Source organism: Streptomyces sp. NPDC015125 (genome assembly GCF_043080045.1).
Lineage (GTDB): Bacteria > Actinomycetota > Actinomycetes > Streptomycetales > Streptomycetaceae > Streptomyces.
The window spans coordinates 1-109,141 of the sequence record NZ_JBIBVF010000031.1; the positions used below are offsets into that span (position 1 = coordinate 1).

Annotated in this window: 91 protein-coding genes, 5 pseudogenes and 1 riboswitch; of the genes and pseudogenes, 48 read left to right on the forward strand and 48 right to left on the reverse strand. The window is 71.2% G+C overall.

Annotated elements, in window-relative coordinates:
- The 4 genes and pseudogenes from ACF088_RS38275 to ACF088_RS38290 form a co-directional block, all read right to left on the reverse strand.
- Window positions 1-734: pseudogene (locus ACF088_RS38275) on the reverse strand (hypothetical protein); the annotation flags it as partial.
- Between the two features lie 670 nt (window positions 735-1,404).
- Window positions 1,405-2,694 (reverse strand): ATP-binding protein, encoded by a 1,290-nt coding sequence (locus tag ACF088_RS38280; RefSeq protein WP_392380589.1) that lies wholly within the window; start codon window positions 2,692-2,694, stop codon window positions 1,405-1,407.
- The gene (locus tag ACF088_RS38285; protein ID WP_392380590.1) at window positions 2,691-3,374 is read right to left on the reverse strand and encodes a hypothetical protein; all 684 of its coding nucleotides are present in this window, start codon (window positions 3,372-3,374) and stop codon (window positions 2,691-2,693) included. Before ACF088_RS38285 ends, ACF088_RS38280 begins: the two co-directional genes overlap by 4 nt.
- 1,022 nt (window positions 3,375-4,396) lie before the next feature.
- Window positions 4,397-4,795, reverse strand: a complete 399-nt coding sequence (locus ACF088_RS38290; RefSeq protein ID WP_392380591.1) for a VOC family protein — start codon at window positions 4,793-4,795, stop codon at window positions 4,397-4,399.
- A 104-nt stretch (window positions 4,796-4,899) separates the two neighbouring features.
- On the opposite strand from ACF088_RS38290, the gene ACF088_RS38295 reads away from it, so the two are divergent.
- From ACF088_RS38295 to ACF088_RS38310, 4 genes are all read left to right on the forward strand, one after another.
- A complete protein-coding gene (locus ACF088_RS38295) occupies window positions 4,900-6,048 on the forward strand; it encodes a helix-turn-helix transcriptional regulator (protein ID WP_392380592.1) in 1,149 nt (382 codons plus the stop codon).
- Between the two features lie 283 nt (window positions 6,049-6,331).
- On the forward strand, window positions 6,332-6,727 hold the full coding sequence (locus tag ACF088_RS38300; protein WP_392380593.1) for an SH3 domain-containing protein: 396 nt from the start codon (window positions 6,332-6,334) through the stop codon (window positions 6,725-6,727).
- Between the two features lie 93 nt (window positions 6,728-6,820).
- Entirely contained in the window at window positions 6,821-7,840 is a 1,020-nt protein-coding gene (locus tag ACF088_RS38305) for a teichoic acid biosynthesis protein C (protein WP_392380594.1), read from the forward strand.
- A gap of 204 nt (window positions 7,841-8,044) precedes the next feature.
- Window positions 8,045-8,872 carry a helix-turn-helix domain-containing protein gene (locus ACF088_RS38310; protein WP_392380595.1) on the forward strand — a complete coding sequence of 276 codons (828 nt, stop codon included), beginning with the start codon at window positions 8,045-8,047 and terminating at the stop codon, window positions 8,870-8,872.
- Between the two features lie 126 nt (window positions 8,873-8,998).
- Here ACF088_RS38310 and ACF088_RS38315 read toward each other — a convergent pair whose 3' ends face one another.
- Window positions 8,999-9,646, reverse strand: a complete 648-nt coding sequence (locus tag ACF088_RS38315; protein ID WP_392380596.1) for an SUKH-4 family immunity protein — start codon at window positions 9,644-9,646, stop codon at window positions 8,999-9,001.
- A 506-nt stretch (window positions 9,647-10,152) separates the two neighbouring features.
- On the opposite strand from ACF088_RS38315, the gene ACF088_RS38320 reads away from it, so the two are divergent.
- The gene (locus ACF088_RS38320; protein ID WP_392380597.1) at window positions 10,153-11,238 is read left to right on the forward strand and encodes a DUF2637 domain-containing protein; all 1,086 of its coding nucleotides are present in this window, start codon (window positions 10,153-10,155) and stop codon (window positions 11,236-11,238) included.
- Between the two features lie 41 nt (window positions 11,239-11,279).
- Here ACF088_RS38320 and ACF088_RS38325 read toward each other — a convergent pair whose 3' ends face one another.
- The gene (locus tag ACF088_RS38325; protein ID WP_392380673.1) at window positions 11,280-11,657 is read right to left on the reverse strand and encodes an ATP-binding protein; all 378 of its coding nucleotides are present in this window, start codon (window positions 11,655-11,657) and stop codon (window positions 11,280-11,282) included.
- Between the two features lie 383 nt (window positions 11,658-12,040).
- Here ACF088_RS38325 and ACF088_RS38330 point away from each other — a divergent pair.
- Both ACF088_RS38330 and ACF088_RS38335 read left to right on the forward strand, forming a co-directional pair.
- Window positions 12,041-12,730 (forward strand): annotated as a pseudogene (locus ACF088_RS38330) (alpha-mannosidase); the annotation flags it as partial.
- Between the two features lie 230 nt (window positions 12,731-12,960).
- Window positions 12,961-13,185, forward strand: a complete 225-nt coding sequence (locus ACF088_RS38335) for a hypothetical protein (RefSeq protein WP_392380598.1) — start codon at window positions 12,961-12,963, stop codon at window positions 13,183-13,185.
- Window positions 13,186-13,236: 51 nt separating this feature from the next.
- On the opposite strand, the gene ACF088_RS38340 is transcribed toward ACF088_RS38335, so the two are convergent.
- Together ACF088_RS38340 and ACF088_RS38345 are read right to left on the reverse strand one after the other, a co-directional pair.
- Window positions 13,237-14,979, reverse strand: a complete 1,743-nt coding sequence (locus ACF088_RS38340; RefSeq protein WP_392380599.1) for a pyruvate dehydrogenase — start codon at window positions 14,977-14,979, stop codon at window positions 13,237-13,239.
- A gap of 145 nt (window positions 14,980-15,124) precedes the next feature.
- Window positions 15,125-16,480, reverse strand: coding sequence for a protein phosphatase 2C domain-containing protein (locus tag ACF088_RS38345; RefSeq protein WP_392380600.1), 1,356 nt, complete (start codon window positions 16,478-16,480; stop codon window positions 15,125-15,127).
- A 458-nt stretch (window positions 16,481-16,938) separates the two neighbouring features.
- Between ACF088_RS38345 and ACF088_RS38350 the strand changes: the two genes are divergently transcribed.
- Complete coding sequence (locus tag ACF088_RS38350; protein ID WP_392380601.1) at window positions 16,939-17,421, forward strand: DUF456 domain-containing protein; 483 nt, start codon at window positions 16,939-16,941, stop codon at window positions 17,419-17,421.
- 23 nt (window positions 17,422-17,444) lie between these two features.
- Here the strand turns inward: ACF088_RS38350 and ACF088_RS38355 are convergent, their stop codons facing one another.
- From ACF088_RS38355 to ACF088_RS38370, 4 genes are all read right to left on the reverse strand, one after another.
- The gene (locus tag ACF088_RS38355) at window positions 17,445-19,298 is read right to left on the reverse strand and encodes an AlkA N-terminal domain-containing protein (RefSeq protein ID WP_392380602.1); all 1,854 of its coding nucleotides are present in this window, start codon (window positions 19,296-19,298) and stop codon (window positions 17,445-17,447) included.
- Between the two features lie 130 nt (window positions 19,299-19,428).
- Complete coding sequence (gene rsgA / locus ACF088_RS38360; protein ID WP_392380603.1) at window positions 19,429-20,556, reverse strand: ribosome small subunit-dependent GTPase A; 1,128 nt, start codon at window positions 20,554-20,556, stop codon at window positions 19,429-19,431.
- Window positions 20,557-20,983: 427 nt separating this feature from the next.
- Window positions 20,984-21,118, reverse strand: a complete 135-nt coding sequence (locus ACF088_RS38365) for a hypothetical protein (protein WP_392380604.1) — start codon at window positions 21,116-21,118, stop codon at window positions 20,984-20,986.
- Window positions 21,119-21,223: 105 nt separating this feature from the next.
- Window positions 21,224-21,751: a DinB family protein gene (locus ACF088_RS38370; RefSeq protein ID WP_392380605.1), complete on the reverse strand. Its 528-nt coding sequence runs from the start codon at window positions 21,749-21,751 to the stop codon at window positions 21,224-21,226.
- Window positions 21,752-22,034: 283 nt separating this feature from the next.
- Between ACF088_RS38370 and ACF088_RS38375 the strand changes: the two genes are divergently transcribed.
- Both ACF088_RS38375 and ACF088_RS38380 read left to right on the forward strand, forming a co-directional pair.
- Window positions 22,035-24,833 carry a SpoIIE family protein phosphatase gene (locus ACF088_RS38375; protein WP_392380606.1) on the forward strand — a complete coding sequence of 933 codons (2,799 nt, stop codon included), beginning with the start codon at window positions 22,035-22,037 and terminating at the stop codon, window positions 24,831-24,833.
- Between the two features lie 72 nt (window positions 24,834-24,905).
- Window positions 24,906-25,394 carry a hypothetical protein gene (locus ACF088_RS38380; RefSeq protein ID WP_392380607.1) on the forward strand — a complete coding sequence of 163 codons (489 nt, stop codon included), beginning with the start codon at window positions 24,906-24,908 and terminating at the stop codon, window positions 25,392-25,394.
- A gap of 109 nt (window positions 25,395-25,503) precedes the next feature.
- Here the strand turns inward: ACF088_RS38380 and ACF088_RS38385 are convergent, their stop codons facing one another.
- Complete coding sequence (locus ACF088_RS38385; RefSeq protein WP_392380608.1) at window positions 25,504-25,977, reverse strand: DUF4118 domain-containing protein; 474 nt, start codon at window positions 25,975-25,977, stop codon at window positions 25,504-25,506.
- 309 nt (window positions 25,978-26,286) lie between these two features.
- On the opposite strand from ACF088_RS38385, the gene ACF088_RS38390 reads away from it, so the two are divergent.
- Together ACF088_RS38390 and ACF088_RS38395 are read left to right on the forward strand one after the other, a co-directional pair.
- On the forward strand, window positions 26,287-28,254 hold the full coding sequence (locus ACF088_RS38390; RefSeq protein ID WP_392380609.1) for an amino acid transporter: 1,968 nt from the start codon (window positions 26,287-26,289) through the stop codon (window positions 28,252-28,254).
- Between the two features lie 117 nt (window positions 28,255-28,371).
- Window positions 28,372-29,172: a maleylpyruvate isomerase family mycothiol-dependent enzyme gene (locus tag ACF088_RS38395; RefSeq protein ID WP_392380610.1), complete on the forward strand. Its 801-nt coding sequence runs from the start codon at window positions 28,372-28,374 to the stop codon at window positions 29,170-29,172.
- Between the two features lie 184 nt (window positions 29,173-29,356).
- Here ACF088_RS38395 and ACF088_RS38400 read toward each other — a convergent pair whose 3' ends face one another.
- Window positions 29,357-30,088, reverse strand: coding sequence for a Clp protease N-terminal domain-containing protein (locus ACF088_RS38400; protein WP_392380611.1), 732 nt, complete (start codon window positions 30,086-30,088; stop codon window positions 29,357-29,359).
- Window positions 30,089-30,164: 76 nt separating this feature from the next.
- Window positions 30,165-30,386 (reverse strand): hypothetical protein, encoded by a 222-nt coding sequence (locus ACF088_RS38405; RefSeq protein WP_392380612.1) that lies wholly within the window; start codon window positions 30,384-30,386, stop codon window positions 30,165-30,167.
- A 130-nt stretch (window positions 30,387-30,516) separates the two neighbouring features.
- On the opposite strand from ACF088_RS38405, the gene ACF088_RS38410 reads away from it, so the two are divergent.
- The gene (locus ACF088_RS38410; protein ID WP_392380613.1) at window positions 30,517-31,299 is read left to right on the forward strand and encodes a TetR/AcrR family transcriptional regulator; all 783 of its coding nucleotides are present in this window, start codon (window positions 30,517-30,519) and stop codon (window positions 31,297-31,299) included.
- 41 nt (window positions 31,300-31,340) lie between these two features.
- Here the strand turns inward: ACF088_RS38410 and ACF088_RS38415 are convergent, their stop codons facing one another.
- Window positions 31,341-32,672, reverse strand: a complete 1,332-nt coding sequence (locus ACF088_RS38415) for an acyltransferase family protein (RefSeq protein ID WP_392380614.1) — start codon at window positions 32,670-32,672, stop codon at window positions 31,341-31,343.
- A complete protein-coding gene (locus ACF088_RS38420; protein WP_392380615.1) occupies window positions 32,669-35,158 on the reverse strand; it encodes a glycosyltransferase in 2,490 nt (829 codons plus the stop codon). The genes ACF088_RS38415 and ACF088_RS38420 overlap by 4 nt, the downstream gene beginning before the upstream one ends.
- 720 nt (window positions 35,159-35,878) lie before the next feature.
- Here ACF088_RS38420 and ACF088_RS38425 point away from each other — a divergent pair.
- On the forward strand, window positions 35,879-36,604 hold the full coding sequence (locus tag ACF088_RS38425) for a transcriptional regulator (protein ID WP_392380616.1): 726 nt from the start codon (window positions 35,879-35,881) through the stop codon (window positions 36,602-36,604).
- Window positions 36,605-36,703: 99 nt separating this feature from the next.
- Here the strand turns inward: ACF088_RS38425 and ACF088_RS38430 are convergent, their stop codons facing one another.
- Both ACF088_RS38430 and ACF088_RS38435 read right to left on the reverse strand, forming a co-directional pair.
- Window positions 36,704-38,404 (reverse strand): solute carrier family 23 protein, encoded by a 1,701-nt coding sequence (locus tag ACF088_RS38430; protein WP_392380617.1) that lies wholly within the window; start codon window positions 38,402-38,404, stop codon window positions 36,704-36,706.
- A 394-nt stretch (window positions 38,405-38,798) separates the two neighbouring features.
- On the reverse strand, window positions 38,799-40,103 hold the full coding sequence (locus ACF088_RS38435) for a streptophobe family protein (protein ID WP_392380618.1): 1,305 nt from the start codon (window positions 40,101-40,103) through the stop codon (window positions 38,799-38,801).
- Between the two features lie 437 nt (window positions 40,104-40,540).
- Between ACF088_RS38435 and ACF088_RS38440 the strand changes: the two genes are divergently transcribed.
- Window positions 40,541-41,722 carry an Ig-like domain-containing protein gene (locus tag ACF088_RS38440; RefSeq protein ID WP_392380619.1) on the forward strand — a complete coding sequence of 394 codons (1,182 nt, stop codon included), beginning with the start codon at window positions 40,541-40,543 and terminating at the stop codon, window positions 41,720-41,722.
- Between the two features lie 24 nt (window positions 41,723-41,746).
- On the opposite strand, the gene ACF088_RS38445 is transcribed toward ACF088_RS38440, so the two are convergent.
- Both ACF088_RS38445 and ACF088_RS38450 read right to left on the reverse strand, forming a co-directional pair.
- Window positions 41,747-42,211, reverse strand: a complete 465-nt coding sequence (locus tag ACF088_RS38445) for a hypothetical protein (RefSeq protein ID WP_392380620.1) — start codon at window positions 42,209-42,211, stop codon at window positions 41,747-41,749.
- A gap of 237 nt (window positions 42,212-42,448) precedes the next feature.
- Complete coding sequence (locus ACF088_RS38450; RefSeq protein WP_392380621.1) at window positions 42,449-43,507, reverse strand: aldo/keto reductase; 1,059 nt, start codon at window positions 43,505-43,507, stop codon at window positions 42,449-42,451.
- Window positions 43,508-43,684: 177 nt separating this feature from the next.
- A riboswitch (cobalamin riboswitch) is annotated at window positions 43,685-43,872 on the forward strand.
- 170 nt (window positions 43,873-44,042) lie between these two features.
- On the opposite strand from ACF088_RS38450, the gene metE reads away from it, so the two are divergent.
- Entirely contained in the window at window positions 44,043-46,367 is a 2,325-nt protein-coding gene (gene metE, locus ACF088_RS38455) for a 5-methyltetrahydropteroyltriglutamate--homocysteine S-methyltransferase (RefSeq protein WP_392380622.1), read from the forward strand.
- Window positions 46,368-46,575: 208 nt separating this feature from the next.
- On the opposite strand, the gene ACF088_RS38460 is transcribed toward metE, so the two are convergent.
- From ACF088_RS38460 to ACF088_RS38470, 3 genes are all read right to left on the reverse strand, one after another.
- Window positions 46,576-48,633, reverse strand: a complete 2,058-nt coding sequence (locus ACF088_RS38460; protein ID WP_392380623.1) for a phosphocholine-specific phospholipase C — start codon at window positions 48,631-48,633, stop codon at window positions 46,576-46,578.
- Window positions 48,634-49,412: 779 nt separating this feature from the next.
- On the reverse strand, window positions 49,413-49,982 hold the full coding sequence (locus ACF088_RS38465) for an ATP-binding protein (RefSeq protein WP_392380624.1): 570 nt from the start codon (window positions 49,980-49,982) through the stop codon (window positions 49,413-49,415).
- Between the two features lie 393 nt (window positions 49,983-50,375).
- On the reverse strand, window positions 50,376-50,759 hold the full coding sequence (locus ACF088_RS38470; RefSeq protein WP_392380625.1) for a hypothetical protein: 384 nt from the start codon (window positions 50,757-50,759) through the stop codon (window positions 50,376-50,378).
- 418 nt (window positions 50,760-51,177) lie between these two features.
- Here ACF088_RS38470 and ACF088_RS38475 point away from each other — a divergent pair, with 418 nt between their 5' ends.
- Window positions 51,178-52,455 (forward strand): serine hydrolase domain-containing protein, encoded by a 1,278-nt coding sequence (locus ACF088_RS38475; protein WP_392380626.1) that lies wholly within the window; start codon window positions 51,178-51,180, stop codon window positions 52,453-52,455.
- On the opposite strand, the gene ACF088_RS38480 is transcribed toward ACF088_RS38475, so the two are convergent.
- Entirely contained in the window at window positions 52,385-52,942 is a 558-nt protein-coding gene (locus ACF088_RS38480; RefSeq protein ID WP_392380627.1) for a MarR family winged helix-turn-helix transcriptional regulator, read from the reverse strand. The genes ACF088_RS38475 and ACF088_RS38480 overlap by 71 nt on opposite strands.
- Window positions 52,943-53,106: 164 nt before the next feature.
- Between ACF088_RS38480 and ACF088_RS38485 the strand changes: the two genes are divergently transcribed.
- Window positions 53,107-53,364, forward strand: coding sequence for a hypothetical protein (locus ACF088_RS38485; RefSeq protein WP_366574548.1), 258 nt, complete (start codon window positions 53,107-53,109; stop codon window positions 53,362-53,364).
- 78 nt (window positions 53,365-53,442) lie between these two features.
- Here the strand turns inward: ACF088_RS38485 and ACF088_RS38490 are convergent, their stop codons facing one another.
- Window positions 53,443-54,921: a hypothetical protein gene (locus ACF088_RS38490; protein ID WP_392380674.1), complete on the reverse strand. Its 1,479-nt coding sequence runs from the start codon at window positions 54,919-54,921 to the stop codon at window positions 53,443-53,445.
- Between the two features lie 264 nt (window positions 54,922-55,185).
- Here ACF088_RS38490 and ACF088_RS38495 point away from each other — a divergent pair, with 264 nt between their 5' ends.
- Together ACF088_RS38495 and ACF088_RS38500 are read left to right on the forward strand one after the other, a co-directional pair.
- Window positions 55,186-56,499, forward strand: a complete 1,314-nt coding sequence (locus ACF088_RS38495; RefSeq protein ID WP_392380628.1) for a molybdopterin-dependent oxidoreductase — start codon at window positions 55,186-55,188, stop codon at window positions 56,497-56,499.
- A 74-nt stretch (window positions 56,500-56,573) separates the two neighbouring features.
- Window positions 56,574-57,140: a hypothetical protein gene (locus tag ACF088_RS38500; RefSeq protein ID WP_392380629.1), complete on the forward strand. Its 567-nt coding sequence runs from the start codon at window positions 56,574-56,576 to the stop codon at window positions 57,138-57,140.
- On the opposite strand, the pseudogene ACF088_RS38505 reads toward ACF088_RS38500, so the two are convergent.
- From ACF088_RS38505 to ACF088_RS38520, 4 genes and pseudogenes are all read right to left on the reverse strand, one after another.
- Window positions 57,074-57,820: pseudogene (locus ACF088_RS38505) on the reverse strand (methyltransferase domain-containing protein); the annotation flags it as partial. The gene ACF088_RS38500 and the pseudogene ACF088_RS38505 overlap by 67 nt on opposite strands.
- On the reverse strand, window positions 57,817-58,512 hold the full coding sequence (locus ACF088_RS38510; RefSeq protein WP_392380630.1) for a DUF2064 domain-containing protein: 696 nt from the start codon (window positions 58,510-58,512) through the stop codon (window positions 57,817-57,819). The gene ACF088_RS38510 and the pseudogene ACF088_RS38505, both read right to left, overlap by 4 nt.
- Window positions 58,509-59,228, reverse strand: a complete 720-nt coding sequence (locus tag ACF088_RS38515; protein ID WP_392380631.1) for a glycosyltransferase family 2 protein — start codon at window positions 59,226-59,228, stop codon at window positions 58,509-58,511. Before ACF088_RS38515 ends, ACF088_RS38510 begins: the two co-directional genes overlap by 4 nt.
- Window positions 59,229-59,347: 119 nt before the next feature.
- The gene (locus ACF088_RS38520) at window positions 59,348-60,409 is read right to left on the reverse strand and encodes an NAD-dependent epimerase/dehydratase family protein (protein WP_392380632.1); all 1,062 of its coding nucleotides are present in this window, start codon (window positions 60,407-60,409) and stop codon (window positions 59,348-59,350) included.
- A 448-nt stretch (window positions 60,410-60,857) separates the two neighbouring features.
- On the opposite strand from ACF088_RS38520, the gene ACF088_RS38525 reads away from it, so the two are divergent.
- A complete protein-coding gene (locus tag ACF088_RS38525) occupies window positions 60,858-61,862 on the forward strand; it encodes a PP2C family protein-serine/threonine phosphatase (protein WP_392380675.1) in 1,005 nt (334 codons plus the stop codon).
- Window positions 61,863-61,874: 12 nt separating this feature from the next.
- On the opposite strand, the gene ACF088_RS38530 is transcribed toward ACF088_RS38525, so the two are convergent.
- On the reverse strand, window positions 61,875-62,987 hold the full coding sequence (locus ACF088_RS38530) for a YihY/virulence factor BrkB family protein (protein ID WP_392380633.1): 1,113 nt from the start codon (window positions 62,985-62,987) through the stop codon (window positions 61,875-61,877).
- Window positions 62,988-63,005: 18 nt separating this feature from the next.
- On the opposite strand from ACF088_RS38530, the gene ACF088_RS38535 reads away from it, so the two are divergent.
- The 4 genes from ACF088_RS38535 (at window position 63,006) to ACF088_RS38550 (ending at window position 68,485) form a co-directional block, all read left to right on the forward strand.
- Window positions 63,006-64,649 carry an acyl-CoA dehydrogenase family protein gene (locus ACF088_RS38535; protein WP_392380634.1) on the forward strand — a complete coding sequence of 548 codons (1,644 nt, stop codon included), beginning with the start codon at window positions 63,006-63,008 and terminating at the stop codon, window positions 64,647-64,649.
- 481 nt (window positions 64,650-65,130) lie between these two features.
- Window positions 65,131-66,420 (forward strand): GAF domain-containing protein, encoded by a 1,290-nt coding sequence (locus tag ACF088_RS38540; RefSeq protein ID WP_392380635.1) that lies wholly within the window; start codon window positions 65,131-65,133, stop codon window positions 66,418-66,420.
- A gap of 293 nt (window positions 66,421-66,713) precedes the next feature.
- A complete protein-coding gene (locus ACF088_RS38545) occupies window positions 66,714-67,574 on the forward strand; it encodes an LLM class flavin-dependent oxidoreductase (RefSeq protein WP_392380636.1) in 861 nt (286 codons plus the stop codon).
- 242 nt (window positions 67,575-67,816) lie between these two features.
- Window positions 67,817-68,485, forward strand: a complete 669-nt coding sequence (locus tag ACF088_RS38550) for a class F sortase (RefSeq protein ID WP_392380637.1) — start codon at window positions 67,817-67,819, stop codon at window positions 68,483-68,485.
- 24 nt (window positions 68,486-68,509) lie between these two features.
- On the opposite strand, the gene ACF088_RS38555 is transcribed toward ACF088_RS38550, so the two are convergent.
- Genes ACF088_RS38555 through ACF088_RS38565 form a run of 3 tightly spaced genes read right to left on the reverse strand, consistent with a single transcriptional unit; the run spans window position 68,510 to window position 71,151 of the window.
- Window positions 68,510-69,115 (reverse strand): hypothetical protein, encoded by a 606-nt coding sequence (locus ACF088_RS38555; RefSeq protein WP_392380638.1) that lies wholly within the window; start codon window positions 69,113-69,115, stop codon window positions 68,510-68,512.
- The gene (locus tag ACF088_RS38560) at window positions 69,112-70,404 is read right to left on the reverse strand and encodes a hypothetical protein (RefSeq protein WP_392380639.1); all 1,293 of its coding nucleotides are present in this window, start codon (window positions 70,402-70,404) and stop codon (window positions 69,112-69,114) included. Before ACF088_RS38560 ends, ACF088_RS38555 begins: the two co-directional genes overlap by 4 nt.
- Window positions 70,405-70,407: 3 nt before the next feature.
- The gene (locus ACF088_RS38565) at window positions 70,408-71,151 is read right to left on the reverse strand and encodes an ATP-binding cassette domain-containing protein (RefSeq protein WP_392380640.1); all 744 of its coding nucleotides are present in this window, start codon (window positions 71,149-71,151) and stop codon (window positions 70,408-70,410) included.
- A 394-nt stretch (window positions 71,152-71,545) separates the two neighbouring features.
- On the opposite strand from ACF088_RS38565, the pseudogene ACF088_RS38570 reads away from it, so the two are divergent.
- The 12 genes and pseudogenes from ACF088_RS38570 to ACF088_RS38625 form a co-directional block, all read left to right on the forward strand.
- Window positions 71,546-72,115 (forward strand): annotated as a pseudogene (locus tag ACF088_RS38570) (GNAT family N-acetyltransferase); the annotation flags it as partial.
- A gap of 203 nt (window positions 72,116-72,318) precedes the next feature.
- Window positions 72,319-72,402, forward strand: coding sequence for a putative leader peptide (locus ACF088_RS38575; protein WP_352300790.1), 84 nt, complete (start codon window positions 72,319-72,321; stop codon window positions 72,400-72,402).
- A gap of 215 nt (window positions 72,403-72,617) precedes the next feature.
- Window positions 72,618-74,315, forward strand: coding sequence for a nitrite/sulfite reductase (locus tag ACF088_RS38580; RefSeq protein ID WP_392380641.1), 1,698 nt, complete (start codon window positions 72,618-72,620; stop codon window positions 74,313-74,315).
- The gene (locus tag ACF088_RS38585) at window positions 74,312-74,515 is read left to right on the forward strand and encodes a hypothetical protein (RefSeq protein WP_392380642.1); all 204 of its coding nucleotides are present in this window, start codon (window positions 74,312-74,314) and stop codon (window positions 74,513-74,515) included. Before ACF088_RS38580 ends, ACF088_RS38585 begins: the two co-directional genes overlap by 4 nt.
- Window positions 74,512-75,204: a phosphoadenylyl-sulfate reductase gene (locus ACF088_RS38590; protein WP_392380643.1), complete on the forward strand. Its 693-nt coding sequence runs from the start codon at window positions 74,512-74,514 to the stop codon at window positions 75,202-75,204. The genes ACF088_RS38585 and ACF088_RS38590 overlap by 4 nt, the downstream gene beginning before the upstream one ends.
- Window positions 75,205-75,224: 20 nt before the next feature.
- Complete coding sequence (gene cysC, locus ACF088_RS38595; RefSeq protein ID WP_129293474.1) at window positions 75,225-75,758, forward strand: adenylyl-sulfate kinase; 534 nt, start codon at window positions 75,225-75,227, stop codon at window positions 75,756-75,758.
- Window positions 75,755-76,699 (forward strand): sulfate adenylyltransferase subunit CysD, encoded by a 945-nt coding sequence (gene cysD, locus ACF088_RS38600; RefSeq protein ID WP_392380644.1) that lies wholly within the window; start codon window positions 75,755-75,757, stop codon window positions 76,697-76,699. Before cysC ends, cysD begins: the two co-directional genes overlap by 4 nt.
- Window positions 76,700-76,701: 2 nt before the next feature.
- Window positions 76,702-78,063, forward strand: a complete 1,362-nt coding sequence (locus ACF088_RS38605) for a sulfate adenylyltransferase subunit 1 (RefSeq protein WP_392380645.1) — start codon at window positions 76,702-76,704, stop codon at window positions 78,061-78,063.
- A gap of 213 nt (window positions 78,064-78,276) precedes the next feature.
- Window positions 78,277-79,386 carry an aliphatic sulfonate ABC transporter substrate-binding protein gene (locus ACF088_RS38610; RefSeq protein ID WP_392380646.1) on the forward strand — a complete coding sequence of 370 codons (1,110 nt, stop codon included), beginning with the start codon at window positions 78,277-78,279 and terminating at the stop codon, window positions 79,384-79,386.
- A gap of 41 nt (window positions 79,387-79,427) precedes the next feature.
- Window positions 79,428-80,234 carry an ABC transporter ATP-binding protein gene (locus tag ACF088_RS38615; RefSeq protein WP_392380647.1) on the forward strand — a complete coding sequence of 269 codons (807 nt, stop codon included), beginning with the start codon at window positions 79,428-79,430 and terminating at the stop codon, window positions 80,232-80,234.
- Window positions 80,221-81,150, forward strand: a complete 930-nt coding sequence (locus tag ACF088_RS38620) for an ABC transporter permease (protein ID WP_392380648.1) — start codon at window positions 80,221-80,223, stop codon at window positions 81,148-81,150. Before ACF088_RS38615 ends, ACF088_RS38620 begins: the two co-directional genes overlap by 14 nt.
- 3 nt (window positions 81,151-81,153) lie before the next feature.
- Window positions 81,154-81,933: a sirohydrochlorin chelatase gene (locus ACF088_RS38625; protein WP_392380649.1), complete on the forward strand. Its 780-nt coding sequence runs from the start codon at window positions 81,154-81,156 to the stop codon at window positions 81,931-81,933.
- A 22-nt stretch (window positions 81,934-81,955) separates the two neighbouring features.
- On the opposite strand, the gene ACF088_RS38630 is transcribed toward ACF088_RS38625, so the two are convergent.
- The 4 genes from ACF088_RS38630 to ACF088_RS38645 all read right to left on the reverse strand — a co-directional run bounded on the left by ACF088_RS38630 (window position 81,956) and on the right by ACF088_RS38645 (window position 86,924).
- The gene (locus ACF088_RS38630) at window positions 81,956-83,626 is read right to left on the reverse strand and encodes a glycoside hydrolase family 13 protein (protein ID WP_392380650.1); all 1,671 of its coding nucleotides are present in this window, start codon (window positions 83,624-83,626) and stop codon (window positions 81,956-81,958) included.
- A 132-nt stretch (window positions 83,627-83,758) separates the two neighbouring features.
- Window positions 83,759-84,607 (reverse strand): carbohydrate ABC transporter permease, encoded by an 849-nt coding sequence (locus ACF088_RS38635; protein WP_392380651.1) that lies wholly within the window; start codon window positions 84,605-84,607, stop codon window positions 83,759-83,761.
- Window positions 84,604-85,494, reverse strand: coding sequence for a carbohydrate ABC transporter permease (locus ACF088_RS38640; protein ID WP_392380652.1), 891 nt, complete (start codon window positions 85,492-85,494; stop codon window positions 84,604-84,606). Before ACF088_RS38640 ends, ACF088_RS38635 begins: the two co-directional genes overlap by 4 nt.
- A gap of 101 nt (window positions 85,495-85,595) precedes the next feature.
- The gene (locus ACF088_RS38645; protein WP_392380653.1) at window positions 85,596-86,924 is read right to left on the reverse strand and encodes an ABC transporter substrate-binding protein; all 1,329 of its coding nucleotides are present in this window, start codon (window positions 86,922-86,924) and stop codon (window positions 85,596-85,598) included.
- A 147-nt stretch (window positions 86,925-87,071) separates the two neighbouring features.
- Here ACF088_RS38645 and ACF088_RS38650 point away from each other — a divergent pair, with 147 nt between their 5' ends.
- Entirely contained in the window at window positions 87,072-88,103 is a 1,032-nt protein-coding gene (locus ACF088_RS38650) for a LacI family DNA-binding transcriptional regulator (RefSeq protein WP_392380654.1), read from the forward strand.
- A gap of 218 nt (window positions 88,104-88,321) precedes the next feature.
- Here ACF088_RS38650 and ACF088_RS38655 read toward each other — a convergent pair whose 3' ends face one another.
- Window positions 88,322-88,819, reverse strand: a complete 498-nt coding sequence (locus ACF088_RS38655; protein ID WP_392380655.1) for an N-acetyltransferase — start codon at window positions 88,817-88,819, stop codon at window positions 88,322-88,324.
- Between the two features lie 472 nt (window positions 88,820-89,291).
- Here ACF088_RS38655 and ACF088_RS38660 point away from each other — a divergent pair, with 472 nt between their 5' ends.
- Both ACF088_RS38660 and ACF088_RS38665 read left to right on the forward strand, forming a co-directional pair.
- A complete protein-coding gene (locus ACF088_RS38660; RefSeq protein ID WP_392380656.1) occupies window positions 89,292-89,891 on the forward strand; it encodes a cupin domain-containing protein in 600 nt (199 codons plus the stop codon).
- 211 nt (window positions 89,892-90,102) lie between these two features.
- On the forward strand, window positions 90,103-91,047 hold the full coding sequence (locus tag ACF088_RS38665) for a DMT family transporter (protein ID WP_392380657.1): 945 nt from the start codon (window positions 90,103-90,105) through the stop codon (window positions 91,045-91,047).
- 243 nt (window positions 91,048-91,290) lie between these two features.
- Here ACF088_RS38665 and ACF088_RS38670 read toward each other — a convergent pair whose 3' ends face one another.
- The gene (locus ACF088_RS38670) at window positions 91,291-91,920 is read right to left on the reverse strand and encodes a dihydrofolate reductase family protein (RefSeq protein ID WP_392380658.1); all 630 of its coding nucleotides are present in this window, start codon (window positions 91,918-91,920) and stop codon (window positions 91,291-91,293) included.
- Window positions 91,921-92,088: 168 nt separating this feature from the next.
- Between ACF088_RS38670 and ACF088_RS38675 the strand changes: the two genes are divergently transcribed.
- The 4 genes and pseudogenes from ACF088_RS38675 to ACF088_RS38690 all read left to right on the forward strand — a co-directional run bounded on the left by ACF088_RS38675 (window position 92,089) and on the right by ACF088_RS38690 (window position 95,187).
- A complete protein-coding gene (locus ACF088_RS38675; RefSeq protein ID WP_392380659.1) occupies window positions 92,089-92,346 on the forward strand; it encodes a nuclear transport factor 2 family protein in 258 nt (85 codons plus the stop codon).
- 35 nt (window positions 92,347-92,381) lie between these two features.
- On the forward strand, window positions 92,382-92,546 hold the full coding sequence (locus tag ACF088_RS38680) for a hypothetical protein (RefSeq protein WP_392380660.1): 165 nt from the start codon (window positions 92,382-92,384) through the stop codon (window positions 92,544-92,546).
- Window positions 92,474-93,060 (forward strand): annotated as a pseudogene (locus ACF088_RS38685) (nitroreductase family protein). Before ACF088_RS38680 ends, ACF088_RS38685 begins: the two are co-directional and overlap by 73 nt.
- A gap of 1,131 nt (window positions 93,061-94,191) precedes the next feature.
- Complete coding sequence (locus ACF088_RS38690; protein WP_392380661.1) at window positions 94,192-95,187, forward strand: serine hydrolase; 996 nt, start codon at window positions 94,192-94,194, stop codon at window positions 95,185-95,187.
- Window positions 95,188-95,440: 253 nt separating this feature from the next.
- Here ACF088_RS38690 and ACF088_RS38695 read toward each other — a convergent pair whose 3' ends face one another.
- Window positions 95,441-95,707, reverse strand: coding sequence for an Atu4866 domain-containing protein (locus ACF088_RS38695; RefSeq protein ID WP_392380662.1), 267 nt, complete (start codon window positions 95,705-95,707; stop codon window positions 95,441-95,443).
- Window positions 95,708-95,848: 141 nt separating this feature from the next.
- Between ACF088_RS38695 and ACF088_RS38700 the strand changes: the two genes are divergently transcribed.
- Window positions 95,849-96,697: a helix-turn-helix transcriptional regulator gene (locus tag ACF088_RS38700; protein WP_392380663.1), complete on the forward strand. Its 849-nt coding sequence runs from the start codon at window positions 95,849-95,851 to the stop codon at window positions 96,695-96,697.
- Window positions 96,698-97,533: 836 nt separating this feature from the next.
- On the forward strand, window positions 97,534-97,965 hold the full coding sequence (locus ACF088_RS38705; RefSeq protein ID WP_392380664.1) for a hypothetical protein: 432 nt from the start codon (window positions 97,534-97,536) through the stop codon (window positions 97,963-97,965).
- 241 nt (window positions 97,966-98,206) lie between these two features.
- Here ACF088_RS38705 and ACF088_RS38710 read toward each other — a convergent pair whose 3' ends face one another.
- From ACF088_RS38710 to ACF088_RS38735, 6 genes are all read right to left on the reverse strand, one after another.
- Window positions 98,207-99,295 carry a glycosyltransferase family 2 protein gene (locus tag ACF088_RS38710; RefSeq protein WP_392380665.1) on the reverse strand — a complete coding sequence of 363 codons (1,089 nt, stop codon included), beginning with the start codon at window positions 99,293-99,295 and terminating at the stop codon, window positions 98,207-98,209.
- Between the two features lie 270 nt (window positions 99,296-99,565).
- Window positions 99,566-100,435 carry a dienelactone hydrolase family protein gene (locus ACF088_RS38715; RefSeq protein WP_392380666.1) on the reverse strand — a complete coding sequence of 290 codons (870 nt, stop codon included), beginning with the start codon at window positions 100,433-100,435 and terminating at the stop codon, window positions 99,566-99,568.
- Window positions 100,436-100,754: 319 nt separating this feature from the next.
- Complete coding sequence (locus ACF088_RS38720) at window positions 100,755-101,969, reverse strand: S8 family serine peptidase (protein ID WP_392380667.1); 1,215 nt, start codon at window positions 101,967-101,969, stop codon at window positions 100,755-100,757.
- A gap of 575 nt (window positions 101,970-102,544) precedes the next feature.
- Window positions 102,545-103,873, reverse strand: coding sequence for an ABC transporter substrate-binding protein (locus ACF088_RS38725; protein ID WP_392380668.1), 1,329 nt, complete (start codon window positions 103,871-103,873; stop codon window positions 102,545-102,547).
- Window positions 103,873-104,814, reverse strand: a complete 942-nt coding sequence (locus ACF088_RS38730) for a carbohydrate ABC transporter permease (protein ID WP_392380676.1) — start codon at window positions 104,812-104,814, stop codon at window positions 103,873-103,875. Before ACF088_RS38730 ends, ACF088_RS38725 begins: the two co-directional genes overlap by 1 nt.
- Window positions 104,815-104,939: 125 nt before the next feature.
- Window positions 104,940-105,875, reverse strand: a complete 936-nt coding sequence (locus tag ACF088_RS38735) for a carbohydrate ABC transporter permease (protein ID WP_392380669.1) — start codon at window positions 105,873-105,875, stop codon at window positions 104,940-104,942.
- A gap of 301 nt (window positions 105,876-106,176) precedes the next feature.
- On the opposite strand from ACF088_RS38735, the gene ACF088_RS38740 reads away from it, so the two are divergent.
- Entirely contained in the window at window positions 106,177-107,067 is an 891-nt protein-coding gene (locus ACF088_RS38740) for an aminoglycoside phosphotransferase family protein (RefSeq protein ID WP_392380670.1), read from the forward strand.
- Between the two features lie 121 nt (window positions 107,068-107,188).
- Here ACF088_RS38740 and ACF088_RS38745 read toward each other — a convergent pair whose 3' ends face one another.
- Complete coding sequence (locus ACF088_RS38745) at window positions 107,189-107,920, reverse strand: exonuclease domain-containing protein (protein ID WP_392380671.1); 732 nt, start codon at window positions 107,918-107,920, stop codon at window positions 107,189-107,191.
- Between the two features lie 149 nt (window positions 107,921-108,069).
- On the opposite strand from ACF088_RS38745, the gene ACF088_RS38750 reads away from it, so the two are divergent.
- Window positions 108,070-108,873 (forward strand): SDR family NAD(P)-dependent oxidoreductase, encoded by an 804-nt coding sequence (locus tag ACF088_RS38750; protein ID WP_392380672.1) that lies wholly within the window; start codon window positions 108,070-108,072, stop codon window positions 108,871-108,873.
- The last annotated feature ends 268 nt before the right edge of the window (window positions 108,874-109,141 follow it).

Here is a 109,141-nt window from a genome sequence, read left to right on the forward strand (position 1 = left end):
TTCCGCGCCGTCGGCAGCAGGTTCTCCTGGCCGAGCAGACACGGCGTACGGGCGCCGACGAGTTCCTTGCTGTAGTCGAACGGCAGCGGTTCGACATCGGTGAAGCCGGTGTTCGTCCGCCACTTGGTGACGAAGTCCATGGCCTGCTCGATCTCGGAGTCCCACTGGGCGGGAGTCCAGTGGGCGACCGAGCCCTTGGCGGTGCCGCAGAAGTGGCCGTTGAAGTGCGTGCCTATCTCGTGGCCTTCCAGCCACGCCGCGCGCACGTTCTTCAGCGTCGCCTTGATGTGGTCATCGGTGAGGTAACCGATGTCGGAGGCGCCGACGGGGTTGTTCGGCGGGCGGTACAGCCGCTTCTTCGACTCGGGCAGCAGATACAGCCCGGAAAGGAAGAAGGTCATCGAGGCATTGTGGTCCTTGGCGAGCTTGCGGAACCGCGGAAACAGACCGTTGCCCACCTCGGCCGCGCCGTCCCAGGAGAAGACCACGAACTGCGGCGGCCTCTGGCCCGGCGCCAGCCGCTCCGGCTTGGACGGCTGCTTCGGCTGCTTTCCGGTGTACGCGGTCGAACCGTCGCCTATCGGCTTCGCCCGGACCGTCGGGTCCGTCTGCCCGGGCTTGCCCGCAACCTTGCCGGATCCTGACGACCCGGAGGAGGAGCAGCCGGAGACGGACAGCGCCGCCGCCGCTCCTGCCCCGAGTCCGAGCATTCCCCGTCGACTGAATTCGCGCATACCGATCCTCATCGCATTTCTTCGCCCTGAAGTCCCCCTTGGGACGCCCAGAGAGATGCGCCCGCGGATGCCGGGGTTCCGGTAGAGCGGCGAAATTCAAGGAGTGGACGGATTCGCAACGGAGGGTCGCTGACCGGTCACGGGCGAACGCTTGTGGAATTTTTGCCGGTGGGTATCGGTCAGGTGCGAGATGCCGGTGACGTGTCTTTCAGTACAGGAGATGGGGCAGTCAGACCGACGAAGAGCCGCGAACGGCCCGTCAGCTCGCGGTTCTGTCGGGCAGTTGCCGGAGAATCGAACCTTTCCGGTGGGGCATCGTCGCTTCCATCGGGTTCTGAACCAGCAGACCGGGAATCGGCACGAATGCGGGGAGAGGTGTGGCACCGATTCCCGTGGAGCCGTGATTCAGCACTGAGTACCACGCGAAAGGCGAGGAATTCGGCACCCATTCAGCAGTGCCCGGCCCTCCGACGGAGGGCTCCACGTGCGAGGCCGCGTCTCCACTCGCCGGGACCTCCCGTCAGGAGCTCAAGTGCCGGGCCCACGCGCCCTGAGCGTTGATGAGTCCGTAGGTGGGGACGGCAGCTGACTGCCCGCCGCCGCGGTTGCCCACCCCGCGTGACCTTCACTCCCGCGTCAGTCGTTCCCGCGTCAGTCGTTCCTGCCTCGGTCATTCCCGCGTCAGTCGTTCCTGCGTCGGCAACCTGAGCGTGGCCACGGCCCCGCCGTCGGGCGCGTTCGTCAGCTCGAAGTCCGCGCCCAGGGTGCGTGCCTGCCCCTCGGCGATGGTCAGACCAAGCCCGTGTCCCGTTCTGCCGGAGCTGGTTGTCCGGGTCCTGAAGCGTTGCGGACCGGTTTCGAGGAGATAGTCGGGATAGCCCGGCCCGTGGTCACGAACAGTGATGTCCGGGCCGTCCACAGTGAGGATCACTGGAGTTTCGCCGTGCTTGTGGGCATTGGCGACGAGATTGCCCAGAACACGCTCCAGCCTGCGCCTGTCGGTCTCCACTCGGATGTCCTGAACTATACGGACCTCGGTCTCCAGGCCCGAGGCACGAACAGCCCGCTCGGCAATCGGACCGAGCTGGTGTTCATCGAGATCGGCGTGTTCTATCCGAGCGTCCAGGCGGGAAATCTCCAGAAGGTCTTCGGTCAGTCGGCACAGGGCCCGGACACGGTCCTGGACCAGTTCCGTAGGGCGACCGAGCGGCAACAGCTCGGCGGCCGCGTGCAGTCCGGTGAGCGGGGTGCGCAGTTCGTGAGCCACGTCAGCGGTGAACCGCTGCTCGGACTGCAGCCGGCGCTGCAGCGAGGCGGCCATGGTGTCGAGAGCCTCCGAGACCGCGGCGACCTCGTCCTGTGTGCGCATCGGGTTGCCCGTACGGGCATCGTCGATCCGGGCATCGAGGTCGCCCGCGCTGATCTGCCGGGCGACCTGGGCAGTCCGGTGCAGTCGGCGGGTGATCCGGGAGACCGCGAGGATACCGACGAGGAGGGTGACGGCGATCGCCAGGACGGACGAACCGAGGATCGAGCGGTCCAGTCCGTTGATGCGCGCGGCTCCCACCGTGTAGTCCACCTTGGCGGCGATCACGTGGTGGTCGGCAGCCGGGCCGGCCGCCCACATGACCGGGCGGCCGGCATCCTCACCGAGCTGGGTGCCGCGCTCGCCCCTGTGTACAGCTCGGCGCAGGGTCACGGGAAGACCTGGCGGATCCAACCGCACACCGGCCTTGAGGGAGTCCCCGGCGACATACGCCAGCGTGCCGGCGTCGAGTTCGGCCACGGCGTCCTTGCGCGCCCGCTGCGCGGACTGCTCACTGACCGACCCATGCACCAGAACGCCGAGCGTGGCGGCGAGCAGACAGGACATAAGGCAGATGAACAGGGCGACTTTCCAGTGGAGCGTCGCTGTCCAGCGGTGAAGGAGCAGGCGTCCGGCAAGGCGTCGGACGTTCACCGGCGGCCCTCTGCAATCGGGCCGTGCGATGAGGTGCTGGAGGAAGGAGAGGGAGAGGGAGAGGGAGAGGGAGAGGGAGAAGACTTGCGGGCCTCGGCCGTCTTTTCGATCATGACTCCCCGGCCCTTGTCCCAGGCGTACGTCGTACGGAACTCGTAGCCTCGCCTGTCAGCGGGCGCTGTCACGATCATATTCTTGCCGACCACGTCCACCGAAGACACCGTTTCCGACGTGAGCTGGATACGGATCAGTTTCCCCTTGGCGATGGTGTAGCTGCGCAGGGACAGCGCTCCGTCCCCGATGTCGATCGCGACGTTCAGCTCGTCCTTACCGTCCCCCGTGAGGTCGTGGTATTTGCCGGGCAGCACCGGGCAACGGGGCGTTGCGGGACGGCACTTGACGATCTCCTGCGCCGTGGCGGGGTCCAGTGCTCTCTGGTTGGCCAGATGCTGAGTGGCAGCGATTTCCGCTTTGACCACGTCAAGGGCGGTCAGCTGCCGAATGTTCCCGGAGGGGGGTACCCGGATTCCGGGAATGACGAGCCGCGGCGAATCGGACCGTACATCCGGGGGCAGCTGAGCGTCGTGGGTCCAAAGATGCGACGGCGGATAAGGGGTCGGCGTGCGGCCGGCGAGCTGCACGTCGGTGGGAGCGCCGCACCCGGCCAACACCAGGACCATGCCTACGGCCAGCAGGAAACCCCTCGCCCGCGGTGTCCCCGGACCGGAGGGAGGACGGAGCAGCAACAAAGGTCTTCCTGTCATTCGCAATGCCCGCTGACAAATGATGCCGTGCCGTCGTCGGGTCTTCCTGATCATGTCGCGGGTCTCTGCACGAGGCTCCCGGCGCCCGGGAAGTCACCATACTAATTCGGCAATATTGCACTGGTGTGTAAGTTCCGTAACGAAGATCAAGAGAATTACTTACGGGTCCGCCGCCCACCCGGCGACCAGACCTTCTGCGACGAACTCCAGGTGTGCATGGTCGAGTTCAACGCGCCCTCCACCGGTGCCGACTCCAGGCACGGTTCGGCGGCAGCCGCCCCTCTTCGCTCGGACCGCACGAACAGGGCCAGGTCGCCCGTGAGTTCCTCACGCAGCTACGGAGCCTGACCACCGCATGACCGGTGCGGGGCCGACCCCCACCAGCGGGTGTGGCGGCCTGTCGGGCGTGGCGCAGACCATACGAACCGCGCAGCCGCCCACCAGTCCGTGCTCCCGCTCGCATGGGTGGAACGTGCGCGCGAGAGTGCGTGAACGAGCCCGGGTCGCACCTACGGAACATGAACTTTCGGGCGAACGGTTCGATCAGCCGGTGAGCGGATTCCCGGTTCGGCGCGATTCGGGGTGCGCGGGCGGTCGTAGTTTTTTGAGTTTGCTCTCATCTCCCTCATGCTTTTTTTCATCGCGTGCCGCAGTTTTCTGCGAAGGGGGCTTTCCATCCATCAATGGATGGCCCCCAGGAGATCGCAAGCATGAATGGGGTGACGGCTGAGAAGAGCAGCTCAGCCGGCACGTGGTCGCGCAAGGGAGAGACGGCCTTGTCCGGCCGGCCCCTTCCGCCGCTCGACGACACCATCGGCCACGCCATCGACCACGCCAGCTTTGCACTTCCTGAGGGGTCCGCCCGTTCGGCATCTTCGATGTGCCCGGCACCCGCCCCTTGCAGCGCTCTCCGCGCCCGGCCGTGTGGTGGATGGCTTCTAGCGCTCTTGCCGCTGCACGGCCTCGGGGGTGACGGGCGTGAAGAAGTTGATCAGATTCCCGTCGGGGTCCCGGAAGAGGAGCGAGCGGTTGCCCCACGGCATCGTCGTCGGCTGCTGGACGAACTCACCGCCGAGGGAGGTCAGACGCTGATATTCCGCGTCGACGTCGGCGACGCGGAATTCGGTGATCACCGTGCGGTTGGCGGCCGACTGGGCGCTGTCGGCCCCGAACAGCGCCACCGTGCGGTCACTTGCGAGCGCAAGCGTGCCCGACTCCGTCGCGAGCTCGGCGAACTCGGGGGTCCACCATGTCGCCGAAACGCCGGTGACCTGTTCGTAGAACGCGACGAGGCGAGCGACGTCATGGGTGATCACGCGGATCGAAACCAAGTTCATGAGGGGGCTTCCTGTTCAGAAGTGACGCGGGAGGAAGTGACGCCTCGAACGCTAGGACCAATACCGGACAGATTCCGCCCGGTATATGCGGCAGACTTGCCGGAGTGACCACATCGACCACTCGGGTGCTCGCCCTGCTGGAGATCCTGCAAGGGGGCGGCACCCGCACCGTTCCCGACCTGGCCGCCTGCCTCGGCGTCGACGAACGCACCGTCCGTCGCTATGTCGGCCACTTGCTGGACCTCGGCGTACCCGTCGACTCGGTGCGTGGCCGCTACGGCGGTTACCGGCTCGCCCCGGGCTACCGGATGCCCCCACTGATGCTCACCGAGGACGAGGCCCTGGCCGTTCTGCTCAGTCTCCTGGCCGCACAGCGGGCCGGGCTGGTCACCACGTCCGCCGCGGCGAGCGAGAGCGCCGCGGCAAAATTGCGGCGAGTGCTGCCCAAGGCTTTGGGGCGACGGCTGGCGGCGCTGCCGACGACGGCCGATTTCACCGCACGGCCCCGTCCCGCCGCCGCACCGGAAGCGGGTGTGCTGCTGGGACTTGCCGAGGCCGCACGCCATCAGCGGCCGGTGGCGCTCACCTACACCGACCGGAAGGGCCGCAGCAGTGACCGCACCGTCCTGCCCTACGGCCTGGTGGCTCATTCCGGACGCTGGTACCTGACCGGCGCGGACCCGGCCGCCGGGGAGGGGGAGGTGCGTACCTTTCGGCTGGACCGGATCACCGCCGCGACCGTGCAGCCCGGCTCGTTCGTCGTCCCGGCGGACTTCGACCCGGTGACCACAGTCCTGGACAGCCTCGCGCGGACACCCTGGAGACACGAGGTGTCGCTGCGCGTCCACGACAGCGTCCAGCACCTCCGCAGCCATCTCCCGGCCGACATCGCCACCCTGTCCACGATCCCGGATACGGCGGCACTCGACGACACCGACCCGCCCGACGCCGACCCGCCCGACGCCGACCCGCCCGACGCCGATTCGGCCGGCACCGACCCGCCCGATGCCGGCAAGACCCGCTCCGACGGCCCCGCCCACCCGGCGCCGGCCGACGAACCCACCGGATGGGTCCGCGTCCGGATCCGCGCCGAGCGGCTGGACTGGATTCCCCCCGTACTGGCCGCTCTGGACCGCCCGTTCGTCATTGAGCACCCCGCGGAACTGCGCACTCGTGTGCAGGCGCTGGCCCACCGCCTCGACGCTCACGCCGCTGCCGGCCAGGAGCGTCCGCCCGGTCATGAGGCCGGCTGACGTCCAGGCGGACTTCGCCTCGGGGCGGGACCCCGAGACCCGGCCCACCGCGAGTGTTTGACGGGACGAACTGCCCACGGCCCCCGGGCACACGCCGGGCAACCGGACTCCTCGGAGCCCGGGCACGGCACCACCACTGCCGCCGCCCGAGGGCCGCACTGCGGGCCGCCGCGTTCCACTTTCTCCCTGGGACGGCTGGGACACATCATCGGCCGCGCCGTCGGAAACGCTGAGCGACGCAGGGTCACGCTCCGGTGCACCTGCAGATCTCAAGGAGAATCCGATGAATCGACGCATGATGCGCAGCGGTGTGGTCGCCGCGATCGCCGCCCTCGCCATGGTCCCCGCGGTGGCGTTCGCCGACTCCTGTCCGCACTCCGCCCCCGGCCGGCACTCCCCGCAGCAGGGCACGGCGGCGATGAGGACCACCCATGCGTACGGCCGCGTGGTGACCCCGAGCGACGTCCGCCTGAACGTCCGTTCGGGTCCGGACACCGCCTACCGCGTGGTCGGCACCGTACGCGCCGGCCGGGTGCGGGCCCTCGCGTGCAAGACCAACGGCGGCTCGGTGCGGGGCAATCAGCGCTGGTACCGGCTCACGCACCACCGGGGCTATGTCTCCGCCCACTACGTCCACGCCTTCGGAGCCGTCCCGTGGTGCCGAGTCCTCGGCAGCTGACGCCGTCGTCCGCGGTGACACCGCAATGATCGCCGGCTGCCCGCCCGTTCGAGGGGGCGGGCGGGCAGCCGGTCCGAGATCTTGGAGCGCGTGATGGTCACAGACATGGACATGCAGGGGACGGGACCGGGACGCAGGGCCGTGTGCGGCCTCGGGCTGATCGCGGCGGCCGCTGCCGTGATGCCGGCCCGGTGGGCCCTGGCGGCACCGGCTCCGAGCCGGAAGCTGCCCGCCCTGTCCGCGGCGGGCCGGCAGTTCCTCGCCGGGCGCCTGCGATACGCCACGGTGCTGCAGTCATTCGCCGTCGACGAAGGGAAGGGCCGCCTCTACGCCCTGCAGGTGGTGGCGGGTGGGGTCCGGCTGGCGGGCGAGGAGACGGCTCTCCCCCACGCACAACGCGTCAGGAACGGTGATCTGTGCCTGAACCGGCTCACCCTTGACGGCTCCGCGGCCGGGCACATGTACCTGAAGGGCTTCGGTCACGGAGGCTCGATCGGGCTGGAGGACTCCGGGGACGGTGTGACGCTGTGGACGGAGTGGGATGCCAACCCGGCGTCCGGCTACGGGCGGGGGGTGTGCCGCTTCCGTTTCACGGACGGCCAGGTGCTGGAACGTGACAGCGGCGAACTCCGCACGTACCACCCCGTCACCGGCTCCACCAGCAACGTCCCCGCCCTCGATGTGACGCACCGGCAACTGCTGCTCCGGTACAAGAGGGGCGGCATACCGAGGTTCGCCCTGTACGACCTGGACCGGTTCCGGGCCGGCTGGTTCCTCCCCCGGACCGACTTCGCCCAGCCGGGCGCCGGCCTCGCGCTGCCCTTCCAGGGCATGGCCGTCTACGGCAACTACGCCTACCAGCTCCTGGGCAGCGCGTACGGAACGGGGAATCCGGCGTCCTCCGGCGGCAACACCCGGCTGTACCGCATCGACCTGCGGACCGGACGTGTGGTGTGGCAGCAACTGGAGCGGACGGCGCCGGGCCTGTCGCCCCGCGAGCCGGAGGGCCTGGCCGTGCTGCGGGACGGCGGCACACCGCGGCTGTGCCTGGGATTCGTCGAGGGCCCGGCGGGCGGCCGCGGTTTCCGTCTGTATGACAAAGCGCTCAGCTGACATATCCCGTTCGGTGCGCGCGGGGTGTCATCGGCCGCCACGGGTGGGTACACATTCCGCCATCCGGGAGGAAACAGACCCCCGGATCCCCGGCCGGGGCCGCTGATGCGACCCTCCCGGCTCGGAGGCAGGTGGTGAGGGGAGGCGCACAAGGTGTCCCGCTGGCGGCCGCTGCCCGACACGCTCGATACTGACGCGCAACGCTTGGCGAAAGAGTTGCGCGCCCTCAAGGAACGGACCGGACTGAGCCTGGACGGGCTGGCCAGGAAGACCCCGTACAGCAAGTCCGCCTGGCACCGCTATCTCAACGGCGAGAAGCTGCCGCCGCGCAGCGCGGTCGAGGCACTCGGCCAGGTGGCAGGCGCGGATCAGGAACGGCTGCTCGCCGTGCACGACGCCGCGTACCGCGCCCGGACGGCACCCGTGGCCACTCCGCCCGTGGCGCCCACGGCTCCCCTCCCGCCGGAACGGACCGGGTGGGCCCGAAAGATCCTGCGCAGCGCCGGGGTACTGCGGACCACCGGGGCGCTGGTGGCGCTGACGGCGCTGGTGGCGACCATGGGAGCAGCGGCCTCGATCGTGGAGATTCCCGCACGTGCCGCACGGACGGACGGGGGTGCGTCCCACGCGTGCCACGGCCACAGATGCCAGGGGCGGTATCCGTGGCGGCCCGGCTGCAATCGCGATGCGCGCGTGGAGAGCACCATCGTGGACACCACCTACACCGTGCGCCTCCGGTTCAGCCCGTCGTGCGGAACGGTCTGGTCGGAGGTGCAGCCGCGCTCCGGCGGCGCGCAGAAGGTGTCGATCTGGGTCGGCCGTGACGCACGGCTCACCTCCCACACCCACGGCCGTGAGGGACTCGCCGTCAGCCCCATGCTGGCCACGTCGGACCTGCGGCAGGCGGTGGCGTGCGCGAAGGTGACCGACCGGGTGGCCTGCACAGGCGCCATCGAGCTGACGAGCCCCGCCCTCCGCCATGACGGTGACGACTTTCCCGGCCCCACGTTCCTCGACCGGGTGATGCGTTGAGGTGTGATGCGTTGAGGTGACCCCGCGGTCGGGCCCACGCCGCCGCGGCCGGTCCAACTCACCGCGGGAGGCGCCTTCCTGCGCCCCGGTCGGAGCGCCGGAACGTGCCCCAGTGACTCACCTGGATCACTCCGCCTGACCGACCGCCTCGTGCACATCCCACAGAACACACTCCCACGTCGGCAGTCGAGGCGCGTCCTCGGACCAGTCGAACCCCTCCGACCAGGCGGGCTCCACCCCGTCGAAGGGAAGTGGGTCGGCACCCGCCATCCGCTCCCGAAGAGATGCCGCAACGCGCTCCGTATCGTCGAGTTCGCAGGCACCCCTGAAGTCGTCATGAGGGCGCTCGCTTGCGAGCAGGTAGAGGAAGAAGAGGAAGGAGTCGAGGTTCCGGTTCAGCACACGCGCCTGAAATTCCCCGTCATCCGGCAGGCAGTACACCACCCCGGAAACCGGATCCAAGGCAACGGCGTCGTGATGGATCTCACCGATCAGCAACCAGTTCTCCCAGCCTCTCGGCATGTCCTCGTATTCGGAGAAGCAGTCGAGCTCCGCGCACCGGCGAAACCTGTGGGGAATCTCCTGTGCCTCCCCCTCGAAGAATCCTCCATCTATCACGAAGAAGAAACTTCGGTCATCCGGAAGGCCGACGTTGACGAGAAGCGAACGAGCCGGCTCGTCGAGTTCCGCCGGGAGCTTGTCCTCCTCCGGCGTCACAAGGCCCCCGGGCGAGAAGGCCGATTCCATCATGACGCGGTTGACGAGCTGAGGCATGTTCCGTCCTGTCCGCGGGGTGAAATAACTCCTGTGAAACTAGCGGAGGTCACCTCTCCGAGTCGGTCCGGTCCGGTCCGGTCCGGTCCGGTCCGGTCCGCGAGGCAAGCACGGCAGAGGTGGCGTCGGGGGCCGACGGATCCGCTGGGCGGGGTCCTGGTCAGCCTTGGGTTGCGACTTCTGCGGTGTCAGCGCCATACGGCCGGCCCGGCTCACCGGGAAGGGCACCTGCCTCGGACGCCGGACGCACGGTCACTCTCGGCCAGGCCACCCCGTGGCAGGTTTCGCAGCCACGACTCGACGCTCGACTCGCGACCCGATCCCCCACGCCGCACACCAGAAGCGATCACACTCGAACTCAACTCGTTCCCAGTGAAAGCTAGTTCGACATCAAGGTGACTTCGTTGCACCTCTTGGCGTTGTCTTGTTCCGAATGCCTCGGTTACGGCAGCGGCTTCCGCCAGGATGTCGCGGAAATCGCGTATTCGAGCCAAAGGGATCCCAGAATGAGAATGACCGACATACCGCTGGACTGGCTGGTTCCCGGAGTCTTCCTGCTCGTCGGCGTGCCGGTGACCGCGGCGCTGGTGGTACGCGGCAGGCGAGCGGCCGCCCGGTCCACCGGTGAGGACTCCTGGGAACGCAGCGAGGAGCGCCGGCGGCGTAAGGAGACGGTCTTCGCCTCGGCCTCCTATCTGCTGCTGTTCTGCTGTGCGGCGGTCGCCGCCGCTCTGTCGTTCCACGGACTGGTCGGCTTCGGCGTACAGAACCTCAACCTCTCCGGGGGCTGGGAGTACCTGGTGCCGTTCGGGCTCGACGGCGCGGCGATGTTCTGTTCGGTGCTCGCCGTGCGGGAGGCCAGCCACGGTGATGCGGCGCTCGGTTCCCGGATGCTGGTGTGGACGTTCGCCGGCGCGGCGGCGTGGTTCAACTGGGTGCATGCGCCGCGCGGCCTGGACCACGCGGGCGCGCCGCAGTTCTTCGCCGGGATGTCGCTGTCGGCGGCGGTCCTCTTCGACCGGGCGCTCAAGCAGACCCGCCGGGCGGCGCTGCGCGAGCAGGGTCTGGTGCCCCGCCCGCTGCCGCAGATCCGGATCGTCCGCTGGCTGCGCGCTCCCCGTGAGACCTTCGCGGCCTGGTCGCTGATGCTGCTGGAGGGCGTACGGACGCTGGACGAGGCGGTCGAGGAGGTCCGTGAGGACCGGCGCGAGAAGGAACAGCACCGGCTCCGCAGGCGCGAGCAGGGCAAGCTCGACCGGGCTCGTATCAAGGCCATCAACCGGCAGCACCGCAGCTGGGGCCGTGGTGGCGGTCGGCAGCTGGCGGTGACGCAGGCGGCGACGGGCGCCGCGGAGGTGGCCGGCCCCGACCCCGCCATAGCCGGCGACGCCGAGCCGCCGCTCACCGCGGAGCTGCCGGTGCGGGCCCGTCCGACCCTCAAGGCAGTGTCCGGCGCTGAGGCCGAGGGCGCCGCGACCGCGGACGGGCCCCGGCGGACCGTGGATCTCACCGCCGAGGACGACACCCAGACCATTCCCCGTCTGGACTCCCTGGAGGAGAAGCTCGCCGAGATCGAACGGCAATTCGGCTGACCGGCGGCGGACCGCGCCTGCCGGCACTTCCCGTCCATGGGTCAGGCCGGTCCGCCGCCCAGCTCGAACCACACGCTCTTGCCGAGGCTTTCGGCGCGGATTCCCCAGGCATCGGCTAAGGAGCGCACCAGCATCAGGCCCCTGCCGGAGGTTCCGTCGGTCGTCGGGGCACGTGGCTCGGGACGGCCGGGAACGAAGTCCCGCACCTCCACCCGCAGCCGGTCGCTGACCCTGGCCGTGACGACGGCGCCGCCCTCCGCATGTACCAGGGCGTTGGTGACCAGCTCACTGGTGAGCAGCGTCGCGACCTCCGCGAGCTCGCCGCCCCCCGGCGCCGCCCAGCGGCTGAGCAGTTGGCGCAGCTCCCGGCGCACCTCGCCGACCGCTTTCAGATCCGCATGCCGCACCTTCCGCTCCAGTACGCCCGGCGCTCGCGCGGCGATCCCCCCGTTCCGTCTCCCCTCAGCCGTTTCCAGCTGTCTGTCCCGCTCTTCGCGTCGCACAGGCTGACGCATTTTCTCCCCCGCCCCCGACGAACATCGGCGCTCTGCCTCGAACAGCCTCACGGTCAGCATGCCCATCGGATCTGCCGCCATGCTTCCGCTCACCGGCTCGCCAGGTCGCCATTCCGCGGCCCGCGCGCCGGGTGGGCCGCGCGGGCGCCCCGTGGGTATGCGTGACCCGAGCCTGCCGTGGACCCCGGCCGGGGCCCGGACGACCGGAGCACTCCCCCGGCGACGGCAACCGCCGGGCCCCCGCCCGCGCCCCGGTGGCGCCGGGGAGTACGAGCTGAGGAGCCGCTGTGCACGACGACCGGCTGTTGGTGGAGGGGCGTCTGGAGAGGACGCTGGGCCCGTTCATCCGGCCCGCGCAGTACGCGGCACGGGTACCGCTGCGGCTTGGCGTCTGGCATGTGCCGCGCAGCGTCGTCGACAGCCCGGGGGAGGAACCGAGCGCTCGGGGAACGGTGCCGGTGGTCGACGCGCTGCGGGCCCCGTACGAACCCTTCGCGGTCGGCGAGCCCTGGGGGCCGCCGTGCTCCACGAGCTGGTTCCGGCCGGCGGGCGAGGTGCCGCAGGAGTGGGCGGGGCTGCGGGTGGAGGCCGTTATCGACCCCGGCTTCAGCGGTGACGGGCCCGGGTTCCAGGCGGAGGGACTCGTTTACGACGCCGAGGGCGTACCCGTCAAGGGCATCCATCCGCGCAACCGGCAGGTCCCCGTCGGCGCGCCGGTCAGCGGTGGTGAACAGGTGCGGCTGCTGCTGGAGGCCGCTGCGAATCCGGCGGTGCTGCGGGATTTCCGCCCCACCGACCTCGGCGATGTACGCACCGCGCCCGGCCGTCCGTTGTACCGCTTCGCCTCGGCGGATCTCCCGGTGCTCGACGAGACGGTCTGGCAGTTGATCCTGGACATCGAGGTGCTGTCGGAGCTGATGCACGAGCTGCCCGCCGACGGTTCGCGCCGGTACGAGATCCGGCGGGCGCTGGAAAACGAGACGGCCGACGGACTGCGCAGCTTCGTCGCCGCGCGCCGGGACATCCAGGAAGCGGCCAGCTCGAATACCAAGTACTCGAAGTCCAAGTACTCGAAGATCAAGTAGGGGAGGGAAAACCGGACACGACGAGGGGTTCGGCCGGCTGCGCACAGCCGAGCGCAGCCGGAGTTCCTCTATTCTCGACCGGGTCAGCGGTGCGTTTTGGTGAGGGACCCAGGGGGCGGGGAATGAAATATTTCTGGTTATTCGCGTGGATACGGCACGCCGACAACTTCGGGTACAGCCATGGCGCCCTCCCGGGAACCATCGGGACCATCTCCGTTCTCCTCACGGCCGTTGTCCTGGGCTTCGCACTCCACCGTGTCGACCGCATCCGCCGTCTCCGCTACGCGGCACCTGCGGTGGCGGTCGCCCTCTTCACCGCCGGGGTGGTCTGGCTCGCCGGCAGTTGAGGCCTGATCCGAAACCGCGGGGGGGGCGGAACTGCCGGCAACGGGCCCGGGCTAAATCCTGGGAACGTTCCGCAAGTTGGAGCGGGCCATCTGCAGCATCCGGCCGACGCCACCGTCCAGCACCATCTTGCCGGCCGACAGTGCGAAGCCGGACACCATCTCGGCGCTGATCTTCGGCGGGATGGACAGGGCATTGGGGTCGGTGACGATGTCGACCAGCGCCGGTCCCTTGTGCTTGAAGGCCTCGCGCAGTGCGCTGCGCAGTTGCTTGGGCTTCTCCACCCGGATGCCGTGGGCCCCGGCCGCGCGGGCGATGGCCGCGAAGTCCGGGTTGCGGTAGCTGGTGCCGTACGACGGCAGGCCGGAGACCAGCATCTCCAGCTCCACCATGCCCAGCGAGGAGTTGTTGAACAGCACCACCTTCACCGGCAGGTCGTACTGGACCAGGGTGAGGAAGTCGCCCATCAGCATGGAGAACCCGCCGTCGCCCGACATCGAGACGACCTGGCGTCCGCGGTCGAGGAACTGGGCACCGATCGCCTGCGGCAGCGCATTGGCCATCGAGCCGTGACTGAACGAACCGATCACCCGGCGGCGGCCGTTGGGGGTGAGATAGCGGGCCGCCCAGACATTGCACATTCCGGTGTCGACCGTGAAGACCGCATCGTCGGCGGCCTCTTCGTCCAGGACCGAGGCGACGTACTCGGGGTGGATCGGGAGGTGCTTCTCGACCTTGCGGGTGTACGCCTTGACCACGCCCTCCAGAGCGTCGGCGTGTTTCTTCAGCATCCGGTCCAGAAACTTGCGGTCCGTCTTCGGCTGCACCTTGGGCATCAGACCGCGCAGCGTCTCGCGCACATCGCCCCAGACGGCGAGGTCGAGTTTGGAGCGGCGGCCCAGGTGTTCGGGGCGGACATCGACCTGCACGATCTTGACGTCGTCGGGCAGGAACGCCTCGTACGGGAAGTCCGTGCCGAGCATGATCAGCAGGTCGCACTCGTGAGTGGCCTCGTAGGCCGCGCCGTAGCCGAGCAGTCCGCTCATGCCGACGTCGAAGGGGTTGTCGTACTGGATCCACTCCTTGCCCCGCAGCGCATGGCCCACCGGGGCCTTCACCCGCTCGGCGAATTCCATGACCTCGGCGTGGGCGCCCGCCGTACCGCTGCCGCAGAACAGCGTGACCCTTCCCGCCTCGTTGATCATCCGGGCCAGTTTGTCGGTCTCGGCGTCCCCGGGGCGGACGGACGGTCGCGCGGTGACCAGGGCGTGTTCGATGGTGCGCTCGGGGGCCTGCTCGGCGGCGATATCGCCGGGGAGGGAGACGACCGCGACCCCGCTCTGCCCGATGGCGTGCTGGATCGCGGTCTGCAGGACCCGCGGCATCTGCCGGGTACTGGAGATCAGTTCGCTGTAGTGGCTGCACTCGGCGAACAGCCGGTCGGGGTGGGTCTCCTGGAAGAAGCTGGTGCCGATCTCGCTGGAAGGAATGTGGGAGGCCAGCGCGAGGACCGGGGCCATGGAGCGATGGGCGTCGTACAGGCCGTTGATCAGGTGCAGGTTGCCGGGGCCGCAGGAGCCGGCGCAGGCCGCGAGGGAGCCGGTGAGCTGTGCTTCCGCCCCGGCGGCGAAGGCGGCGACCTCTTCGTGGCGGACCTGGATCCAGTCGATGGCGGAGTTCCGTCGGATGGCGTCCACCACCGGGTTGAGGCTGTCGCCGACGACACCGTAGAGCCGCCGTACCCCCGCCCGCACAAGGATGTTCACGAACTGCTCGGCCACGGTCTGCTTCGCCATGTCGCGCTCGCTCCTTCGACGGGTGGGGGTGGCTGCCCGCCCGGCGTGGTGGCTGCCGCTCTCCCATGAACCCATGGGGTGCCGCGGCGCGCCTCCGCTGTGCCTCCCCGTCCGGTTCGTGCTCGGAGTCCCCGTGTGCCCCGCGCTACGACTCCCACACCCCCACGGCCGTACGGTCCTTCGGGTGGCCCTCGGCCCGCAGTTGCGCGGCGGTGAGGAAGTCCACCAGTCCCGGCGGTCCGTCGGCGGACCACCGGTCGGCCAGCCGGGCGGCGAAGGCGGGCTCCTCCCGCAGCGGCTCGGCAAGACCCGCGCTGCACAGCAGCAGCGTGTCCCCCGGACGGGCGAAGGCTGTCCGGAAGAGGAACGGCTCGGGCCGTACCGGGCTCCCGTCCGGGTACGGGTCGTGCGCGGGGCCCGGGGCGGGCCGGGGCAGTGGGCCGGTGGCCGCCGCCTTTCCGGAGAGGTGGTCCGTCCCAGTGGGCTCCAGGTCCTGCCAGGCGCCGTCGCGCAGCAGGAAGAGGCCGCCCGCGCCGACACCGAAGAACACCCGGGTACGGCAGTCCGGGTCGGCGGGCAGCAGCAGACAGCGCAAGGCGGCCGGGTGCCGCTCCGGTGCGGCGCCCTGCTCCGGAGCCCGGCCGCGCAGTGTGCCGTAGCTGCGGTCGGTGAGCCGCTGCAGCCCGGATTTGAGGGCCCCGCGACGGTCCGTCCGGATGTCCTCCGCCAGTCGGGTGTAACTGCGGCCGACCGCGCCGCCGATCCAGGTGCAGGCGTCCCGGGCGGCACGGTGGGCGCCGTCGGCGGACGGCCGGCCCGTGGCGACGGCGACCAGGATCAGGGCGTGCCGACCGGCCCCGAAGCGGGCCGTGAGCAGCGCATCACGGCGTATGTCGCCGCGACGGCGGGCGGCGTCGCCGCGCTGTGAGGCGGCACGCAGGGTCAGCGCGCCGTACCGGGCGCCGTCCAGCGTGGTGTCCGGCACCAGGTCGTCGAGCGCGGCCGGGTCGGCGGCGGGCAGTTCCCCCGGTACGGCACCGGGGGAGGGCGGCCGGTCACCGGCGAGGCCGGCGGTGGCGGGCGGCGGGGTGTCCCGGGGACCGCGGGGCGATGGGGCGGCTCGCCGGTCGGCGGGCGGCGAGGTGTCCCGGGGTGCCCGGGGCGAGGGGGCGGCTCGCCGGTCGGTGGGGCGTGAGGTGTCCCGCGGTGCGCGGGGCGCCGGGGCGGCTCGCCTCGGCCCTCTCAGCGCCCGCAGCGCCGACTCGACCCGGTCATCGAGGGTGTCCGGGGCGCCGGACGGGCCCACGTCGGACGGGCCGGCGTAGGACGGGCCGGCATAGGACGGGCCGGCATAGGACGGGCCGGCATAGGACGGGCCGGCATCGCACACCGCGCCGCGGCCCGGGGCGCCCTCGCCCGCGCCACCGCTGCCGTCGCCGTCGCCGTACAACTGCCGCCACCAGTCGTCCTCGTGGCCCCGCGCGGCTCCCTGCTGATTCATGGGCCGTATTGTCCCCGGACGGGCACGGCCGAGACAGGGCGCGAAAGAGCGTCCACCGGGCGGCCGGCCTCCTACGGGTGATCGTCCGCCGGAATGCAGCGGCCGACGCGGGTCACGGGTGCGGGCTCAGGCCTGGCGGGCCGGATGGCCGTGGGTGTCGGCCGGTTCGTCCTGCGGCGTTGTCTGTTTGCCGGGTGACGCGGAAGGGGCGGGGCTGACGGCGGAGCACCCGCCGGGCACGCCCGGTCCGGCCGGCCGGCAAGCGGTTCCGGGTCGCGTCCGGCACGCTGGGCCCATGAGAGTGTGCAGCGTACGAGCCGTCATGAGGCGTGCGCCCGCCGGGAGTGAGGCCGGCGCGTGAGCGAGGGCAGCGGGCGGGCCAGGAGAGGCAGTCGGCGGGCCGGGAGAAGGTGCGTGCCCGGCGAAGGCGGGCCGGCCGGACGATATGAGGCCGGCGCATGAGTGTGTGGCAGTTGGTCGCGGTCGGCCTGGTGATGCTGCTGGGGCTGCTCGGGGTGCTGGTGCCCGGTATCCCCGGACCGCTCATCGTCTGGGCGGGCGTGCTGTGGTGGACACTGTCCGAGAAGTCCTCCCTTGCCTGGGCGGTGCTCATGGGCGCCACCGCCGTACTGCTCCTCAACCAGACGCTGAAGTGGCTGCTCCCGGTCCGGAACCTACGGGCCGCGGGCGCGCCGTACCAGGCGCTGTTCCTCGCCGGGGTGGCCGGCATCGTGGGGTTCTTCGTGATCCCGGTCGTCGGAGGTCCGCTGGGCGCTGTCGGCGGCCTCTACCTGCTGGAGCGGGTCCGGCTCGGCAGCCATGGTGATGCCTGGGCCTCGACCCGTACGGTCATGCGCGCCATCGGTCTGAGCGTGCTGATCGAGCTGTTCGCCTGCCTGCTGGTCGTCGGCGCCTGGGCAGGGGCCGTGGCGGCGGGCTGAGGCGTCATCCGGTCCGGTGGGCATCAGCGGCACCCGGTCCGGACGGCCACGGCGCAGGCGGGCCGGTCCGCCATCGGGGGCACCTCCGCCGTCCGACAGGGCTCCGACGGCCTGGGCGCCTCCGCCGCCTCCAGTGCCTCCGCCGCCTCCGATGCTTCCGGTGCCTCCGGTTCCTCCGGTGCCTCCGGTGCCTCCGGTTCCTCCGGTGCCTCTCCCGTCACCATCTCCCCCGCCGGCAGCAGCCCGGCGTGCCACAGATGGTGCAGGGCGTAGGCGCCCCAAGGCCGCCATCCGGCGGCCGGCCCCACCGTCCCGTGCCCGTACCGCTCCTGGCCTCTCCCCTGCGCCGCCGCCCCCACATCCGGGTCGCCCAGCGCGCGCATCCGGACGTAGGCGGCCGCCCGCGGGCCGACGCCGGGCAGTGCGGCCAGCACCCGTTCGGCGGCGCCACGGTCCGCGCCCACGTCCAGCAGCACCGCTCCGTCGGCGAGTGCGGTGCACAGCGTACGGACCGGCTCCGCGATCTCCGTGCCGGTCAGTTCCCCGGGCTCGGGGAAGAGATGGGTCAGCCCGCCGTCCGCCGCGTCCAGCGGGGTGCCGTACCTCCGCACCAGCGCGGCGGCCCGCTCCGGCGGACCACCGAGCACGGTCCGTACCGCGAGTTCCCCGGCGTCCACCGTGCCCGGTGACCGCAGCCCCGGGCACTCGGCCACCAACGGACCGAGCAACGGATCCGCACCGAGCCGCTCGGCGACCGCATACGGGTCGGCATCCAGGTCGAACAGCCGGCGGACCCGCTGTACGGCCGTCGGCAGATCCCGCAGATCGGTCAGCCGAAGCCGGCACTCCAGCCAGCCGCCGCCGGCCCCGCGCGCCGCCGGGCAGACCAGGCCCGCCGGTGGCCGGCGCCGCCCGGCGGGCCCGCCGGGCTCGTCGACCTCGGCGATCCCGCTGCCGTGGGTGAGGCGCAGCGTACGGCGGTAGGTGCGCCCGCCGCGGGGCCCGCGTACCTCCTCGATGCCGGGGACCGCCCGCACCTGCAGAAAGTCGAAGATCTCGGCCCCCGCGTACGGCCCGCGGTAGGCCAGCCGCAGCGGAATCCCGGCGGGCGCCGGACCACCGCCGGCGCCGGTTCCTCCCGGCCCCGCTCCTCCCGGTTCGGCTCCTCCCGGCTCGGCTCCTCCCGGCTCGGCTCCTCCCGGCCCCGCTCCGGCCGGCCCAGCTCCGGCCCCGTTTCGGACGGAACCACGAGTGCCGCCCCCACGGCCGGCGCCGCCCCCACGGCTGGTCCCGGCCCCGCCGCCCGCCGCGCCCCCGCGCCCCGCCGCCGCCCGCAGTTCGCTGGGCGTACCGGCGTAGACCTCCCGCATGGTGTCGTTGAACTGCCGGATGCTGGCGAACCCGGCCGCGAACGCCAGCTCGGTAACCGGCAGCGCCGTGGTCTGCAGCAGCACCCGCGCGGTGTGCGCGCGACGGGCCCGCGCCAGCGCCACCGGCCCCGCTCCGAGCTCCGCGGTCAGCTGCCGCTGCACCTGACGCGCGCTGTAGCCCAGCCGCCGCGCCAGCCCACCGACGCCTTCCCGGTCGACCACGCCGTCCCCGATGAACCGCATGGCCCGGCCCACCAGATCGGCACGCACATTCCACTCGGCCGACCCCGGCACGGCGTCCGGCCGGCACCGGCGGCAGGCCCGGAATCCGGCCGCCTGCGCGGCGGCGGCCGACGGGAAGAACCGCACATTCACCCGCTTGGGAGTGACCGCGGGACAGCTCGGCCGGCAGTAGATACCGGTCGTCGCCACCGCGAAGAAGAATTCCCCGTCGAACCGCGCGTCCCGGCTGGACACCGCTTCATACCTGGCCTCGTCGTCCCTCACCCCTCCAGTCTGCGCCGCGCCCGGCCCTCTGACCGGCGGGAATCGGACCTGGTGTTGGCCGGGGAGGGAGAGAGGGCCGACTCACGACCGGCCCCACCCCTCCCCCTCCCCCGGCGCCAAGGCCCTCACCTCACCTCTGCGACCCCCGCTTCCGCTCCATCATGTGCCGCCCCAGCGCCTGCTTCTGTTTCCAGTCCCGGCGGATCTCGGCGCGCAACCGGGCGTCCGTCTTCGCCACGATGCGCTGGTTCTCCCGCAGCAGCTTGCGGTAGCTCTCCAGCCGCCGTGCGGGCAACTCCCCGCTCCCGACGGCCTCTTGCACGGCACAGCCGGGCTCCGCCTCATGCGCACAGTCGTGGAAGCGGCACCCCTCGGCCAGCGACTCGACATCCGAGAACGTCCGGGCCAGCCCGGTCCCCGCATCCCACATTCCGACGCCGCGCAGCCCCGGCGTATCGATCAGCACCCCGCCCCCGGGAAGCACCCGTAGATCCCGGGTGGTCGTGGTGTGTCGGCCCTTGCCGTCCCGGTCGCGGATGGCCTGCACCAGCTGCACCTCCTCGCCGAGCAGGGCATTGGCCAGCGTGGACTTGCCCGCGCCGGACTGCCCCAGCAGCACGGACGTGCCCCCGGCGAGCACGGCGGAGAGCACCTCGATCCCGTCCCCGGTCGCCGAGCTGACCGCCAGCACCTGCACCCCGGGAGCCGCGGACTCCGCATCCGCGACGAGATGCGCCGCCACGTCCGGCTCCCCGGCCAGATCCGCCTTCGTCAGGACCACCAGCGGCTGCGCCCCGCCTTCCCAGGCCAGCGAGACGAACCGCTCGATACGCCCGAGGTCCAGCTCATCGGCCAACGAGACCGCGATCACCGCATGATCGACGTTCGCCGCGAGGATCTGTCCCTCGGAACGCTTGGACGAAGCAGACCGCAAAAACGCCGTACGCCGCGGCAGCAACGCCCTGACGACACCGTCGAGATGGTCACCGGTCAGCCCGTTCTCCAGGTCGACCACGGCCCAGTCACCCGTACACGGCACCCGCATCGGATCACTTGTCGCCACGAGTGCGGTATCCGCCAGAACGGTCCGGACGCCGCCACCGTCCGCCACGACGGCATCCACTCGCCCGCGGTCCACACGGACGATACGGCCGGGCACCATCCCCGGCCCGGCAAAGGGGGTAAAACACTCCGCGAACCCGTCGTCCCAGCCATAGGCGGTCAACGGGTGCACAGCAGAGAAATCGAGGTCGAACAACGGGATGACCCTTCACGAAGAGCAGTCCCGGCTACGCGCACCACGCGCGAGAAGAGGAAAAGGTCGGTCAGCCGGAGACCACAGGGGTGGGTTGGATGAGCTTCCGGGTCCGGGCAGCGCCCGGCGCAATGACAGTCATCACGGTCCTCACCTCCTGTTCTCGCGAAACGTCACACGTATTCAACGGCTTGCGGCGCAGAGCCTACGGGACGGGGATGCCGCGGTGCCAACCCTTTTTCCCCACGGCACTCACCCGGTCAACGGCTCCGCAGCCACCGGACGAGCCGCCCCCTCAGCGCTCTGCGCACGCCCACTTGCGGACGGTCGTTTTGCCGGCGCTCTTGCCGCAGCTCGTACGCACCTCACGTGACGTCACCTTCGAGATGTCCGTGTGCCCACCCCCGTGGAGAGCCTGATTGACTGCGCGTCACACAAAGATCAGCACGATCGCGACGAGGGGCGCAGCGTGGGACGCGGGCGGCGCGGTGGACGGTACGGCACTCTGACCGATCACATCGCGCAGGATCTGCTGCCACAGGACGGAGGGCAGGTCAGGGGCCACGCCGTTCGCCGAAAGGGGAAGGCGAGGCGATCCCTTCACCCCCGAAGGCGCCCGTTCGCGCGACCGAAGCAGGGACACGGGCCTCCCCCGCCCCCCCCGCAGACCTCAAGCCCCCGTGACGCCGTCGATGCTCTCCCTGAGCAGGTCCGCATGGCCGTTGTGGCGGGCGTACTCCTCGATCATGTGGACCAGGATCCAGCGCAGCGAAACACCCTGGCCGCCGGCGAGGCCGGCTTCCTGTTCCGAGAGGCTGCCGGTGTCGTCCAGCGAGGCGGCGGCTGTCAGCTCGCGGCTCCGTGCGACTTCCGCGTGCCAGAGGGCCAGTGACTCGTCGATCCCGCGGTCCGGGGTGAGCGTGAAACCGTCTCCGGCGCCCGCCTCGTGGACCGGCGGAACGATCCGGCCGGCGAACACCCGCTGGAACCAGTTGCGTTCGACCTCCGCCATGTGCTGGACCAGGCCCAGCAGGGTCATGGGCGACGGTGCCACCGAGGCGAGGCGGATCTGACGGTCGTCCAGTCCCTCGCACTTCAGCGGGAGCGTGGCGCGGTGGAAGTCCAACCAGCCTTCGAGCGTGGCGCGTTCATCGGCCTGCAGGGGCGGAATCGTCCGCCCGTTTGATGTCGTCCCCATGGGCCATACCTTTCCACACACCGTCGGGGGGACCGGGCAATGCGTCGTCCGGCGACCGTACGACGGTGGGGCCGACGACCGTACGACGGTGGGTCAGGCGACCGTATGGCGGTGGGGCAGGCGAGGCGGGAAGGATGCGGCGGGCGCTTCCCGTCCGAGCCGGTCGCGCGACCCGGGAAGGGGGCTGAGCGCTGATCGACAACGTGCGGGTGAGCGCGACGGCGGCGCACGGGGCCGACACGGCCGGGCACCCGGCGAGGGAGCACAATGCTAAATATGGGTCATGACGGAAATTTTCGGGCGAGAGGGTGACGATGCGCAGGCGTCAGCACACTCCCCCGGACAGCGCCTCCGCTCGCTGCTGAGGGTGCACAGCGTGGCGGGCCGGGTGTTCGTGCTGCCGCTCGCCCTCGCGGTGCTGCTGGTCGTCGCAGCCGCCGTGGCTCTCGTCCGCCAGGCGGAGGGCGTGAGCACGCCGGAGGCCCGTCAGCGCTCCCTCGTCGGGGCCACCCCCTTCGCCCATGCGCCGGGAACCCTCGCCGCCATGAAATCCCGCGACTCCACCGCGCTGCTGCGGCCCCAGGCGGAGGCGGCGCGCCCGGCCTCCGGTGTCGACCACATCGCCGTGTCCAGCCCTTCCGCTTTCGCCGCGTCCGCCGGTCCCGCGGTGAGCACGACGGTTCCGGTCACCGACCGGAACGGCTCGACCGCCGGGTTCGGGTCCGCCGGGTTCGGGTCCGCCGGGATCCGCATACAGCGGGCGGGCGGGCTGGTGGTGCACCCGCTGGAGGTGCTGCTCGGCGCCGTCGCCGGCGGGCTGCTGGTGGTCATCGGCGGGGCGGCGTGGGTGAGAGGTCGGCTGCGGCGGCAGACGCACGGGCTGCATCCGGCCGCGTTGCGGCGGATGTACGAGCACCACGACGCGGTGCTGCACGCCGTACGGGAGGGCGTGCTGATCATCGGCAGCGACGGACGGCTGCTGCTCGCCAACGACGAGGCCCGGCGGCTGCTCGGGCTGCCACCGGACGCGGACGCGGAGCGGCGCCCGGTCGCGGACCTGGGTCTGGAACCACGGCTGAGCGCGCTGTTGGCCTCGGGGCGGGAGGCGACCGACGAGGTGCTGCTGGCGGGCGACCGGCTCATCGGGGTCAGCGTCCGGCCGACCGCCCCCTACGGCGGACCCGCCGGCACCGTGGCGACGCTGCGGGACAGCACCGAACTGCGGGCAATGGCCGGCCGGGCGGGCGTGGCCCAGGAGCGGCTGAAGCTGATCTATGACGCGGGGCTGCGGATCGGCACCACGCTGGAGGTGGGGCGTACCGCCGAGGAGCTGGCCGATGTCGCGGTGCCCCGGTTCGCCGATGTGGCCACCGTCGAGCTGCTGGAACCGGTGCTGCGGGGCGATGAGCCGGCGGCCGGCGCGGGCACCGATCTGCGGCGGATGGCGGCCCGTGGTGTCCGCGACGAGTCGGCGATCTACCGGGTGGGCGAGGTGCTCAGGGTGGTGTCCGGCACACCGATGGCAACGGCTCTGGAGAGCGGCCGTCCGGTCCTGGTGGACGATCTGCGCAGGTCGGACGAGTGGCGGCGGCAGGACCTGGCGGGCACCCAGCGGGTGCTGGACGCCGGTATCCGCTCGCTGATCGCCGTACCGCTGCAGGCGCGGGGCGTGGTGCTGGGGCTGGCCAACTTCTGGCGGAGCGGGACCTCCGGCGGCTTCGAGGAAGGGGACCTGGCCTTCGCGGAGGAGCTGACCGCGCGGGCCGCCGTGGCGATCGACAACGCCCGCCGCTACACCCGTGAGCACACCACGGCCGTGACCCTGCAGCGCAGTCTGCTGCCGCAGACCCTGCCGGAGCAGTCGGCCCTGGAGGTGGCGCACCGCTATCTCCCCGCGCACGCCGGGGTCGGCGGCGACTGGTTCGATGTCATCTCGCTGCCCGGCGCCCGGGTCGCGCTGGTGGTCGGCGATGTCGTCGGACACGGTCTGCACGCCGCCGCCACCATGGGGCGGCTGCGCACCGCGGTCCACAACTTCTCCGCTCTCGACCTGCCGCCCGACGAACTGCTCAACCACCTGGACGAACTCGTCACCCATATCGACACCGACGAGGTGCAGGCGGCGGGCTCCGGCACCGGTGAGGAGGGCAGGGGCGGGGACGGGAACGAGGGGACGTGGCCGGGTGGGACGGGCGGCGACAGCGAGGGGGCGCCGGCGCACCCCGGCCGCACCGGTATCACCGGCGCGACCTGCCTGTACGCCATCTACGACCCGGTCGGCGGCCGGGCCACCCTGGCCAGGGCGGGCCACCCGGGGCCGGCCGTGATCGCCCCCGACGGCACCGTGTCGTTCCCCGAGATGCCCGTCTCCCCGCCCCTGGGACTGGGCGGCAGCGAGCCGGTGGAGATCACCGAGCTCACCCTGAGCGAAGGCTCCCGGCTGGTGCTGTACACGGACGGGCTGATCGAGGGCCGGGACCGCGATATCGGCACCGGCCTGGAGCTGCTGCGTACGGCGCTGGCCACGGCGGCGGACCGCACCCCGGAGCAGATCTGTACGGCGGTCCTCGGCACGATGCTGCCCGAACACCCCGGTGACGACATCGCCCTGCTGGTGGCCCGTACCCAGTTGCTGGACCCCGGCCGGGTCGCCGAATGGGAGGTGCCCTCCGATCCGGCGGCCGTCGCGCGCATCCGGTCGGCGTGCGTGGGCGCGCTGGAGTCCTGGGGCCTGGAGGCGCTCTCGTTCACCACCGAGCTGATCCTCAGCGAGCTGATCACCAACGCCATCCGCTACGGGGCCCAGCCGATCCGGGTGCGGCTGCTGTACGACCGTGCCCTGATCTGCGAGGTCTTCGACGGCACCAGCGCCTCCCCGCATCTGCGCCGGGCGGCCACCACGGACGAGGGCGGCCGCGGCCTCTTCCTGGTCGCCCAGTTCGCCCAGCGCTGGGGCACCCGTTACACACCGAACGGCAAGATCATCTGGACCGAGCAGGCGCTCGACGGCGGCCGGCCGGAGCCCGGCCCGGACTCGGTCGACGACATCCTCGACCAGTGGGACGACGTGCCCGCGCTGTGACGCCGGATGCACCCCTCGTGCCCCCTGGCTAAGCTCGGTGAAGGGGCCGAAGATCTGATCTTGGAGGCTCCCATGGTGCAGCTGCCCGAAGCGCGTGATCTGGCCCCCCGGCTGGCCACCGGTGCGTTCCTCCTCAATTCCGGGCTGACCAAACTGCGGGCGGACCAGGCCACCGCGGAGGCCGTGCACGGTCTGGCCTGTGTGGCGTACCCGTTCCTGGACAGGATTCCCGCCGAGCGGTTCACCCGGCTCCTGTCGTTGTCGGAGCTCGTGGTCGGCGGCGCGCTGCTGGCGCCGTTCGTCCCCACCCGGCTGGCCGGACTGGCACTGACCGGGTTCTCCGGTGGGCTGGTCGGTCTGTATCTGCGTGTCCCGGGGATGCGGCAGGAGGGGAGTCTGCGGCCGACCCGGGACGGGATTCCGATGGCCAAGGACACCTGGATGCTGGGCATCGGGCTCGGGTTCCTGGGCGCGTCCGGCCGACGGCGGCGGGCCGCGGCGGCCCGGCACCGGCACTCGGCGTGCCGCCGGCACCACCACCGGGGACGTTGCCGGTGCTGAATGCCGCGAAGGGCCGGTCAGCCACCGCCGGCCGTGAGCGGAGCGGACAGGGCGCAGGCCACCGTCAGCCCCGACCGGCCGTGAGCGGACAGGTTCCGGTCGGTCGGCCTCAACCGGCCGAGTGCCGCCGGACGGCCCGTACGGCGGCCGCGCAGCCGGCGCCCGTGACACCGGCGAGCAGGAGGACCAGCAGGCCCGTCCGGTCCTGCGGCTGGAAGGCTAGGTCGGAGCGCTGGTTCACCACGAAGCCGTCGTAGAACATCCACGACACCAGGGCCACGACGGGCACCGCGGCCGGCCGGGCGAACAGGGACACGGCCACCGTCAGCAGGGCGAAGACCGCGAGCGCGACCGCGGCGTGCGCGGTCTCACCGGTCAGCATCAGGGCGGTCACCAGCAGCGCCGCTCCCAGGGCGCCGAGCGGCAGCGCGAGGTCACGGGCGAGGGTGCGGCCGGGCGCTGCCCGATGGGCCGGCCGGGTACGGGGCAGTGTCACCCGCGGGATGTGCGGGGCACGGGGGGTGTGCGGGGCGTCGGGGAGGTACGGGCGGTAGGAGGTCGCCGGACGGTGCAGGGTGGCCACGGGGAACACCTCCTGCTGTGGTCCGCGCGGCGGACCGGTCGGTCCCGTGGATCCGCGGTGGACCCTTGCCGCCAGAGTGCGCGCGGGAGGCGGTGCGGGAGCCCTGTCTCCCTGTCCTTTAACGCCCTGCGTACGGGCGGCGGACGGTTTCTGACACGGCCTTGACGGCAAGGGGAACACGGCCTTGACGGCAGGGGGGAACCCGTCGATGTCGCCCCGGGCGGGGTGGGACGAGGCGCCGCTGACGTGGTGATGCATACTCGCTCCTCGTTGCCCCAACGACGACGATGATCGGCAGGACCTCCCCGCATGACCACTGTCCAGGCGGACCCCACGCCCCCCACCCCCACCTCCCGACGGTGGCGCGCCTGGCTCCTGGACGGACTCAGCAGCCAGGCCGCCCGCCACCCCGGGCCGCACGGCACCCCGCCGGCCGAGCACAAGGGCCACTCCTGGTGGCGCGTCATGTGCCTCACGGGCGTCGACTACTTCTCCACGCTGGGCTACCAGCCGGGCATCGCCGCGCTGGCGGCCGGTCTGCTCTCGCCGTTCGCCACGCTCGTGCTGATCGCGCTGACACTGTTCGGCGCGCTGCCCGTGTACCGCAGGGTCGCCAAGGAGAGCCCGAACGGCGAGGGTTCGATCGCCATGCTGGAGCGACTGCTGCCGTGGTGGGCGGGGAAGCTGCTGGTCCTGGTGCTGCTGGGGTTCGCCGCGACGGACTTCATCATCACCATGACGCTGTCGGCCGCCGACGCCTCGGCGCATGTCGTGGAGAACCCCTTCGCCCCTCCCCTGCTGCACGGCGCCAACCTGTGGATCACCCTGGTGCTGCTGGCCGCCCTGGGCGCGGTGTTCCTCAAGGGCTTCCGTGAGGCGATCGGCATCGCCGTCGGACTCGTCGGGACCTATCTGGCGCTGAACGTCGTGGTCCTGGCCACCGCGGCCTGGCATGTGCTGTCGCACCCGGTGGTGGTCGGCGACTGGTGGGGCGCGATGACCGCCGAGCACTCCTCGCCGGTGGCGATCGTCGGTGTGGCGCTGCTGGTCTTCCCCAAGCTCGCGCTGGGCATGTCCGGCTTCGAGACGGGCGTGGCGGTCATGCCGCAGGTACAGGGCGCCGCCACCGACACCGCGGCGCATCCGGCCGGCCGGATCCGGGGCACCCGTCGGCTGCTGACCACGGCGGCCCTGGTCATGAGCTGCTTCCTGCTGCTGTCGAGCCTGGCCACCACGCTGCTCATCCCGCAGAAGGAGTTCGCGACCGGCGGTTCGGCCAACGGGCGTGCGCTGGCCTACCTCGCGCACCAGTACCTGGGCGAGGCCTTCGGCACCGTCTACGACCTCTCCACCATCGCCATCCTCTGGTTCGCCGGCGCCTCGGCGATGGCGGGTCTGCTCAACCTCGTACCGCGCTATCTGCCGCGGTACGGCATGGCTCCGGAGTGGGCCCGTGCGGTGCGTCCGCTGGTGCTGATCTTCCTGGCCACCGCCTTCGGCATCACCTTCTTCTTCAATGCCAGCGTCGACGAGCAGAGCGGTGCGTATGCGACCGGTGTGCTGGTGCTGATGCTCTCGGCGTCCTTCGCCTCCACGGTGGCCGCCCGCCACCGGCGGCTGCGGGCGGCCACCGTCGGCTTCGGCGCCATCACACTCGTCTTCGGCTACACCCTGGTCACCAACGTCATCGAGCGGCCGGACGGTCTGAAGATCGCCCTGCTGTTCATCCTGGGCATCCTGCTGACCTCGTTCGCCTCACGGGTTCACCGGGCCTTCGAACTGCGCGCCGTACAGGTCGACTTCGACGAGACGGCCGAGCGGCTGATCGGCGCCGCGATGGCGGCCGGGCCGCTGCGGGTCATCGCCAACGAGCCCGACGAGCGGGACGCGGCGGAGTACCAGGAGAAGGAGTACAGCCAGCGCGAGGAGACCCATATACCCGACGGCCGGCCTGTGCTGTTCCTGGAAGTGACCGTCAGAGACTCCTCGGACTTCACCACGGACCTGCACATCCGGGGCGAGGAGCGGTACGGGGCGCAGATCCTGCGGGTGGAGGGCGCCGGCGTGGCGAACACCATCGCCGCCGTGCTGATGCACCTGCGCGAACACACCGGCCAGGTGCCGCACGCCTACTTCAACTGGACCGAGGGCCATCCGTTCAGCCATCTGCTGCGGTTCCTGGTCTTCGGCGACGGCGAGGTCGCTCCGGTCGCCCGGGAGGTCCTGCGCCGTGCCGAGCCGGACCCGGCCCGGCGCCCGCGGGTGCACGTCGGCTGAATCACGGAGCCTGCTCACGGCCACCCGCACACGGCTCCCCCCGACCGGCTGTGACAGGCTGCCCGCAGAAGCCCGGCCGGTCAGGTCGCCGGGCCGAGGAGATCAGGAAACAGCACCATGAACACGCCGGACACTTCGGGCCGGGCGGCCGTCACCCCTGCCGTACACCGCGCTGCTGTCGCGGCGGAGACCGCGAGGTTCGTTGTGGCACTGGACGGCGCGCACCTGTCGCTGCCGGTGCCCGGCTGCCCCGACTGGACGCTCCTCGACCTGGTCCGGCACACCGGGAGCGTGCAGCGGTGGTTCTCCCTCCTGCTGCGTCAGCGCATCCAGGAGCCACCGCGCAGCCGCGACGTGGAGCTGGCGCTGCCCGCGGACGACACCGGCTGGGCCGACTGGCTGACGGCGGGTGCGGCCCGGGCAGCCGACGCGTTCGCCGAGACGGACCCGGATGCCCCGATGTGGGCCTGGGGCGCCGATCAGCACGCCCGGTTCTGGATGCGGCGGATGCTGTTCGAGACCCTGGTGCACCGCACCGACGCGGAACGCGCCGTGGGCGCCCGCACGGTGATCGACCCCGACCTCGCGGCCGACGGCGTGGACGAGTTCCTGGTCAATCTGCCGTTCGCGACCTCCTTCGCCCCCGGGGTGGCGCACCTCCGCGGCAACGGTGAGACCCTGCGCTTCCGGTGCACGGACACCGCCGGCGAGTGGCTGGTCCGCCTGCGGCCCGACGGTTTCGAGGTGGAGCCGCAGTCCGGGGACGCGGCAGCCGGCCCCGCCGACGCCGTCGTACAGGGCGCCGCCGCGGATCTGCTGCTCCTCGCCTACGGGCGCCCGGTCCAGGACGCGGACGCCATCGAGACGGCGGGCGACGGGGAATTGCTCGCGCGCTGGTTCACCCACTCCGCGTTCTGAGGCGGCGTTTCCAAGGCGGCACACAGCGCCCCGTGACAAACGTGGGGCTCAGGTGTCACACCGTTTTGGTCCCCCGCATCACTTCTCCGGCGTGTCCCGACAAGGGAGGGCCGCGGCGCCGCGGTGCCGGCCCGCCCGCCGGGCACGGGCGGGCGGGCCGGGAGCGCCACTACTGCTCCGGTAGCTACTCCTGGAGCTTCTCCCGGACCGCCCTCAGGGCGGCCGACACGTACTCCTCGGTGCTCGTCTTGTCGAGGCCGAGCCCGCTGAGCACGCCCTCGCCGTTCTCCTGCTCCAGCAGTGCCAGCAACAGGTGCTCCGTTCCGACGTAGTTGTGGCCCAGCCGCAGTGCCTCGCGGAAGGTGAGTTCGAGCGCCTTCTTCGCACGGGCGTCGAAGGGCACGAGGGCCGGAAGGGGCTCACCGGAGGGCTCCGGCAGCGCCTCGGTCACGACCGCTCCGACGGTCTCCAGCTGTACGCCCTGGGCGACGATCACCTGTGCGGCCAGCCCTTCCGGGTCGTCGAGCAGGCCGAGCACGAGGTGTTCCGTGCCGATCTGCGGGTGACTGCCTTCGCGGGCCTTGTTCTGGGACGCGACGACGACGCTCCTGGCCCGAGGGGTGAACCTGCCGAAGTCCTGGCTCATGTCGGGCGCCGGCTCGTCCTTCGTCACGAACCGCTTCTGGGCGGCCTGCCGGGTGACGCCCATGGACTTGCCGATCTCGGTCCATGAGGCGCCGGAGCGGCGGGCCTGGTCGACGAAGTGGCCGATGAGATGGTCGGCCACTTCGCCGAGATGGTCAGCGGCGACGACCGCGCTCTGAAGCTGTTCGAGGGCGTCGCCGTGCACCTTCTTGATGGCCTCGATGAGGTCGTCGAGGCGGACGGGATTGTTGATCTGAGTCGGTTCCACCATGAGGCAACCCTAGGTTGACAGTCGAGCCACTGTCAACCATCGGTTGACAACTCGACACCCGGACGCCCCGGACGGGTCAGCCCCGCCGACCGAGCACCTTCGCCCGGGTGTGGGACCGGCCCGTCAGCAGGACGCCCACGGCGACCAACGCCCCGCGCACGGCGAGCGCGAGCGGGAAACCACCGCCCAGCCAGCCCAGGATCCCGGTGTCGTCATGGTCGATGAGCAACCGGATCGCCCCCTGTGCGAAGAACACCATCATGGCGGCGCCGATGATCTGCAGGATGTCGTACTTCATCAGTCCCCAAGCCCCCTCGGAAAGTTCCACGTCCCCCTCGGAACGTTACGAACGTATCATTGAGGAAGTGGCACTTTGCCGCTGAATTACTGATGGATTCGATTTACGTCACACAATGTGAGGTTCCGGAATGGGAAATGAGCGTGACGAAATTAAGGCTGCACAGGGGCCGGTGTGCCGGATCTGCTCCACGGCCGTCCCGGCCCCGGGCCGGGGGCGGCCGGCGCTGTACTGCTCGCGGAGCTGTCAGGCGAAGGCGTACCGGCGGCGCAAGCAGCCGCCCGCCCCGGCGGCCGAGCGGCCCGCGGCGCCCGGTGCCCCCTCGCCGCGGCGCCGCCAGATCGCCGAGGCGCTCTGGCGGATCGCCGCCGAACGGGGGCTGCACGCGGCGAGCCTGCGGGAGGTCGCGGCCGAGGCCGGGGTGTCACTGCGCGCGGTCCAGTACCACTTCGCGAGCAAGCACCGGCTACTGGTCGACGCGCTGCATCTGCTGCACGCGGAGAACGAGCGCATCGCCCGCTCCCGTATCCGGTTCGACGTCACCGATCCCCGTGCCCTGCTGCGGGCGGTGCTGGACGAGTTTCTGCCCGTGGATGCCCAACGCACCACCGCGCTGCGGGTGTTCGCCGCGTACTACGCCCGCAGCCTGACCGACCCGGAGCTCGCCACGGTTTTCCTGCCCGCCGACCAGCCCTTGGAGCGGCTGGTGGCGGAGCTGATCGCCGCGGCGCAGCGCGACGGGCGGACCGCCCCGGGCCTCGACACGTGGCGCGAGGCGGATCTGCTGGTGTCCGGTGCGGTGGGGCTGGGCCAGGATGTGCTCCACCGGCGCCGCACGCTGGAGGACGTACGCCGTACGCTCGATTACCACCTCGACAAGATCTTCGCCGGAGACCGGCGCACGCTGCGCTGATCTCCGGCGAAGGTGGTGGCCAAGGGCAGCCCTCGGGGCGGTCAGCGGGTGGCCGGCTCCGGATAGAACTCCCGCGGACGGCCGCGGTGGTCCTTGAGGCGGCCGAGCAGGCTCGCCGGGTATTCGATGAGCCAGTAGCTCGCGGCGGCCACGGGCACCGCCGCCAGGAACACGATCAGCAGGGCCGACGGGAAGCCCGGCTGACCGGTGGGCAGCAGACCGGCACGGTGGAGCTGGAGCATGACCGGCTCGTGCCAGATGAACAGGCTGTAGCTGATCAGTCCGGTCGCCGTCAGCCAACGGGACGTCAAGAAGCCCTGCCAGAAGGTCTGTTGACGCACATGGACGGTGCTGAAGACCAGCACGCCCCACAGCACCGAGGCGAGCGGATGGTAGAAGGTGAAGGTGAAGTTCTCCGGGCCGGAGTCCAGGGAGAGCGCGAAGAGACCGGCCAGTGCGAGCGCGGCCAGCGGCAGCGCGGTGCGCGGGCCGAGCCGGCCCCGCTCGCCGAGGGCGGCCGTCAGCACGGCCAGCCCCATCCCGGCAGCGAAGCCGCCGAAGCGGGCCTGCGGTCCGAAGTACACCACCCAGTCGGTGTGCGGCACCCCGAACCCGTAGTGGGCGACGGCGATCCAGGCGAGCGGCACGGCGAACAGGAACAGGCACCCCGCCGCGCACACCGCCACCCGGGTACCGCGCCGCCGCAGCGGCCGGCAGGCGCGTACCGCCAGCGGCCCGACCCCCACCAGCACGAGGTAGAAGAACACCTCCAGCGACAGCGACCAGGTGGGACCCAGGGTGTAGAAGATCCGCTGCTGGTCGAAGACATGGGTGAAGGTGAGGTGCTCGACCAGGTCCCGCCAGTTGCCCGGCAGGGTCGGATTGCGGCTCGCCCAGACGACCAGCACCGCCAGGACGTACAGCGGCAGGATGCGGATCGCCCGCCGGAAGAGGAAGTTCCGGGCCGGCCGGGTGGAGCGCCCGTCGAGGGCGGCCCGTGCGTACGACAGCGTCAGCAGATACGCGGACAGCACGAAGAACAGGTCGATGACCTCCAGGGAGAGCACGGCACCGAGGACCGGGTTGCCGACCGGCGGGTGGCTGCCCTGTGCGTCATAGCGGAAGTACTGCTGCCAGACGTGGAAGGCGACGGTGCTGATCGCGGCGATCCCGCGGAAACCGGCAAGGGTGTTGTTCCGGCCGCCCGCAGGGGCAGTGATCCGGCTACCGGCCACGGAACCGCCCCCGCCGCGCGCTGGATCATGGGCTCGGCTGCCGTCGAGGGCCGTGGATCGGCCGCCGGGGAGGGCCTTGGACCGGCCGCCGGTCACAGCCGGCACCCCGCCGCCGGCCGCGGCCTCCGTGCCGGTCACCGGCCACCCACCGCCTTCACCGTGGCGGCCCGCGGGGTGACCCGCCACTGCCGGTCCCCCAACGCCTCCTTCAGATGAGCCTGCCGGGCCACCATGTTCTTGAAGTGGCTGTAGAAGAAGGTGGAGACGAAGAGGTACGACCAGAACCACGGCCCACGGTCCCGGAGTTCGGGGATCGCCAGCCGCCAGGCGAAGAGCGCCTGCACCGGACCGGCCGCCAGGGTGAACAGCATCGCCAGCACACACACCGGCACCGCCCAGTCGAGCCGCTGCAGCCCGCCCGCCTTCCACGCCGAGTACAGCAGGATGGGCAGGATCTGCAGCGTCAGCCACGGCTGCACCTCCCGCCAGCCCAACAGGACGACCAGGCCCAGCTTCTGACGGACCGTGAAGACCGGGGAACGCAGGCACCGCCACAGATGCTTGAGCGAGACCTGGAGCCAGCCCTGCGCCCAGCGGGAGCGCTGGTTCCACAGCGCCTTGAGGGTGGTGGGCGCCAGCTCACGGGAGACGAGCGTGCGGTCGACGGCGAACCGGGCGCCTTCGCCCAGTGCGCGCAGTGTCGAGTCGATGTCCTCGGTGAGCATCGAGCCGTGCATCCGGGTACGGGCGAGCAGATCGGTGCGCCAGAACCCGTTGGAACCGCCGAACACACCGAAACCGTAGAGCCGGGTACGGCCCGGGTGGCTGACCGCGTAGATCGCCTCGAACTCCACCGCCACCAGCTTGGCGACCCGGGAGCTGTCGCCGTTGCGGATCACACAGTGGCCCTGGACGACATCATGGCCGTGGGAAAGCCAGTGCCAGGCGTCCCGGAAGGAGTGCGGGGCCGGGTGGTGGTCGGCGTCGAAGATGCCGACGAACTCACCGCGGACCCGGGTGACCGCGGCATTGATGTTCTGCGCCTTGGAGGTGCTGCCCGCGACCGGCAGCAGCACCAGCCGCGGATCGCGGCCCGCGATCTCGCGGAGGGTGTCCTCGACGGGCAAGGGGTGCGGCGTGTTGTACGCCAGCACGATCTCCAGCTCGCCGGGGTAGTCGAGGCGCAGGAACGACTCGACCGTGTCCACGATCGTCGCGGCCTCATTGGGCAGATACGCGGCGATGACCGCACTGGCCGGAGGGTACGGCGCTCCGGGCGTCTCGGGCCGGGTGACCGCGTCGAGCGAGAAGAGGCACTCCAGGACGATCAGCAGCGCGGACAGCACCAATCCGGCCACCACCACCCAGTACATGCCGGAGCCGAGGTCAAAGCCCAGCTCGTACGCCTGCTGGTAGAGCACGAACGGCACCGCGACGCCGAACAACAGCGCCAGGAGCGGGGAGAGCGCCGAGAGGGCGGGCCGGATCAGGGTGCCGAGCGACGGGCGGCGGTGGCGGTGCGGGGTGCCGCGCATCCACGGCGCGTATCTGACCGGGCGCAGATCCCGGTGGCGCAGCGCCTCTTGCACCGCGTCCCTGGCCTGGCCGGTGGCCCGGTTGCCGTCCGCGCATCCGGTCAGCGGCAGCCAGCCGATCGCCGGGGTGAGACGGACGTTCTCATCGGCGACGATGAACCGGGTGCCGGCCACCGTGGCGGCAAACTTCTCCAGCCCGCGGCGGGCCGTCTCCTCGTCGACGCCGGGCAGCAGCATCAGCAGCTGGCCGTCGTCGTCCCAGCCGAGCCGGTCGCAGAAGCTGCCGAGCCGTTCCGCGACACCGGCCAGCCGTTCGGCGACCTCGCGGCGTACCCGCTGCCCGAGCCGGGCCTCCAGGGACACCATCTCGGCCACGCCGACCACGGCGAGCACACCGCCGTGCCGGGCGGCCTCGGGACGCTGTAATTCGCGGGCGAGTTCATCGAGGAAGTGCGGGTGGGAGTACAGGCCGGTGCGCGGGTCGCGCAGCAGGTTCTCGACCGGTACCGGGACCCGGCGGAGCTTGGCCTCGATCCGGGCGGACAGCTCGACCGGGTCGGAGGCCTCGGGTATGCAGTCGTCGGCGCCGTGGTGCAGCATGTCCGCCACTCCGGCGGGCTCCGGGCCGGCGGTGACCATCAGCAGCGGCAACGCCCGGCCCGCGGGGGCGGTGCGGACCTCGCGGATCACGTCGAGGCCGGGTGCGGCGTGAGCCCCGGGTGCGCCCTGTTCGCCGAGGCCGGGTGCGCCCTGTTCGCCGAGGGCAGGCGCGTCGTGGGCAGGCGCGTCGCGGGCCCCGGGGGCCTCCTGCTCGTCGAGGGCGACGATGGCGTCCGGCTGTGCCTGCCGCAGCAACCGGCCGACCTCGCCGGGCGGGGCGTGGCTCACCTCGTGGCCGGTGGAGCGCAGGGTCCGGGTGAGCCGCTCCCGGCGCGGTCCCGGGGTGCCGACCAGCAGGACGTGACCGCCGCCCCGGGGGCGGTCGGCGGTTTCGCGGTGGGGGGCAGGGCCACCGCGGGCGGGGCGGGTCACATCGTCGAGCAGGGCCGTGGGTGAGCCCTTTGCGTTGTGGGGGTGCGAAGTGAGCACCTGGGAAGGTCCTTTCGCAAGGAGACATGCGAGAGCCGGGCAGGCCGCCGGGCAGGCGGCAGTGGTCCGGATCTCCAGCCGCTTGTCAGTTACATGACATGTGAAACTGCTGCGCTCACTTCGCGGGTCCGTCTCTGCGGGAGCGGACGAGGGCGCGCGGGCGCACGACTGCCGGGACAGGCTCCAAGCCTCGGAACGCACCAGCGCGTTCCCGTACTGATCGCATATGAAGGGTCCCATCCTGATCGGATTGTGGGGGGAGGACCGGATGTCAGGCGTTTCAGGTGATTCAGGTACTTCAGGTGCTTCAGGCGTTTCAGGTGCTTCAGGTGCTTCAGGTGCTTCAACCGTTCGCGGACCGGCCCCGTGGGGCGGAGACGGCCGATGACGCCAGCCTTGACGCTCACTGTGACACCACACCCTCATCCACGTAACGCTCTTATTACGCCGCGTCGTCCGTGTGACCTCAAGAGCCGCTACCGCCCGGTAAGCACCGAGCCATCGGCTATACCCAGTAAGCAGGTTGATGCGCGAAATCGGACAGATAGTGCACATCTTCTGCGCGTCCGCCCTCGCACCCCTTGTCCGCCTTCGACTCGATGGGGAACTGGAGATTCGTACCTATCGACCATCTGTTAATCTGCCCGCTCCTGGATGTTCCTCCATCTCCTCTCCCCCCAAGCACCCCCCGTTCGCCGGGTGCAGCGAGGTGTCCCGTAGGTGTACAGCACTCCCTTTTCCCCCGCAGAAGCCAGATCCGCGCGGGCCCGGGTGGGCCTGAGTACGGCTCAGGTCGCCCAGGCCATGACGGCGTGCGGCGCGCCGGCCCGTCCCGAGCTGATCGAGGCCTGGGAGTACGGCACCCAGGCGCCGTCCGAGGCACAGCTCTTCGCCCTGGCCGACGTCCTGTGGTGCCGGCCGACCGTGCTGATGGGCGTCGAGCCCCGGACCCTGGCCGAACACCGGATGGCCCGCCAGTTGAGCGTGGAGCGGCTGGCGCAGCTGATCGGAATGGACCCGGCCCTGTACTGGGCGGCCGAGTCGGCGCAGCAGTGGAGCGGCGACTACCGGCAGACCAAGGCGCTGGTGGAGGCGTTGGGGCTGTCGCTGCGGAAGCTGATCGGGGTGATGGGGCACCACGACGAGCTGGCCGGGCATCTGCGGTCGGCCATCGACGGACGCTGGAAGGGGCATGTGGGGGCGATCGCGAAGATCACCACACTGAACAAGACCCGGGTGAGCGATGCCCTGCGCACGATGCATGCGGAGTTCGCGGAGTTCTCCGAGCGCTACATGGGGCATGTGGTGGCGCGGAACGACGACTCCCGGCTCAAGGAGGTCGCGGCCGAGCGCTCGGCGTATCTGCGCCGGCTGGTCGACCACTTCTGGGACCTGATCGGGGATGCGGGCGAAGCACCGCCGTTCAACTCCGTGGCCACCCACTGACGGGAGCGGCGAGGGGACGGACACCAGCGGGCGGGGAGGGACCGGGATGCGGTTCCCTCCCCGCCCGCGGCCGTTGGCGGCTCAGCGGCCGTTGACGGCTCAGCGGCCGGGGGCGCCCCAGCGCGGGTCCTGCGGTCCGGGCGGACCTTGCGGGTGGTGCGGGCCTTGCGGGGTGTGCGGGGTGTGCGGGCCCTGCGGGTCGTAGAGGCCCTGCTGCATGGGCGGGCCCTGCTGGGTGTGCGGGCCCTGCTGGGTGTGCGGGGTGTGCGGGCCCTGCGGGTCGTAGAGGCCCTGCTGCATGGGCGGGCCCTGCTGGGTGTGCGGGCCCTGCGGGGGGAACGGGTCCGCCGGCGCGTGCGCGCCGACCGGCTCGTGCGCTCCCAGCGGTCCGTGTGCCTCCTCCGGCCCGTCGTCCTCGATGTCGTCCCAGTCGATCTCCATCGTGCTGCGGCGGGTGAAGACGTTGAAGAAGAGGTTCAGCAGGACGGCGGTCAGGCTGCCCAGCGTGATACCGCTGTTGAGGACGGCCCGGACGTCCTCCGGCATCCGCTCGAAGAACGGCGCGACGGCGTTGGGCAGCAGCGACGCGGCGAGGCTGACCGCCAGGATCAGGGCGTTGCGCTCCTCGCGCAGATCCACCTTGCCCAGGATCTGGATGCCGACCGCGGCGACCATGCCGAACATCGCGATCGCGGCGCCGCCGAGCACCGGATGCGGAATCGCGGCCACCACGCTGCCCGCCTTCGGCAGCAGCCCCAGGACGATCATGAAGCCGCCGGCCGCGACCACCACGAACCGGCTCATGACCTTCGACATCCGCACCAGGCCGATGTTCTCGGCAAAGGCCACGTAGGGGAAGGAGTTCAACACGCCGCCGAGAACGGTGGCGACACCATCGGCGCGCAGGGCGTTGGCGACGGTGGCGTTGTCGACCTTCTTACGGGTGATCTCCCCGATGGCGTAGACGTCTCCGGTGGTCTCCACCATCGTGATCATCATGACGACGACCATGGCGATGATCGGGAACAGCTCGAACTTCGGCATGCCGTAGTGGAAGGGCGTGCTGACACCGAACCAGTCGGCACTCCCCACCGCGCTGAAGTCCACATCGCCGAAGAGCCAGGCGACCGTGGTACCGGCGACCAGGCCGAGCAGTACGGCGAGGCTGCTCAGAAACGGCTTCCCGAGCCGGACCACGAGCAGGACGAAGAGCAGGGTGCCCAGCGCATAGGCGAGGTTCTTGGGATCGCCGTATCCGGGGTGCCCGATCAACTGCGCACCGCCGGCCGCGTCCTGGAGTCCCTGCGGGATGAGGGTGAGGCCGATGATGGTGAGGATGGTGCCGATGACGACCGGCGGGAAGTACTTCACCAGCTTGCTGAAGAATGGCGCGAACAGGAAGGTCGCTATGCCCGCGGTGATCACCGCGCCGTAGACGACGAGCAGTCCGGCGGTCCCGCCGCCCGCGCCCAGCCCGATGGCGATCATCGGCGAGACCGCGGTGAAGGTGACGCCCTGGACCAGTGGCAGCCTGGCACCGATCTTCCAGATGCCGAGGGCCTGGATGATCGAGGCGACACCGCAGGTCAGCAGGTCCGCGTTGATCAGATAGACGAGCTCCTCATGGGAGAGGCCCAGGGCGTTCCCGAGGATGATCGGGACGATCACCGCTCCCGCGTAGAAAGCGAGGACGTGCTGAAACCCGTAGAGGGTGAGCTTGGCGACGGGGAGTACCTCGTCGACGGGGTGGGCCTGCTGGCGGGAGAACTGCTGGGGGTTTTGTCGGGAGACTCGTGCCATCTCTGCCTTGCCTTCGCGAGGTAGGTGAATAAGAAGGAACCGGCGCCGTCGCGTTCCGGGTGACGGACGGGCCGGCTGGGTCTTACAAAGCCGACGTTGAGCGGTGTTGCCGACACCACGTAAGCCCTGCGCTGCACGGTGTGTCCTGGTTCGGTAGGACTTCCTTCGATCAGCGCAGTAAATTCCGGCATTTCCATGGAATTTACAAGTGGACTAATCGGAGCGTTCACCTTAGTTGACCTGCACCATTTCTCGCGAGTAACCCGTCACATTCGCTCGCATAAAGGGGGATCACGGCCCGAAGTCCTGTTTTGGGAGGGGGAAAGGGGAGAACTCGGACTGACTTCGGACTGATGACGGAGGGGGGCGGCGCCCCCGCAGGCGGCGGCTTCCGCTACGCCTGCTCCACCTCGCCCGGATGGCGTACGCGCCGCGCCGGCAAGGCGCCGAGGAAGCCGGTGACCAGCCCCCAGGCGAGGCCGACGCCCACCAGCCGGAGGAGCTGCGGCTCCAGGGTGACCTCGCCGCCCAGGTCGCCGCCGAGGTCCCCGACGCCCATCAGGGAGAGCCCGTAGTGGGCGGAGATGCGGGTGAGCAGGCCGACGACCAGCAGGGTGAGCGCCAGTGCCACGGCCATCTCGACGGCGTGCCGCCAGGCCGGCCGCCGGGCCGGGGAGCGGACCGCCGAGGTGAAGGCCGCAACGAGCAGCACCACGGCCGCCACCGCCACCAGGAGCCAGGCCCGGCCGTCGTACTCGGCCAGCGAACCGAGGTCGAGGGTCCGCTTCCCGTGGGTGCGCAGGACCTGGTCGAGGACGTGCGGCAGGGGCAGCCCGATGGCCTTGTCGACATGTCCCACCCAGGCTCCGCCGGTGCCGATGCCCAGCGCCATCCAGGTGAGGTTCGGCAGTCCCAGGAACATGGCGGCGAAGGTCTCGGCCGGGTGGTCCTTGGTGACGAGCTCGACGATGCCGATGACCAGCCCGATCACGACATAGCAGAGCAGAGTCAGCAGCATGGCGAAGGCGGGCGGCCGTACGGAGTCCTGGAAGCGCAGCAGCCGGGGAGAGAGCGGGGCCCGGCGCGAGACCAGGAAGGTCAGCGCGAGCACCGCCAGGATCCACAGCAGTCCGACCCCGAGCGTCGCGGGAACATCGGCTTGGAAGCCGACGGTGGGGGTGGCGCCCAGCTCGGCGCCGAGCCGGTCGGCCAGGTCGTTGCCCACGGTGATCCGGAAGCTGTGCCGGGCGGCGAGCGTGAGCAGCAGCAGAAGCACCAGCCAGCACACCGCCGTTCGGGCGACCCGGGCGAGCAGCTCCCCGGTGCCGGCCACCGCCCGGTGGCGCAGCGGCAGCAGGAAGACGGCGGCGGTCACCAGCGCACCGGCGAGCGTGACCGACAGCGGTACGACGTCCAGGGCGGCATCGGCCTGTGCGAGGCCGCCGACGTCGCCGGAGAGGCCGACCGAACCACCTGCCGCGACGAGCACGGTGGCCGCGACCACGGAGGGGAACGCCCCGCCGGGAAGGTCCGCCGCGCCCGCCGCCCACAGGCCGAGCGCGGCGACCACGGTCATGGTGACGATGCCCGCCACTGCCGCGCCGAGCGCTTCCGCCCCGGCCCGGACCGCGGGCGGTGCGCCGCGGCGGCGTACCGGGCCCGGCGGACCGGCCGGCGCGGGGCCTCGCATCTGGCTCACGCTCTCTCCTGCCGGTCACGGGACCGTGTACCAACGATCCGTCTGCAAGGACACCTTGGCCGACGCCTGGATGAGAGGGATCGGCACCGCGGAACGGCAGCGCGGAACCGCACCTCGGAACGGCGGCACCGGATACCTCTCCGGCGCATCTCCGGCATACACGGGATGCACGGGATGCACACACCACCGTAAGCACCGGCGCGGCACCCCGCTTGCGGGCGGCGTCAAGCGGCGGGCTACCGGAAGGACACCCGCCGCTTTCCCGCCCTCCCAGGGGCCCGATATCGAACTGTGTCCTAATGATCCGGCGCACCGGACAACCACCGGAGCACACAGCCCCTCTGCCTATGTGGTGGGGCATGGGCAGCCCTCGACGGTTACCCCCGCACGGGGCCGTGCTCCGCCACTGTCAGTTGTTCTGCTTGGGAAGGACCCCCGTGTACGCCGGATCACGCCGCCACTCCGCACGGTTGATACCCGCTCTGATAGCGGCGGGCACGCTGTTGACCGCGTGTGGGCCGGGTGCCGATGAGCCGAAGGCGGAGCAGCCTGCGGCGAAGGTGACCGTCACCCCGGCCGCCGGAAACAAGTCGGTCAAGCTCGGCTCGGACATATCCGTGCGGGCCGACGACGGAAAGCTCGTCTCGGTCGAGGTCAAGGACGACAAGGGCGGCACGGTCACCGGGCAGCTCGCCGGTGACGGCACGTCATGGAAATCGGACGGCAAGGTCAAGCCGCAGACCACCTACACCGTGCGGACGAGGACGAAGTCGGCGCAGGGCAAGGAAGCCGCCGCCACCTCGGAATTCACCACGGAGCAGGCCGACAAGGTCAACAAGCTCACCAACACCCCCGGCGGTGGGCAGACCGTGGGCACCGGGATGCCGGTGTCGATCCTCTTCGACCACCCGGTGGCGAAGGACCGGCGCGCCGACATCGAGAAGGCGCTGAAGGTCACCACCCAGCCGAAGGTCGAGGGTGCCTGGGGCTGGGTCAAGGACTACTCCGGCAAGGACCGGATCGACTGGCGCCCCAAGGACTACTGGCCGGCCGGCACCAAGGTCTCCGTCAAGGGCGCACTGTCCGGAATCAACTCCGGTGACGACGGCGGCTGGTTCGCCCGTGACTACAACTTCGGCTTCCGCATCGGCGCCGATCACAAGGCCGTCATCGATGTGCCCTCGCACACCCTGACCATGTACGAGAACGGCAAGAGCGTCGGCAGCATCACCGGCTCCGCGGGCTCCCCGCAGGACCCGACCCGCGGCGGTGTGCACACCGTACGCAGCAAGAACGCGGCCGAGACGATGGACTCCGCCACCATCGGCCACGGCAACGAGTGGAGCCTGGACTCCAAGTGGGTCACCCACCTCACCGCGTCCGGGACCTTTCTGCACTCCGCCCCGTGGAACAAGTCGCTCGGTGTGGAGAACAACAGCCACGGCTGCTTCGGTATGAGCACCTCGGACGCCAAGAAGATCTACGACTTCCTGCCGATCGGCTCCACGGTCGAGGTGAAGGGCACCAGCAACACCAACAAGACCGACGTCGGCAACGGCCTGGAGGTCTGGCAGGAGAGCTGGACGCAGTGGCAGCAGCGCAGCGCGCTGCAGCACTGACCCGGGCGGCCGTCGTTCAGCCGGTCATCTGCGGTGCCTGGCGGGGCCGCGGGTGCGGGTGAGCAGCAGGAAGACGGTGGCCAGGACGGCGATGGCCTGGGCCAGGGCCGCGAGCTGTTTATCGGCGCTCCAGCCCGGTTCGTACATGTCCGGCAGCGGTCCCGGCGCGCCGATGTCCACGTAGGTATAGAGGAGCAGCAGCGCGAGTCCGCCGGTCGCGACGAGCCAGGCGAAGGTGTCGCCGGCCGGCCGGCGCCAGATCAGCACGAGCACGGCGGCGAGTGCGGCGAGTGCGGCCTCGATACGGAAGAGCAGACCCTGGCTGATGGTCGCCGTGACCCCGTCGTACCAGCCGGCGAGCCGGGCGTGGACGTAGGCGTCCAGTGCCAGCCCGGCCGCCGCCAGCAGCCGTGCCACACCGCGGGCGGTCCGGCCGGACCGCCCGCGGCCGGGCCGCCCGCGGGACGGTACGGAGTCGTCTGGTGCCACGGCTTCTCCAAGCCTCTCTCATCGGGCGCCCGTCTCCCTCGGACCGGCCCGCCCTGCCCCGTCGGTCCGCACACACCTCAATAGACCGCAGACGCCGCCGCCCGGCCATCCGGGCGGCGGCGTTCGGCGTAGCGGGCGGGCCGACGGGCGGGCAGGCGGGCGGGCCGACGGGCAGGCAGGCGGCGAGATGTCCGGGCGGGCGCCGACGCCGTTCCGGGCGGGGCGAGACGGCGCCGGTCAGCGGATCTCGCTCGTCGTACGGCGGTAGGTGGAGCGCCGGTCCTCGATCTCGGCCCAGCGGTCGCCGTAGACGTTCTCGGTGATGCCCGGCTCCCGCAGGAAGTCGTGCGGGAAGCCCAGCGGTACCGCGCTGCACCGGTCGAGCCGCGCCTTCGCATCGGCGTCCAGCGTGACCTCCACCGCGGCGAGGTTGTCGAGCAGCTGGCTCTCCTTGGTGGCGGCGATGATCGGAATGATGTTGCCGGGCCGGCTGCGCAGCCACGCCAGCGCCACCTGCGCCGGGCTCCAGCCGCCCTGCTCGGCGATCTCCAGCACCGCGGTGACGGTCTCCTCGGTGCGGTGGTCCGGCCGGTCCGTCTCGCCGACGACATCCAGCCGGCCGGTCTCCCCGCGGCGGTACTTGCCGGTGAGCCGCCCGGCCGCGAGCGGCGCCCAGGCCAGCACGGCCAGGTCGAAGGCGCGGGCCTGCGGCAGCAGTTCGCGCTCGGGCGTCCGCTCCAGCAGGTTGTAGCGCAGCTGCGAGCCGGCGAACGCGGTCCAGCCGCGCAGCTCGGCAAGGGTGTTCGCCTGCGCGATCTCCCAGGCGGGCCAGTCGGAAACGCCGAGGTAGAGCACCTTTCCCGAGCGCACCAGGTCGTCGAGCGCCCGCATCACCTCCTCCACGGGCGTGAAGTTGTCCCGGGCGTGCACCCACAGCACGTCGAGGTGGTCGGTGCGCAGCCGCTCCAGGCTCTCCTCCACCGACCGGACCAGGTTCTTGCGGTGGTTGCCCGCCGCGTTCACATCGCCCTTGCGGGTCGCGCAGGTGTATTTGCTCGCCAGCACGAAGCGGTCCCGGCGGCCGTCGAGCAGCTCCCCCAGGATCCGCTCCGAGGCGCCCTCGGTGTAGTTGTTGGCGGTGTCGATGAAGTTGCCGCCGGCATCCGCGTAGGCGTCCAGGATCCGGCCGCTGGTGTCCTTGGCCGCGCCCCAGCCCCAGTCCTCGCCGATGGTCATGGCACCCAGGCTCAGCTCGCTCACCCGCAGGCCGGTCCTGCCGAACAGTGTGTAGCGCACGTGGTTCCCTTCAATCGGTCCAGCTCTCCGGTCGTGCGCTCACGCTAGGAGCTGGAGCGCGCTCCAGCGCAAGGCGCGGCCGACGGTCGGGCCCGGTGCCGGCCTCGTCGATGGCGCGATCCGGGCGGGTCGTCCAGGGCACGCCCTGGGGAGACATGCCCTAGGGTGGGCCGGGCAACTGGTTCGCCCTGTCCACCAGGCAGGCGCGTCGCAAGAGGGAACCCGGTGGAAGTCCGGGACTGCCCCGCAGCGGTGAGTGGGAACGACCGCCGTCATACGCACTGGGCCCGGCCGGGTCTGGGAAGCGATGGCCAGTAGATGTCCGCCCTTGGCGGACGTGCCCGCGAGTCCGAAGACCTGCCAGTGCCCCCGTGCGACCGGTGCACGGGGAGATCACGGTGACCTCGAGGGCGGGTCGGCGGACATCAGACGGGTACGTCCGGCTTGCTTGCGCCGGGACCCGTCCGGATTGCCGTCCCTTCGCGTCCTCGACCGTCCCGCGGTCCATGGAGACATACTCGCGAAGGAGAGTTCCGTGACCAGCACGTCCGCAGCCGCGGCAGCACGCGCCACCGTGCACGGCTACCCCCGTCAGGGGCCGAACCGTGAACTGAAGAAGGCCATCGAGGGCTACTGGAAGGGCCGCGTCAGCGCCGACGCCCTTCGCGGCACCGCCGCCGAACTGCGCCGGGGAAATTGGCGGCAGCTCGCCGAGGCCGGTGTCCACGAGGTGCCGACCGGCGACTTCTCGTACTACGACCATGTGCTGGACACCAGCGTCATGGTCGGCGCTGTCCCGGACCGCCACCGCGACGCCGTCGCCGACGACGCCCTCGACGGCTACTTCGCGATGGCCCGCGGCACCCAGGAGGTGGCGCCGCTGGAGATGACCAAGTGGTTCGACACCAACTACCACTATCTGGTGCCGGAGTTGGGTCCGGACACGGTCTTCGCCGCGGACTCCGCCAAACAGGTCGCCGAGCTGACCGAGGCGCTCGGTCTCGGTCTGGCCGCCCGCCCCGTCCTCGTCGGACCGGTCACCTACCTGCTGCTGGCCAAGCCCGCGCCCGGTGTTGCGGCCGGCTTCGATCCGCTGACCCTGCTCGACCGGCTGCTGCCCGTCTACGCCGAGGTCCTCGCCGATCTGGGGGCGGCCGGGGCCGACTGGGTGCAGCTGGACGAGCCGGCGCTGGTGCAGGACCGCTCCCCCGCCGTGCTGAACGCCGCGGCCCGCGCCTACCGCGACCTCGGCGCCCTCCCCGACCGCCCTCGGCTGCTGGTCGCCTCGTACTTCGACCGGCTGGGCGAGGCGCTGCCGGTACTGGCGAAGGCGCCCGTCGACGGTCTGGCGCTGGACTTCACCGGTGCCGCGGCCGGCAACCTCGGGGATCTGGCGGCGGTCGGCGGACTGCCCGGCAAGCGGCTGGTCGCCGGTGTCGTCGACGGCCGTAATGTGTGGATCAACGACCTGGAGAAGTCGCTGGCCACGGTGGGCACGCTCCTCGGCCTGGCCGACCGGATCGATGTCTCGACCTCCTGCTCCCTGCTGCACGTCCCGCTGGACGCCGCCGCCGAGCGCGATATCGACCCGCAGATCGCCCGCTGGCTGGCCTTCGCCCGGCAGAAGACCGCGGAGGTCGTGACGCTGGCGCGCGGTCTGGCGCAGGGCACCGACACCATCGCCGCCGAACTCGCCGCCAACCGCACCGACCTGGCCTCCCGGGCGAATTCCGCCCTCACCCACGACCCGGCCGTGCGCTCCCGGGCCGCCGCCGTCACCGACGCCGACGGCCGCCGTTCGCAGCCGTACGCCGGGCGGGCCGCCGCCCAGCGCGCCCACCTCGGGCTGCCGCTGCTGCCGACCACCACCATCGGCTCGTTCCCGCAGACCGCCGAACTGCGCACCGCCCGCGCCGACCTGAGGGCCGGCCGGATCGGCACCGCGGGCTACGAGGAGCGCATCTCGGCCGAGATCCGCGAGGTCCTGGCCTTCCAGGAGAAGGCCGGCCTCGATGTCCTGGTGCACGGCGAGCCGGAGCGCAACGACATGGTGCAGTACTTCGCCGAGCAGCTCACCGGCTATCTCGCCACCCGGCACGGCTGGGTCCAGTCCTACGGCACCCGCTACGTCCGCCCGCCGGTCCTGGCCGGGGACATCTCCCGGCCCGAGCCGATGACGGTCCGCTGGACGACGTACGCCCAGTCGCTCACCGACCGGCCGGTCAAGGGCATGCTCACCGGCCCGGTCACCATGCTCGCCTGGTCCTTCGTCCGCGACGACCAGCCGCTGGGCGAGACCGCACGGCAGGTGGCCCTCGCCCTGCGCGACGAGGTGGCTGACCTGGAGGCTGCGGGAACGTCGGTCATCCAGGTCGACGAGCCCGCGCTGCGCGAGACCCTGCCCCTGCGCGCCACCGACCACGCCGCGTACCTGGCCTGGGCCACCGAGGCGTTCCGCCTCACCACCGGTGGAGTCCGCCCGGACACCCAGATCCACACCCATATGTGCTATGCGGAGTTCGGCGACATCCTGCGGGCCATCGATGACCTCGATGCCGATGTCATCAGCCTGGAGGCGGCCCGCTCCCATATGCAGGTCGCCGGGGAGCTCGCCACGGCGGGGTATCCGCGCGAGGTGGGTCCCGGTGTCTATGACATCCACTCGCCGCGCGTACCGGGCGTGGACGAGGCAACGGCCCTGCTGCGCAAGGGACTTGAGGCCATCCCGGCCGAGCGGCTGTGGGTCAACCCCGACTGCGGTCTGAAGACCCGTGGCTGGCCCGAGGTGCGGGCCGCCCTGGAGAACCTGGTCGCCGCGGCCCGCGAGGTCCGCGGGAGCCTGCCCGGCGCGGCTTCCTGACGGCGGCCCGGGCCGGGGCCGGCGCCCGGGGGGTGCCGGCCCCGGCCCGGGCCGCAGGGAGCCGCGAACGGGGCCGGCTGTGGCGCCGAGACAGGCGGGCAGCGGGCCGTACGACACGGGTCCGGCGCGCCGGACCCGTGTCGTCCGCCCTTTGCCATCCGTCCTTCGCCATCCGTCCGCCGGCGGCCGCCCGCCGACATCCGTCCGCTCAGCCGGTGATGATCGCCGGGTCGCTCACGCCCGACTCACCGTTCTCCACATGGCCGGCGAACCGGCGCAGGAAGGTGCTGTCGGTGTCGGCGGCGACCGACAGGTCGTACCAGCGCTTGCTGCTGCGCAGGTCGACCGGCTTCTTGACGGTGGCGCCCGCGCGGACGGTGTAGGTCTCGCTCGCCCCGCCGTAGGCGTGGGTGACGGTGAGGTGGCAGTCGGTGCTGCCGTGGTTGGTCAGGGTGAGTTCGATGCGGCCGGCGGTCGCGTCGTGGCGGGCGGTCACCTCGGGGCCGGCCTTCTTGCCGTCGCCCTTGAAGGAGCGCAGGAAGCCGTTCGGGCCGAACACCGAGAGGTCGTAAGTGCCCTTGGAGTAGGAGGTGTTCCAGGTGTCGGAGATCTGCTTGCCGGCCTCCGTGGTGTACGTCCAGGGGCCGTCGGTGCGGTTGCCCGCGGTGACGGTGAAGCAGGCACCGGCCTTGTCGCCGCCGCTGAAGGTGAGCGTGTAGCGCCCGGTGGAGGGAGCGGCGGCCCCGTCGACGAGCGGCGCGTACGGCAGCGGACGGGACGGCCGGGAGCCCGGCTCCTGCTTGGGCAGCACGGGGTTGGCGGGCGGCTTCGGCACATAGCTGTCGTGCCGGTCCTTGTCCGGCGGCCGGAAGCCGTCGGTGGCCGGGAGCGCGGCCGGCTTGGTGTCCTCCAGGCCGAAGTCGAAGGCGGAGGTCAGGTCGCCGCAGATGGCACGCCGCCACGGCGAGATGTTCGGCTCGTGCACACCGAAGCGGCGCTCCAGGAACCGGATGATGGAGGTGTGGTCGAAGACCTCGGAGCAGACGTAACCGCCGGTGCTCCAGGGTGAGACGACCAGCATCGGAACGCGCTGGCCGAGGCCGTAGGGGCCAGCGGAGTAGGTGGCGTTGCCGCCGAAGCTGTCGAGCTTGCTGTCGACGGTCGACTTGCCCTGGTCGGCGGAGGCCGGCGGGAAGGGCGGGAGGACGTGGTCGAAGTAGCCGTCGTTCTCGTCGTACGTGATGAGCAGGGCGGTCTTGCTCCACACCTCGGGGTTGGAGGTGAGCGCGTCCAGCACCTGCGAGACGTACCAGGCACCGTAGTTGGCGGGCCAGTTGGGGTGCTCGGAGAAGGCCTCGGGGGCGGCGATCCAGGAGACCTGGGGGAGCTTGCCGGCCTTCACATCGGCCTTGAGGTGGTCGAAGTAGCCGTCGCCCTGCTTGGCGTTGGTGCCGGTGCGGGCCTTGTCGTAGAGCGGGTCGCCGGGCTTAGCGTTGCGGTACTGGTTGAAGAAGAGCAGCGAGTTGTCGCCGTAGGTGCCGCGGTAGGCGTCCTCGATCCAGCCCCATTTGCCGTCGGCGTCCAGGCCGTCACCGATGTCCTGGTAGACCTTCCAGGAGACCCCGGCCTTCTCCAGCCGCTCCGGGTAGGTGGTCCAGCTGTACCCCTCCTCCTCGTTGCCCAGGACCGGGCCGCCGCCCGAGCCGTCGTTGCCGACATGGCCCGAGAACATGTAGTAGCGGTTGGGGTCGGTGGCCCCGATGATCGAGCAGTGGTACGAGTCGCAGATGGTGAACGCATCGGCGAGCGCGTAGTGGAACGGAATGTCCTTGCGGGTCAGATGGGCCATCGTCCCGGTGCCCTTGGCCGGGATCCAGCTGTCGTACTTGCCGTCGTTCCAGGCCTTGTGACCGCCCGCCCAGTCGTGGTTGAGGCCCTCGATGAACTGCATACCGAGGTTCTCGGCGTCCGGGTGGTAGGGCAGGACGTCCTTGGAGCCGTCCGGCTGGTGCCAGACGGACTTCCCGTTGTCGAGGATGAGCGGGCGCGGGTCGCCGAAGCCGCGGACGCCCTTCATCGAGCCGAAGTAGTGGTCGAAGGAACGGTTCTCCTGCATCAGGACGACGACATGCTCGATGTCCTTGATGGAGCCGGAGCGCCGCGCGGCGGGGATGGCCGCCGCACGGGCGATGCTGCTCGACAGGGCCGAGACGCCCGCGGTGGCGCCGGCTATCTGGAGGAAACGGCGCCGATTCAGTTCAGCCATGACTTTGGGGACCTCATGTCGTGTGTGTGGGGGGGCGTTCGCGATAGGGAGATCGATGCTGTGCGGTGTTGCCGGGAGCTGTGAGGAAACCGGGTCAGCAGAGTGTTCCAAGAGGAACGGCGCCCGGGGAAGGGGGGGTGTCCCAGGTGTGACACATCGCCGTACGCGCGACGAACTCCCTGGTCGTGCGGGGCGGGTCGGCATCCCGGGGCAGGTGGGCACGGCGGTGCGCGGGAGGGCGGCGGGCGGAGCCCGGACGCGAGAGGCGGCAGGCGCGGCCGCACGTCCGCCGGGCGGCTTCGCGGCAGGGCAACGCGGGGCGGGTCAAGGCCTGGAACGGGGCGGGCGAGCATCCCTCCCACCGCCCCGGCGCGCCACGCTACGGTGAGCGGCGGGTGAACACCAGGGAGCTGAACACCTGGGACCGGACAGGCGTCACGTTCGGCGGCGCGGCGGGAGGTCCGGGTGCGGTGACGCGCTCGGCGGCGCGGGGCGGGGCGGGGCGGCGCGGGGCGGGCGGCGCGGCGCGGGGCGGGCGGCGCGGCGCGGGGCGGCGAACGCGACGGCACGACCGCACGACGGCACGACGGCACGACCGCCGCGGTGAACTCCTCAACTGCCGCGGCGGCGTAGCGGCGCGCCCGCGGGGGGGGGCCGGGCGGACGGATACCGGCCCGCCCGGGAGGCGTGACGGAGGTCGGCGTCAGCGCCTCGTCGGCGGGCCGGTGGCGGGCCGGTGGCGGGCCGGGCGAGTGGAACCAGAGGTGCGTCAGACGACGTCAGACGAGCAGCACCGCGGACGACGACGCCGGGGTGGCCTCGGCAGCGGCCGCGGCGGCGACCTCGGGCGCGGCCGCGGGGACGGGCTCGACGAGCGGCTCGACCGGTACGGCCGGAGGCATCGCCGGCTGGCCCTTCGCGTCGGGCACGCTGCGCAGCGGAGTGCGACTGGTCAGCCGGGACTTGCGGGTCGCCTCGACCCGGCGGGTGAACCAGATGACCTTGCCGTCCGGAGTGCCACAGGTGCCCCAACTGTCGCTGAGGGCCGCCACTGTGGCGAGTCCGCCACCGGCCGCGGAGCGTAGTTTCGGCAGCCGCGGGCCCTCGTCGGCGACGGACGCGGTGAGGTGGCGGCCGCTCCAGCGGAGTTCGACGACGCACCGGGCGTCCGGGCCGATATGGCGATGGACATTGGTCAGGAGTTCCGCCACTCCCCGGCATACGGGCGGGATATGCAGTTCGAGATCCCAGTACCGCAGGTGCGCGGCAAGGATCCGCCGGATGTGCGGCACCCGCTCCGCCGAAGCATGCAGTTCGACCGTGTAGTGCCGGTCGCCGGGAAGTGTCATGTCGTGGCTCCTCACCGCGAGGCTCACGCCCTTCACCTCGTTGGACCAACGAACCCCGAAACACGAAGAGTGAGCATTTATCACGTATGGGTCATTTGTCATGGTGACTCCGCTGGGCGGGTTCCGCAACAGATCATGAGCGGTCGGAGTCCCCTGACGCGGCCCCGTCCCGGCCGGTCCGCAGCCCCGTCCCGGCCGGTCCGCAGCCGCGTCAGGGCGCTGTCCGGGGTGAGCGGGGTGAGCGGGAGGTCAGGCAGCCGAGGTCACGCAACCGGAGGACGACTCGGGGCAGAGGCCGCGGGCCGGGCCTTCGTGGTGCCCCGCGGTCGTGCGCCGCGGTGGCGCCCCGCGGTCGCGCCCTCCCCGCCCCTCCGGGGTGCGCCCCGCTCCCGCCTAACGGGATTCCAGCCGGAGCTCGACTTCCTTCTCCTGGTCGCCGGCGGCCGTGCCGAGGACGTGTACCGCGAATGCGGACTCCAGGCCCTTGCACAGTTGGTCGACGGCCCAGTAGCCGCCTTGGAGGCTGACCAGGACGGGGGCGGTCAGCCGGCGGGGCTCCGCCACGGATTTGCGGTCGCTCACGTCGAAGGTCGAGGTCCACACGGTCGAGCCCGCCCCGGCGACCTCCTCGGGTACGTCGTCCGCGGCCCGGTCGGAGGTGAAGGAGGTGCGCAGTGCGCTGAAGACGGCATGCGCGTCCTGCGTCGCGCAGCTCTCCAGCTCCACCACCACCTCGGCCGATACATGCTGCGTGCCTGCCGATTTCGCGCTGTTCACTGTTGGGACCTTCCTCTGCTGCCGTCCTCCGGGAGCCGAACGCTTCCAGGCTCGCCCCACGGACCGGTGTGTGCGACCGGAGACCCGCAGGGCCGAAGGCGGACGGGCGCCACCCCTCGCCCCGGCACCGGCCGCGGTCCGGGCCCTCCTCCGGCACCCGGGTGAACTCCTCGGCGCCCACCGGTCCGCCACAGAAGGCCGGCAGACGAGCGAGGCCGGGGGTGACGATCAGCGGCGGGACGGCGGCGGGGCAGGGGCGGAATCCGGACACGCGCCGCTGAGCCGTCCGGACCCACATGGTTGCCACGGGCATCGGCCTGGACGGATCATCCGGTACGGGACGCCGCACGCACGTACGGAAGTACGGAAGTACGGAAGTACGGGATGACCGCACTCGGACGACGCGAGGAGAGCCACCGTGGGACCAGCCACCGTCGACGGCCACTGCGCACCGGGCTTCACTGGCGTACGGGAAGCGTTCGAGCAGAACTTCAGCGAGCACGGCGATATCGGCGCGGCGGTCACGGTGACCGTGGAGGGTGAGGCGGTGGTCGATCTGTGGGGCGGCCATGCGGACGCCGCCGGGACCCGCGCCTGGAAGCACGACACCCTCGTGAACGTCTACTCGACGTCCAAGGGGATGACCGCACTGTGTGCCCATCTCCTGGTGGACCGGGGCGAGTTGGACCTCGACGCGCCGGTGGTCCGGTACTGGCCCGAGTTCGGGCAGGCCGGCAAGCAGGACATACCCGTCCGCTGGCTGCTCAGCCACCGCGCCGGTCTGATCGCCCCCCGTGAGCCGCTCCCCGAGGGGTGCGCCTACGACTGGGACCGGGTATGCGCCGCCCTGGCGGCGACCCCGCCGTGGTGGGAGCCGGGCACCGCGCAGGGCTACCACGCGGTGACCTTCGGATACCTGGTGGGCGAGGTCGTACGGCGGATCACCGGGCAGTCCCTCGGCACCTTCCTGCGCAGCGAGATCACCGGGCCGCTGGGCGCGGGGGTGTTCATCGGCACCCCCGCAACGGAGCACGCCCGCTGTGCGGACATGGTCGGGCGGCTGGACGAGGCGCGGATCGCCGAGCAGTTTCCCGGCGTACCGAAGCCGCCCTTCCACACGCTCGCCGACCATCCGCTCGCCGTGGTGATGCTGGCGCTGATGTCCATCCCCACCGGCGATGTCAACAGCGCCGCCTACCGGTCGGCCGAGATCCCGGCGGGCAATGCCCATGCCAGTGCCCATGGGCTGGCGACGGTGTACGGCGCGCTGGCGGGCGGCAGGCTCGTCGGGCCCGGCACCCTGGAAGCGATGCGCCGGTCACAGAGCCTGCCGGGCGAACGTGATCTGACGATCGACGCGCTCGCCCCTGCGGGCCACGAACACCGCTGGGGTCTCGGCTACATGCTCAACCACCGGGGCCAGGCGGGGCCCAACCCCGGGGCGTTCGGGCACGGTGGCGCGGGCGGCTCGTATGCCTTCGCGGATCCGGAGAACCGGCTGTCCTTCGCGTACACCATGAACAAGTACGGCGGCGGCACGACGGGCGACGACCCGCGCAACCGCGGCCTGGTCCGGGCGGTGTACCAGGCCTTGGCAAAGACCCGGCGGCCAGGCGCCGGCCACCTCAGGGAGCGGCCGATTCGGGCGGCGGCGCCGGTCGCGGCGCCACGGGAGGCTCGCCCGCCGCATCGGTGAGGGCGCGCAACGAGTCGATGAGCCCGGCGCGCTGGGCGGCCGGCAGCCGGGCGACGATCTCGGCGATCTCCGCGTGCCGGCCGGCCAGCACCCGCGCAACGAGGCAACGGCCCTCTTCCGTCAGGCTCAGGACGACCTCGCGGCGGTTGCCGGGATTGGTCTGCCGGGTGAGGCTGCCGGCCGCCTCCAGCCGGTCGGCCATCCGCATCGCGGTGGACGGGTTGACGCCCAGCGCCGCGGCCAGTGCGGCGAGTTTGACCGGGCCCCGGCCGTCCAGCACCACCAGGGCCCGCAGCTGGGGCAGGGTGAGGGAGGGCGCTATGCGCCCGAGCGAGCGGGCGGAGATCCCGACCAGCAGCCGGGAGGCGGTCAGCACCGCGGCGATGACCTCCTCGACGTCGTGATCGAGATCAACGTCGTGATCGAGATCCTCGCCGGCCGCGGCCGCTCCGGCCTGCCGCGGTACGCGCTGCGCGTCGTGCCCCATGGCGCCTTTATACCCGCCCGGGGCATCGTGCCTGGTGGCGGGCCCTGCAAAAGGTCATCGGGGACCCGGAAACCTGCCCCCGCGAACCCCGTTGCAGAGCGCAATAATGGGAAGTGCGGCAGACATCCGGCCCGGCGCGAGCGCGACGGGCCCGAGAGGGCGTGATGACCATGGAACGGGACACCGAGACGGTTCACGAGGCCTATGCATTCGTCTGTCTGCACTGTGGACACGGCTGGGAGGAGGAGTACGAGATCCGGCACACCACGGATCTGGCCGGCCACCGGCGCGCCGACTACTTCGCCCGGGGCGCCCGGGTCCGCTCCCCGCTGACCCTGACCGACTGCCCGTCGTGCAATCTCGGCCCGATCCGCATCCTGCGCCCCGGCCGGGTCAACTCGACCCGCCCCTACCTCGCCTGATCTCCTGAACTCTCCTGAGCTCCTGAACTCTCCTGAGCTCTGAACTCTCCTGACCTCCCGATCTCTCCTGATGCACCGTCACCACCCGGTGTACAAAAGATGGTTGATGAGAAGTGCCAGTGCCGCCTGGGCGGTCAGCCAGGGGCGGTGCCGGGCCGTGGGCAGCAGCGCGCAGGCCGCCGGCAGCCAGACGGCGAACGGCAGCCAGATGCGTTCGGTCTCCGCCTTGCTCATCCCTGACAGGTCGGCGATCAGCACGGCGAGCAGTACGGCCGCCACGAGGACGGCCAGCCGGCCGGTAGGGGCACGCGGCGGTCCGGCGGACGGGCCGAGGCCCCGCAGCGCGGTGGGGGCCGCCGTGAGGGTGCGGCGCAGACCTGCCACGGTCGCCGGGCCGATGATCAAGACGGTGCAGGCGAGATTGCCCCCTACCCAGTAGGCGTACGGGCGGACCGCGGCGGCGCCCTGGTAGTAGCGCTCGACCAGTAGCCGGTAGCCCTCCCACCAGCTAAATCCGGCGAGGGTGAACACGGCCGCGACGGCCAGCGCCCCGGCCGCCAGGAAAGGCAGCGGGCGGGCGGTGCGGGTGAGCAGCAGAACGGCCGCGGCGATCAGCGTGATCAGGGTGAGGCCGTAGGAGAGATAGCAGGTCAGGCCGAGGAGGAGACCGGAGGCCAGGGCGGCGGCGGCCGGGATGGGGGCACGTCCCAGCGGTAGCCGGGGGCGGGTGCGGTGGGTGGCGGCGAGGGCGAGGAGTGCCAGGGACCAGGCGGCGACGGCCGCGAAGTAGCCGTCCGCCGAGGTGCCCACCCAGACGGCGGCCGGGGTCAGTACGAGGAACGGCGCGGCCCGGCGGGCGGTCCGCTCGTCGGTGAGGGCGCGCAGCGCGATGAGGACCGCGGCCACGGCGGAGGTGCCGACCGTGATGCACCAGATACCGGCCCAGCCGCCACCGCCCAGACCGATGCGGTCCAGGCCGACGAAGGTGAGGACGGCGGCCGGTGGATGCCCGGCGACATGGGCGGGCCAGTGGTCCGGCGCGTTGTTGAGGATGTGGTGGGTGAAGTCGCGCAGTGCCGGCCCCGGATCGTCGAAGCGGCGGATGACGGTCAGGTATTCGTACGCGGTGGTGAGCCGGCCGGCGATACCGGTGCGCCAGCCGTCTATCAGCGCCAGCGCCCCCGTCCAGGCCAGGGCCACGGCCCAGCCCGACAGGACGAGGCGGCGCCAGGGCAACCGGGCCGCCAGGGACGGCCCGTGGACGATCACCACGACGGCGAGCGCGAGCGCGGCGGGGGTGCCGGGGCCCAGGTGCGGGGACCACGAGGCGTACAGCGGGGGCCAGTTGACGTGCAGGCTGCCGTTGGCGCGCTCGATGGCGGTGCCGACCAGCGCAGCCACCGTGACAAGCAGGGCGGCGCCCGCGGCGGCCACCAGGTCGCGGCGGTGCGCGGCGCGTTCTGCTGGGCCTTCCCCGGCACGTTCTTCGGGGGCCGGGCGAGGGGACGGGCGGGAGGCCGGACGAGGGGCCGGGCGGGGGGTCGGACGGGAGGTCACACGGGAGGTCACAGCGGAACGCTAGGCGCCGTTCGGCGGCAACGGCCGGGCGGCGGCGACGGCGTCATCGTTCCGTCAGATTTCCCCGGGGCCCGGTCGGCGGAGGGTGCTCCTGCCCCGCGACGTCAGAGTTTCGTCATGCGTCACGGCCCGGTCGGCGCACCCATCGCGGCATACCGTCGAAGCCACGCCCCTCCGGCCCCGAGCACCGGACAGGCCAGGCGGCGGACCCTCGCCGCGCCAATCGCCAAGGACACACACACCATGAGTGCCCCTCCCCCGCCCCCTCCCTCGCCCCCTTCCCCGGAATCTTTCCCTCCTCCCCCTCCTCCCCCTCCTTCCCTTCCCTCCCCGGCATCGCCGTTCGTCTGGCGCAGTCCGCTGCGTGGTCCGCGGTTGACCGCGCTGCTCGGCGTCGTCCTGCTGGCCGGGATCACGCTGGTGTTCGTGACCGGTCTGCTGTCGTACGCCGCGTACAACCCGGAGCTGGGCGGCGGTGTCAACGACAAGACGCCCGGCAAGGGCCTGCTGGGCTTCTACCTCTTCAGCTGGCCGACCGGCCCGTCCTGGCTCTACCGGCTCACCCAGGGCCTGCACGTCACGGTCGGGATCGCGCTGGTGCCCGTCCTGCTGGCGAAGTTGTGGTCGGTGATCCCCAAGCTCTTCACCCTGCCGCCGGCCCGGTCCCCCGGCCATGCGCTGGAGCGGCTCTCCCTGCTGTTGCTGGTCGGCGGGGCGCTCTTCGAGTTCATCACCGGCATCCTCAACATCCAGTTGGAGTACGTCTTCCCCGGGTCGTTCTATCCGCTGCACTTCTACGGCGCATGGGTGTTCATGGGCGCGTTCGCCGTCCATGTGGTGCTGCGACTGCCGCGGACCGTACGGGCGTTGCGCGAGCGCACCGACCCGGATGCGGCGGCCGATGACACCGGGCTGGTGGCGGCCCGGCCGGATCGGCCGACGCTGACCCGGCGGGGAGCGCTGGGCCTGGTCGGCGCCGGTTCGCTGCTGCTGTTCACGACGACCGCCGGGCAGAACGTCGGCGGATGGTGGCGGCAAACGGCCCTGCTGGCGCCGCACGGTGGCCGGGATCCCGGCAGCGGCCCGAACGGCTTCCAGATCAACAAGACCGCCGCGGCCGTCGGCATCAGAGCCCGGGAGACGGGAGACGACTGGCGGTTGACGGTCGAGGGTGGCGGACGGCGGGTGCGGCTCGGCCGCGCCGAGCTGCTGGCGCTGCCCCAGCACACGGCGGCGCTGCCGATCGCCTGTGTCGAGGGCTGGTCGACGGGCGATCAGCAGTGGAGCGGGGTGCGGCTGCGGGACCTCGCCGCGCTGGTGGGGCTCGGTGAACGGCCCCCCGGTGTGCTGGTGGAGTCCCTCCAACTGCACGGCGCGTTCCGCCGGGCGGCACTGCGCGACAACCAGGTGCGCGATCCGCGGTCGTTGCTCGCGCTGCGGGTGGGCGGCGCCGAGCTGTCCGCCGACCACGGCTATCCGGCGCGGATCATCGTCCCGGCGGCTCCCGGGGTGCTCCAGACCAAGTGGGTTGCGCGGCTGACGTTCGGGGAGTGGTGACGGTGCGCAGAAGGCAACCGGCTGTGCGGGGGCGGGCCGTGCGGACCCGGCAACGGGCCGTGCGGGAAAGGGTGGTGCGGACCAGGCGACCGGCCGTGCGGGAACGGGTGGTGCGGGCGCTCGGGGCGCTGCGTCTCCCCCGCCGCTACGGCGAGGGGCCGCTGCATCTGCTGCTGATGCTCGCCTCGTTCGCCCTCACCGGCTACGCGGGGGTGCGGCTGCTGGCCGGCGGGCAGTGGCCGCTGGTGCTCGCCTGGTTCGCCGGGGCGGCACTGCTGCACGATCTGGTACTGCTGCCGTTGTATGCGCTCGCCGACCGCGCGGTGGTCCGCTGGACGGCGGGGAGCGGGGCGCACCATACCCGGACCGCGTATGTCCGGGTGCCCGCAGCGTTGTCCGGATTGCTGCTGCTGGTGTGGTTCCCGCTGATCGTCGGCTCGGCGGGCGGCGGCTCGGCGGCGCACTACGAGGCCACGACGCGGCTGCCCGGCGGTGTGTTCCTGACCCGCTGGCTGCTGGTCACCGCCGGGCTGTGCGCGCTGTCCGCCCTGTGGCTGCCGGTCCGTACGGTTCAGCGGCGGCTGCGCGGGGCACCCCGGCGGCGCAGCGAGACGAAGCAGCGTTCGGCGTCCGGTGTCTGACCGGTCCGGTCCGTGACGGTCCACTGCTCGACGGGGGTCCACCCGGCGGCGTCCGCGTAGCGCAGCAGCGCGGGGGCGCCGACCCGGGCCCAGGGGAACGGCTCTCCCGGCGCGGGCCGGGCACCGGGGCAGAGGTGATCTCCCGGTTCCACCCGGACCTGGACCTGTTCGTCGAGGTCCGCCGCGGTGGTCTCCACGATCAGCAGACCGTGCCGGCCGACCAGTTCCGCGGTGCGGGCGAGCAGGGCGTACGGGTCGCCACCGATGCCGATGTTGCCGTCGAGGAGTAGGGCGGTACCCCAACTCCCCTCCTCCGGAAGGGAGTCGAAGACGGAGCGGTGCAGTGCGGTGCCGCCGGCCGCCGCGGTGCGGGCGACCGCGGCCGTGCTGACGTCGATACCGAGCGTCCGCCGGCCCTGGGCGGCGAGCGCGGCGACCAGCCGGCCGGGGCCGCAGCCGATGTCGAGGACGGTGCCCTCGCAGCGGCGCAGCGCCGAAAGGTCGGCGGCGTCCGCGCCGGCGCACCAGCGCTCGACCTCCAGCGGCAGCAGCCAGCCGTCGCTGCGCCGCAGGAAGAGCGGGCCACGGCCGCGGCGCAGCGCATCCGCGTACGGGTCGGCGCCCCAGGTGACGGTGTCGCGCCGGTCGGTTTGTGCCGTGGGCGGCATGGCGGTGCTCATCGGCCGGTGACCGGGGTCAAGCGGGCGAGGGTGGCGGCGAACCGTCCGGTGGGGGCCGCGGCCGCGACCCGCTCCGCATCGTCGGCGGTGTCGACGTCCCGCAAGGGCGGCAGGTCCCGCACCCGGAGCCCGGCGGCGGTCAGCCGTGCGCGCTGGGCGGCGCCGGTGCGGCGGGTGGACATGGGGACGCCGCGCAGCAGCCGGGGGTCGGGGACGGCCAGGCCGAGCGCCCAGAATCCGCCGTCCTCGGCCGCGCCGAACCAGGCGTCGCAGTCGTCCCAGGCACCGACGTCCAGTGCAGGTGCGAGGAGTTGAGGGGTGACCTGCGGGGTGTCCATGCCGATGAGCAGGGTCGGGCCGGTGCTGCCGGCGAAGGCCGCGGCAAGCCGTTCGTCGAGGCCGCCGGCCCCCTGCTGCCGGACGTCGAACCCGTCCGGCAGCCAGCTCCCCGGGCGGCCGTCGAGGACGACCACCCGCCGCCGGGCAGGTATGGCACGTACGGCCTGGAGGGTGTCGTACAGCGCGGCCTCGGCCAACTGGGCTGCCTCGTCGGGGGTGAAGGGCGGGGTGAGGCGGGTCTTGACCCGGCCGGGCACCGGTTCCTTGGCGATGACCAGGAGCGTCGTCGGCCCGGGCGGCTCCGGAAGCTCCGGACGCTCCGGACGCTCCGGACGGCCTGCGGGTGCGGTCATCGGGCGGCCTCCTCGGTGCGGGGCGGGAGCGGGGGCTGGTGCAGCACGGTCCGCATATCGCGCACCGCGTGCCAGGTGCCGCGCCAGGTGCCGGTGACCTTGGAGCGGCCGGTGCGCGGCCGGTAGGGCACCTCGCGCTCGTCGACCCGCCAGCCCGCGTCGGCGGCCCGGACGACCATCTGCAGGGGGTAGCCGCTGCGGCGGTCGGTGAGGCCGAGGCCGAGCAGTTCGGTGCGCCGGGCGGCGCGCAGCGGGCCGAGGTCGTGCAGCCGCAGTCCGGTACGGCGGCGCAGCATATGGGCGAGGGCGAGATTGCCGAGCCGGGCGTGCGGCGGCCAGGCACCGCGTCCCTGGGGACGGCGGCGGCCCAGCACCAGATCGCTCTCGCCGTCGTGGACGGCGCGGACGAACGGGGTGAGCAGCGCGGGGTCGAGGGAGGCGTCGCAGTCGCAGAAGCAGACGATGTCGGCGTCGGCGGCCAGCAGTCCGGTATGACAGGCGGCGCCGAACCCGCGGCGCGGTTCGTGCACCACGGTGGCGCCCAGACTGCGGGCGATGTCGCCGGAGCCGTCGGTGGAGCCGTTGTCCACGACGATCGCCCGCCAGCCGGCCGGGATCCGTGCCAGCACCCAGGGCAGCGCGGCGGCCTCGTCGAGGCAGGGCAGGACGACGTCCACCGAGGCGGTCCGGGGGGTGGGAGGAGGGGAGTGGGTCACGCCTTCACCTATGCATCAGAAGCGGACGAGGGGGTGGGTGTTCAGGTTCCTGTTGCCACGCGGGTGCCGGAGGGGCGGCGGGAAGGCGGGGCGGCGGGGGCGGGGTGGCGTCGTGGTGGTCACCCCGTCGGCGCCGCCCTCATCCCCTCCCGGGCGAACTCCCGCATGCCCTCCGTGAATCCGGTCGCCGCCCGCCAGCCGAGGTCGTCGGCGATCCGCTGCGAGGAGGCGGTGATGTGCCGTACGTCGCCGAGCCGGTACTCCCCCGTCACCACGGGCGCCGGTCCGCCGCACGCCTCGGCCAGGGCCCGCGCCATCTCGCCGACGGTGTGCGGCGCTCCGCTGCCGGTGTTGTACGCGGTCAGGGTGCCCGGCACCCGGTCCGGCAGGGCGTCCAGGGCGACCGCGTTGGCCGTGGCGACATCCCGCACATGGACGAAGTCACGCCGCTGGCCGCCGTCTTCGTAGACGGTCGGCGCCTGGCCGCGCGCCAGCGCCGAGCGGAAGAAGGAGGCCACCCCCGCGTACGGGGTGTCCCGCGGCATCCCGGGCCCGTAGACGTTGTGGTACCGCAGGGCGACCGCCCGGCCGCCGGTGGCGCGGGCCCAGGAGGCGGCCAGATGTTCCTGGGCGAGCTTGGTGGCCGCATAGACGTTGCGCGGATCGGTGGGCGCGTCCTCGCCGACCAGTCCCGGCCGCAGTGCGGCGCCGCAGTGCGGGCAGCGTGGCTCGAATTGTCCCGCGTCCAGCTCGGCCACCGCCCGCGGGCCGGGCCGCACCACCCCATGGACGGGACAGGTGTAGCGGCCCTCCCCGTAGACCACCATCGATCCGGCGAGCACCAGCTCGCGCACCCCGGCCCCGGCCATCGCGGCCAGCAGCACCGCGGTGCCCAGGTCGTTGCAGCCGACGTAGTCGGGCGCATCCGCGAAGTCCTTGCCGAGGCCCACCATCGCCGCCTGGTGGCAGACCGCCCGCACGCCCCGCAGGGCCTCGTCGACCGCCGCCCGGTCCCGTACGTCGGCGACGATGCGCCGCTCCCCCGGGCGCGGCGGCGGGGGCTCGGGATGCGCCGAGGGCAACAGCGCATCGAGCACGACAGGCTCGTGCCCGCGCGCCATGAGCGCCTCGACGACCTGCGATCCGATGAAACCGGCGCCGCCGGTGACCAGTACACGCATGCTGGTCACGCTAAGCGGGCCGGGGCGTTCCGGCCCGTGCATGAGCCGCCGTGTCATGGGTCCGTAAGATCCGCCGCCCCGATCCGCGGCCCCGATCCGCGGCCCCGATCCGCGGCCCGTCCGGTCCGGCCGCCTCTCCGCCGTCCGGGCCACTGCAATTCGGTAACAGGGCGCATTCGAGGTATTTCGGTACGGCATATGTTGCCTATGCTCAGGTCGGGGCCGAGGGGCTGCTTTCGGACACTCCGACGGCCGAAGGCCCCCTTGCCTGACCTTGCCTGACCTTGCCTGACCTTGCCTGACCTTGCCTGACCTTGCCTGACCTTGGCTGGCCTTGCCTGACCTGCCCGCTCACTTCACCTGAACACCGTCGGAGAACACCTTGGCCGTGGACAACGGGGAGCAGCGCACCGGCTCCCGTGTGCTGCCCGCGCTTCCGTATGCGGTGATGGCCGTGGTCACCACGGTCGACCTCACCGCGGGCCCGGGGGTCGGGTTTCTGCCGCTGGTATCGCTGGGACCGGCGTTCGCCGGACTGGTCGGCGGCTGGCGGCGGACCGCCGTGGTCGGGCTGACGGCGTTCGTGCTCTGCCTCGGCCTGGGGGTCTACAACGGTCTGTTCGAGAGCCGGCGCGGGCTGACCGCGCTGCTGTCGGTGGCCGGGGTGACCGCGGCCGGGGTGGTCGCCGCGGTGATGCGGCAGCGGCGCGAGGCGGAGCTGGCCAGCGTCCGCTCCATCGCCGAGGTCGCCCAGCGGGTACTGCTGCGCCCGGTGCCGCGCAGCGCGGGCCCGCTGCGGATCGCGGTCTCGTACACCTCGGCGGTGGCCGAGGCCCGGATAGGCGGCGATCTGTACGAGGTGGTGACCTCGCCCGCCGGGGTGCGGGTCATCGTCGGCGATGTGCAGGGCAAGGGGCTGGAGGCCGTGGAGAGCGCGGCGGTGGTGCTGGGCGCCTTCCGGGAGGCGGCACACGACGAACCGGACCTGCCGGCCGTCGGCGAGCGGGTCGAGCGGGCGCTGAACCGCCAGCTGTCCGGCGAACGGTTCGTGACGGCGGTGCTCGCCGAGATCGGTGACGGTCCGCAGGCCACCCTGCTGAACTTCGGCCACCCCGCGCCGCTGGTCGTCCGCCCCACCGGCTCGGTGGCCTTCGCCGCGCCGCCCGACCGCGCCCTCCCGCTCGGCCTCAGCCTGCACGGCTCGGTGGCGCCCCTCCCCTACGAGGTGCCGTTCACCCCCGGCGACCAACTGCTCTTCTACACCGACGGCGTCACCGAGGCCCGCGACGCGGTGGGCCGCTTCTACCCGCTCGACGAGCGCGCCGCGCTCCTCAAGGACCCCGACCCGGAGACCGCGCTGCGCGCCGTGCGCGAGGATCTGGTCGAGCATGCCGAGGGGCCGCTGCACGACGATGCGGCGATGCTGCTGGTCCGCTACCGCGGGGTCTGCTGAACCGGCGTCAGGTCAGTCGTCACGGGGGCCGCGGGGGTCGCGCGGATCGCCATCACGGCCCTCGCCGCGGCGGCCCTCGCCCGGACCACCGCCGTCGCCACTGTCGCCGTTGTCACCGCCGTCGCCCGCGCCCGCCTCACCGGCTCCCGCTCCCGCCGCCTCCGCCTTGGCGGCCGCCCGCCGGGCGGCCTCCTCGCGGGCCGCGGCCGTGGCGACCGACGGCCACACCCGGTCGAGTGAGGCGTTCATCGCGGCCCCGACCAGCACGGCGAAGGCGGACACCCCGATCCACAGCAGTACGGCGACCGGCGCGGCCAACGAGCCGTAGATGGTGGGCCCCTCCACCGTCGAGCTGAGGTAGAGCCGCAGCAGGAAGCTGCCGAGCACCCAGATGCCGAGCGCGACCACCGCACCGGGAATGTCCTCCGGCCAGGGCGAGCGGACCGGTACGGACGCGTGGTAGAGCGTGGTCAGAAAGGCGACCGACACGAGCAGGACGACCGGCCAGTACAGCGCCCGGATGATGTGCTCGCTGGCCGGCAGCCAGCTCACGACGGTGTCGGGTCCGGCGACCATCAGCGGCAGGGCGAGCGCGCCGACGACCAGCGCGGCGAGGTACAGCGCGAACGCCAGCAGCCGGGTCTTGATGATGCCGCGCCGGCCGTCGAGCCCGTACATGATGGTGATGGTGTCGACGAAGACGTTCATCGCCCGGGACCCGGACCACAGCGCGATGGCGAAGCCGAGCGAGATGACGTCCGGGCGGCGGCCGGTGAAGACATCGTTGAGCAGCGGCCGGGCGATCTCGTTCACGCCCTTGGCGGACAGGACGGTGCCGGCGGCGCCGAGGATGTGCCGGCGGACGCTGTCGAGGGTGTCGTGCCCGATCCAGGCATTCGTATAGCCGAGCGCGCCCAGGAGCCCCAGGATCAGCGGCGGCAGCGACAGCAGGCTCCAGAAGGCGGCCTCGGCGGCCAGGCCGGTGACCCGGTACTTCATGCAGGAGTTGACGGTGTCCTTGAGCAGGAGCCAGGCCAGCCGGCGCTTGGAGACGTTGCGGTAGAGGGCACGGGCCTTGGTCAGACGGCCCGCGGGCCGCTCGGTTGGTTCGTTTGCCGGCTGCACCTCCTTACCGTATCCGGCATGGCAGCCACCACTCACACGGTCACGAACCAGCCTCCGCCGCTGGTCGGATATGACGTCTTCGCCGCCGACGCGGCCCTGACCGAGGGCATCACCCGGTATGTCGCCGACGTCCGGCTCGACGAGGTACGCGAAGAGCTGAGCACGCTGGGGCAGGCGGCCGGCTCCGCGCACGCCCGGCGCTGGGGCGAACAGGCCAACGCGCACCCACCGGTCCTGCGCACCCATGACCGCTACGGCCATCGGATCGACGAGGTGGAGTTCCACCCGGCGTGGCACCGGTTGCTCGGGCATGCGGTCACGGCCGGCCTGACCGGCGCCTGGTCCCGGCCGGACGGCCATGTCCGCCGCACCGCCGGCTTCCTGGTGTGGACCCAGGCCGAGGCGGGGCACGGCTGCCCGCTGTCGATGACCCATGCGGCGGTGCCCACGCTGCGCGCCGAACCCGAGCTGGCGGCCGAGTGGGAACCGCTGCTGACCTCGCGGGTGTACGCGCACGAGCTGCGCCCGGTCGCCGAGAAGGGCGGCGCGCTGGCCGGGATGGCCATGACCGAGAAGCAGGGCGGCAGCGATCTGCGGGCCCTCACGACCCGCGCCGAGCCGCTGGCCGCACCCGGCGAATACGTGCTGACCGGTCACAAATGGTTCTGTTCGGCGCCGATGTCGGACGCCTTCCTGGTACTGGCCCGCGCGCCGGGAGGGCTCACCTGCTTTCTGCTGCCGCGGGTGCTGCCGGACGGCAGCCGTAACTCCTTCCGCATCCAGCGGCTCAAGGACAAGCTCGGCAACCGCTCGAACGCCTCGGCGGAGATCGAGTTCGACGGGGAGAGCTGGGCTCGCCGGGTCGGCGAGGAGGGGCGCGGGATGGCGACCCTCATCGAGATGGTCGCGGCGACCCGGCTGGACTGTGTCAGTGCGTCGGCGGCGGTGATGCGGCAGGCGGTGGCGCAGGCGGTGCACCACGCCACGTACCGGGAGGCTTTCGGGGACCGGCTGGTCGACAAGCCGCTGATGCGCAATGTGCTGGCCGATCTGGCACTGGAGTCGGAGGCGGCGACCACCCTCGCACTGCGGCTGGCAGCGGCGTACGACAGCGGCACCGAGCAGGAACGGCACTTTCTGCGGCTGGCGGTTCCGGTGGCGAAGTACTGGGTGACCAAGCGCTGCACACCGATGGTGACCGAGGCGCTGGAGTGCCTGGGCGGCAACGGTTACGTGGAGGAGTCGGGACTGCCGCGGCTGCTGCGTGAGGCACCGCTCAACTCGATCTGGGAGGGCGCCGGCAACGTCCAGGCGCTGGACGTCCTGCGGGCCCTGCGGCGCGAACCCGAGGCGCTGAACGCGTTCCTGACCGAGATCGGGGCGGCACGGGGCGCGGACCACCGGCTGGACCGTGCCATCACCGGGATGCTCACCGAACTCGCCGACCTGGAGGGCATCGAGGCCCGGGCCCGGCGGCTGGCGGAGCGGATGGCGCTGGTCCTCCAGGGTTCGCTGCTGGTGCGCCATGCGCCGCCCGAGGTCGCGGACGCGTTCTGCGCCGGCCGGCTCGGCGGCGACGCGGGCGCGGCGTTCGGGACGCTGCCGCACACGCTGGATCTCGCGGCCGTGGTGGCGCGGGCCCGGCCGGTGGCCGAGGACTGAGCACGGCACCGGCCCGACGCGCCACCGGCCAACACGGCACGGCACGGCACCGGCCCGGCACGGCACCGGCTCGACGCGGCGGCGGCTCCCCGTTACCTCCGGGCATCGCCTCACAAGGCAACGGGGCAGGGGGTTACCGCCGCCGCGTCCGTCAGGGAGCGGTGCCGCGCCGACACGGCACCGCTCCCGGTCCAGGGGCGTCAGGGCACTGAGCCCCCTCCCGCACCGTGCCGACGTCACGCAGGGCGGCCGATGGAATCTCCGGCGACACCGGCGGGTACCCCGACGGGTGACCGGCGCACCCGCGGTGGCGAGACACCATCGGCCGCTTCGGCCACCCTCCCCGGAACACGCCATGAGCGACAACGGTTGCATTGCGTTGCAGCACCCTCAGGCGGACCGGGACAATGGATGCTTCCAGGACGGACCGGTGAGCGTATGAGAGGCACGACCCGAGGGACCGGGCAGTACGGAGAACAGCGTGAGCGACAGAGCGATCGACAGCGCCATCCGGTCGGACCGGGACAACCGCGCCACCGCACACCGTCTCGCCATGGTCCACGAGGCGGTGCTCACGGGCGAGACGACCCCCGGCCGGGCGTCCGACGCGCCGCGCGCGGTGATCGGTGAATCCTGGCGCCGGGTACAGGTCTCCGGCGTCGACCCGGACCGGGACCGCCCCCAAAACCCCCTGACGGTGGCGGAGTTGGAGCAGCGTCGGCAGATGTCGCGGCTGGCCGGGGTACTGCCGATGCTCAACGAGGGGCTGTTACCGGCCGCCGACGCCGCACAGCAGATCATGGTCGTCACCGATGCCGAGGGCCGGGTGCTGTGGCGCGAGGGCAGCGCGCCGGTCCGCCGGATGGCCGACCGGCTGGGCTTCGACAAGGGCGCCGACTGGACGGAGGACGTCGTCGGCACCAACGCCATCGGCACGGCGCTGGTGGCCCGCCGGCCGGTGCTGGTGCACTCCGCGGAGCATTTCGTCCGCAGCCACCACCAGTGGACATGTGCCGCGGCGCCGCTCCACGACCCGCGCGACGGGCGCCTGTTGGGCACGGTGGACCTCAGCGGTCCGGCGCCCTCCTTCCACCCCACGACGCTCTCGCTGGTGTCCGCCGTCGCCCGGCTCGCCGAGGGCGAGCTGCGCAGCCGCCACCATCTGTCCCTGGAACGGCTGCGGTCGAGCGCGGCACCGGTGCTGGCGCGGATCGGCGGGCGGGCGCTGGCCGTCGATCCGAGCGGCTGGGTCGTGGGGGTGACGGGCCTGACGCCGCCGGACCGGGTGGCGCTGCCCAAGGCGCCCGAGACCGGGCCGCTGTGGCTGCCGCGGTACGGCATGTGCGCCCTGGAGCCGCTGCCCGGCGGCTGGCTGATCCGTGTCGGGGGCCTGGAACGGGACATCGGGCCGAGCCGGGTGGTGCTGGACCTCAGCGGCCGGGACGGCTCGACGGTCACCGTCAGCGGACCGGCCGGCAGCTGGTCCCACGAGCTGACCCCGCGCCATGCCGAGCTGCTGTTCGTCCTCGCCGCGCATCCGCAGGGACGCAGCGCCGCCGAACTCGCCCGGGACCTCTTCGGCGACGACAGCCGTACGGTCACGGTGCGGGCCGAGCTGTCCCGGCTGCGCCGCCATCTCGCGAGCGTGCTGGCACACCGGCCGTACCGCTTCGCGGACGGGGTGGAGGTGGAGCTCCTGCTGCCGCCGCGGCCCACCCATCTGCTGCCGCAGTCCTCGGCGCCCGCGGTGGCGGCGGCGCGCCTGGTGTGAGGAGACGGCAGGGCCCCGGGACTACAGGTGTCCGGGACTACAGGTGTCCGGGACGACAGGTGCCCGGGACGACAGGTGCCCGGGACGGCAGGACGGATGCCGGGGCGAAAAGCCGGTGCGGATGTGCGTTCCCCCTCGTAGAGTGGCCGCACTCTGACCTCAGCTCCCCAGAAGGACGTCGCAGAACGGGAGCAGCTCTCGCGCAGCGAACGCGCGGTGCCGAATGAGTGGGCGACACGAGACACGACAGTCCGTGCTCACTCCTGCCCGTATGTCCTTCTGGAGGACCCTCCATGTCCGTAGGCCTTGGCCTTCCCATCGGCGATCCCGCACAGCTGCTGAGCTGGGCCCGGCGCGCCGAAGCCACCCCCTTCACCACCGTCGCTCTGCTCGACCGGCTGGTGTTCGGCAACCCCGAGCCACTGATCACGCTCGCCACCCTGGCCGGTGCGACCTCCCGGATCCGGCTGCAGACCGAGGTGCTGCTCGCCCCGCTGCACCGTACGACGCTGCTCGCCAAACAGGCCGCCACGCTCGATCTGCTGTCGGGCTCCCGCTTCACCCTCGGCATCGGTACCGGCGGACGCGACGACGACTATCTGGCCGCCGGTGTCGACCTGCGCACCCGCGGCCGGCGGCTCGACCGGCAGCTGGCCACCCTGCGCCGCATCTGGTCCGGTGAGCCGCTCTCCGAGGACATCGGCCCGATCGGTCCGGCTCCGGCGCGGCCCGGTGGGCCCGAGGTGCTGTTCGGCGGCTTTGTGCCCGCCGTGGTGGAGCGCGTGGCCCGCTGGGGCGACGGGTTCCTCGGCGCCGCGCTGCCGGCCCCGCAGATGGACGGCCTGTTCCGTGCGGTGGAGACGGCCTGGTCCCGGGCCGGCCGTACGGGCCGGCCTCGGCTGCTGGCCCAGGTCAATGTCGCCCTCGGCCCGGAGCCGACGCTCAACCGGGCCCGCGAGGAATTGCGCGCGTACTACCGGCCGAGCAGCTACACCGATCATGTCGTGAAGGGGCTGCTCACCACCGGGGCGCAGCTCCGGGAGGCGGTGGCCGCGTTCCGGGCGATCGGCGCGGACGAAGTGATGCTCTACTGCTGGTCCCCGGACCCGGACCAGGTCGAGCGGCTGGCCGATGCGGTGTTCCCCGTGCCGTAGTGGCCGGCACCGCCGGTTCGTGAGCGGGTGGGGAGACCGGCGGCGGAGCGGGGAACCGGGACCGGCGGGTCGGCGGCCGACGGTCGGGCGGGCCGACGGCACGGCGGCACGGCAGTCCGGCGTCCGCCGCCCGTTCGGCCGTCTGCGCTCGCCGCTGCCCGGGCGCGCGCCTAGCGTGCCGACAGCGGACCGTGCACCCCGGGGAGGGGCGCCCCGGGAAGCACGGCCACGGGAGGTGAGCGATGAGCCCGACGGACCCGCCGGAAGCGGCCCCCGGGCAGCCGGCGGCCGCACGCCGGCCCAGGTGGGGCGTGCTGGCACTGGCCGGACTGGTCGGCATCGGCATGGTGCGCCAGGGGCTGTCCGGTGAGGCGGACGGGCCACCGCAGCCGGGAACCGGCACCGCCCTCTTCCCCGGCGATCTCCCGCCCGGCGGCCCCGCACCGCCGCCGCTGCCCCGCTCCGCCCCCGCCCGGGTGGCGATTCCGTCGATCGAGGTGTCGGCCCCGCTGATGCCGCTGGGCCTGGACAAGGACGGCTGGATCGAGGCCCCGCCGGCCGACGACCCCCGGTTGGCGGGCTGGTATGCGCATGCGCCGACCCCGGGCGAGAACGGCACCGCCGTCATCGTCGGGCATGTCGACGGTCGCGGCGGACCCGCGGTCTTCTACGGGCTGGGCGCCCTGGAGAAGGGCAGGACGATCCGGGTGACCCGCGAGGACGGGCGGACCGCGGTCTTCGAGGTCTACGGCATCCAGGTCTTCGACAAGCGGAAGTTCCCCGCCCGGAAGGTCTACGGCCCCACCGGAAGCCCCGAACTGCGCGTCCTGACCTGCGGCGGCGCCTACGAGGCGGGGTCCGGCTACGCGGGCAATGTGGTGGTCTTCGCCCGGATGACGGAGTCCGGCTAGGCGCGAAGGCGCCGAAGGCGTTCCTCAGGTCGTGCGGGCGAGGGGATCGAGCACGGGGCGGTTCTTCCACGCAGCGAGAGCGCAGCCGAGGGCGAAGAGGAAAATGGCTTCGCCGGCGCCCAGGTAGGAGAGGGGTTCCTGTATGGGCCAGGCCCAGGGCTGGGCCGATCCTCCCGGCCGGCGTCCGGCTGCGGCACACGCGAGGGGCAGCGCGGCAACGCAGAGCGCGGCGGCACCCGCTCCGAGCACGGCGCGGACGATGAGGGCGCTACCGAGGAAGCCGACACAGTTACGGGCCAGCGACAGGGCTTCGGGCCGGTCCCACAGGAGCTGGATTCCCGCTGCCGGTACGAGGGCCAGCAGGGCAAACGTCACGCACAGCACCACGTTGCGCCGACCGCTGTGGCGCACCGCCACCTCCTCGGTGGCGGTGTCCCCGCGGTCGAGCCCGTGCAGGAGCAACACCACGGGCAGGACCCCCAGGATCTCAGTGACCAGAAGCCCGCCGGAGGGGCCGACCACGGCGGGTACCGGGATGGCTTCCTGACGCACCAGGACCGCCATGAGGTGGACCGCGAAGAGGGCCGGCAGAACTGCGGGGACATTCTTGGCTTTGAGCCACCAGATCATCGCGCCGTCTCCCGGGCCGGGTGTGCGGGGACGGGCGCGGGGTGAGTGGTGCAGTCCCGCAGGGCCTTGCTGTTGTGCCGGAACCACGCCAACTGCTCGTCACCGCCCGAGTGACGGACGCCCGCGGCGATGGCGGTGTCCTTCGCGCCATAGTGGCCGGCCACGTCTTCGGAAGCGGCACCTGCGGTCAGGGAGAGCCATGCCGCAGTGGGGCCGTAGGCGTCGGCGCCGGGAGGGGAGCTGCCCGACTGTGCACAAGCAGGCGGGCCGGAGGGCAGAAAGGTCGAGCCCACCCCTGCGCGCACCACAGACGGTGTGGGCTCAGGCCAGGAGCCGATGAACGCGGCCCCCTTGCCCGGATGCTCTTCCATGGTGAGGGTGCCCGGTACGGCAAGGCCGGCGTGCTGTAGCCGCTGCCGTGCGTCAGCGACGTTGCGGCGGACCATCCCCGAGTGGCCGGAGAGCTCCGGCCACAGGCACACCCTCGGGTTGTCACCGGCGCACTGCAGCTGCTCTGCCGCCCGGGGGATCGCCGGATCGGCGGGCAGACCATAGGCAAGGCATCCGCTGCCGGCCAGGCCGACCACCAGCGCTGCGCCGATCAGGGTCCTGCGCAGGCGCGCTGCCGGCGCGGTCAGTGCCACGGCAGCGGCCGCGATGACGCCGCAGGCCAGCACCACGGCACTTGCCGCGGCCTGCCAGTCCGGGGCTTGGTCGAGGGAGCAGCAGGAGGTCATACCGCCGGTGACCATGTGGCGCAGCCAGACGGGTTCCATGGCGGCCGGGTAGGCGGTCAGGACGAAGCTGAGCACCAGGGCCAGGGAAGCCGCCACCACCAGCGGAAGGCGCTTGCCGAGCAGGAAGCCCGCCATGGAGTGGGCGGCCAGCACGACCGGCCACACGACGACCATGGCGACCATGTCGACCGGCGGCAGGCCGGCCCGAGGGTGCGCCGTGGAGATCGTCAGCGCGGCGGCCACCGCCATGCCGAGGGCGCCCAGGACGATAACGGGCACCAACAGGGGGAGGGCGGTGGCGAGCCCCGAGCGGGCCGGCGCCCAGCCGGCCACGTTGCCGCGGGTGAAGCGCGAGCCCTCCCAGGCTCCGGCGGCCGCACAGGCCGGGGCCACGAAGGGCAGCGCGAAGGTGGCGGCTCCCACGGCGCTGGGCCAATAGCCAAGGGTCACCGACGCGGTGAGGTCATCCGACAGCAGCACGGCCACGAAGGCCGCCAGCAGCGGAGCCAGCCAGGTGGCGGAGGAGGAGCGCGCGACAGTACGCCAGAGCATGGGTCACACCTCCTGGGCGATCAGCTGGGTGTAGGCCCCTTCGGCGCGTCGCCCTTCCGGTGTGCCGGGGGCGGCGAGTGCGAGGAAGGTATCGGTGTCGCCCTCGAAGCGGGCCTGGCCTCTGTCGAGGATGACGACGTGGTCGTACAGGGTGTCGAGGTCTTCGGTCTGGTGGGTGGAGACCACGACGTGAACATCGGCCAGCAGGTTGGTCACCAGCTCGCGGAAGATCCGGCGCTGCGAGGGATCAAGTCCTGCCGTCGGCTCGTCGAGCAGCACGATTTCGCTGTGGTGGACGAGAGTTCCCGCTATGCCCATGCGCCGCAGCTGGCCGCCCGAGAGCTGGTGGCTCTTCCGGCCGGCCAAACTGCCCAGCTTCACCCGCTCCAGGGCATCGCGTGACCGGTCCCAGGCATCGGAGCGGGACATACCTTTCAACCAGCCGATGTAGGCGACGTTTTCCCGGACCGTGAGCCCCGGCATCGGTTTGACGTTCTGCGGGAGCCAGCCCACGGCTTTGCGGTAGGCAGCTCGTGCGGGTGGCTGATCGGGGTTGATCCCCTTCCACGTCACGGTTCCTCCGGTAGGGGAGATCCATGAGGCGGCGATGCCTAAAAGGGTGGATTTGCCTGCACCGTTCGGCCCCAGGAGGACGGTTGCCCTGTGATCGATGGAGAGATCGAGGCTGTCGAGGACGGGTACCTTCCGGCCGTAGCGGAAGGAACACCGGGTGAATTGCAGAGACATGCCATCCTTGCTTCCACGAGCCGCATATGGGCCGGCCGGGAGCACCTTGCGCGCTCCCGGCCGACGTTTCGGCAATTATGCGTCGGGGCTCCTTGTGGATCTCCTGAATCCGACCTCCGGCCCCCGGTAGTCGCCCGGTGACTCCTGATCCCTGCCGGAGTACACGGGCTTGCCCGGGCGCGCACGGACCCCTGCCCCGGCCCGGGTGCCGAAGTCTCCGGCAGTACAGTCGGCACCCCACACCGTGAGCAGACGTCTCACCATTCGGGACGAGGGTCCGCCCCGCTCGCCCGGCCCCGACCTGCCCCCGATCCGCGCCCGACCCCACTCTGGCGCCCCCTGTCACCCCCGGACCGGCCCCGGACCCCCGCCCCCGGTGTGATGTGCTGGCCGCATGAGCATCTCGGTCACCACGTGGTACCTCGAGCAGACCTCGCGCGCCGACCTGTCCCCCGCCGCGGGGCCGGCGACCGAGCAGGACGTCCGGATCGTCCGCTCGGAGGTACCGTCCCCCGAATTCAGCCGCTTCCTCTATACGGCGGTCGGCGGGGACGTCGCCTGGACCGACCGGCTGGGATGGTCGTACGCACAGTGGGTGGCGCACCTCGGGCGTCCCGGAGTGGAGACCTGGGTGGCGTACGAGCACGGCACCCCCGCCGGGTTCATCGAGCTGGCGGCGGAGGCGGACGGCTCGGTGGAGATCGTCTACTTCGGCCTCGCCCCGGCCTTCCGGGGGCGCCGGATCGGCGGACACCTGCTCGCCCACGGCACCGCGCGGGCCTGGGACCTGGCCGAGCGGTGGCCGGGACGGGCACCGACCAAGCGGGTGTGGCTGCACACGTGCAGCCAGGACGGCCCGCACGCGAGGACCAATTACGAGCGGCGCGGCTTCCGGCTGTACGACACCACGGTGACCGAGGAGCCCGACGTACCGGCACCCGGACCCTGGGCCGGGGCGGGACCCACGGGGCCCACGGGGCCGACGGGGCCGACGGGGCCGACGGGGCCGACGGGGCCGACGGGACACACGGAGCCCACGGGGCCCACCACCAGCGGCACGCCCGCCGGAGAGTGACCGACACCACACCGTCTCGCGATGCGGGACAGAGGTGTCCGAATTCTGGATAACGGTGGACTGGCCGGAGAGCGGCGTGACACGCTTCCGTCATGTCTCGAGCTGGAATTGCCTTGGTGAGTCGGCGGCACGTCGACCTCGGCCGCATGTCCAGCGCCATTTGTCGGACGGGCTGAGGCTGCATTCACCAGGGGCCTTCGGCCCCGGGCAGCACCCAGCACCACCGCACTTCACGCCGTCCCCATCGTCGCGGACGCGCTGACACCCCTCGACCCGCAGACCTTCCGACGCGTGTGCCGCGCGCCGCCTTTCGGTATGTCTGAGCAGGTCATCGCGGGTGCCCGGCGCCCCCTTCCGCATTCCTTGAGCCCGCCCAGAAGGACGTACACCCATGGCCGCCTCCCCCGAACGCCCCGCAGCCGCCACGACCCGCCGCAAGGCCGGACGCCACCGCGGCGAGGGCCAGTGGGCCGTGGGCCACCACACACCGCTCAACGGCAACGAGCAGTTCAAGAAGGACGACGACGGTCTCAATGTGCGGACACGCATTGAGACGATCTACTCCAAGGCCGGTTTCGACTCCATCGACCCCAACGACCTGCGCGGGCGCATGCGTTGGTGGGGCCTCTACACCCAGCGCAAGCCCGGGATCGACGGCGGCAAGACGGCGATCCTGGAGCCGGAGGAGCTGGACGACAAGTACTTCATGCTGCGGGTCCGCATCGACGGCGGGCGGCTGACCACCGAGCAGTTGCGCGTCATCGGCGAGATCTCGCAGGAGTTCGCGCGCGGCACCGCGGACATCACCGACCGGCAGAACGTCCAGTACCACTGGATCCGCATCGAGGACGTGCCGGAGATCTGGCAGCGGCTGGAGGCCGTCGGCCTGTCCACCACCGAGGCCTGCGGTGACACCCCTCGCGTCATCCTCGGCTCCCCGGTCGCCGGTATCGCCGAGAACGAGATCATCGACGGCACCCCGGTCATCGAGGAGATCCAGCGCCGGATCATCGGCAACCCGGAGTTCTCCAACCTGCCGCGGAAGTTCAAGTCCGCGGTCTCCGGCTCGCCCCTGCTGGACGTGGCGCACGAGATCAACGACATCTCGTTCGTCGGCGTCGAGCACCCCGAGCACGGCCCGGGCTTCGATGTGTGGGTCGGCGGCGGGCTGTCCACGAACCCCAAGCTCGGCGTCCGGCTGGGCGTGTGGGTCTCGCGCGAGGAGGCCGCCGATGTCTACGAAGGCGTCATCTCGATCTTCCGCGACTACGGCTACCGCCGGCTGCGCACCCGCGCCCGGCTGAAGTTCCTGGTCGCCGACTGGGGTCCGGAGAAGTTCCGCCAGGTGCTGGAGGACGAGTACCTCCAGCGCAAGCTCACCGACGGCCCCGCGCCGAAGCAGCCCGACCAGCGGTGGCGCGACCACGTCGGTGTGCACCAGCAGAACGACGGCCGCTACTACGTGGGCTTCGCCCCGCGCGTGGGCCGGGTGGACGGTGCCACCCTCACCAAGATCGCCGAGCTGGCCGCGGAGCACGGCTCGGGCCGGCTGCGCACCACCGCCGAGCAGAAGATGATCGTGCTCGACATCGACGAGTCGCAGGTCGACTCGCTGGTCTCCGGCCTGGAGGCGCTCGACCTGCGGGTCCAGCCGTCCCCGTTCCGGCGCGGCACGATGGCCTGCACGGGCATCGAGTTCTGCAAGCTGGCGATCGTGGAGACGAAGGCCCGCGGCGCCTCGCTGATCGACGAACTCGAACGCCGGCTGCCGGCGTTCGACGAGCCGGTCACCATCAACGTCAACGGCTGCCCGAACGCCTGCGCGCGGATCCAGGTCGCGGACATCGGCCTCAAGGGCCAGCTGGTCCTGGACGACGACGGCAACCAGGTCGAGGGCTACCAGGTGCACCTGGGCGGCGCGCTGGGCCTGGAGGCCGGCTTCGGCCGCAAGGTCCGCGGCCTGAAGGTCACCGCCGACGAACTCCCCGACTACGTCGAGCGGGTGCTGCGCAACTTCGCGGAGCAGCGCGAGGAGGGCGAACGGTTCGCCACCTGGGCGGCCCGTGCGGAAGAGGGTGCGCTGAAGTGAGCGAACGTGCGGCGCCCTTCTACTGCCCGTACTGCGGGGACGAAGACCTGCGGCCTTCCGAGGAGGGGGGCGCCCGTGGAGAGGGTGCGGCGTGGGAATGCCGGGCCTGCAGCCGCGCGTTCCGGCTGAAGTTCCTGGGCCTGCTGGCGCCGGGAAGCACCGGCCGGCCCCCTTCCGCTTCCGACGGAGGTACCTCGTGACCACCGCTACCGACCTTCAGCAGCTCGCCGAGCAGGCGGGTCGCGACCTGGAGGACGCGCCCGCCCTGGAGATCCTCACCTGGGCCGCCGAGACCTTCGGTCCGCGCTTCTGCGTCACCTCCTCGATGGAGGACGCGGTCGTCGCGCACCTGGCCTCGCGGGCCTTCCCGGGCGTGGACGTGGTCTTCCTGGACACCGGCTACCACTTCCCCGAGACCCTCGGGACCCGGGACGCGGTGGCCGAGGTGATGGACGTCAACGTCCTCACCCTGACGCCACGTCAGACGGTCGCCGAGCAGGACGCCGAGCACGGACCGAAGCTGCACGACCGCAACCCCGACCTGTGCTGCGCGCTGCGCAAGGTCAAGCCGCTCGAAGAGGGCCTGGCCGGCTACGACGCCTGGGCGACGGGCCTGCGCCGGGCCGAGTCGCCCACCCGGGCGAACACCCCGGTCGTCGGCTGGGACCCCAAGCGGCGCAAGGTGAAGGTCTCCCCGATCGCCCGCTGGACGCAGGCCGATGTCGACGCGTATGTGGCCGAGCACGGGGTGCTCACCAACCCGCTGCTGACGGACGGCTATGCCTCCGTCGGCTGCGCGCCCTGCACCCGCCGGGTGCTGGAGGGCGAGGACGCCAGGGCCGGCCGCTGGGCGGGCAGCAACAAGACCGAGTGCGGGTTGCACGGATGACCGAGCATCAGGAGATATCCATGACGGGCGCCACGATCTGGCTGACCGGTCTGCCGAGCGCGGGCAAGACGACCCTCGCGCACGAACTGGCCGGAAAGCTGCGCGGCGACGGCCACCGCGTCGAGGTGCTCGACGGCGACGAGATCCGCGAGTTCCTCTCCGCGGGCCTCGGTTTCACCCGCGAGGACCGGCACACCAACGTCCAGCGGATCGGCTTCGTGGCCGAGCTGCTGGCGAGCAACGGCGTCAAGGCGCTGGTGCCGGTGATCGCGCCGTATGCGGACAGCCGGGAGGCGGTACGGGGGCGTCACCAGAGCGAGGGCACCCCCTACCTGGAGGTGCATGTGGCCACGCCCGTCGAGGTGTGCTCCGAGCGGGATGTGAAGGGGCTGTACGCCAAGCAGGCGGCCGGTGAGATCTCCGGCCTGACCGGCGTGGACGACCCGTACGAGGCACCCGCCTCACCCGATCTGCGCATCGAGTCGCACACCCAGACCGTGCAGGAGTCCGCGGCGGCACTGCATGCGCTGCTCACCGAAAGGGGACTGGCATGACGACCGTCACTGCCCTGACCGAGAACGCCGGGGACGCCAACAACCCGTACGCCCTCTCCCACCTCGACGCCCTGGAGTCGGAGGCGGTGCACATCTTCCGCGAGGTGGCGGGTGAGTTCGAGCGGCCGGTGATCCTGTTCTCCGGCGGCAAGGACTCCATCGTCATGCTGCACCTGGCGCTGAAGGCGTTCGCGCCGGCCGCGGTGCCGTTCTCGCTGCTGCACGTCGACACCGGGCACAACTTCCCCGAGGTCCTCGACTACCGCGACCGCACGGTCGAGCGGCACGGCCTGCGGCTGCACGTCGCCTCCGTCCAGGACTTCATCGACCGCGGTGAGCTGCGCGAGCGCCCCGACGGCACCCGTAATCCGCTGCAGACCGTCCCGCTGCTGGACGCCATCGACACCAACCGCTTCGACGCGGTCTTCGGCGGCGGCCGCCGGGACGAGGAGAAGGCGCGCGCCAAGGAGCGGGTCTTCTCGCTGCGCGACGAGTTCGGCGGCTGGGACCCGCGCCGGCAGCGCCCCGAGCTGTGGCAGCTCTACAACGGCAAGCACTCCCCCGGCGAGCACGTCCGGGTCTTCCCGCTGTCCAACTGGACCGAGCTGGACGTGTGGCAGTACATCGCCCGCGAGAAGATCGAACTGCCCGCCATCTACTACGCCCACGAGCGCGAGGTCTTCGCCCGCAGCGGTATGTGGCTCTCCCCCGGCGGGTGGGGCGGCCCCAAGGACGGCGAGAGCCTGGAGCGGCGGCAGGTGCGCTACCGCACCGTCGGCGACATGTCCTGCACCGGTGCCGTCGACTCCGACGCCGACACCATCGAGGCGGTGATCGCGGAGATCGCCGCGTCCCGGCTCACCGAGCGGGGCGCCACCAGGGCCGACGACAAGATGTCCGAGGCCGCCATGGAGGACCGCAAGCGCGAGGGGTACTTCTAACCATGAGCACGACCACGAACACGGGCGCGACCGACGCCGTCGAGGCGGGTGCCACCTCGCTGCTGCGCTTCGCCACCGCAGGCTCCGTCGACGACGGCAAGTCGACGCTGGTGGGCCGGCTGCTGCACGACTCCAAGTCGGTGCTCGCCGACCAGCTGGAGGCCGTCGAGCGCGCTTCCCTGGGCCGCGGTCAGGAGACGCCCGACCTGGCGCTGCTGACCGACGGGCTGCGCGCCGAGCGCGAGCAGGGCATCACCATCGATGTCGCCTACCGCTACTTCGCCACCCCGCGGCGCCGGTTCATCCTGGCGGACACCCCCGGGCATGTGCAGTACACCCGCAACATGGTCACCGGCGCCTCCACCGCCGAGCTGGCCGTGGTGCTGGTCGACGCCCGCAACGGCGTGGTCGAGCAGACCCGCCGGCATGCCGCGGTCGCCGCCCTGCTGCGGGTCCCCCATGTGGTGCTGGCCGTCAACAAGATGGACCTGGTCGATTACGCCGAGCCCGTCTTCGCCGCCATCGCCGAGGAGTTCACGACGTACGCGGCCTCGCTGGGTGTCCCGGAGATCACCGCGATCCCGATCTCGGCGCTGGCCGGCGACAATGTCGTGTCGCCCTCGGCGAACATGGACTGGTACGGCGGCCCGACCGTGCTGGAGCACCTGGAGACGGTGCCCGTCGTCGCCGACCCCTCGGACGACCCCGGCCGTTTCCCGGTCCAGTACGTCATCCGTCCGCAGACCGCCGAGCACCCCGACTACCGCGGCTACGCGGGCCAGATCGCCTCCGGTGTGCTGCGCGTCGGCGACGCCGTGACCGTCCTGTCCTCGGGCCGTACCAGCACCATCGAGGCGATCGATGCGCTCGGCCAGGCCGTGGACGTCGCCTGGGCACCGCAGTCGGTGACCGTCCGGCTCAGCGATGACCTGGACATCTCGCGCGGCGACCTGATCGCCCCGACGGCCACCGCGCCCGGTGTCTCGCAGGACATCGAGGCGACCGTCTGCCATGTGGCGGACCGTCCGCTGAAGGTCGGCGACCGGGTACTGCTCAAGCACACCACCCGCACCGTCAAGGCCCTCGTCAAGGACATCCCCTCCCGCCTCACCCTGGACGACCTCTCCCAGCACCCGGCCCCCGGCGAACTGGCCGCCAACGACATCGGACGGATCGTGGTCCGCACCGCCCAGCCGCTGGCCCTGGACGCCTACGCCGACTCCCGCCGCACCGGCTCCTTCCTGCTGATCGACCCGGCGGACGGTACGACGCTGACCGCGGGGATGGCGGGCAACGCCTTTGCGGAGGCGGCCGCGGAAGCGGCTCCGGCCGGCGGCGCGGACGACGAGGGATGGGACTTCTGAGCATGCTCCAGGACGTGTTCTCGACCTTCGCGAAGGAGGGCGGCCGCATCGGCAGCGGCGCCCTGGGCAGCGGGCAGGGCGGAGTCGGCCGATGTGTGCGCTGACGATGCCCGACGCCGTATCCCCCATCTCGCCCTTCCGAAGATCCATTGATCCGCCGGGCGCGCCCTAGAGAGGCGCGTACTGTCCGGCCCTCCGAGAGGAACACCTCCCGTGTCTGCCGTTCGTCACCGCCTGCTGGCGGCCGCCGTCTCCGTCCCGGTCCTGATCGGGGCGCTGGGCGCCTGCGGCTACGGCTCCGAGGCCAAGAAGGACACCGCGGCCGATGTGGCCCCCAAGGGCCCGAAGACCGATGGACTCGACTCCCTCAAGATCGGCTACTTCGGCAACACCACGCACGCCACTCCCCTGGTCGGCCTCCAGAAGGGCCTGTTCCAGCAGGAACTGGGCGGCACGGCGGTGAAGTCCTCCGTCTTCAACGCGGGACCCGAGGAGATCGAGGCGCTCAACTCGGGCGCCATCGACATCGGCTGGATCGGCCCCTCCCCCGCGATCAACGGCTACGCCAAGTCGCACGGCAAGAGCCTGAAGATCATTGCGGGTTCGGCGTCCGGCGGTGTCTCCCTGGTGGTCAACCCGAAGAAGATCAAGAGTGTCAACGATCTCAAGGGCAAGACCATCGCGACCCCGCAGCTGGGCAACACCCAGGACGTCGCGCTGCTGAACTACCTGGCCGAGAAGGGCCTCAAGGTCGACGCCACCACCGGCAAGGGTGACGTCACCGTCCAGCGCACCGACAACAAGGTGACGCCGACCACGTTCCAGCAGGGCGGCATCGACGCCGCCTGGGTCCCCGAGCCCACCGCTTCCAAGCTCGTCGCCGAGGGCGGCAAGACGCTCCTGGACGAGAAGAAGCTGTGGAAGGACGGCAAGTTCGTCATCACGAACATGATCGTCTCGCAGAAGTTCCTCAAGGAGCACCCCAAGGCCGTCGAGGCGGTGCTGCGTGCCTCGGTGAAGATCAACGCCTGGATCCGGTCGCACCCGGACGAGGCGAAGAAGACGCTCAACGACAAGCTCTCCTCGTCGGACGTCGCCGGCAAGGCACTGCCGCAGAACGTCATCGACCCGGCGTTCAAGAACGTCGACATCACCGATGACCCGCTGGCCGCCACCCTCCAGCAGGAGGCCGACCACGCCGTCAAGGCGGGCCTGCTCAAGAAGCCCGACCTCAAGGGCATCTACGACCTCACCCTGCTGAACAAGGTGCTCAAGTCCGAGGGCAAGCAGCCGGTCGACGACGCCGGCCTCGGCAGCAAGTAGCCCCGCCCCCGCAGCACGCACTCCCCCAGGAGGTGACACCGATGACGACCACCACGCTCACCAAGCAGCAGCCCGCCACGGCGGACACGGGCACCACCGTGCCGTACGCGGCTCGCATCGACCATGTCTCGAAGTCGTTCGGCCGCACCGGCGCACAGCAGCATGTCCTGGACGACATCACCATCGATGTGGCGCCCGGCGAATTCGTCTGCCTCCTGGGGGCCTCGGGCTGCGGCAAGTCCACCCTTCTCAACCTCGTGGCCGGTCTCGACGCACCGTCCGCCGGCGCCATCGAGACGCCCGGCGGCCGGCCGGCCCTGATGTTCCAGGAGCATGCGCTGTTCCCGTGGCTGACCGCGGGCCGCAACATCGAACTGGCGCTGCGGCTGCGCGGGGTGCCACGAGCGGAGCGCCGTGACGAGGCCGAGCGGCTGCTGGAACTCGTCCGGCTCAAGGGCGCCCATGGCAAGCGGGTGCACGAGCTGTCGGGCGGTATGCGCCAGCGCGTCGCCATGGCCCGCGCCCTCGCCCAGGACAGCCAACTGCTGCTGATGGACGAGCCGTTCGCCGCGCTCGACGCCATCACCCGGGACGTCCTGCACGACGAGCTGACACGCATCTGGCGCGAGACGAACCTGTCGGTCCTCTTCGTCACCCACAACGTCCGCGAGGCCGTGCGGCTCGCCGAGCGGGTGGTGCTGCTGTCCTCCCGTCCCGGCAAGATCGCCCGCGAGTGGCGGGTGGACATCCCGCAGCCGCGCCGCATCGAGGACTCCGCGGTCGCCGACCTTTCCGTCGAGATCACCGAACAGCTCCGTGGGGAGATCCGCCGCCATGGCCAGCACTGAGACCAAGGACCGGTCCGCCCCCCGCAAGGGCGAGGCCGCCGATACCACCGCCTCCCCGGCCGGGGATATCGCCGGCCTGGAAGCCGGGCTCGACGCCCTCGAATCCAGGGTCGTCGACCGGCAGCCATGGCTGCGCACCGCCGCCTCGAAGGCGTTCCCCCCGCTCGTCGCGATCGTCATCGTGCTCGCGCTGTGGCAGCTCGCCTACCACTTCGAGCTGAAGCCGCACTACCTGCTGCCGAGCCCCGTCGAGGTCGGCCGCTCGCTCCAGCAGAAGTGGCTGGAAGGCACCCTGCTGAGCTTTGTGTGGACCAGCGTCTCGCGGGGCGCCCTCGGCTTTGCGGCCTCGGTGGTCATCGGCACGCTGCTCGGGCTGGTCGTCGCCCGGGTCAAGGCCGTACGGGCCGCGATCGGGCCGATCCTGAGCGGTCTGCAGTCGCTGCCGTCGGTGGCCTGGGTCCCGGCCGCGATCATCTGGTTCGGGCTGACCGACGCCACGATCTACACCGTGGTGCTGCTCGGCGCGGTCCCGTCCATCGCCAACGGGCTGGTGGCGGGCGTCGACCAGATCTCCCCGCTCTACCTGCGGGCGGGGCGCACCATCGGTGCCACGGGTCTGGCGGGTGTCCGGCATGTGCTGCTCCCGGCCGCGCTGCCGGGCTATATCTCCGGGCTCAAGCAGGGCTGGGCGTTCTCCTGGCGCTCCCTGATGGCCGCCGAACTCATCGTCAACGCGCCGGATCTGGGCACCGGTCTGGGCCAGCTGCTGGAGCAGGGGCGCGAGCTGCAGGACATGTCCTGGGTGCTCGCCGCGATCCTCCTCATCCTCATCGTCGGTATCGGCATCGAGCTGCTGATCTTCGCCCCGATCGAACGCCGGGTGCTGCGCAGCCGCGGCCTCCTCGTGAAGAGCTGAACCATGGACGCACCCCGCACTCACCCCACTCTTCTCGTCGTCGCCCACGGCAGCCGCGATCCGCGGCACGCGGCGACCGTCTCCGCGCTCTGTGCGCGGGTGCGGGCGCTGCGGCCGGGGCTGCGCGTCGAGGTCGGCTATCTCGACTTCAACGCGCCCCGGGTGCCGCGGGTGCTGGAGCGCCTCTCCGCCGAGGGAGTCCGGGACGTGGTGGCGCTGCCGCTGCTGCTCACCCGGGCCTTCCACGCCAAGTCCGACATTCCGGCGGTCCTGCGGGAGGCGGCCGCGCGGCTGCCGCTGCTGACCGTCCGCCAGGCCGAGGTGCTCGGCCCTTCGTCCCTCCTGACCACCGCGCTGGAGCGCCGGCTGGAGGAGGCCGGGCTGCGGCCCGGCGACCGTCGCTCGACCGGGGTCGTCCTGGCCTCGGCGGGCTCTTCGGACCCGGAGGCGATCGCAGTGATCGCTGAAATCGCGCGGGAGTGGCGGCACACCGCTGGCTGGTGTGCCGTGCGACCTGCGTTCGCCTCCGCATCTCTTCCCCGTACGGCCGATGCGGTGCGGGAGTTGCGTGCCGAAGGCGTCGGCCGGGTGGCCGTCGCCCCCTACGTCATCGCCCCCGGCTTCCTCCCGGACCGCATCGCCGCCGGGGCCCGCGAGGCCCGCGCCGATGTCCTTGCCCCGGTGCTGGGCCCCGCGCCCGAGCTGGCCCGGCTGCTGCTGCGGCGCTACGACCGGTCGGTGCTGCACCGCGCCCGTGGGGACCTGGCGGCGCTGACCGCCTGACGGGCCCCCACGGCGCGGGCGGTCACCGCGTCGCGGTGCGCAGCCAGACCGTCGTCCACGGCGGCAGCTCGTCGCCGGTGACCGGTGCGGAGGACAGCAGCAGCTCACCGGCCGGCAGCGGCCGGGGCTCGTCCGACAGGTTGGTCACGCACTCCCAGCCGCCCGAGCGGCGGAAGTGCAGGACGTCCGGGTGGGCCGTCGGCGCGTCATCGGCCCATTCCAGCGCCTCGTCGGCCAGCAGCCGGCGCCGGGTGGCGAGCGCCGCGCGGTACAGCTCCAGAGGGGATGACGCCACGCCCTGCTGCGCCTCGACGGACAGCGCGCCCCAGCCGGCCGGCTGCGGCAGCCAGGTACCCCCGCTGCCGAAGCCGTATGAGCTGCCCTCGCGCCGCCACGGCAGGGGCACCCGGCAGCCGTCCCGCCCCTTCAGCCGGCCCCCGCTACGGGTCCACACCGGGTCCTGGAGGCTGTCCCGGGAGAGGTCCGCGACCTCGGGCAGTCCCAGTTCCTCGCCCTGGTAGACATAGCCGGAGCCCGGCAGCGCCAGCATCAGCAGGGTCGCGGCCAGCGCCCTGCGCAGCCCGAACTCCCGGTCCAGGACGGGTTCGCGGCCGTCGGAGAGCAGCCAGGCCTCCTCGTCGCGGCCGTCCGGCAGGCCGTACCGGGAGGCGTGCCGGATCACATCGTGGTTGGACAGCACCCAGGTCGCGGTCGCCCCGGCCGCCCGTGCGTCGGCGAGCGCGGTGTCGATGGCGGCGCGCAGCCCCCCGGCGTGCAGCGGGGCCTTGAGGAAGTCGAAGTTGAAGGCCTGCCCGAGCTCCTGCGGAGTGGCGTACGCGGTGCGGCGGGAGCTGCGCACCCAGGCCTCGGCGACGGCGACCCGCGGCGGGTCGTACTCGTTGAAGACCTTGCGCCAGTCGCGGAAGATGTCGTGCACCTCGTCGCGGTCCCAGAAGGGGTGGCTGCCGTCCTCGGGCAGGTCTCCCGGCGTGTAGCCCTCGACGGTGCCGATGTCGCGCAGCGGCGCGGCCAGGTCCTTGGCCAGGCCGTGGGCCACATCGACCCGGAAGCCGTCGACGCCGCGGTCGGACCAGAAGCGCAGGGTGTGCCGGAAGTCCGCGCGGACCTCGGGGTTGTCCCAGTTGAAGTCGGGCTGCTGGGGGGCGAAGAGGTGGAGGTACCACCAGCCGTCGGGCAGCCGGGTCCAGGCGGGGCCGCCGAAGCAGGAGACCCAGTCGGTGGGCGGCAGTTCGCCCAGTTCGCCCTTGCCCTCGCGGAAGACGTACCGCTCGCGCGCGGCGGATCCGGGCTCGGCGCGCAGCGCCTCCTGGAACCAGAGGTGCCGGTCGGAGGAGTGGTTGGGCACGATGTCGGCCATCACCTTGAGGCCCAGGCGGTGGGCCTCGGCCACCATGGCGTCGAAGTCGTCGAGGGTGCCGAGACGGGGGTCGACGTTGCGGTAGTCGTCGACGTCATAGCCGCCGTCGGCCAGCTGTGAGGGGTAGAACGGGCTCAGCCAGACGGCGTCCACGCCGAGGTCGGCGAGGTAGGGCAGCCGGGAGGTCACGCCGGGGAGGTCTCCGATGCCGTCACCGTCGGCGTCGGCGAAGCTGCGCGGATACACCTGGTAGACAACGGCCTGCCGCCACCAGTCGGTGGTGTTGCGGTCGGAGCCGAGGTGCTGTGCGGTCACGGGGAGGCCTTTCGGTACGAGAGCGGTCGCATGGGGGCACCTCCCAGCGTTGGCTGGGGGAGGAGTACGGCGCGGTGCGGCGCCGGGTGCGGGAGGGTGCGGCGGGGCCGGCGGGCCCTGGGGCCGCCGGTCTCATCCCTTCACCGCCCCTGAGGTCATGCCCGAGACGATCGAGCGGCGGAAGATCATGACCAGGACGCCGATGGGGACGGTGGCCGCCACGGCCCCCGCGAAGAGCGTTCCGTAGGGGACGGTGTACTGGCTGGTGAACAGGGCGATGCCGACCGGAACGGTGCGGTGGCCGTCCTCGCTGTTGAAGGTCAGCGCCAGCAGGAACTCCGACCAGGTCGCGGTGAAGGTGAAGATCCCCGCGGTGAACAGCCCCGGCCGGGCGAGGGGGGCGATGACGGTCAGGACGGTACGCAGCGGTCCTGCGCCGTCGACGGTGGCCGCCTCCTCCAGCTCCCGCGGGACACCGACCAGGTAGTTGCGCATGATCCAGATGGCGAACGGCAGGTTCAGCGCGACATAGGGCACGATCAGGCCCGCATAGCTGTTGAGCAGGCCCAGCTGCCGCTCCAGCAGGAAGAGCGGGACGACCAGCGCGATCGGCGGGAAGACGGACAGCATCAGCAGCGCGGTCATGATGGCGCCGCGGCCCCGCAGGGGGGTGCGGGCCAGGGCGTAGCCCGCGAAGAAGGACAGCCCCAGCACGGCGACCGTGGAAACCGACGCCACCAGCACGCTGTTGAGCAGATAGCGGCCGATGCCGTTGCGGACGAAGGCCTCGGCGTAGTTGCCGAGCGTCGCCGCCTTCGGGACCAGGGTCGGCGGGTCGGCGCTGATCTCGCCCGGTCCCTTGAAGGACGACACGATCATCCAGTACAGCGGCAGTGCCGACAGCACGACGATCGCCAGACCGCCGAGGTTGACGGCGTTGACGTACCGGCGGATGCCGGACGCCGGTGTGCGGCGGTTCATGCCCGCCCTCCTTCGTCGGCCTGCGCCTTGAAGACCCGCAGGAAGAGCAGACAGCACGTGATCACGATGACGGCGGTGGTGGTCGCCACCGCCGCGCCGCGGCCGATGGCGAGGTTCTGGAAGAGCGTTTTGTATCCGAGGATCGCCAGGGATTCGGTGGCGGTGCCCGGCCCGCCCTGGGTCAGGACGAAGGGCAGGTCGAAGATGCCGAAGGCCTGCAGGATGCGGAAGAGCACGGCGATGGCCATGATCGGGCGCAACTGCGGCAGGGTCACCTTCCAGAACGTCGTCCAGGTGCCGGCGCCGTCGATCTCTGCCGCCTCGTAGACGTCGCCGGGAATCAGCATCAGCCCGGCTAGGACGACAATCGCGACAAAGGGTGTGGTCTTCCAGACATCGACCACCACCATGGCACCCATGGCAGAGGCGGGTTGCCCGAGAATGTCCGGCTGGTGGCCGAGAATCTGAGTGAAGAGCCAGGTCAGCCCGCCGTAGGTGCCGTTGTAGAGGTATCCCCACAGCTGGGCGGCGACGACATTGATCAGGGCCCAGGGCAGCAGCAGGACCGCCAGGACCCAGCCGCGGGCGGCCCCCAGCCGTTCCAGCACGAGCGCGGCCGCGGTGCCCAGCACCAGCTCCAGCAGCACGGTGACGGCGGTGAACCCGAAGGTGAAGAAGAGCGCCTGGCGCCACTCCGGGCTGCTCAGCACGGCGGCGTAGTGGTCGCCCGTCAGGGACAGGATGCGGAACCCGCCGTACTCCAGGCGGACATCGGCGAAGCTGAGCAGCAGCGAGAAGAGCACCGGGAAGACCGTCACGGCGGTGATGGCCAGCAGCGCCGGGGAGGCGAAGAGCCAGCCGGTACGCGCCCGGCGGCGCCTGCTCACCCGGGCCGGCCCACCACCGCGTGGCGCAGGCGGAGTCCGCCGGCCGGCCGGCTCCGGGGCCGGGCGCCGCGACACGGGCGTTGCGGAGGATGTCATGGCATTCACAGCGCCCTGCCTTCCAGCGCGGTCCGGATATCGGCGCGGGCCGCGCGCACGGCCTGCGCGGGCGTGGTCCGGCCGCCGATCACCGCGTTGGCCCGGGTGTAGAGCGCCTTGCTGACCTGGGGGTAGTACGGGGACTGCACCGGCCGGGCGACCAGCCGTAGTTCGCGTACCCCGGTGAGCGTCGGATCGCCGACCGCACGGGCCTCCGGCCGGGACAGCACCTCTTCGAGCGCCGGAATCACCCCGGCGTTCTTCAGCAGAATCAGCTGCGCCTCCTCACCGGCACAGAACCGGGCAAAAGCGACCGCCGCCCCGAGGTGGCGCGAGTTGGGGTTGACGAAATTGCTCCAGCCCCCGGCACAGCTCACCCCGCGCGGGCCGTCGCCTGCGAAGCCGGGGCGGGGCGCGACACCGACCCGGCCCGCCACCTTGGAGAGCGAGCGGTCGGCCGCATTGCCCCAGGCGTAGGACCAGTTGCGCAGAAAGACACCGCGGCCGCCGGTGAACGCGTCCTGCGAGTCCGCTTCCACATACGTGCCGACCGTGGGGGGCGTGACACCCGTCTCGGTGAACTCCCGCATCATCGCAAAGGCCCGCTCCGCGCCCGGCCCGCCCAGCGCCACCCGGCCCGCGCCGTCCAGTACCGGGGCTTCGGCATCGGCCAGGAACTCGGCGACATTGCAGGTCAGCGACTCCGATACGGACCCCTGCCAGAGGAATCCGTAGGGGGCGTCCCCGGCCCGCTGGACGGTGCGCGCGGTGCGCACCAGCTCCTCCCAGGTGCGGGGCACCGGCCGGCCGTGCTTGGCCAGCAGGTCCTTCCGGTAATAGAGGAAGGCGCTGTCGGTGAAGAAGGGCAGCGCGTACACGGCGCCGCGGTACTCGCTCACCCGCCGCAGGGCCGCCGGGTAACCCGCCCAGAAGTCCTTGGGCAGCAGCGTCTGCAGCGGCAGCGCAAGGGAGTTGGCGCCGAACTGGGCCGGCCAGGTGGTGTCCCCGAGATAGACGTCAGGGGTGGGCGAGGCGCCCGCGAGCTGTGTGGTGACCGCGGCGCGGTTGCTGTCGGTGGCGCTGAGGGCGTTCGACTTTCGGACATGGATGTGCGGATGGCGGCGCTCGAAGGCGCGGATGATCAGGTCTGCCACCACGGGGCCGTTCCGGGAGGGGATTTCGGATACCCACCAGGTGAGAGTGGCCGGGGTACGCGGGACCTGGGCGGCTTGGGTCAGCAGGGTGTCCAAGGGCTTGCCCGCGCAACCGCTGGTGAGCCCGGCTCCGGCGGCGGCGAGGCCGCTCGCGAGCAGGGTTCTGCGGCTCAAGGCCATGAGTGCTCCTCACGTCTTGGCTGCCATCGATGACAGCGCTTGCAGGCTAGAAGTGCCCTAGTAGCCAGGTCAACGGCTCGTGAACAACAGATTTCCGGGCCATCTCCTGGCAACGCTGTCATCGACTCTTTGTGCTAGCGTCCCCGCATGTCCTCAGCGCAGAGCGAGGCCACGATGGCCGATGTGGCCCATCGGGCGGGGGTTTCGGTGTCCACCGTTTCGCGCACCCTGCGCGGATTGTCGACGGTCTCGGAGACCACGCGCGCCCGGGTGGAAGCCGCAGCCCGCGAACTCTCGTTCGCGATCACCCGCAGTGCCTCCAGCCTCGTCACCGGCCGCACCGGAAGAGTCGCCGTCCTGATGCCGAACCTGGCGTCGTGGTTCCTGAGTTCGGCGCTGTCCGGCATGGCACCCGCGCTGCGCGAGGCGGGCCTCGACCTGCTGGTCTACAGCGTGACCGATGTGCACGAACGCGCTGATTTCTTCGACCGGTTGCCCGCCCGCCGGAACGCCGACGCCCTGCTCGTGGTGAGCTTCTCGCTCTCTCCCGCCGAACGCGCCCGCCTGGACGACCTGGGCATGCCCCTGGTCTTCGTCAGCCAGCACGCCCCGGGGCGCCCCAGCGTCTATGTGGACGACGAGGACGCCGCCCTGCGGGGCACCCGCCATCTGATCAACCTCGGGCACCGCCGGATCGCCTGTCTCCAGACGCACGACACCACGGGCTTCGCCTGGAGCAGCAAGAACCGGCTCACCGGGCATCTGCGGGCGCTCGCCGAGGCGGGACTGGAGCACGATGACTCGCTCGTGATGAGCGTGCCGGACTGGAAGGGCGGCGGCATGGCCCCGGCAGTGGGCCGGCTGCTGAGCCTCCCCGACCCGCCGACGGCCATGTTCACCGAGACCGACGACATGGCCTTCCGGCTGCTGGCGGCCCTGCGCGAGGCCAACGTCCCGGTACCGGGGCGGATTTCGGTGATGGGCTTCGACGACCACGTCATGGCGGGGGTCATGGGCCTGACGACCCTGGCCCAGCCCGCCGTGGAGCTCGGACGCGCCGCCGTCCGCCTCACCCGGGCGGTGATCGACGACTCCGACGGCGCGCACGAGCGCCACCTCGTGCTGCCGACCGAACTCGTCCCACGCGGCAGCACGGGGCCGCCGCCGGTGAGGAGTTAGGGGGAGTCGCCCCGATCTCCGTGGGTCAGCCTGCGGCGTCGATTTTTACGGCCCCGGTCGCGTGCCGGCGAGCGCGAACGATGGTGGAGTCCACCGTCCACGGCCACCCGAGCTCACCCCCCGGTATCCGCTCGGGCCGCCAACGCGGTAATCAGCTTCCGCCGGCAACGGTCAGACAAGTCCTCAAGACACGGCCCAGGCGCGCCGCGCCGGACGTGTCACAAGGCACGCGGCAGCGCCAGCCAGTCCTGCCAGGCAATGTCGCGGCCCAGATAACGGGGCTGCTGGAAGGGCCAGTCGGCAGCGATCCACTGCGGCACCAGCGCGTCGAGCGCGCGCTCCACCTCGCCGCCGGCGAGATCGTCCACCACCCACCAGGAGACCTCTCCGTCGGAACCGGTGCGCTCGGGCGGGTCGATGTAGACACAGCCGAGGATCGCCGTCTCCTCGTCGTTCAGCAGCGCGTAATTGAACGACTGGTGCGCGGCTATCTCCTTCTCGTGCCGCAGCAAGTCGATGCGGTCCTCTTCATAGGTCATCGTCTCCTTGGGCCAACCCCAGGCCGGGCCGAAGATCTCCCACAAGCGTTCTCGCGAGCCCATCACGGCGGGGTAGTCGAGAGCGGTGTCCGCCTCCCGGATAGGCCGCAGGTGAACCGCGGTGTCGGGCACGGGCACGTAGACGGGGTGGACGAAGTCGTCAGGCAGCCAGGTCATAAGGTCCGACGCTACAGCCGATCGGCGCGGAACGATCCAGACGGAGCGGCGCCCCGGCGCACGGCCACACGTTGAACAGGAATCCGGCCGCGTTGGCCCCGGAGAAGGCCGCGCTGCCGAACAAGCCACGGGGCAACACCCGGTGTCCGGCGGTGCGCTCGTGTGCGAGGAAGGCCGCGGAAGCCAGCACCGTCACCGCAGCGGAGACGGTGACCGGTAGGGCCGTCCAGCCGAGGTGGAGCGCCAGCCGAACGCGGGGAGACCATGCCCCCCCGCCGTCGGCCCCAGTCAGTGGTGGTCCGGCCGGGAGTCCGGGACCCGGATGACGACCCCCCTACGACAGCGCAACGGCGGAGAAGCTGGAGCGGCTGTCGGCGCTTGGCGAGGCGGCTCGGCCCTGAACGGCGCGCCGGCGCCCCGGCGACGCCGCAAGCAACAGAGGGCACCTGACGTGCTCGACTAGGATGCGGCCATGACCGCCCCGGACTCCCCGACGCATCCGGCAGCCCACCGCCCGGACCCCGAACTGGGCTTTCCGGCTCCGGGGGAGGTCCTACGCCGGCTGCGGACCCAGCGGGGGATGTCGCTGCGCCAGGTTGCCGCCGAATGCGGCCTTTCGGTCTCGTTCCTGGCGGCGCTGGAGCGGGGCGAGACCGATATCGCGCTGGAGCGGCTCGGCCGGCTGGCGAAGGTGTTCGGGCACAACGTGGGGTCGTTCCTCGGTTTCTCGCCCGGCCAGGCGGCGCCGTCCCTGTTCCCGTTCGGTGAACAGCCGGTGATCGAGCGCGCGCCCGGCATCACCTATCGGGTGCTGCGCGCACCGGAGTTGGGGTACCAGGTGGTCCAGGGGAACTTCGCGCCGCACAGCGCGCTGGGCGAGGACCTTCAACACGAGGGCACAGACCTGATCATCGTGACCGAGGGCACCTTGGTGACCCGGTACAACGGCGTCGACCACACCCTGCGGACCGGGGATTGCGTGCGCTGGTCGGCAGGGTATCCGCACTCCTTCCGCAATGACACCGACAAGCCCGCGCGGATGGTCGCGCTGCTCTTCTCCAGCCTTTACTGACGGCTTCGTCCCCGGAGACGGGACGGGCCGGTGGAAAGCCGGGGCGCCTGAGGTGCCCCGGCTTTTCTGTGTGCCGTTCCGGGCGCCGCAACTTCCCCCAACAGCAGGCCCCACAGGGAATCTGAACTGTATTCTGCACTAGTGTGCGTTTTAACGCACAGATGCTGCTCCTGCGAACCCCGCGAGCGGCACCAAGAGATCAGGACGTGCCATGCAGCTGAATCCCACCCAGGCCTCCCCGCCCGCCGCCCCGCCCCCGGTCACGAGCGCGACCACCACCGCACCACGTGGCATCGGCCGTGCCGACCTGTTGGCCCGCGTCGCCCTGGTACTGGTCTGGAGCTCCGGCTTCATCTCCGGCAAACTCGGCCTGCGCCACTCCGCCCCCTACACCTTCGCGGCCCTGCGCTTCGCCCTCGCCGGGGGCATTCTGCTGGTGATCGCCCTGGTCAGCCGACGCGCATTACCCCGCGGCCGGCTGCTGGCGCATCTCGCCGTCGCCGGTGTCCTGGTGCAGGCCGTCCAGTTCTCCAGCATTTACGTCGGCATGGACCTCGGTGTCCCGTCCGGTCTCGCCGCACTGATCATCGCGCTCTACCCGCTGACGGCCTCGCTGATCGCCGTCCCCGTCCTGCACGAACGCGTCACCCGTGGACAGTGTCTGGGCCTCGTGCTGGGGCTCGGCGGAGTCGCACTCGCGGTCGGCGAGGGGCTCCATTTCGACGCCGGCTACCTCGTCGGCCTCGGCTTCCTCGTCCTGGCGCTCCTCGGCATCTCGGCCGGCACCGTCTACCAGAAGCGGTTCTGCCAGGGCATGGAACCGGTCTCCGGCAACGCCGTACAGCTACTGGCCGCCGCCGTCGCCGCGCTGCTGCCCGCCCTGTTCACGGAAGGTTTCGACGTCACTTTCACCGCCGACTACTGGCCGGTGCTGCTGTGGGCGGCACTCGTCAACTCCATCGTCGGCGTCGGCCTGCTCTACGGGCTTCTGCAGCGGCACGGCACCAGCCAGGTGAGCAGCCTCTTCTACCTGGTACCCATGGTCACGGCCGGCTTCGCCGCCCTGCTGCTCGACCAGCATCTCGGCCCGCTGACCCTCGGCGGACTGGTCCTGGCCACCGCGGGCACCCTGCTGGCCAGCCGCGTACGGAGCTGAATCGGTGTGGGCGAGTTGCAGCGACGTGGTGTGCGCCGGCCGCTGACGAGACGTCGCTCGGACGCGGCCGAGGTGGTACGGCGGGCCACACCACGGGCCACGGAAGGTGCCCGCGACCCGCCGGTCACGTCGGCCGCGTCGGCCGCGTCGGCCGCGTCGGCCGCGTCGGCCGCGATGAGGTGCGTCGGCCGCGTCGGCCGCGATGAGGTGCGTCGGCCGCGATGAGGTGCGTGTCGCGCTTCCTCAGTCCTGCTCGTCCAGCATGAAGGATCCGTAGGCGGGCTTCCCTGCCTTTTCATAGGTGCAGTACTGCACGCCCACATCGGTGGCGCGGGATTCCGTGAGCGTCCAGGCGGCAGGGGTGGCGCCCTCGGCGAAGAGCCGCTTGCCGGTGCCGATGATCACGGGGTTGACGAGCAGCCGGTACTCGTCGACGAGGTCGTGCCGCTGCAGGGTGTGAATGAGGTCGCTGCTGCCCTGCGTCATGATCACGCCGTCGAGCCGCTCCTTGAGCTGGGCGACGGACTCGGCGGCTTCGCCCTTCAGCAAACGGGAGTTGTTCCACTCCAGGCTGTTCCGGGTGCGCGAGGCGACATACTTGGGCATGGCATTGAGCTTCACGGCGATCGGATCGTTCTCGTCGGTGACACGGGGCCAGTGGGCGGCGAAGATGTCGTAGGTCTTCCGGCCGAGCAGGAGATGGTCGGCGGTCCGCTCGAAGACCTCCGTCATCAGGCTCATGAAGTCGTCGTCGACGTACGGAACCTGCCAGCCGCCGTGCTCGAAGCCCTCGTCGACGTCCTCGCCCCTGCCGCCGGGGGCCTGCATGACACCGTCGAGGGTGACGAATGCGGTGACGATCAACTTGCTCATGATGCTGCCCTTCGGGTGCGGAATCAGCCTGCCCCCGTATTGACTCCCGGACCGGCGAGAACTCATCGCCCGCCACGCGGCCGACACCGGCGGGCCTGGCGACGCCGACGGGCCTGGCGACGCCGACGGGCCTGGTGACGCCGGCGGGACGATGGATACGGTCCGTCCATGCCTGACTCCGCCGTCGCCACCAGCCGGCGCAACGCCGATGTCGTCCGCCGCTACCTTCGCGTCTTCGAGACGCAGCGGGTTGCCGATCTCGCAGAGCTCGTAGCGGAGGACGTACTCGTCCACGGCGCCGGCCGGCACGTCCAGGGGCGGCACCATCCCGAGCAATCAGTGCTGGCCCCGGGCCTGTCCCACTGCCGCGTTCAGGTAGCCGACCTCTTCGCGGCAGACGACCGCGTCACCTGGCCTTCACACTGACCTACACCCACGACCGCACAGGCCGGGACCTCACCATGACCGGGGTCAAGTCCTACCGGCTCCGGGACGGACGCATCGTCGAGTTCTGGGGCGAGACCGACCTGTACGGCCTCCTCCGCCAGGCCGGATTGGTACCCGAGCAGATCCCGCTCGGGCTCCGTCGAGTGGGAACCTCCAGCCACAGCATGTGTATGTCGTGACCGGCGAGCCCTTGGCCGAACTGAAGAGGCGCGCGACGGCCAGGGCACTGGCGGGAGATCCGGGTGATGAGCGGGAGTATCCGATGTACCCGGCCGAACTGACCTCGCCTTCTCTGGACCGCCTTTCCGCCGCGGCTGCCCAGCGGTACAAGGCGCCGGGAATCGAGCGCGACGCCCCCGACAGGCCCAAGAAGATCGCCGCCTTGAACTCGGAGGCCTTCGGGCGCCGGTCGTTCTGTTCTGCTACCTCGACCGGACGATGGGCCCCGGACAATGGGGGGACACGGGGATGTACTTGCAGACGGTCATGCTGTTACTGAGGGCGGAAGGGGTGCACAGCTGCCCCCAGGTGATGTGGACGATGTATCGCAGGACTGTCAGCCAGATCATCGAAGCCGATGACGGGCTCGTACTGTTCTGCGGTGTCGCGGTGGGCTTCGAGAAGGAAGGCGTGCCACGACTGCGTACCGGGCGGGCGGACATGACAGAAACAGTGAGCTTCATCGGAGTGTGACGTCCAAGGCCTGTCCGGCGGCTCAGAGGCGGACCGTGAGGCGGAGGAGGGACGGGGGTGAGCCGTCGGTGGGGCCGGCACCGCTCGCCACCAGGATCTCTCCGTGTCGGCGAAATCCCAGCGGACCGCTTGCGCCCCGCCCGCCAACGGCCCTTCGGCGCGAAGGACGGGGCGGCTCAACAGGTCCTCGAACCAGTCGGCGCACCGCTCCGCGAGCTCCTCGACCGTGCCGGAGACCCGGAAGAGGCCGCGTTCGGGCGGCTCGTGGAGGGTGAAGAGCTGGTCGCGGACCTTCCCGGCCCGCGCGTGGGTGCCGTAGAGATGCACTGCCCACTCGCCGAGCGCCAGTGGGCACGCCCCACCGAGCAGACTGACATGGACAAGGGGCGACGAATCGCCTCCGGCCGTCCGCCTGACTGGGAGCCGGCGTTACCCGCCAGGCGGCCGCCCGGCCGCCAAGAAGGGCTGCTGGGGCGGAAATGTGGCGGTGTCACCATTTTGCCGAAACCCGGGTCGGGGGCCGCCGGTCCCTCTCAGGGCAGAGAGGTCGCGGTCCCTGAGGGCTACTCGGCCACTGCGCCTGGCCCTTGAGAAGGCGGCGCATTCCGACCTGAGAGCGATGAACCGGGGGACGCACCGCGGACACCATGGACGGGAACGTGGACCCCTTCCAGGAGCAGTCATGCCCCACCCCCTGCCCCCGTCATTATCCGCCTCCCCCGGCGGCGCTGCCCGCACGACGGAGGCGACGAAGATCTGGGGCGGGGACAGCCCCGCATCGCCGCCCTGCATCGCCGCCCTGCATCGCCGCCCCGCCGCTGCCGGGCCTGCCGGGCTTGCCGGGCTTGCCGGGCTTGCCGGGCTTGCCGGGCTTGCCGGGCTTGCCGGTCCTACGACCCGATGCGTTCCTGTACTCCCCACCCAGACGTCCTGCCTCGGGGCGGGCTGACAGACTTCAGGACTGACGGGTCGTCGACAGACTGACGACCGGCGGCGGACTGACGGGCCGTGGCGGAGTCACGGGCGGGCGGGCTGACGCCCTTCGAGCCCGACCATCAAAACCCAAACCAACAGTGATTCCCCCTCTCTCAAGCCGATTGTTCAGGCACCCCGAAAGGACAGTGATCAGATATGAGATGGCTTTCGACACTCACCGCAGCGGCAATAGGAGCGGGAGCAGTTGCCGGATCCATCGCAGCGGCTACGCCGTCCACCGCGGCACCGCAGGGAGCCAGGGCAGCCGCCCCGACGGTGCGATGCACATCCAACAATCCAGAGCTGACCAAGAAACTGTCGGGGGATATAGCCAAGGCACTGGAAAACCGGGAGAGCCTGGCCTCACTCTCCTTCTACGACCGGCCCACCGGAACCAGTTGCACTTCCGACTCCTCGAAAAAGTACGACTCGGCCAGCACGGCAAAGACAATCATCCTCGGAGCCTTGCTGTACCAGAGGGGCGGCACCCTGACCAAGGCGGAGGACGCCCTCGCGCACAAAATGATCATCGATTCGGACAACGACTCCGCGACCACACTGTGGAAGCGGTTGTCCGACCTGAAAGACCCCGCGAAGCCCAACCCCGTCAAGATTCAGGAATTCCTTGACAAGGTCGGTATGGAGGAAACCGTCCTCGACAAGGAAGGTTCCTGGGGCCTCACCCAGATCACGGCAGGCGACCAGGCCAAGCTCCTGCGCATGTTCTCGGGTGATGACGACTCGGTCCTCGGGAGCAAGGGTCGCGCTTACGCGCTCGACCTGATGCATCAGGTCCAGAGCAGCCAGCGATGGGGGGCCACAGCCGGCGCTCCGCTCGACTCCATGATCCATGTGAAGAACGGCTGGATGCAGCGCAGCCAGAACCCCGACGTCGAACCTTTCGACAAAGGCGACTGGAAGGTGAACAGCATGGCAGTCCTCACGGATAACGGCTACGACTCCGGGCTGGCCGTGCTCACCGAGAACAACAGAGTCCCCAAAGGCCACCCCGCAAACGAAGGATGGGAGTACGGGATCGAAACGATAGAGACCGTTTCCCGCGCCATATACCGGGACGTTTATCCGGATTCTGATGGGTATCGCCCCAGCAGGCCGGATTTTCCGAACGCCAAGCTGACAACCACTGGGTGACAGTACGTTAGCCACACCTTCGCGAGGCCGCAGAGCGGGCGATTCGACGTCCTTCCACGCCAAGATGAACCGGGAGCGGATGACGACACCGCATCGGCCCCCCATCACGTCCAGGACCCGCGGCTCCGAAAAGGTGGGACGGCGTCGACCACGCTTGGTTACGCCTGCCCCATCGGCCATGACACAGCTTCCTGATGGGGCAGGCGTAGACCGCGGTGAAGCCGCCGGCAGTGGACGACCTGGTCAGCCTTCGTCATGGCGCCTTCTCCTCCCGGTACAGCACGAGATGCTCGTGGTGGAGCACCCCGTCCCGGATGTCGCCCGTCGCGCTGAACCCGGTGTCGTCGACGTAGTCCACGTGGCTGCCGGTCACCGTGTACCGGCCCGTGTACGCGCTGCGCCGCTCGCCGCGAGCCTCGTCGTAGCGACCGTCAGGCAGCAGCTCCTGGCGGATGTGACCGTCCGCGGTCACCCACATTCCGACCACGTCGACGGTGTCGTCCTCAGCGGTCCCGGCCATGGCGGGCCCCTCTCCTCGGTTGCTCCGGTTTCGTTCTGCTCCACCGAGACTGGGCAGGTCAGCGGGCGTTGACCAGGACAGGCGCTGCCTGGGTGCGGCACACCCGGGCAGCACACCGAAGCCACCCCCTAGCCTGCACACATGGACGACAACCACCTGGGAGACTTCCTGCGCGCACGCCGCGCCGGTGTGCAGCCGGAGGACGTCGGCATGGCGAGTTACGGGACTCGCCGGGTCGCCGGACTGCGCCGTGAGGAGGTCGCCGTCCTGGCCGGCGTGAACGCCGACTACTACACGCGCCTGGAACAAGGGCGCGAGCGCAACCCCTCACCCCAGGTACTCGACGCCCTCAGCCGCGCGCTGCGCCTCGACGCGGATGCCCGAGCGCACCTGTACCGACTGGCCGGGGCCACCCCGAGCGACCAGCCGTCCGACCACGCCGCCGAGCGGGTCAGCCCCGCGCTGCGCCAGTTGATGGACGGCTACCCGAACACGCCGGCGTTCGTCATGAGCCGGACCTTGGACCTTCTCGCCGCCAACGCCCTGGCCGATGCTCTCTATGCCCCGTTCGGTCCGGCGGACAACCTGGCCCGTATGACCTTCCTCGACCCCGCGGGCCGGCACTTCTACACGGACTGGAACCGGGCGGCCCAGGCCACCGTCGCCAGCCTGCGCCAGGCAGCCGGGTTCGAACCGGACCACCCACGGCTGCGCGAACTCGTCCGTACCCTCACCGAGCACAGTACGGACTTCACCCGTCTCTGGAACTCCCACACCGTGCGCGGCAAGACCCAGAACGCCAAGCACCTCCTCCACCCGGGCGTCGGCCCCCTCACTCTCACCTACCAGGCTTTCGACGTACGCGACGCCCCGGGCCAGCAACTCGTCATCTACCACGCCGAACCAGGCAGCCCCAGCGCCCAGGCGCTCCATCTCCTCGGCTCCCTCCACGCCACCCGGCGCCAGGCCGAACCCCGTCCCCACCCTTAGCCGGCCAAGGGCTGTCCCGTAACTGCAGCACACCATCGGCGAGATGACCTTGCTCCGGCTGGTGTGACGACGGCTTCGGAGCATGCACGGACGGACCCAGTACGTTGCGTAAGTTGCGTACGTTGGGACGCCATGCGGACGACCAAGTACACCCCACGCATGTGCGGCTTGAACACGATGGCGGGGTGCTGGTCATCGATCCCGGGATCGGGAGCGAGCCGACCGCTTCGACCGGCGCCGACGCCGTGCTGATGACGCACGAACCCGCCGATCACATCGACGCCCTGGGCCTGATCGGGCTCGGCGTACCGGTTCAGCGCACCTTGGCCGAGCAGCCGGAGTACGGGCAAGCCCACATCTGGGATGTCGGGGATCCTGCTCGCCCTTCGGACCAGGACACGCTGCCGGATCCGTACGCGCATGCAGGCGAGTTCAACCCCGCCGGCCGGACGCAGGCCATGACGACAGAGCAGCTTCCCGGTGGCGGAGGGGCATCCGGCTCACCGACCACAAAGCCGATGACGCCTACCGCTACCTCTGCTCCCCGGCCCGCACCCGATCAGCCGGGCACGCCGGGAGCAGGCGGTCGGCCGGATCCCCCCTTGTCGAAAGCCGTGCGGCGGCTGATGACTCCGGAACCAACCTGTTGGAGCCGTCCCCCTCCGCGTCCCACCCTTGGCGACGTCTTAGCAGGTCACAAGGGTGGGATCCCAGGAGGACGTCACTTGCCCCGAGGTCATTGGGGCGGGCCGGGGCGGCCGGGCACGGTGGTGTTGTGCCGACGGACCACGGGGACCCAACGGGGGACCATCCGCCGGCCGACGAAAGGATCGACCGTGAGGTCACGCAAGCGCATCGTTCTCGCAGCCGCCGGACTGGTCCTGGCAGGCGGCCTCGCCGCCGCCCCGGCCGCGACCGCTGCCCCGGCCGCACCGTCGGCGCCGTCCGCCGGGAACGTGGCGGCCGCAGCCAACAAGTGCTCCGGCTGGAAGGAGATCCACATCACCGGCGGCGCCGCCAAATACATGGAGTGCACGAAGAAGGTCAACGGCAAGTCGTACGTCTCCGGCGCCTTCTACCTGTGGGACACCAAGCGCGACGGCAAGGCGGTCCAGGCATACGCGGAGACGGACTACAACCACTGGTACGGCGACGATGTGACCTGGCAGCACTTCTACGGCTGGGCCGACGACACCCACGGCAGCCCGAAGATCAGCACGGGCTGGCAGCGGGGCAACGACTTCGGCCTGGTGATCGACCTCAAGTGACGCCACTGCCTTGGGGCCAGCGGTACCGCCGCCAACCATGGTTCCTCTGGTCCCCAAGGCCGGGCGTCTGGTCCCCAAGGCCGGGCGTCTCGCTGTCCAGCGACGATGCCACCTGTGCCTGACGTGCCTTAAAAGGGCGCGGCGATACGTTGCGCGGCTCCGCGGAGAGGTCGGCCCCGCCCGGCACGCCGGGATGCTGGGAGGGGCCGCTCCGTGGTTACGGTCATGGTCGTAGCGTGTGTCACCCGCCGGCGAGCGCCGTTCGCACCGGCGCAGTGTCGGCCCGACCCTTCTCATAGACCGTCAGTCCGCGCGACAGGTGGAGTGGTACCAGCAGCAGTTCCACGATGAGGGCCTTCCAGGCGTAGACGAGGTTGACGGCCTTGGTGGCGTAGACGCAGGGGATGTTCAGCAGCACCCCCGGCAGCGGGAGTTTGCGGCGGCGGGCAGCGTAGATGAGCGGGGGCATCGTCAGCAGGAGTTCGGCTCCGGCCCACCAGGCGAAGGCGAGTGCGGGTGGCTGGTCTGTCGTCGCGGCGAGGACGAATGGTGTCGCCCACCAGAGCGGTGCGGTGAGAATCTCCAGGAGGGCGAGGAGCACCCACACCGCCAGCAGAGGTTTGTGGACGATCAACCGCCCGAGGTGCAGTCGGACGTTCTGGCAGAAGCCGGCCATCCAGCGCCAGACCTGTTTGCGGAGGTAGGTGAGGTCCTCGGGGTCGGCGGCCAGTGCGACCGCGTCGGAGACGTAGACCGCGCGTCTGCCCGCGATCTGCTGCGACCACGTGTAATCCATGTCCTCGACGATGGTCCGTTCGGGGAAGCCGCCGAAGGACATCAGATCGTCGAGGCGGAAGACGGAGCAGCAACCCGAGCACACCATCGGGCTGTTGGCGCGGGCCTGGATGGGGCGGTGCCAGTGGAAGCCGAAGAGGTACTCGGTCGAACGGCCGCGCTCCCAGATCGTGCGGGTATGGCGGGTGCGGACCGTGCCTGCCGCGACCGAGACGCCGGGGTCGTCGAAGACGGGCAGGACGGTCTCGATGTAGTCCGGTGCGAGGACGGTGTCCGCGTCGACGGCCAGGACGAGATCGGTGGTGCAGTGTGGAAGGGCGTAGTTCTGGGCTTTGGCCTTGCTGCCCAGATTGCGGGGCGGGCGTAGGACCGTGACGCCGTGTGAGGCTGCCACCTCGCCCGTCCGGTCCGTGGAGGCATCGTCCACGACCAGGATCCGGTCAGGCCGGAGCGTTTGGTGTGCGAGCGACTCCAGCGTGGCCGGCAGTCCCTCCTCCTCGTTGTGAGCGGGCACGATGACGGTGATGGTGTGCAACTCGGTCTCCCCCTGTCTTGCGGATCGCGCCGACTACGACCGTGAACAGTCCGATCACGCCGTAGACCATGGTGCTGATGCCGATGAACGGCAGTCCTCCGTGCATGTCACCGACGGTAGGGGGATGAGGCACCAGATGGTTCCGGAGGCTTCCTCCTGTGGATAACTCGCCGAGGGAAGACCGAAGTTGCCGAGACGGGACGGGTCCGAGTGCCGGAGGGGCTGGTCCGAGTGCCGGAGGGACGGGTCAGCGAGCGTGGGAGCGTTGGGTCACGCGTCTCCTGGTGCGGCCGGGGTTCCCACCGCCGTGCCGTCGTGCTGCTGTGCAAGCAAGCGGGTGCGGAAGAGGTCGAGTACGTCGTCCAGCGCGGCGCGGGTCGGCTGGCCGGGTTCGTCGATGAGGTGCTCGGTCAGCACGGAGTGCGGCGGCAGCACGGCATCGGGATTCGCGGCGTCGTCGTCCAGTTCGACGGCGGTGAACGCCGCACCGAGTTCGCGGCGCAGGAAAGCGAACCGGTCACCCGGTACCAACCGGTCAGAACGGAACCGCAGCCCCATGACCTGAAAGTCTGCCCGCTCACAGCGGCCCCGCACGGCGGCCAGGTCTTCGGCGGAGATGTCGATACCCGCAGCCCGGCTCCTGGTGAGAGGCAGCGGCAGGGACGGCTGCGAGAGAACGGGGGCGAGAAGGCGCTCATCGGCGGCCATGGCCAGGGCGAAGCCGCCGGTCAGGCACATTCCGACGGCTCCGACACCGGGGCCGCCGCAGCGCTGGTGCTCGTACGCGGCCAGGGCCCGCAGCCAGGTGACCACAGGGGAAGATTTCCCCGTGGCCAGCACGGTGAACTCCCGGCTCACACACACCTTCCACAGTGATGAGGCCGTGTAGAGCCCGGACTTCAGCCGGCCGACGGATGCAGGGTCGGCATCGCGGCCGGGCGTGCCGAACAGTACCGGGAGCACGGCCGTACAGCCGATGGCGGCCACACGTTCCGCGAACTCCAGCACCTTGGGCGTGATGCCCGGTATTTCCGCCATCACGATCACCGCGGGCCCCGTACCGCGTCGCAGAATCCGGCGGGTGGCGCCGTCATGGGTGAAGGTGCTGCGGTCAAAGCCGGTCAGGTCGTGATCTGCCATGGATTCGGATTACCACCGTCCTGGTCGATTGTGTGGGTCGGGGTCTGTCCGAACAGATACGGCGCCGCGCCTGCCCGTGCATGGCCCAACGCGAGACTATCCAGCGGTCCTTGTGGCGCGCCTCCACCTTCACGCACGGGCCACGGGGCCACGGGGCCACGGGGCCACGGGGCCACGGGGCCACGGGCCACTCGCCAAGGGCCCACACCTGCGCCTCGCAAATCCTCGGACCGCAGCCGCGGAACACCACGACGCCGGCCGCCGCGCCCCGTGGGGGCGAGCGCGACGGCCGGCGTGTGGAGCTGAGGAGGTCAGGTGGCTACTTGACGACCTTCAGCAGCTTGTTGGGCGTACCCTCGCTCGGGTTGCTGATCTTGTCGGGCGTGGCGCCTGCCGTCAGGGCCTTCTCCACGTCGGCCGGCTTGGCGTCCTTGTGGCCGGCCAGGTAGACCGCGGCAGCACCCACGACGTGCGGGGTCGCCATGGACGTACCGGAGATGGTCTTGGTGGCGTCGTCGCCGCTGTTCCAGTCCGAGGTGATGTCGGAACCGGGCGCGTAGAGGTCCACCGCGCTGCCGAAGTTGGAGAAGTCGGACTGCTCGTCGTCCTTGGTGCTGGAGGCCACCGTGATGGCCTGCTTCACGCGCGCCGGGGAGCTCTGGCCCGCGTCGGAGGACTCGTTGCCCGCCGCGACGCCGAAGGTGACACCGGCGTCGATGGCCTTCTTCACGGCCGTGTCCAGCGCCTCGTCCACGCCGCCGCCGAGCGACATGTTGGCGACCGAGGGACCCTTGTGGTTCTTGGTGACCCAGTCGATGCCCGCGACGACCTGCTCGGTGGTGCCGGAGCCCTGGCCGTCGAGGACCTTGACGGCCACGACCTTGGCCTTCTTGGCGACACCGTGCTCGGTACCGGCGATGGTACCGGCCACGTGCGTGCCATGGCCGTTGTCGTCCTCGGCCTTGTCGCTCTTGTCGCTCTTGTCGATGGCGTTGAAGCCGTACGACGCACGACCACCGAAGTCCTTGTGACTGATGTGGATTCCGGTGTCGATGACGTAGGCGGTGACGCCCTCGCCCGCGGCGTCCGGGTAGGTGTACTTCTTGTCGCCCTTGGTGTCCGCCTGGTCGATGCGGTCCAGGCCCCACGACGGCGGGTTGGCCTGACTGCCGTCGATGTGGAACTTCTTGTTCTGCACGACCTTGTCGACGGACGGATCGGCGGCGAGCTGCTTGGCCTCTTCCGTTCTCAGACCGCTCGCCGAGAAGCCGTCGATGGCGGAGGAGTACTGCCGCTTGACCTGGCCGCCGTACTTGGCGGCCAGGTCACCGCTCTCGGCGGTACGTACGGACTTCTTGAGCATGACGATGTAGCTGCCGTTCACGGCGCCCTTGGCCTCGGCGCCGTAGATCTTGCCTTCGGCTGCAGGCGACGCACCCGCGGTGACCGCGGTGACGGCGGCGATACCAGTAGCGGCCACCGCGGCGGATATCGCCGTGACGAGCCGCTTCTTGCTGGAACGCTTGTGAGCCATTGCGAGGATTCTCCTCGTTCGTGGTGTGGGGGGAAAGCGTTGCGCAATAGCCCGACGAGACCGGAAGATCCGCGCCGGACTGGTTCGAAACCCTGTCTGATTGATGAGTTCAATTCAAGGCTCGCCAGAGCGTGTGAGATAGCCAACAAGGCAGGTGAATTGGGAAAGGTTTCAGAAGTGGTCAAAAGGAACGGCTAGTTGAACCGGAGGGACTCAACTCCGTTTACATAGCCGCAATGGAGGGTGACATCAGGGTGGACGACGCCACCGTCCGACCGGAGCTCCGCTGACGGATGAGGCTTGTCACGAGGGCGCTCATCGCTCTCATTACAGCTTTTTTCAGGGCCAGTTGGAAGACGGGTGGTGGGAGGGGGATTTCGGAGGAGGGGTGGAGGCGGGTGGGGAGGGAGGCCTGTGGGGAGGAGGGTGAGAGGAGGGAAGGAGGGTGAGAGGGAGGGAGAGTGCGGCGGGCTCGTGGGGACTGTCGGTCCGTCGGCCAACCGGGCTCCTCGCCATCTACCGCCGTCGACCGCCACCGGCCTCTGCCGACCGCCGGTACGTGTGCGGTGCGCCCCTCAGCGCTGATAGCGGGCCAGGACCAGATTGCCGTCCCGGACGAGCCGCTTCCGCAAGGTGTCCAGGTCGATGGCGCCGCTGTAGTACTCCTGCAGGCCAGGGGTGGCGATCTTGTCCTTCCACTCCGGATAGCCACGGACGGACTGGGCCGGGGCGGAGCGCAGGGAGCTCGCCAGTGCGGTGCCGGTTGCCCAGTCGTACCGGGCGCCCCGGAGTGCCGGATCCCTGAGCGCCGCCTGTCCCGTCGGCAACAGCCAGTCCCCCAGGGCGAGCCGGACCATGTTCGGCGGGCGGAGGAGGAAGTCGATGAAGGCCATCGCCGCTTCCTTGTGCGGGCAGTCCTCGGCGATCGACAGGGTCTGCGGGCTCACCCCCTGGTCCAGGGCGGTGCCCCGGGGGGCGGGCAGCACCGTCCAGTCGAACCCCTTGGGCGCCTGCTGGGCGATCTGCTGACGGTAGGAGAAACCGAGCGGCACCATCGCATAGCGCCCGGCGAAAAAGCCCGGGAGGGTGTCGGAGCCGCCCATGCCCAGGGTCGTACGGGAGGCACTGCGGTCCACGTTGACCTGGTCGTGGACGGTGCGCGGCACCACCTGGTCGACGGCGTCGAAGCGGACCTCCACCGTGCCGTCGGGACGACGGTGGAACATCCGGCCGCCCGTGGACAGCGCGAGGTTCAGGGTCAACGAGACCGGTTCCTTCAGCGGCCAGGCCACGCCGCGGTCCGTGCCATGGGTCAGCCGCTGCGCCACCGCCCTGAACTCCTCCCAGGTCCAGGGGTGTTCGGGCGTCGGGATGCGCGCTCCCGACCGGTGCAGTTTCGCGCGGTTCGCGATCAGCACCCGCGGTTCCTGGAGGAACGGGACGCCGTACACCCGGCCGTCGAATGTGGCGGTCTCCCAGCTCTGTTGCGGGATGTCGCGCCTCAGTCGCGGTGGCAGGAGGGCGGTGAGGTCGGCGAGATTCCCGCCGTAGGCGAAGTCCGCGAGGTCGTCGGAGGCGTCGTGGATGATGTCCGGCGCCTCGCCGCCCTCGAAGGAGGTCAGCAGCTGGTCGTGGACGGTGGGCCAGGCGCCCTGGACGTACTGCACCTGGACCTCGGGGTGCTGTCGGTTCCATGCGGCGACCAGTTGCTTGTTGGCCCTGAGGGAGTCCTGCTGCCAGGCCAGGGACTGGAAGCGCAGGGTGATCCGGCCGCCGGAGGCACGCCGTCGTCCGTCGTCGGAACAGCCCGGCAGCAGCCCCGCGGCGGGCAGTGCGGCGGCGGCCGCGAGCAGGCCGCGCCGGCTGAAACGGGCCCGGGGCGTGGGGGTGTTGTCACGGTGCATCAGCTTTTCACCGCCCCGGCGAGCATCCCGCCCGTGATCCGCCGCTGGACAACGGCGAAGAGGAGCAGGCTCGGGAGGGTGGCGAGGAGTGCGGCGGCGGCGAGCGGTCCGAGGTCGGCGACGCCCTCCGTCCCGAGGAAGTGGGTGAGTACGACCGGCAGCGTCTGCTTCCCGGGCGACTTGAGCAGGACCAGGGCGAAGAAGAATTCGTTCCAGGCGGTGATGAAGGCGAACAGTGCGGTGGCGACGATGCCCGGCGCGAGCAGCGGTGCGGTGACCGAGACGAGCGTACGGAGCCGGCCGGCGCCGTCCACGGCCGCGGCCTCCTCCAACTCGGGCGGCACGGAACGGACATAGCCGGTCAGCATCCACAGGGCGAACGGCAGCGACCAGACCACATAGACCATGATCAAACCGATCCTGGAGTCCACCAGATGGAGTCCCTTCAGGATCAGGAAGAGCGGGATGATCACCAATACCAGTGGAAAGGCCTGGCTGATCACGACCCAGCCGGTGGCCGCCCGCGAGAGGCGGTTGCGGTAGCGGGCCAGGACATACGCCATCGGGGTCGCCAGCACGATCGCGATCAGCGCGGAAACCGCTGCGGCCAGCAGGCTGTTGCCCGCGGCCGCCAGCAGTGGCTGCTGGGAGAAGGCCTGCCGGAAGTTCTCCAGGGTGGGCGCCTCGGGTATCCACGTGGGGTGGATGCTGCCGAGTTCGCGCGGCGGCTTGAAGGCGGTGGAGATCAGCCAGAGGAACGGGAAGGCGAGGAAGGCGAGATAGGCGACGAGGGCGGCGTACTGGCCGGTGCGGGTGGCGGTGCGAGTGGCGGTGCGCCGGGCGGTGACGGCGTTCCCCGCACCGCGCCGGGCAGCGCTCCTGCGCTTCACCGGCTTGCCGGGTTCTGTCGTGCGGCCGCCCTTTGCTCCGCTGTCACGCATGCCGCCGTCACCCGTGCCGCTGTCGTCCGTGCCGCTGTCACGCATGCCACTGCCGTCGGTGCCGCTGTCACGCATGCCGCTGTCTTTCGTGCCGCTGTCTTTCGTGTCGCCTTCTTTCGCGCCGGTCACCGGTCGTCGTCCCCCTTCAGCCGGCCGGCCAGGTAGATCGCCAGCAGGACCGAGACCACCGCGACCATGGCCAGGCCCATCGTGGCGGCATAGCCGAACTGCCCGTAGCGGAAGGCCTCTTCGTAGGCGAAGAGCATCGGCAGCCGGGTCCGGCCGCCGGGCCCGCCGTCGGTCAGCACGAAGACCAGGGCGAAGGAATTGAAGTTCCAGACGAAATTGAGCGCGGTGACGGCGAGCGCGATGGGTCTCAGTGCGGGCCAGGTGACGGTACGGAAGCGGCGCCAGGCGCCCGCGCCGTCCATGGACGCGGCCTCGTGCAGTTCGCGGGGCACGTTCTGGAGGCCGGCCAGGAGGGTGACGGTGGTCTGGGGCATCCCGGCCCAGATGCCGACGACGATGACCGCGGGCAGGGCGGTGGCCAGGCCGCTCAACCAGTCCCGGCCGTCCCCCGTTCCGGACAGACCGAGGCTGCGCAGCGTCTCGTTCAGGAGGCCGGCGTCCGGGTGGTAGACCAGCCGCCACATGATGCCGACGACCACCTCCGGCATCGCCCACGGAATGATCGCCAGTGCCCGCGCCAGCCAGCGCAGCCGCAGATCGAGGTGGAGCAGCAGGGCAAGACCGAGGGCGAGGAGAAACTGCGGGACGGTGACCCCGAAGGCCCAGACCAGCCCGATCCGGAAGGACTCCCAGAACAGGGTGTCGTGGAACAGGTCGGAGAAGTTCAGCAGCCCCACGAAACGGGTGGCCCGGGTCCGGCCCGACTGGGCGTCGGTGAACGCCAGCCCGATGCCGTAGAGCAGCGGGCCCGCGCTCAGTACCAGGATCGGGATCAGGGCAGGCAGTACGAGGAACCAGGCGCCGTGAGCACGCCGGGCGGCACGGTCCGCGGCCGCTGCGGGTGACCGCTGTGGCGCGGTCGCCAGGGTCACGGCAGCAACTCCTCGGGAGGGCGCGGCCCGGCCGGTCTGCCCTTGTGTACCCCCGCGGTCGGCGCCCCTGCCATCCCGTCCCCCTCCCCCGTCTCTCCCCCGTTGGCCGTTCCCGGCCGCTTCCGGCCGCTCCCGCTCACCCCGGCCGCCGTCATCGTCGTGACGGCGGCCACATCCCGTCAAGGTTCCGGCCGGATTCCTCGGAGGATCTCCCCACCTGGGAGGTCTCCCGGGCCGCTCCGGCGGACCTGCGACACTGTTCGCGTTCACGCACCGCAGGAGGTACCCCAGGAGGCACCCGATGACCGAACCGAGCCCCGCCGCCTTCACGGAGGCGCGCGCCCGGGACGTACTGGCCTCGGCCGGCCACCCCGATGCGGCAGCCGACGCCGCGCTGCTCTCGCTCGGCGAGAACGCCGTCTTCGCCCTCGGTGACAACGGGCCGGTGGTACGGGTGGGCCGCAGCGCCGAACTCCTGGAGCGGGCCGAGCGGGAACTCGGGGTGGCGCGGTGGCTGGCGGCCGAGGGGGTGCCGGCCGTACGTGCCGCGGAGCCCGTGGCCACCTTGGTCGACGGGCATCCGGTCACCTACTGGCATCGGCTGCCGGAGGCCGTCCGGCCGGCCGGGCCGGACGATCTCGCCGCCCTGCTGAAGCTGGTGCATGCGCTGCCGGAGCCGCCGTTCGCACTGCCGCGACGCGAACTGCTCGGTGGCGTCGAGCGGTGGCTGCGACTGGCCGGCGACGCGGTATCGGCACCCGACGCGGAGTATCTGCGCGGGCGGCGGGACGCGTTCGCGGCGGCCGCCACGGCCCTGGAACCGCATCTGCCCCGCGGCCCCATCCATGGCGACGCGCTGACCCGCAACGTTCATGTCGGGCCCGACGGACCGGTGCTGGTCGACCTGGAAACCTTCTCCTCCGATCTACGGGAACACGACCTGGTCGTCATGGCGCTGAGCCGGGACCGCTATGGCCTGTCCCCGGACGCCTACGACACCTTCGTATCCGTGTACGGCTGGGACGTACGGGACTGGGAGGGCTGCGCCGTACTGCGCGGGTCCCGGGAGACCGCTAGCTGCGCCTGGGTGTCCCAGCACGCGCCCGGAAACCCGGCGGCGCTCAAGGAGTTCCGGCGCCGGATCGCCTCACTGCGCGACAAGGACGCGACGGTGCGGTGGTATCCCTTCTGAGACGCGCGGCCGGAGGCCGGGGCCGGGCCTCCAGAGCGGGGAGAGCGGCCCTGCCCACTGTCTGATGGAGGTTCGCGGGGGCCCGCACGCGGCACGGCCGTGACAACGCCTCCGCTCCCGCTCAGGCCCCGGCCTCGGCTCCGGCCTGGTACGGGATCAGGGGCCAGGCCCGCTCGACTATCGCCTGTGGGTCGCCGGAGCGCCGCAAATACGCCTGGAACGAGGCGGCCTGTTCGGCGGCCGCCTGCTCCTGGAGGGCATGGAGCGCACGGGGCGAGGGGATGGCGACGGCCGGGAACGTCTCCCCGATGCGCCGGGCGACCCCGGCCGCGGCCGCCGCGTCGGCGCCCGCTTCGTGGGCACCGTCGAGCCGGACGCCGTAGTGGCCGCAGAGCGCCTGCAGCGCGCGCTTCCCCTTGCGGTAGCGGTCCACATGCTTGTCCAGGACAAGGGGATCGATGACCGGCGCGGGGGCGTGTCCGAGACGTTCGGTCAGCGTCCGCAGGCCGTGGCGCCGGCACTCGCGGTCCAGGAGGGAGAGGTCATAACGGGCGTTCATCACCACCAGAGGGATGTCCGCACGCAGGGCATCGGCCAGCGCCTCGGTGATTTCCTCTATGGCGGTCGCCGGCGGGCGGCCGTGTTCTTGGACATATGCGGTGGAAATGCCGTGAATGGCCGCTGCTTCCTCGGGAATCGGGACCCCCGGGTCGAGCAGCCAGGCCTGCTGCGCGACCGGGCGGCCGTCCCCCTCCAACCGGATCAGCGCGGCGGTGACGATGCGGTCCCGCTCGACATCGGTGCCCGTGGTCTCCAGGTCGAAGCTGACCAACAGCTCCTGATGCCAGCTCATGCCGAATCCTCGCTACGCTCGCTCATGCGGCCTCCTTCGGTGGTACTTCCCCCGTTGCTCGCCCACTCTCCCACGCACCACTGACAATCGACCGGCCGCCTGTGGCGACGGGGCAGCCATGGGCGGCCGCCGCCCCTAGGCTGACCGCCATGGACCTACGGCTGGCAGGACAGGGCGCGCTGGTGACGGGCAGCAGCTCGGGGATCGGGGCGACGATCGCCGAGATGCTGGCGGACGAGGGCTGCGACGTCCTCGTCCACGGGCGTAGCGCGGGGGCCGCGGCGGCCGTCGCCGAACGGGTTGCGGCCCGCGGCGTACGGGCCGAAGTGGTGCTCGGAGACCTGACGGAGCCGGGCGTCGCCGAGCAGGTCGCCCTCACCGCACGCGACTTCGGGGCCCGCATCCTCGTCAACAACGCCGGTCCGTTCGCCGAGCACGACTGGGAGAGTTCCCGGCCGGCCGACTGGCGGGCCGCCTTCGAGGGGAATGTGCTGCCGACGGTGCGGGTCAGCCAGACACTGCTGCCGTCGCTGCGGGCGCACGGCTGGGGCCGGGTGATCACCATCGGCAGCCGGGCGGTGCGGACACCACTGCCCAACATGGCGGCGTACTCCGCCGCCAAGGCCGCCGTGGTGAACATGACCACCAGCCTGGCCCGGCATCTCGCCGGGACCGGCGTCACCGCGAACTGTGTGAGTCCGGGAGTGATCGTCACCCCCTCCCTCTCCCGGATGATCGAGGAGCGCGCGGCCGCGGACGAGGGCCCGGGGGCGGGCCCGGAAGGCGGACGCAACGAAGCGGAGATCGTTGCGGAGTATGCGCCCAACCCGAGCGGACGGCTGGGGCGCCCGGAGGACATCGCCGCCGCGGTCACCTACCTTGCGAGCCCGCTGGCCGACTATGTCAACGGGATCGAGCTGCGGGTCGACGGAGGGATCACGGGGACCCCGTGAGACGTGTCCGCAGACGCGTCCCCCGGCATGTCCGGAGATGTATCTGCAGACGGGTCCGCAGTCGCGTCCGCAGTCGCCGATGGACGTCTCCGTCTCGCGCCTCCGGGTGCCCCTCCCCTCCCTCGACAGGCGGGTCCTGTGGTGGCGCCCCCGCCCCCGCGGGGGGGCCCCCCCCCCCCCCCGGGGGGGGCCCCCCCCCCGCCCCCCCCCCCCCGGGGGGGGCCCCCCCCCCCGCGGGGGGGGGGGGGGGGGGGGGGCCCGGGCCGGG

Coding starts and splice junctions, on each gene's coding strand:
- ACF088_RS38285 (WP_392380590.1), bottom strand. CDS start 3,374: ATGGTCCTGGTGTTGGCCGGGTGCGGCGCTCCCACCGACGTGCAGCTC.
- ACF088_RS38290 (WP_392380591.1), bottom strand. CDS start 4,795: ATGAACTTGGTTTCGATCCGCGTGATCACCCATGACGTCGCTCGCCTC.
- ACF088_RS38300 (WP_392380593.1), top strand. CDS start 6,332: ATGAATCGACGCATGATGCGCAGCGGTGTGGTCGCCGCGATCGCCGCC.
- ACF088_RS38305 (WP_392380594.1), top strand. CDS start 6,821: ATGGTCACAGACATGGACATGCAGGGGACGGGACCGGGACGCAGGGCC.
- ACF088_RS38315 (WP_392380596.1), bottom strand. CDS start 9,646: ATGCCTCAGCTCGTCAACCGCGTCATGATGGAATCGGCCTTCTCGCCC.
- ACF088_RS38320 (WP_392380597.1), top strand. CDS start 10,153: ATGAGAATGACCGACATACCGCTGGACTGGCTGGTTCCCGGAGTCTTC.
- ACF088_RS38335 (WP_392380598.1), top strand. CDS start 12,961: ATGAAATATTTCTGGTTATTCGCGTGGATACGGCACGCCGACAACTTC.
- ACF088_RS38340 (WP_392380599.1), bottom strand. CDS start 14,979: ATGGCGAAGCAGACCGTGGCCGAGCAGTTCGTGAACATCCTTGTGCGG.
- ACF088_RS38345 (WP_392380600.1), bottom strand. CDS start 16,480: ATGAATCAGCAGGGAGCCGCGCGGGGCCACGAGGACGACTGGTGGCGG.
- ACF088_RS38350 (WP_392380601.1), top strand. CDS start 16,939: ATGAGTGTGTGGCAGTTGGTCGCGGTCGGCCTGGTGATGCTGCTGGGG.
- ACF088_RS38370 (WP_392380605.1), bottom strand. CDS start 21,751: ATGGGGACGACATCAAACGGGCGGACGATTCCGCCCCTGCAGGCCGAT.
- ACF088_RS38375 (WP_392380606.1), top strand. CDS start 22,035: ATGACGGAAATTTTCGGGCGAGAGGGTGACGATGCGCAGGCGTCAGCA.
- ACF088_RS38380 (WP_392380607.1), top strand. CDS start 24,906: ATGGTGCAGCTGCCCGAAGCGCGTGATCTGGCCCCCCGGCTGGCCACC.
- ACF088_RS38390 (WP_392380609.1), top strand. CDS start 26,287: ATGACCACTGTCCAGGCGGACCCCACGCCCCCCACCCCCACCTCCCGA.
- ACF088_RS38395 (WP_392380610.1), top strand. CDS start 28,372: ATGAACACGCCGGACACTTCGGGCCGGGCGGCCGTCACCCCTGCCGTA.
- ACF088_RS38400 (WP_392380611.1), bottom strand. CDS start 30,088: ATGGTGGAACCGACTCAGATCAACAATCCCGTCCGCCTCGACGACCTC.
- ACF088_RS38405 (WP_392380612.1), bottom strand. CDS start 30,386: ATGAAGTACGACATCCTGCAGATCATCGGCGCCGCCATGATGGTGTTC.
- ACF088_RS38410 (WP_392380613.1), top strand. CDS start 30,517: ATGGGAAATGAGCGTGACGAAATTAAGGCTGCACAGGGGCCGGTGTGC.
- ACF088_RS38430 (WP_392380617.1), bottom strand. CDS start 38,404: ATGGCACGAGTCTCCCGACAAAACCCCCAGCAGTTCTCCCGCCAGCAG.
- ACF088_RS38460 (WP_392380623.1), bottom strand. CDS start 48,633: ATGGCTGAACTGAATCGGCGCCGTTTCCTCCAGATAGCCGGCGCCACC.
- ACF088_RS38465 (WP_392380624.1), bottom strand. CDS start 49,982: ATGACACTTCCCGGCGACCGGCACTACACGGTCGAACTGCATGCTTCG.
- ACF088_RS38480 (WP_392380627.1), bottom strand. CDS start 52,942: ATGGGGCACGACGCGCAGCGCGTACCGCGGCAGGCCGGAGCGGCCGCG.
- ACF088_RS38485 (WP_366574548.1), top strand. CDS start 53,107: ATGACCATGGAACGGGACACCGAGACGGTTCACGAGGCCTATGCATTC.
- ACF088_RS38495 (WP_392380628.1), top strand. CDS start 55,186: ATGAGTGCCCCTCCCCCGCCCCCTCCCTCGCCCCCTTCCCCGGAATCT.
- ACF088_RS38510 (WP_392380630.1), bottom strand. CDS start 58,512: ATGACCGCACCCGCAGGCCGTCCGGAGCGTCCGGAGCGTCCGGAGCTT.
- ACF088_RS38520 (WP_392380632.1), bottom strand. CDS start 60,409: ATGCGTGTACTGGTCACCGGCGGCGCCGGTTTCATCGGATCGCAGGTC.
- ACF088_RS38525 (WP_392380675.1), top strand. CDS start 60,858: ATGGCCGTGGTCACCACGGTCGACCTCACCGCGGGCCCGGGGGTCGGG.
- ACF088_RS38535 (WP_392380634.1), top strand. CDS start 63,006: ATGGCAGCCACCACTCACACGGTCACGAACCAGCCTCCGCCGCTGGTC.
- ACF088_RS38545 (WP_392380636.1), top strand. CDS start 66,714: ATGTCCGTAGGCCTTGGCCTTCCCATCGGCGATCCCGCACAGCTGCTG.
- ACF088_RS38550 (WP_392380637.1), top strand. CDS start 67,817: ATGAGCCCGACGGACCCGCCGGAAGCGGCCCCCGGGCAGCCGGCGGCC.
- ACF088_RS38555 (WP_392380638.1), bottom strand. CDS start 69,115: ATGATCTGGTGGCTCAAAGCCAAGAATGTCCCCGCAGTTCTGCCGGCC.
- ACF088_RS38560 (WP_392380639.1), bottom strand. CDS start 70,404: ATGCTCTGGCGTACTGTCGCGCGCTCCTCCTCCGCCACCTGGCTGGCT.
- ACF088_RS38565 (WP_392380640.1), bottom strand. CDS start 71,151: ATGTCTCTGCAATTCACCCGGTGTTCCTTCCGCTACGGCCGGAAGGTA.
- ACF088_RS38575 (WP_352300790.1), top strand. CDS start 72,319: ATGTCTCGAGCTGGAATTGCCTTGGTGAGTCGGCGGCACGTCGACCTC.
- ACF088_RS38580 (WP_392380641.1), top strand. CDS start 72,618: ATGGCCGCCTCCCCCGAACGCCCCGCAGCCGCCACGACCCGCCGCAAG.
- cysC (WP_129293474.1), top strand. CDS start 75,225: ATGACGGGCGCCACGATCTGGCTGACCGGTCTGCCGAGCGCGGGCAAG.
- cysD (WP_392380644.1), top strand. CDS start 75,755: ATGACGACCGTCACTGCCCTGACCGAGAACGCCGGGGACGCCAACAAC.
- ACF088_RS38605 (WP_392380645.1), top strand. CDS start 76,702: ATGAGCACGACCACGAACACGGGCGCGACCGACGCCGTCGAGGCGGGT.
- ACF088_RS38615 (WP_392380647.1), top strand. CDS start 79,428: ATGACGACCACCACGCTCACCAAGCAGCAGCCCGCCACGGCGGACACG.
- ACF088_RS38620 (WP_392380648.1), top strand. CDS start 80,221: ATGGCCAGCACTGAGACCAAGGACCGGTCCGCCCCCCGCAAGGGCGAG.
- ACF088_RS38625 (WP_392380649.1), top strand. CDS start 81,154: ATGGACGCACCCCGCACTCACCCCACTCTTCTCGTCGTCGCCCACGGC.
- ACF088_RS38635 (WP_392380651.1), bottom strand. CDS start 84,607: ATGAACCGCCGCACACCGGCGTCCGGCATCCGCCGGTACGTCAACGCC.
- ACF088_RS38645 (WP_392380653.1), bottom strand. CDS start 86,924: ATGGCCTTGAGCCGCAGAACCCTGCTCGCGAGCGGCCTCGCCGCCGCC.
- ACF088_RS38650 (WP_392380654.1), top strand. CDS start 87,072: ATGTCCTCAGCGCAGAGCGAGGCCACGATGGCCGATGTGGCCCATCGG.
- ACF088_RS38655 (WP_392380655.1), bottom strand. CDS start 88,819: ATGACCTGGCTGCCTGACGACTTCGTCCACCCCGTCTACGTGCCCGTG.
- ACF088_RS38660 (WP_392380656.1), top strand. CDS start 89,292: ATGACCGCCCCGGACTCCCCGACGCATCCGGCAGCCCACCGCCCGGAC.
- ACF088_RS38665 (WP_392380657.1), top strand. CDS start 90,103: ATGCAGCTGAATCCCACCCAGGCCTCCCCGCCCGCCGCCCCGCCCCCG.
- ACF088_RS38670 (WP_392380658.1), bottom strand. CDS start 91,920: ATGAGCAAGTTGATCGTCACCGCATTCGTCACCCTCGACGGTGTCATG.
- ACF088_RS38675 (WP_392380659.1), top strand. CDS start 92,089: ATGCCTGACTCCGCCGTCGCCACCAGCCGGCGCAACGCCGATGTCGTC.
- ACF088_RS38680 (WP_392380660.1), top strand. CDS start 92,382: ATGACCGGGGTCAAGTCCTACCGGCTCCGGGACGGACGCATCGTCGAG.
- ACF088_RS38690 (WP_392380661.1), top strand. CDS start 94,192: ATGAGATGGCTTTCGACACTCACCGCAGCGGCAATAGGAGCGGGAGCA.
- ACF088_RS38695 (WP_392380662.1), bottom strand. CDS start 95,707: ATGGCCGGGACCGCTGAGGACGACACCGTCGACGTGGTCGGAATGTGG.
- ACF088_RS38700 (WP_392380663.1), top strand. CDS start 95,849: ATGGACGACAACCACCTGGGAGACTTCCTGCGCGCACGCCGCGCCGGT.
- ACF088_RS38715 (WP_392380666.1), bottom strand. CDS start 100,435: ATGGCAGATCACGACCTGACCGGCTTTGACCGCAGCACCTTCACCCAT.
- ACF088_RS38720 (WP_392380667.1), bottom strand. CDS start 101,969: ATGGCTCACAAGCGTTCCAGCAAGAAGCGGCTCGTCACGGCGATATCC.
- ACF088_RS38725 (WP_392380668.1), bottom strand. CDS start 103,873: ATGCACCGTGACAACACCCCCACGCCCCGGGCCCGTTTCAGCCGGCGC.
- ACF088_RS38730 (WP_392380676.1), bottom strand. CDS start 104,814: ATGCGTGACAGCGGAGCAAAGGGCGGCCGCACGACAGAACCCGGCAAG.
- ACF088_RS38740 (WP_392380670.1), top strand. CDS start 106,177: ATGACCGAACCGAGCCCCGCCGCCTTCACGGAGGCGCGCGCCCGGGAC.
- ACF088_RS38745 (WP_392380671.1), bottom strand. CDS start 107,920: ATGAGCTGGCATCAGGAGCTGTTGGTCAGCTTCGACCTGGAGACCACG.
- ACF088_RS38750 (WP_392380672.1), top strand. CDS start 108,070: ATGGACCTACGGCTGGCAGGACAGGGCGCGCTGGTGACGGGCAGCAGC.